At 65.5% G+C, this 115,343-nt stretch carries 90 protein-coding genes, 4 tRNA genes and 9 pseudogenes (2 of these 103 only partly in view); 30 read left to right on the top strand and 73 right to left on the bottom strand.

Features of this window, described 5'->3' with window-relative positions; translation table 11 throughout:
- The 8 genes from XCSCFBP4642_RS0109870 to pcnB form a co-directional block, all read right to left on the bottom strand.
- On the bottom strand, positions 1-474 hold the 5' portion of the coding sequence (locus XCSCFBP4642_RS0109870) for an ATPase (RefSeq protein ID WP_029219635.1). Its footprint begins 150 nt before the window's first position; 474 of the gene's 624 nt are visible here — the first part of the coding sequence; its start codon is at positions 472-474; its stop codon lies beyond the left edge, outside the window.
- Between the two features lie 3 nt (positions 475-477).
- Complete coding sequence (locus XCSCFBP4642_RS0109865; protein WP_029219634.1) at positions 478-822, bottom strand: type II toxin-antitoxin system prevent-host-death family antitoxin; 345 nt, start codon at positions 820-822, stop codon at positions 478-480.
- A gap of 158 nt (positions 823-980) precedes the next feature.
- Positions 981-2,495, bottom strand: coding sequence for a glucose-6-phosphate isomerase (pgi, locus tag XCSCFBP4642_RS0109860; protein WP_029219633.1), 1,515 nt, complete (start codon positions 2,493-2,495; stop codon positions 981-983).
- Complete coding sequence (panD, locus tag XCSCFBP4642_RS0109855; RefSeq protein WP_029219632.1) at positions 2,492-2,872, bottom strand: aspartate 1-decarboxylase; 381 nt, start codon at positions 2,870-2,872, stop codon at positions 2,492-2,494. The genes pgi and panD overlap by 4 nt, the downstream gene beginning before the upstream one ends.
- Before the next feature lie 180 nt (positions 2,873-3,052).
- Positions 3,053-3,895, bottom strand: a complete 843-nt coding sequence (panC, locus tag XCSCFBP4642_RS0109850; RefSeq protein WP_029219631.1) for a pantoate--beta-alanine ligase — start codon at positions 3,893-3,895, stop codon at positions 3,053-3,055.
- On the bottom strand, positions 3,892-4,707 hold the full coding sequence (gene panB / locus XCSCFBP4642_RS0109845) for a 3-methyl-2-oxobutanoate hydroxymethyltransferase (RefSeq protein ID WP_029219630.1): 816 nt from the start codon (positions 4,705-4,707) through the stop codon (positions 3,892-3,894). Before panB ends, panC begins: the two co-directional genes overlap by 4 nt.
- Before the next feature lie 35 nt (positions 4,708-4,742).
- Positions 4,743-5,228, bottom strand: a complete 486-nt coding sequence (folK, locus tag XCSCFBP4642_RS0109840; RefSeq protein ID WP_029219629.1) for a 2-amino-4-hydroxy-6-hydroxymethyldihydropteridine diphosphokinase — start codon at positions 5,226-5,228, stop codon at positions 4,743-4,745.
- A 3-nt stretch (positions 5,229-5,231) separates the two neighbouring features.
- Complete coding sequence (gene pcnB, locus XCSCFBP4642_RS0109835; protein ID WP_029219628.1) at positions 5,232-6,599, bottom strand: polynucleotide adenylyltransferase PcnB; 1,368 nt, start codon at positions 6,597-6,599, stop codon at positions 5,232-5,234.
- Positions 6,600-6,648: 49 nt separating this feature from the next.
- On the opposite strand from pcnB, the gene XCSCFBP4642_RS0109830 reads away from it, so the two are divergent.
- A tRNA-Glu gene (locus XCSCFBP4642_RS0109830) sits at positions 6,649-6,723 on the top strand.
- 387 nt (positions 6,724-7,110) lie between these two features.
- Here the strand turns inward: XCSCFBP4642_RS0109830 and folE2 are convergent.
- Together folE2 and XCSCFBP4642_RS0109820 are read right to left on the bottom strand one after the other, a co-directional pair.
- Positions 7,111-8,034, bottom strand: coding sequence for a GTP cyclohydrolase FolE2 (gene folE2 / locus XCSCFBP4642_RS0109825; protein WP_029219627.1), 924 nt, complete (start codon positions 8,032-8,034; stop codon positions 7,111-7,113).
- Between the two features lie 55 nt (positions 8,035-8,089).
- Positions 8,090-9,268, bottom strand: coding sequence for an N-acetylmuramoyl-L-alanine amidase (locus XCSCFBP4642_RS0109820; RefSeq protein ID WP_029219626.1), 1,179 nt, complete (start codon positions 9,266-9,268; stop codon positions 8,090-8,092).
- A 233-nt stretch (positions 9,269-9,501) separates the two neighbouring features.
- Here XCSCFBP4642_RS0109820 and XCSCFBP4642_RS29380 point away from each other — a divergent pair, with 233 nt between their 5' ends.
- Complete coding sequence (locus XCSCFBP4642_RS29380) at positions 9,502-9,744, top strand: hypothetical protein (protein WP_084624771.1); 243 nt, start codon at positions 9,502-9,504, stop codon at positions 9,742-9,744.
- 207 nt (positions 9,745-9,951) lie between these two features.
- Positions 9,952-10,580: pseudogene (locus XCSCFBP4642_RS24520) on the top strand (IS1595 family transposase).
- Positions 10,581-10,811: 231 nt separating this feature from the next.
- On the opposite strand, the gene XCSCFBP4642_RS0109810 reads toward XCSCFBP4642_RS24520, so the two are convergent.
- The 6 genes and pseudogenes from XCSCFBP4642_RS0109810 to XCSCFBP4642_RS26830 form a co-directional block, all read right to left on the bottom strand.
- Positions 10,812-11,438, bottom strand: a complete 627-nt coding sequence (locus XCSCFBP4642_RS0109810; RefSeq protein WP_029219625.1) for a hypothetical protein — start codon at positions 11,436-11,438, stop codon at positions 10,812-10,814.
- A 64-nt stretch (positions 11,439-11,502) separates the two neighbouring features.
- A pseudogene (locus tag XCSCFBP4642_RS0109805) lies at positions 11,503-12,069 on the bottom strand (hypothetical protein); the annotation flags it as partial.
- A gap of 127 nt (positions 12,070-12,196) precedes the next feature.
- Positions 12,197-15,199 (bottom strand): annotated as a pseudogene (locus XCSCFBP4642_RS24515) (coiled-coil domain-containing protein); the annotation flags it as partial.
- Between the two features lie 347 nt (positions 15,200-15,546).
- Entirely contained in the window at positions 15,547-16,185 is a 639-nt protein-coding gene (locus tag XCSCFBP4642_RS0109795) for a DUF1629 domain-containing protein (protein WP_029219623.1), read from the bottom strand.
- A 67-nt stretch (positions 16,186-16,252) separates the two neighbouring features.
- Positions 16,253-16,537: pseudogene (locus XCSCFBP4642_RS26835) on the bottom strand (hypothetical protein); the annotation flags it as partial.
- A 4-nt stretch (positions 16,538-16,541) separates the two neighbouring features.
- Positions 16,542-16,673: pseudogene (locus XCSCFBP4642_RS26830) on the bottom strand (IS3 family transposase); the annotation flags it as partial.
- 1 nt (position 16,674) lies between these two features.
- On the opposite strand from XCSCFBP4642_RS26830, the pseudogene XCSCFBP4642_RS24510 reads away from it, so the two are divergent.
- Positions 16,675-17,016: pseudogene (locus XCSCFBP4642_RS24510) on the top strand (integrase core domain-containing protein); the annotation flags it as partial.
- 595 nt (positions 17,017-17,611) lie between these two features.
- Here XCSCFBP4642_RS24510 and XCSCFBP4642_RS0109785 read toward each other — a convergent pair.
- The 12 genes from XCSCFBP4642_RS0109785 to XCSCFBP4642_RS0109730 all read right to left on the bottom strand — a co-directional run bounded on the left by XCSCFBP4642_RS0109785 (position 17,612) and on the right by XCSCFBP4642_RS0109730 (position 42,863).
- Positions 17,612-19,159 (bottom strand): MASE1 domain-containing protein, encoded by a 1,548-nt coding sequence (locus XCSCFBP4642_RS0109785; RefSeq protein WP_029219622.1) that lies wholly within the window; start codon positions 19,157-19,159, stop codon positions 17,612-17,614.
- A 167-nt stretch (positions 19,160-19,326) separates the two neighbouring features.
- The gene (locus XCSCFBP4642_RS0109780) at positions 19,327-20,754 is read right to left on the bottom strand and encodes a sugar porter family MFS transporter (protein ID WP_029219621.1); all 1,428 of its coding nucleotides are present in this window, start codon (positions 20,752-20,754) and stop codon (positions 19,327-19,329) included.
- A gap of 199 nt (positions 20,755-20,953) precedes the next feature.
- Positions 20,954-22,291, bottom strand: a complete 1,338-nt coding sequence (gene xylA, locus XCSCFBP4642_RS0109775; RefSeq protein WP_029218274.1) for a xylose isomerase — start codon at positions 22,289-22,291, stop codon at positions 20,954-20,956.
- Between the two features lie 165 nt (positions 22,292-22,456).
- On the bottom strand, positions 22,457-23,950 hold the full coding sequence (gene xylB / locus XCSCFBP4642_RS0109770; protein ID WP_029219620.1) for a xylulokinase: 1,494 nt from the start codon (positions 23,948-23,950) through the stop codon (positions 22,457-22,459).
- Positions 23,947-26,319, bottom strand: coding sequence for a glycosyl hydrolase family 95 catalytic domain-containing protein (locus tag XCSCFBP4642_RS0109765; RefSeq protein ID WP_029219619.1), 2,373 nt, complete (start codon positions 26,317-26,319; stop codon positions 23,947-23,949). The genes xylB and XCSCFBP4642_RS0109765 overlap by 4 nt, the downstream gene beginning before the upstream one ends.
- A gap of 91 nt (positions 26,320-26,410) precedes the next feature.
- The gene (locus XCSCFBP4642_RS0109760) at positions 26,411-29,314 is read right to left on the bottom strand and encodes a TIM-barrel domain-containing protein (protein WP_029219618.1); all 2,904 of its coding nucleotides are present in this window, start codon (positions 29,312-29,314) and stop codon (positions 26,411-26,413) included.
- Positions 29,315-29,497: 183 nt separating this feature from the next.
- On the bottom strand, positions 29,498-31,168 hold the full coding sequence (gene galD / locus XCSCFBP4642_RS0109755) for a GH35 family beta-galactosidase GalD (RefSeq protein ID WP_084624769.1): 1,671 nt from the start codon (positions 31,166-31,168) through the stop codon (positions 29,498-29,500).
- An 83-nt stretch (positions 31,169-31,251) separates the two neighbouring features.
- Positions 31,252-33,168, bottom strand: coding sequence for a sialate O-acetylesterase (locus XCSCFBP4642_RS0109750; protein WP_029219616.1), 1,917 nt, complete (start codon positions 33,166-33,168; stop codon positions 31,252-31,254).
- Positions 33,169-33,274: 106 nt separating this feature from the next.
- Positions 33,275-35,533 carry a beta propeller repeat protein gene (locus tag XCSCFBP4642_RS0109745; RefSeq protein WP_029219615.1) on the bottom strand — a complete coding sequence of 753 codons (2,259 nt, stop codon included), beginning with the start codon at positions 35,531-35,533 and terminating at the stop codon, positions 33,275-33,277.
- Between the two features lie 111 nt (positions 35,534-35,644).
- Positions 35,645-38,368, bottom strand: a complete 2,724-nt coding sequence (locus tag XCSCFBP4642_RS0109740) for a TonB-dependent receptor (RefSeq protein WP_029219614.1) — start codon at positions 38,366-38,368, stop codon at positions 35,645-35,647.
- Positions 38,369-38,702: 334 nt separating this feature from the next.
- On the bottom strand, positions 38,703-41,633 hold the full coding sequence (locus XCSCFBP4642_RS0109735; RefSeq protein WP_029219613.1) for a TonB-dependent receptor: 2,931 nt from the start codon (positions 41,631-41,633) through the stop codon (positions 38,703-38,705).
- 258 nt (positions 41,634-41,891) lie between these two features.
- Entirely contained in the window at positions 41,892-42,863 is a 972-nt protein-coding gene (locus XCSCFBP4642_RS0109730) for a LysR family transcriptional regulator (protein ID WP_029219612.1), read from the bottom strand.
- 415 nt (positions 42,864-43,278) lie between these two features.
- Here XCSCFBP4642_RS0109730 and XCSCFBP4642_RS0109725 point away from each other — a divergent pair, with 415 nt between their 5' ends.
- The 5 genes and pseudogenes from XCSCFBP4642_RS0109725 to fdxA all read left to right on the top strand — a co-directional run bounded on the left by XCSCFBP4642_RS0109725 (position 43,279) and on the right by fdxA (position 47,230).
- Complete coding sequence (locus tag XCSCFBP4642_RS0109725) at positions 43,279-43,911, top strand: 2-dehydro-3-deoxy-6-phosphogalactonate aldolase (RefSeq protein ID WP_029219611.1); 633 nt, start codon at positions 43,279-43,281, stop codon at positions 43,909-43,911.
- Positions 43,908-44,805: pseudogene (gene dgoD, locus XCSCFBP4642_RS24505) on the top strand (galactonate dehydratase). Before XCSCFBP4642_RS0109725 ends, dgoD begins: the two are co-directional and overlap by 4 nt.
- A complete protein-coding gene (locus tag XCSCFBP4642_RS0109715) occupies positions 44,799-45,710 on the top strand; it encodes an SMP-30/gluconolactonase/LRE family protein (RefSeq protein WP_029219610.1) in 912 nt (303 codons plus the stop codon). Before dgoD ends, XCSCFBP4642_RS0109715 begins: the two are co-directional and overlap by 7 nt.
- Positions 45,707-46,585: a 2-dehydro-3-deoxygalactonokinase gene (locus XCSCFBP4642_RS0109710; protein ID WP_029219609.1), complete on the top strand. Its 879-nt coding sequence runs from the start codon at positions 45,707-45,709 to the stop codon at positions 46,583-46,585. The genes XCSCFBP4642_RS0109715 and XCSCFBP4642_RS0109710 overlap by 4 nt, the downstream gene beginning before the upstream one ends.
- A gap of 321 nt (positions 46,586-46,906) precedes the next feature.
- Complete coding sequence (fdxA, locus tag XCSCFBP4642_RS0109705) at positions 46,907-47,230, top strand: ferredoxin FdxA (protein ID WP_006453280.1); 324 nt, start codon at positions 46,907-46,909, stop codon at positions 47,228-47,230.
- Positions 47,231-47,331: 101 nt separating this feature from the next.
- On the opposite strand, the gene XCSCFBP4642_RS0109700 is transcribed toward fdxA, so the two are convergent.
- Positions 47,332-47,850: a hypothetical protein gene (locus XCSCFBP4642_RS0109700; RefSeq protein ID WP_029219608.1), complete on the bottom strand. Its 519-nt coding sequence runs from the start codon at positions 47,848-47,850 to the stop codon at positions 47,332-47,334.
- 16 nt (positions 47,851-47,866) lie between these two features.
- Positions 47,867-48,775: a 4-hydroxy-tetrahydrodipicolinate synthase gene (gene dapA, locus XCSCFBP4642_RS24500; protein ID WP_033898210.1), complete on the bottom strand. Its 909-nt coding sequence runs from the start codon at positions 48,773-48,775 to the stop codon at positions 47,867-47,869.
- 92 nt (positions 48,776-48,867) lie between these two features.
- On the opposite strand from dapA, the gene XCSCFBP4642_RS0109690 reads away from it, so the two are divergent.
- From XCSCFBP4642_RS0109690 to XCSCFBP4642_RS0109645, 10 genes and pseudogenes are all read left to right on the top strand, one after another.
- On the top strand, positions 48,868-49,494 hold the full coding sequence (locus XCSCFBP4642_RS0109690) for a glycine cleavage system transcriptional repressor (protein ID WP_029219607.1): 627 nt from the start codon (positions 48,868-48,870) through the stop codon (positions 49,492-49,494).
- A gap of 14 nt (positions 49,495-49,508) precedes the next feature.
- The gene (locus tag XCSCFBP4642_RS0109685; protein ID WP_029219606.1) at positions 49,509-49,859 is read left to right on the top strand and encodes a ribonuclease E inhibitor RraB; all 351 of its coding nucleotides are present in this window, start codon (positions 49,509-49,511) and stop codon (positions 49,857-49,859) included.
- Positions 49,860-49,898: 39 nt separating this feature from the next.
- Positions 49,899-50,381 carry a peroxiredoxin gene (locus XCSCFBP4642_RS0109680; RefSeq protein ID WP_029219605.1) on the top strand — a complete coding sequence of 161 codons (483 nt, stop codon included), beginning with the start codon at positions 49,899-49,901 and terminating at the stop codon, positions 50,379-50,381.
- 82 nt (positions 50,382-50,463) lie between these two features.
- Positions 50,464-51,861: a PhoH family protein gene (locus XCSCFBP4642_RS0109675; RefSeq protein ID WP_029219604.1), complete on the top strand. Its 1,398-nt coding sequence runs from the start codon at positions 50,464-50,466 to the stop codon at positions 51,859-51,861.
- Positions 51,861-52,343 (top strand): hypothetical protein, encoded by a 483-nt coding sequence (locus XCSCFBP4642_RS0109670; RefSeq protein ID WP_016904786.1) that lies wholly within the window; start codon positions 51,861-51,863, stop codon positions 52,341-52,343. The genes XCSCFBP4642_RS0109675 and XCSCFBP4642_RS0109670 overlap by 1 nt, the downstream gene beginning before the upstream one ends.
- Positions 52,344-52,349: 6 nt before the next feature.
- On the top strand, positions 52,350-53,021 hold the full coding sequence (locus tag XCSCFBP4642_RS0109665) for a YoaK family protein (RefSeq protein ID WP_029219603.1): 672 nt from the start codon (positions 52,350-52,352) through the stop codon (positions 53,019-53,021).
- A gap of 37 nt (positions 53,022-53,058) precedes the next feature.
- Positions 53,059-53,868 (top strand): bifunctional hydroxymethylpyrimidine kinase/phosphomethylpyrimidine kinase, encoded by an 810-nt coding sequence (gene thiD, locus XCSCFBP4642_RS0109660; RefSeq protein WP_029219602.1) that lies wholly within the window; start codon positions 53,059-53,061, stop codon positions 53,866-53,868.
- A pseudogene (locus XCSCFBP4642_RS29985) lies at positions 53,865-54,606 on the top strand (alpha/beta fold hydrolase). The gene thiD and the pseudogene XCSCFBP4642_RS29985 overlap by 4 nt, the downstream one beginning before the upstream one ends.
- 40 nt (positions 54,607-54,646) lie before the next feature.
- Positions 54,647-54,723: transfer RNA gene (locus XCSCFBP4642_RS0109650), tRNA-Arg, on the top strand.
- A 109-nt stretch (positions 54,724-54,832) separates the two neighbouring features.
- Positions 54,833-54,909: transfer RNA gene (locus XCSCFBP4642_RS0109645), tRNA-Arg, on the top strand.
- 136 nt (positions 54,910-55,045) lie between these two features.
- Here XCSCFBP4642_RS0109645 and XCSCFBP4642_RS0109640 read toward each other — a convergent pair.
- Both XCSCFBP4642_RS0109640 and XCSCFBP4642_RS0109635 read right to left on the bottom strand, forming a co-directional pair.
- On the bottom strand, positions 55,046-56,044 hold the full coding sequence (locus XCSCFBP4642_RS0109640; protein WP_029219601.1) for a DedA family protein/thiosulfate sulfurtransferase GlpE: 999 nt from the start codon (positions 56,042-56,044) through the stop codon (positions 55,046-55,048).
- 44 nt (positions 56,045-56,088) lie between these two features.
- On the bottom strand, positions 56,089-57,033 hold the full coding sequence (locus XCSCFBP4642_RS0109635; RefSeq protein WP_029219600.1) for a LysR family transcriptional regulator: 945 nt from the start codon (positions 57,031-57,033) through the stop codon (positions 56,089-56,091).
- 135 nt (positions 57,034-57,168) lie between these two features.
- On the opposite strand from XCSCFBP4642_RS0109635, the gene XCSCFBP4642_RS0109630 reads away from it, so the two are divergent.
- Positions 57,169-57,870: a pirin family protein gene (locus tag XCSCFBP4642_RS0109630; protein WP_029219599.1), complete on the top strand. Its 702-nt coding sequence runs from the start codon at positions 57,169-57,171 to the stop codon at positions 57,868-57,870.
- Positions 57,871-58,225: 355 nt separating this feature from the next.
- On the opposite strand, the gene XCSCFBP4642_RS24490 is transcribed toward XCSCFBP4642_RS0109630, so the two are convergent.
- From XCSCFBP4642_RS24490 to rlmE, 18 genes are all read right to left on the bottom strand, one after another.
- Positions 58,226-60,178 carry a methyl-accepting chemotaxis protein gene (locus XCSCFBP4642_RS24490; protein WP_033899056.1) on the bottom strand — a complete coding sequence of 651 codons (1,953 nt, stop codon included), beginning with the start codon at positions 60,176-60,178 and terminating at the stop codon, positions 58,226-58,228.
- Between the two features lie 523 nt (positions 60,179-60,701).
- A tRNA-Ser gene (locus XCSCFBP4642_RS0109620) sits at positions 60,702-60,794 on the bottom strand.
- Between the two features lie 83 nt (positions 60,795-60,877).
- Complete coding sequence (gene csrA / locus XCSCFBP4642_RS0109615; protein WP_029219598.1) at positions 60,878-61,090, bottom strand: carbon storage regulator CsrA; 213 nt, start codon at positions 61,088-61,090, stop codon at positions 60,878-60,880.
- Positions 61,091-61,229: 139 nt separating this feature from the next.
- Positions 61,230-63,878: an alanine--tRNA ligase gene (alaS, locus tag XCSCFBP4642_RS0109610; RefSeq protein WP_029219597.1), complete on the bottom strand. Its 2,649-nt coding sequence runs from the start codon at positions 63,876-63,878 to the stop codon at positions 61,230-61,232.
- A gap of 101 nt (positions 63,879-63,979) precedes the next feature.
- On the bottom strand, positions 63,980-64,468 hold the full coding sequence (recX, locus tag XCSCFBP4642_RS0109605) for a recombination regulator RecX (RefSeq protein WP_029219596.1): 489 nt from the start codon (positions 64,466-64,468) through the stop codon (positions 63,980-63,982).
- A gap of 253 nt (positions 64,469-64,721) precedes the next feature.
- Positions 64,722-65,756, bottom strand: a complete 1,035-nt coding sequence (gene recA, locus XCSCFBP4642_RS0109600; protein WP_029219595.1) for a recombinase RecA — start codon at positions 65,754-65,756, stop codon at positions 64,722-64,724.
- 172 nt (positions 65,757-65,928) lie between these two features.
- On the bottom strand, positions 65,929-66,570 hold the full coding sequence (gene lexA, locus XCSCFBP4642_RS0109595) for a transcriptional repressor LexA (protein WP_029219594.1): 642 nt from the start codon (positions 66,568-66,570) through the stop codon (positions 65,929-65,931).
- An 87-nt stretch (positions 66,571-66,657) separates the two neighbouring features.
- Complete coding sequence (gene ubiB, locus XCSCFBP4642_RS0109590; protein WP_029219593.1) at positions 66,658-68,334, bottom strand: 2-polyprenylphenol 6-hydroxylase; 1,677 nt, start codon at positions 68,332-68,334, stop codon at positions 66,658-66,660.
- Between the two features lie 415 nt (positions 68,335-68,749).
- A complete protein-coding gene (locus tag XCSCFBP4642_RS0109585) occupies positions 68,750-71,299 on the bottom strand; it encodes a TonB-dependent receptor (protein WP_029219592.1) in 2,550 nt (849 codons plus the stop codon).
- Positions 71,300-71,685: 386 nt separating this feature from the next.
- Entirely contained in the window at positions 71,686-72,180 is a 495-nt protein-coding gene (locus tag XCSCFBP4642_RS0109580; protein WP_029219591.1) for a CinA family protein, read from the bottom strand.
- Between the two features lie 188 nt (positions 72,181-72,368).
- Positions 72,369-72,824, bottom strand: coding sequence for an MFS transporter (locus tag XCSCFBP4642_RS30475; protein WP_029219590.1), 456 nt, complete (start codon positions 72,822-72,824; stop codon positions 72,369-72,371).
- Positions 72,809-73,108 carry a hypothetical protein gene (locus tag XCSCFBP4642_RS30470; RefSeq protein WP_029219589.1) on the bottom strand — a complete coding sequence of 100 codons (300 nt, stop codon included), beginning with the start codon at positions 73,106-73,108 and terminating at the stop codon, positions 72,809-72,811. Before XCSCFBP4642_RS30470 ends, XCSCFBP4642_RS30475 begins: the two co-directional genes overlap by 16 nt.
- A gap of 612 nt (positions 73,109-73,720) precedes the next feature.
- Positions 73,721-75,040: a ribosome rescue GTPase HflX gene (gene hflX, locus XCSCFBP4642_RS0109555; protein WP_029219588.1), complete on the bottom strand. Its 1,320-nt coding sequence runs from the start codon at positions 75,038-75,040 to the stop codon at positions 73,721-73,723.
- An 11-nt stretch (positions 75,041-75,051) separates the two neighbouring features.
- Complete coding sequence (hfq, locus tag XCSCFBP4642_RS0109550; protein ID WP_005915027.1) at positions 75,052-75,330, bottom strand: RNA chaperone Hfq; 279 nt, start codon at positions 75,328-75,330, stop codon at positions 75,052-75,054.
- Positions 75,331-75,407: 77 nt separating this feature from the next.
- On the bottom strand, positions 75,408-76,391 hold the full coding sequence (gene miaA, locus XCSCFBP4642_RS0109545; protein WP_029219587.1) for a tRNA (adenosine(37)-N6)-dimethylallyltransferase MiaA: 984 nt from the start codon (positions 76,389-76,391) through the stop codon (positions 75,408-75,410).
- Positions 76,391-77,293 carry a dihydropteroate synthase gene (gene folP / locus XCSCFBP4642_RS0109540; RefSeq protein ID WP_029219586.1) on the bottom strand — a complete coding sequence of 301 codons (903 nt, stop codon included), beginning with the start codon at positions 77,291-77,293 and terminating at the stop codon, positions 76,391-76,393. Before folP ends, miaA begins: the two co-directional genes overlap by 1 nt.
- A gap of 357 nt (positions 77,294-77,650) precedes the next feature.
- Entirely contained in the window at positions 77,651-79,591 is a 1,941-nt protein-coding gene (gene ftsH, locus XCSCFBP4642_RS0109530) for an ATP-dependent zinc metalloprotease FtsH (RefSeq protein ID WP_029219585.1), read from the bottom strand.
- A 61-nt stretch (positions 79,592-79,652) separates the two neighbouring features.
- Positions 79,653-80,285: a 23S rRNA (uridine(2552)-2'-O)-methyltransferase RlmE gene (gene rlmE, locus XCSCFBP4642_RS0109525; RefSeq protein WP_029219584.1), complete on the bottom strand. Its 633-nt coding sequence runs from the start codon at positions 80,283-80,285 to the stop codon at positions 79,653-79,655.
- 65 nt (positions 80,286-80,350) lie between these two features.
- Between rlmE and yhbY the strand changes: the two genes are divergently transcribed.
- Complete coding sequence (gene yhbY, locus XCSCFBP4642_RS0109520) at positions 80,351-80,656, top strand: ribosome assembly RNA-binding protein YhbY (protein ID WP_029219583.1); 306 nt, start codon at positions 80,351-80,353, stop codon at positions 80,654-80,656.
- 15 nt (positions 80,657-80,671) lie between these two features.
- Positions 80,672-81,052, top strand: coding sequence for an Mth938-like domain-containing protein (locus tag XCSCFBP4642_RS0109515; RefSeq protein ID WP_029219582.1), 381 nt, complete (start codon positions 80,672-80,674; stop codon positions 81,050-81,052).
- Positions 81,053-81,226: 174 nt separating this feature from the next.
- Here XCSCFBP4642_RS0109515 and XCSCFBP4642_RS0109510 read toward each other — a convergent pair whose 3' ends face one another.
- From XCSCFBP4642_RS0109510 to surE, 4 genes are read right to left on the bottom strand one after another with little or no spacing between them, the layout of a single operon-like run.
- Entirely contained in the window at positions 81,227-82,006 is a 780-nt protein-coding gene (locus tag XCSCFBP4642_RS0109510) for a peptidoglycan DD-metalloendopeptidase family protein (RefSeq protein ID WP_029219581.1), read from the bottom strand.
- Positions 82,003-82,617, bottom strand: a complete 615-nt coding sequence (locus XCSCFBP4642_RS0109505; RefSeq protein WP_029219580.1) for a YqaA family protein — start codon at positions 82,615-82,617, stop codon at positions 82,003-82,005. The genes XCSCFBP4642_RS0109510 and XCSCFBP4642_RS0109505 overlap by 4 nt, the downstream gene beginning before the upstream one ends.
- Before the next feature lie 18 nt (positions 82,618-82,635).
- The gene (locus XCSCFBP4642_RS0109500) at positions 82,636-83,313 is read right to left on the bottom strand and encodes a protein-L-isoaspartate(D-aspartate) O-methyltransferase (RefSeq protein ID WP_029219579.1); all 678 of its coding nucleotides are present in this window, start codon (positions 83,311-83,313) and stop codon (positions 82,636-82,638) included.
- Complete coding sequence (surE, locus tag XCSCFBP4642_RS0109495) at positions 83,310-84,089, bottom strand: 5'/3'-nucleotidase SurE (protein ID WP_029219578.1); 780 nt, start codon at positions 84,087-84,089, stop codon at positions 83,310-83,312. The genes XCSCFBP4642_RS0109500 and surE overlap by 4 nt, the downstream gene beginning before the upstream one ends.
- A 99-nt stretch (positions 84,090-84,188) precedes the next feature.
- Between surE and XCSCFBP4642_RS0109490 the strand changes: the two genes are divergently transcribed.
- Positions 84,189-84,728, top strand: coding sequence for a Smr/MutS family protein (locus tag XCSCFBP4642_RS0109490; protein ID WP_029219577.1), 540 nt, complete (start codon positions 84,189-84,191; stop codon positions 84,726-84,728).
- Between the two features lie 135 nt (positions 84,729-84,863).
- Here XCSCFBP4642_RS0109490 and truD read toward each other — a convergent pair whose 3' ends face one another.
- The 8 genes from truD to XCSCFBP4642_RS0109445 form a co-directional block, all read right to left on the bottom strand.
- Positions 84,864-85,973, bottom strand: a complete 1,110-nt coding sequence (gene truD / locus XCSCFBP4642_RS0109485) for a tRNA pseudouridine(13) synthase TruD (protein WP_029219576.1) — start codon at positions 85,971-85,973, stop codon at positions 84,864-84,866.
- A gap of 102 nt (positions 85,974-86,075) precedes the next feature.
- Complete coding sequence (gene ispF / locus XCSCFBP4642_RS0109480; RefSeq protein WP_029219575.1) at positions 86,076-86,567, bottom strand: 2-C-methyl-D-erythritol 2,4-cyclodiphosphate synthase; 492 nt, start codon at positions 86,565-86,567, stop codon at positions 86,076-86,078.
- A 7-nt stretch (positions 86,568-86,574) separates the two neighbouring features.
- A complete protein-coding gene (gene ispD / locus XCSCFBP4642_RS0109475) occupies positions 86,575-87,387 on the bottom strand; it encodes a 2-C-methyl-D-erythritol 4-phosphate cytidylyltransferase (RefSeq protein WP_029219574.1) in 813 nt (270 codons plus the stop codon).
- Positions 87,384-87,749 (bottom strand): cell division protein FtsB, encoded by a 366-nt coding sequence (gene ftsB / locus XCSCFBP4642_RS0109470; RefSeq protein WP_029219573.1) that lies wholly within the window; start codon positions 87,747-87,749, stop codon positions 87,384-87,386. Before ftsB ends, ispD begins: the two co-directional genes overlap by 4 nt.
- A gap of 3 nt (positions 87,750-87,752) precedes the next feature.
- Positions 87,753-89,045, bottom strand: coding sequence for a phosphopyruvate hydratase (gene eno, locus XCSCFBP4642_RS0109465; protein WP_029219572.1), 1,293 nt, complete (start codon positions 89,043-89,045; stop codon positions 87,753-87,755).
- 286 nt (positions 89,046-89,331) lie between these two features.
- The gene (gene kdsA, locus XCSCFBP4642_RS0109455; protein WP_029219571.1) at positions 89,332-90,165 is read right to left on the bottom strand and encodes a 3-deoxy-8-phosphooctulonate synthase; all 834 of its coding nucleotides are present in this window, start codon (positions 90,163-90,165) and stop codon (positions 89,332-89,334) included.
- Positions 90,166-90,370: 205 nt separating this feature from the next.
- Positions 90,371-92,035, bottom strand: coding sequence for a CTP synthase (gene pyrG, locus XCSCFBP4642_RS0109450; protein ID WP_029219570.1), 1,665 nt, complete (start codon positions 92,033-92,035; stop codon positions 90,371-90,373).
- A 170-nt stretch (positions 92,036-92,205) separates the two neighbouring features.
- A complete protein-coding gene (locus XCSCFBP4642_RS0109445) occupies positions 92,206-92,448 on the bottom strand; it encodes a hypothetical protein (RefSeq protein ID WP_029219569.1) in 243 nt (80 codons plus the stop codon).
- A 162-nt stretch (positions 92,449-92,610) separates the two neighbouring features.
- Between XCSCFBP4642_RS0109445 and parE the strand changes: the two genes are divergently transcribed.
- Positions 92,611-94,500, top strand: coding sequence for a DNA topoisomerase IV subunit B (gene parE, locus XCSCFBP4642_RS0109440; protein ID WP_029219568.1), 1,890 nt, complete (start codon positions 92,611-92,613; stop codon positions 94,498-94,500).
- A 489-nt stretch (positions 94,501-94,989) separates the two neighbouring features.
- On the top strand, positions 94,990-96,501 hold the full coding sequence (locus tag XCSCFBP4642_RS0109435) for a S10 family peptidase (RefSeq protein WP_029219567.1): 1,512 nt from the start codon (positions 94,990-94,992) through the stop codon (positions 96,499-96,501).
- A gap of 58 nt (positions 96,502-96,559) precedes the next feature.
- On the opposite strand, the gene XCSCFBP4642_RS0109430 is transcribed toward XCSCFBP4642_RS0109435, so the two are convergent.
- The 3 genes from XCSCFBP4642_RS0109430 to XCSCFBP4642_RS0109420 form a co-directional block, all read right to left on the bottom strand.
- A complete protein-coding gene (locus XCSCFBP4642_RS0109430) occupies positions 96,560-97,321 on the bottom strand; it encodes a YdcF family protein (RefSeq protein ID WP_029219566.1) in 762 nt (253 codons plus the stop codon).
- Between the two features lie 107 nt (positions 97,322-97,428).
- The gene (locus XCSCFBP4642_RS0109425) at positions 97,429-98,556 is read right to left on the bottom strand and encodes an inorganic phosphate transporter (RefSeq protein ID WP_029219565.1); all 1,128 of its coding nucleotides are present in this window, start codon (positions 98,554-98,556) and stop codon (positions 97,429-97,431) included.
- Positions 98,557-98,565: 9 nt separating this feature from the next.
- A complete protein-coding gene (locus tag XCSCFBP4642_RS0109420; protein WP_029219564.1) occupies positions 98,566-99,192 on the bottom strand; it encodes a DUF47 domain-containing protein in 627 nt (208 codons plus the stop codon).
- Positions 99,193-99,464: 272 nt separating this feature from the next.
- Between XCSCFBP4642_RS0109420 and XCSCFBP4642_RS0109415 the strand changes: the two genes are divergently transcribed.
- Entirely contained in the window at positions 99,465-100,805 is a 1,341-nt protein-coding gene (locus XCSCFBP4642_RS0109415) for a hemolysin family protein (protein ID WP_029219563.1), read from the top strand.
- Positions 100,789-101,439, top strand: a complete 651-nt coding sequence (locus tag XCSCFBP4642_RS24480) for an exopolysaccharide biosynthesis protein (protein WP_033898202.1) — start codon at positions 100,789-100,791, stop codon at positions 101,437-101,439. The genes XCSCFBP4642_RS0109415 and XCSCFBP4642_RS24480 overlap by 17 nt, the downstream gene beginning before the upstream one ends.
- 336 nt (positions 101,440-101,775) lie before the next feature.
- Here the strand turns inward: XCSCFBP4642_RS24480 and XCSCFBP4642_RS0109405 are convergent, their stop codons facing one another.
- Together XCSCFBP4642_RS0109405 and XCSCFBP4642_RS0109400 are read right to left on the bottom strand one after the other, a co-directional pair.
- Positions 101,776-102,276 (bottom strand): pyridoxamine 5'-phosphate oxidase family protein, encoded by a 501-nt coding sequence (locus XCSCFBP4642_RS0109405; protein ID WP_029219562.1) that lies wholly within the window; start codon positions 102,274-102,276, stop codon positions 101,776-101,778.
- A 59-nt stretch (positions 102,277-102,335) separates the two neighbouring features.
- A complete protein-coding gene (locus XCSCFBP4642_RS0109400) occupies positions 102,336-103,337 on the bottom strand; it encodes an LLM class flavin-dependent oxidoreductase (protein ID WP_029219561.1) in 1,002 nt (333 codons plus the stop codon).
- A gap of 286 nt (positions 103,338-103,623) precedes the next feature.
- Between XCSCFBP4642_RS0109400 and XCSCFBP4642_RS0109395 the strand changes: the two genes are divergently transcribed.
- Entirely contained in the window at positions 103,624-105,027 is a 1,404-nt protein-coding gene (locus XCSCFBP4642_RS0109395) for an MFS transporter (RefSeq protein WP_425480188.1), read from the top strand.
- 24 nt (positions 105,028-105,051) lie between these two features.
- Here the strand turns inward: XCSCFBP4642_RS0109395 and XCSCFBP4642_RS0109390 are convergent, their stop codons facing one another.
- Together XCSCFBP4642_RS0109390 and XCSCFBP4642_RS0109385 are read right to left on the bottom strand one after the other, a co-directional pair.
- Entirely contained in the window at positions 105,052-106,776 is a 1,725-nt protein-coding gene (locus XCSCFBP4642_RS0109390; protein ID WP_029219559.1) for an ATP-binding cassette domain-containing protein, read from the bottom strand.
- Positions 106,777-106,834: 58 nt separating this feature from the next.
- The gene (locus tag XCSCFBP4642_RS0109385; RefSeq protein ID WP_029219558.1) at positions 106,835-107,890 is read right to left on the bottom strand and encodes a phosphoenolpyruvate carboxykinase (ATP); all 1,056 of its coding nucleotides are present in this window, start codon (positions 107,888-107,890) and stop codon (positions 106,835-106,837) included.
- 155 nt (positions 107,891-108,045) lie between these two features.
- Here XCSCFBP4642_RS0109385 and XCSCFBP4642_RS24475 point away from each other — a divergent pair.
- Both XCSCFBP4642_RS24475 and XCSCFBP4642_RS0109375 read left to right on the top strand, forming a co-directional pair.
- A pseudogene (locus tag XCSCFBP4642_RS24475) lies at positions 108,046-109,600 on the top strand (B12-binding domain-containing radical SAM protein).
- Between the two features lie 221 nt (positions 109,601-109,821).
- Positions 109,822-111,036: a nucleotidyltransferase family protein gene (locus XCSCFBP4642_RS0109375; protein WP_029219557.1), complete on the top strand. Its 1,215-nt coding sequence runs from the start codon at positions 109,822-109,824 to the stop codon at positions 111,034-111,036.
- Between the two features lie 245 nt (positions 111,037-111,281).
- Here the strand turns inward: XCSCFBP4642_RS0109375 and XCSCFBP4642_RS0109370 are convergent, their stop codons facing one another.
- From XCSCFBP4642_RS0109370 to XCSCFBP4642_RS0109355, 4 genes are all read right to left on the bottom strand, one after another.
- Positions 111,282-112,394 carry a glycosyltransferase family 4 protein gene (locus XCSCFBP4642_RS0109370; protein ID WP_029219556.1) on the bottom strand — a complete coding sequence of 371 codons (1,113 nt, stop codon included), beginning with the start codon at positions 112,392-112,394 and terminating at the stop codon, positions 111,282-111,284.
- Positions 112,391-113,521, bottom strand: coding sequence for a glycosyltransferase family 4 protein (locus XCSCFBP4642_RS0109365; protein ID WP_029219555.1), 1,131 nt, complete (start codon positions 113,519-113,521; stop codon positions 112,391-112,393). The genes XCSCFBP4642_RS0109370 and XCSCFBP4642_RS0109365 overlap by 4 nt, the downstream gene beginning before the upstream one ends.
- A gap of 115 nt (positions 113,522-113,636) precedes the next feature.
- Positions 113,637-114,335 carry a class I SAM-dependent methyltransferase gene (locus XCSCFBP4642_RS0109360; RefSeq protein ID WP_029219554.1) on the bottom strand — a complete coding sequence of 233 codons (699 nt, stop codon included), beginning with the start codon at positions 114,333-114,335 and terminating at the stop codon, positions 113,637-113,639.
- Positions 114,332-115,343, bottom strand: partial view of an amidohydrolase family protein gene (locus tag XCSCFBP4642_RS0109355; RefSeq protein ID WP_029219553.1) — the 3' portion only. It continues 209 nt past the right edge of the window; only the last 1,012 of its 1,221 coding nucleotides appear in the window; the start codon falls outside the window, past its right edge — the gene reads right to left on this strand; the stop codon is at positions 114,332-114,334. Before XCSCFBP4642_RS0109355 ends, XCSCFBP4642_RS0109360 begins: the two co-directional genes overlap by 4 nt.

Here is a 115,343-nt window from a genome sequence, read left to right as displayed (position 1 = left end):
CGGCGCGCTGTTGTCGTAGACATGCAGCACCGACAGGTGCGGCAGCAGCGCGATCAGGTTGGCACGCGAGGCAGCGTAACGCTCGCGGATCTTGTGCTCGGGGATGGCGTGCCCGCCGGCGGCCACGCGCGCTGCCACACGTGCGATATGCAGCTCGACGCTGGACAGGCCGCAGAACCAGACCGCCACCGTGTGCGTCGCGCAGGCCTGCCGCAGTAGCCGCGGGATGGTGGTCGCGCCCAGGGTGGTTTCGAATGCATAGTCGTGGCCGGCGTCCATGGCCTGACGCAGCCGCCGCACACCTTCCTGCCAGGCTTGCGCATTGGCGTCTCCGGGTGACCAGCCCCGCTCCACCAGGTCCCGGGTGAACGCATCCGGGTTGAACCAGGTGGCGCCGTCCTCCCGCAGCAGGCTGCCCAACAGCGAACTCTTGCCGGCGCCGTTGACGCCGGCCAGCACCAGAATGTTCCCCACGATTTAGAGCGACGGCCCCAGGGCGATCTTGCTGCCACGGCGTGCCGGCTTGCCGATCGCCTGGGCCAGGCCTGCGCCATCGGTCACCGCCGCAAGATGTGCATCGAACCTGGCCTGCAGTGCCTGCAACGACTGCGCGCGCGTCGAGGCGGCCGTCGCTGCACTTGCCTGGCTGACCAGCCGGCGGTATTCCTCCGCGTCCACCACCACCGCCTCGGGGTGATTGTGGTTGGTGATGACCACCGCGCCATGCGAGCGCACCTTGCGCATCAGGTTAGGCCAGCCCTTCACCTTGATGTCGGCGGCGGGGGATTTTTCGAGCTCGGGCAGATCCTGGAAGCGAGACATGGGACGGTCCTGCGCGCTGTGGTGGCCTTAGCCTACTCCCATACGTCCCATTTTGGGAAATTTGGCCATTAAGTCCAAATTTACTGCCAGGCAGGAGCTCCAGAAACGGAACGGGGCCCGCAGGCCCCGCCGTCTGACACCATCGATGCGCGACAGGCTCAGCCGCGCAACTTGCTCAGCAGTTCGCGCGTCACCGGGTCGGCCACGTCGGCCGACTCGCCCTTCAGCGCCGGCAGCAACTGGCTGGCCAGCTGCTTGCCCAGCTCCACGCCGAACTGGTCAAACGCGTTGATGCCCCACATCACCGACTGCACGTAGACGCTGTGCTCGTACATCGAGATCAGCGCACCCAGCGCCTGCGGGGTCAGCGCATCGAGCAGGATCACCGTGCTCGGGCGGCCGCCCGGATAGCTGCGGTGCGGATCGCTGCTGTCCTGGCCGTTGGCCAGCGCTTCGGTCTGCGCCAGCACGTTGGCCATCAGCGCGACGTGGTTCTCCGCATACGGATCGTCGTTGTGCACGGTGCCGATGAAATCGGCCGGCACCACGCTGGTGCCCTGGTGCAGCGCCTGGAAGAAGCTGTGCTGCACATCGGTGCCCGCACCGCCCCACCACACCGACACGGTGTCGCTGTCCACTGCAGAACCGTCGAGCTTGACCCGCTTGCCCAGGCTCTCCATCACCAGTTGCTGCAGGTAGGCCGGCAGCAGGGCCAGGCGCTGGTCGTAGGTCATCACCGCATGCGTGGCGCTGCCGAGCAGGTTGCGGTTCCACACCGCAGTCAGGCCGTGCAGTACGGCGACGTTTTCTTCCAGTGGCGTGTCGAGCGCATGCGCGTCGAACTGCGCAGCACCTTCCAGCAATTGTTCGAAACGTTCGAAGCCGATCGCCAGCGCGATCGGGAACCCCACCGCCGACCACAACGAATAACGCCCACCGACCCAGTCCCACATCGGCAGCACGCGGCTCGGTGCGATGTCGAAGGCCTTGGCAGCGCGCTCGGGATTGGCACTCACCGCATACAGGCGCTCGCTGCCGCCCAGCCAGGCGTGCAGGATGCTGCCGTTGAGCAGGGTTTCCTGGGTGCCGAAGGTCTTGGAAATCAGGATGCCGGCGGTGCGCGCCGGGTCCAGCGTCGCCAGGGTGCGCTGCATGGCGGCGCCGTCGACGTTGGAGACGAAGTGCACGCGAAACCGCGCACCGCTCACCGGACGCAATGCATCGGCCACCAGACGCGGGCCCAGGTCCGACCCACCGATGCCGACACTGACGATATCGGTCACGTCGGTGGCTTCGAGCTGCTGGATCAGCGCGCCCATGCGTTGGCGGACTTCCGCAGCGGTGACATACGCTTCGGAGGCCACCGGCGCATCGGTCAGGTCGCCGCGCAATGCGGTGTGCAAGGCAGCGCGCTGTTCGGTGACATTGACCTGCTCGCCACGAAACAGGCGCTGAAACGCACCGGCCAGGTCACGCGCGCGCGCGATGGCGAACAAGGCATCCAGCGCGGCGCGGTCGTACTTCTGCCGCGCGAAATTGAAATACAACGGACCGACTTGCCTGGCGTACTGCGTGGGCCGCTGCGGCTCGGCGGCAAGCAATGCGGGGATGGCAGCGCCGCGCAGGCGCTGGGCGTGGGCGTGAAGCGCGTCGAATCCGTTGGTCTGTGTCATGCGGCCTGCGTGGGGATGCTGTGGTTGGTGTGGGTGATCGCGTTGTGCGCGTTCACATATACCAGATTGGGCTTGAAGGTCTTGGCTTCGTCTTCGCTCATGCTGGCAAACGCCGCCACGATGATCAGATCGCCCACCTGCACGTGACGCGCAGCACCGCCGTTGAGCGACATGATGCCGCTGCCGTCTTCGGCACGGATGGCATAGGTGCTAAAGCGCGCACCGTTGGTGACGTCCCAGATATGGACCTGTTCGAACTCACGGATGCCGCTCGCTTCCAGCAGCAGGCCGTCGATGGCGATGGAGCCTTCGTAGTTGAGCTCGGAATGGGTGACGGTGGCGCGGTGGATCTTGGCTTTCAGCAGGGACAGATGCATGGACGCAGGCAACGACAAAAGGAAAGCCGGCATTTTAGCGGAAAGCGCCCGTCCCTACCGGTTTGCGCTGCGGCCGGTCGTGAGGGCTTCAGGCCCGCGCCAAGCCGACGACCTGACGTCGCCCAGGCCCGGTCACCGATGCCGGCCACCACACCAGGTGCTGGCGCACGCTCGTCCGGCTCAGAATTCCAGGTTGTCGATCAGACGGGTGCTGCCCAGCCGTGCAGCGATCAGCGCCACGCGCGCGCCGGCGGTGCCTTCGCCCGGCTCGCTCAGGTCGGGCAGCCGCACCACCGCGTAATCGACCTGAAATCCGGCCTGCTGCAGCGCGCCGGCGGCGGCCTGCTCAACCTGCGCACGCGGCGTGCCGGCCGCGTAGCTGTCGCGCATCTGCAGCAGCACCTTGCGGATCTGCGCGGCAGCCGGGCGATCGCCGGCCGACAGATACTGGTTGCGTGAGCTCATCGCCAGGCCGTCGGCCTCGCGCACGATGCTGCCGCCCACGAGCTCGATCGGAAACGCCAGGTCAGCCACCATCTGACGGATCACCGCCAGCTGCTGGTAATCCTTCTTGCCGAACGCCGCCACGTCCGGCTGCACCTGGTTGAACAGCCGCGCCACCACCGTGCACACGCCGTCGAAATGCCCCGGCCGGCACACCCCTTCCAGCACGTCGCTGACGCCCGGTGCGTGGATCGGTGTGGCCAGTGCGGTGCCGAGCGGATACATGGTGTCCACGTCGGGCAGCCACAGTGCATCGCAACCGGCGTCTTCCAGGCCGCGCAGGTCGGCCTCGGGCGTGCGCGGGTAACGCGCGAAGTCTTCGTTGGGGCCGAACTGGGTCGGGTTGACGAACACGCTGGACACCACGCGGTCGGCGTACTGGCGCGCCAGCATCACCAGCGAATAATGCCCGGCGTGCAGGTTGCCCATGGTCGGCACCAGCGCCACGCGCAGGCCCTCGCGCTTCCAGCCGGTGACCAGGGCGCGCAGGGCGGAAAGATCGGTCAGGGTCTGGATCATGCGGCGTATGCGTGCGCTGCGTCGGGGAAGCTGCCGTCGCGCACGGCCTGCGCGTAAGCGCGCACCGCGCCCGCCACGGAGCCGCCTTCGGCGAGGAAATCCTTGACGAACTTGGGCCGGCGGTGGCCGCTGTCCAGGCCCAGCATGTCGTGCATCACCAGCACCTGGCCATCGCAGCCGGGGCCTGCGCCGATGCCGATGGTGGGCACGCCGAGCGCGGTGCTGATCTGGGTGGCGATCGGCGTGGGCACGCATTCCAGCACGACCAGGCTGGCACCGGCATCGACCACGGCCTGCGCGTCGCGGCGCAACTGCTCGCCGGCTTCGCCGCGCCCCTGCACCGTGTAACCGCCAAACCGCAATACCGATTGCGGGGTCAGCCCCAGATGCGAGCAGACCGGGATCTCGCGTTCGACCAGATAGCGGATGACCTCCAGCTTGTGCCCGGCGCCTTCGATCTTGACCATCTCCGCACCGGCCTGCAGCAGCTGGGTGGCAGCGTCCAGTGCGCGTTCGGGCGTGGCATCGGCCTGGAACGACAGGTCCGCCACCAGCAACGCCCGCTCCAGCACCCTCGCCACTGCGGCGGTGTGGTAGACCATGTCGGCGGTGGTCACCGGCAAGGTGGACTCGTGCCCCTGCACCACCATGCCCAGCGAATCGCCGACCAGGATCAGGTCCACGCCGTTGGCATCGAAGGTCCGCGCAAAGCCGGCGTCGTAGGCGGTCAACATGACCAGTTTTCGACCCTCGCGCTTGGCCTGCGCCAAGGCAGGCACGGTCCAGGGCTTGCTGTCGGTATGGCTGCTCATGAAGTCATTACGTGGGGTGATGAGCCGGCCATTATCTACCCAATTGGCTCCAGCCCGCAGACATCGATGGCCTGCAGGGCGTGCCGCACTGTTCCATGGCCCGGGATGATCGCCTCCGGAGCGAGCTCGGACAGCGGCAGCAGCGCAAAGGCGCGCGCATGCAGATGCGGATGCGGCACCTGCAGCCGCGGCAGATCCAGCACCTGGTCGGCGTAGAGCAGCAGATCCATGTCCAGCGTGCGCGGCCCCCAGCGCTCGCCAGCCAGACGTTCGCGGCCAAAGGCCCGTTCGATGCCCAGCAAGGCATCCAGCAGCGCTAGCGGGGCAAGCCCGGTCTGCAGCTGGGCCACGGCGTTAATGAAATCGGGTTGGTCTTCGCGCCCCCAGGCCGGGGTGCGATACAGGCGCGAGGCCGCTACCAGCGTGGACTGCGGCACGGCCTCCAGCGCGGCGATGGCCGCACGGACACTGGCCTCGGCCGGGCCCAGGTTGGCACCCAGGCCGACAAAGGCGGTGTGCATGCCTTACTCGCCTGCCGGTGCGCCGGTGCGGCGGCGGCGGCGGCGACGCTTGCGCGGCGCACCGTCCTCGCCTTCGTGATCGGCCTGCGCGGTTTCGATCGCATCGACCAGTTCCTGGCCGGAGGACTTCTGCGCCTCGCGCCAGAACTCCACATCGGCGGCGTGAGCGGCCGAGGCGAACTGGCGCAACACCAGGAAATCGTAGGCCGCGCGGAAGCGCGGATGCGACAAGGTGCGGAACACGCGCTTGCGCTGCCGCGAGGAGAAGCGCGTCTGCAACAGCCAGATCTCCTGCATCGGTAGCGAAAAACGACGCGGCAATGCCACCCGCTCCAGCTGGTGCAAGGTGACGCGGTCGGCGGCACGGCGCTGCGCATCCTCCGGCTGCACGCCCTGCGCCTGCAACCCCATCAGGGTGCGGCAGAACGCAGGCCACAGCAGCAGCGCGAACAGGAACGCCGGCGACACCGGCTCGTCGTTGGCCACGCGCGCATCGGTATTGCGCAGGCCTTCCAGCACCATCGCACGCAGCGCACCGCTGCGATTAGATTTCAGGGCTGCCGCGCTTTCCGGGAACAGCTCACCGAGCAGGCCATAACGCTCCAGGCCTTCGAAACTGGCCACGCCGTGTCCGGACAGGAACAGCTTGAGAATCTCTTCGAACAAACGCGCCGGCGCTGCCTCGGACAACAACCCGGCCAGGCGCGGAATCGGCTCGGCGGTGCCGGCTTCGATCTCGAAGTTGAGCTTGGCCGCCAGACGCACCGCGCGCAGCATGCGCACCGGATCTTCCTGGTAGCGCAGTTCCGGGTCGCCGATCAGCTTCATCAGGCGCGCCTGCACGTCCTCGAAGCCGCCGCAGTAGTCGCGTACCGAGAAATCCTCGATGGCGTAGTACAGCGCGTTGCAGGTGAAGTCGCGACGGATCGCATCGTCTTCGATGGTGCCGTAGACGTTGTCGCGCACCAGCCGGCCGTTATCCAGTTCGCGGTCGCCGCTGCCGTCGTCGCTGTTGGCGCGGAAGGTGGCCACTTCGATGATCTCGCGGCCGAACACCACATGCGCCAGGCGAAAGCGGCGGCCGATCAGGCGACAGTTGCGGAACAGCGCTTTGACTTCTTCCGGCGTGGCGCTGGTGGCCACGTCGAAATCCTTGGGATGGCCGCCGACCAGCAGGTCGCGGACTGCGCCGCCGACCAGGTAGGCACCGAAGCCCGATTCGCGCAGGCGGTACAGCACGCGCAGTGCGTTGGGGCTGATGTCCTTGCGCGAAATGGTGTGCTGATCGCGCGGAATGACGCGCAGCGTGAACGGAGATGTAACTGAGGGTTCGATGATGGCGCTTCCGTCTTGTGTTGCAGGATTGCCCAACGGCTATTACCTCACTATACTAGCGCGCTGCACAAGACGCGACAAAAACGCTCCCTTCGTCTAATGGTTAGGACGTGGCCCTCTCAAGGCTAAAACAGGGGTTCGAGTCCCCTAGGGAGCACCACCGTCGTCGGATCGCAGAACACGCCAAGACCCCGCATTGCGGGGTTTTTGCGTTGTGGCGCGCGATGTTGCCGCGGTTGCGCGGCACATGGCAAGGCCGATACGGACATGCCCCCCTTCCGACGTGATCGGAAGGCGCGGCGTGGCGGTTGGTCGAGACCGGTTGTCGGCGCCTGTTGCTGCTGCGACAGCACCGGACGCTGGCGCGCCGTTCGGTCCGTCGCGGCCGCAACGCAGGTCACATCAGCCACATGAGCGACAACAACACGTAGGGATCGACGTAGCGCGCGCCACACTGGCGGCGCAAGCCTTCTCGGGTGGGCGCGACAACACGCTTGCGCGCCCTGTGTGCACCACGTCCTGGACACTTGCAGTACATGACCTCTCCTCAGCTGGCAACCGAATGCGTGTCATGTCCGTCGCTGCCGGTTTCGGCGACCGCATCGTGGGCATGCAGGCTTTCGAGATGGCGTACCGCCACATGAAATGCCGCATAGCGCTCGGCCAGCGCCTGACGCAGACGTCGTGCAGCATCTTCGACATACATGAGGTTGGCGCCATTCAAGCGGGCGAAGGCCTGCTCGTCGATGCGCCGCACCGCTGCCTGCACCGGCGTGGCCAGTGCGCGATCGCACACGCCGATCAGCTCGCGAATCTCCAGACGCTGCTGGCGGGCAAGCAGGTCCACCCGCACCTGCGCGATGCTGCGCTGGCTGTGCGGTGTGGCATGCGAGCCATTGACCCGCAGCCATTGCGCCACGTTTTCTCGCTTCAGCGTCTCGCGTCCGGCATGCTGCTGCAGGAAGGCATCGCTCAGCAATTGCCGCGACAAGGCGGCCGAACATGGGCAGGTGGAGGCGTACAGCACATCGATCTGCACCTGCAGATGGCATTGCCCTGCCCTGCACTGCGCCTCCAGACGCACCGGGTACGCGCGCCACCCCGCCAGGCCCTCGCTCAACAGGGCCGGGGTCCGCAGCATCACCTCGAACGCCAGCGAGACCCGCGCGGCACGACTGCCGCAATCGGCATGGCTGTCGATCAAGGCCTGCAGCAACTGCGACACCATCGCCGGCGAGACCGGCTGTTCCAGCTGCCGGTCCAGCAAGCGGTACAACCGCGACATATGGATGCCCTTCAATTCGGGCCGCGGCAGATCCACCTGCACGCTGGCGCGCGCGCCCACGGTTGCACCGGGCTCGGCCTCGTCCAGGCGCACAGGAATGGCAATGTCGTGCATGCCCACCCAGCGCAGCGGTGCGCTCAACGTGGACGGTTCGGAAACGGCAACATCGGGAAGCGTGGCGGACATCGCAAACTCGTTGATCGGAAAGTGGGAGTACGCGTCGTGCGCGACCGGGGAATGTCTAAGAGCGGCTGATGTGCTGCGCGTTGAGGGCGAAGTAGTCGTCGATGCCGGCGTGCAGCGTCTGCGCCAGCTCGTCCTGATGGTTGTCGCCGCACAGGCGCTGGCAGTCGTCGCGATTGCTCATGAAGCCGGTCTCCACCAGCAGCGACGGAATATCCGGCGATTTCAGCACCGCAAAACCGGCCTGCCCGACCTCGCTCTGATGCAGGTGCGTGACTTGCTGCAAGCGCCCGAGCATCAACTTGCCGAACGCCACACTGCTGGCGATGGTGCCGCTCAACGACAGATCGGCCAGCACCTGCGACAGCACCGGATTGCTGGGAACCCGCAACCGGCGCGCGGTGTCGCCCATGTCGTCGGCAGCGTTCTCGCTGTCGGCGATCCAGCGCGCCAGTGCGGAGCTGGCACCGGTCTGCGAGAGCGCGAACACCGAGGCACCGCGCGCCTGCGCATTCGGCGCCGCATCGGCATGGATGGAGACGAACAGATCGGCGTTGCGACGATGCGCAATCAACACCCGCTCGTGCAGCGGCACGAAGCGGTCGTCGCTGCGAATCATGGTCGGCCGGTAGCGCGGATCGGCGGCCAGCCGCCGATGCAGCCGCCCGGCCACTGCCATGGCCACGTGCTTTTCATAACGTGCATCGGCACTGACCGCACCCGGATCCTTGCCGCCATGGCCGGCATCGATGGCGACGACATAGGGGTGCAGGTGCGAGCGGGCAGGCTCTGTTGGCGTTGTCGCTGCCGCTGCCGCTGCCGCACCGTCGCTTGCGGACAGCGCCATAGTGCCGGCCATGGCGGCAAGCTCCAGTACCAGCGCACTGCCTTCCCAGCGCGTGTTGACTGAACAGGGCTGCTGCAGATCCAACACGACACGCTGGCCATCAAGATGCGGCGCGCTGCGTATGCGGGTCACCGCAGTGCCAGCGGGCACCGGGTCGATGCGCGGCGCCCGCGATGACACGCCAGAAAGATCGATGACCAAACGCTCGGGATCGGACAACCTGAAACTGCGGTAGGCAACCTGCGTACCCAGCTCCAGCCGAAGGCGCAACAGCGTGCCTTGCCGCTGCACGCTGCATCCCCGCAAGACTGGAAGCCCCTGCGCAGATCCCAGCGCAGGCGACAGCAGCAATGCGCCAGCTCCGCCATGTATGAGGTGCCGACGCTTCAACATGCCCTCCCCTCACAAGGCGAGCAACCGCCGCGCCACAGAAAACGGCAGCACAGAACGCGGCGCGTTTCCGGAAGGCAGACACAGGATGGGGGAAGGCGGGACACGAAAGGAAAGACTGCGCAGCAGATGAGTTGTTATAAAGTAACATAAATTCACAAAAAGCAAGCCCGTCACTTCCGTCCTGCGCTCCCGCGTTCATCTCCTCGTCCAGAAGCCGCCCATGTCCCACTCTGTCCCGCGAGAGCTATGCCGGCTGGCGTCACTGCACCGAGATCGACTGCGCCCAGCCCCTGACAGCGAACTTCATCGCCCAGCGCCTCGCAGCGCTCCACGACCCAGACGATCACCACACCCAGCCATTCCTGCGTTGCTGGGGTCAAGCGCATTATCGGCAGGTAATCGGATGGTTCGAGCACGCTCAAGCCGCGCAGCACGCATTAATGCTTGGCCGGAGTCGAGGGATGACAACGTAATTCATCAATCAAATTATCTTCGACAACCCACATGCCGGCCCGCAAAGAATCCAGTGAAATTACTCGAAAAAACTCTCCGCGACGCCGTCACTCAGGCCATAAAAAAAGAACCTGACTGGCCCTATTCCTCAGTCGCCAGTCGCAAGATTTGTGAAGGCGTGCTCGCAGACTGCCCCGGTCCGAAGTCGATGGGAGTAGGTCAGGAGCATCAATGCCGTGCAGTTCCAGCCGGGGGATATCGATGAGCGAGTTCATGGATCGCTACGGGACCGAGGCCATGTGCTAGCGGGCGCTGTATCGCTGGCGTTGGCCCAAGGGCTTCCGGTGCCCTGCATGTGAGGGTCGGGGTGCTCGCGTTTCCGGCGCGAGGGTCAAACCTACTACCAGTGTCGCGCGTGCCGCCACCAGACCACCTTGCGCTGGCGGTGATCGAGCCGGTCAGAGCATTCGACAACGCCTCGCTGGAAGACTGAATCGCACGGCGCCTTGCGCCCGAGTGCGAGGTGTACTCCGACGGATTGGCCTGCTTTCGTCGTCTTGAAGATGCCGGGCATGCGCACACCACGCTGGTGACTGGTGGCGGCCGCGCCGCGACCGAGGTCCAAGGGGCACGCTGGATGAACGTGGTGCTTGGCAACGTCAAACGCGCCATCAGCGGCACCTACCATGCCGTGCGACAGGCCAAGCATGCGCGTCGCTATCTGGCCGAGGCGGCTTACCGCTTCAACCGCCGATTTCACCTGGACCAGATGTTGCCGCGACTGGCAACGGCGCCGATGAGCTGCAAGCCTTGCCCGGAGCCGGTTCTGCGCATGGCGAGCAATTTCCACAGCTGAGGAATGGGGCTAATCAAGTATCCTTTTCGACTGCCTGCTGCTCTGGATCACCCCAGAGAACAAGGTCGCGTTGGCCCCATCGTTGATTGCCATTGACTACCTTGCTCTCAAAGGCCAGACCGTGCGTCAGCCGGAATCAACGAAGAACCACCCCAATCCCCACCATCTGAGAGAACACGCCCGGCGCTGTCAGGAGCTCGACGGTGCACCAGGCCCATAGGTCGACGGGCATCAACGCGCATTCGAGACGGTGCGCAGGCTAACGGCACGGTATTGCTTCTGACTGCCGAAACGTGTGCTGTTCTTTTCGAGCGTGGCGCAGATCCTCCCTTCGCCACAGGGAGCCAGATCAGCGCGCGCAACCCGCTCCCAATAGTCGATTGAGGTGCGGAGCTGCACCAGCTCGCTGCGCTTTTCGTTGATGATGTCCACCGAGTAAGCCACCGCCCCCAGTCCCAACACGCCCGCCACGAGCATCGTGGCCGATGCGATCCACATGCGCCGCGTGCTCCGCGTTTCCAAGGACTGCTGGGCCTGCGCGTAACGTCGAGTGGCTTGCTGCAATGTCTCATCCGCAGTGGCCATTTCTTTGTTGAATCGCTTGGCGGCTGGCTCCAGCGTTTGCGTCAACGCCTGATTGGTCAGCTGCGTCAGCCGCGGCAGTGCGTTTTCTAAGACCCGATTGACCTTGGCATCGGCGCTGCTGGCCGCGTGTTGGACTACCTGAAGTTGCTCGGCGACCACATCGCGCAGCCGTTGTTCGCGCTGCTGCATGGATGCCACCAGCGTCGTCAGCACTTTGACCGTCTCCTGCAACGAGGCGTTCGACGCGTTCAACGTGGCCATCATTTCCGCCATCGCGGCGGCGTCTTGCCTGTCCATGAGGTTTCCTGAGCTCGGCTGGTCACGGAAGCGATTTTGACTAACCGCCGCCCCCTCCACCACCACCGCCGTCTCCACCCCCACCGCCGTCCCCTTGGGGACCGCTCTGCATCGGCCCCTTGGCGAACTCTGGCAAGGTCAGCACCATCACCGGCCCACGGCTGGTGTTGATCTCCGCTGAGACATCCATCCCCAGCGCCTGACGTGTGGCGGCAAGCTCCTGGGCCTCCTGCTGGGCCTGTGCCTCCAGGAACTCGTTGCCTTTTTCGATCAGCGCCTGCGTCGCTGCGCTGTTGGCCACTCGATTCAGAGCCTGCTCGATCGCCAGTTCCTTCTTGCTCTCGAGCGCGTAGAGCACTTCGTCCACGTCCGGGTCGCCCGTGATGGATTTCCGCTCAGCTTTCGACGCGTCGTTTGGCGCATTCCCTTCCCCTGCACCAGCAAAGCGCTGAACTGGAGATGGGAAGGCATCGGCTTGCGCGGCCGCTTCACTAGGCGAGCGGTGACTTGGTGGGTGCGCGCTGAATGCATCCATGCTTCCACCCTCCTGGTCTAGCGCCCTCTTTTGAGCGAAGGGATAAGGTTCTCCGCGCTCGCGATACTCCTTAGGGCAACGCTGATCAAGTAGTCGCAACGGCCAGCGAACTGGCCGATCCGGCTCATGACGCACTTGGATCTACGATCAGCCGTCCTTCCATGCCCGTTTCCGGGCGCTGNGGGTCGCCCGTGATCGATTTGCGCTCAGCTTTCGACGCGTCATTTGGCGCATTCCCTTCCCCTGGACCGGCAAAGCGCTGAACTGGAGATGGGAAGGCATCGGCTTGCTCAGCCGCTTCACTAGGCGAGCGGCCACTTGGTTGGTGCGCGCTGAGTGCATCCATGCTTCCACCCTCCTGGTCTAGCGCCCTCTTTTGAGCGAAGGGATAAGGTTCTCCGCGCTCGCGATACTCCCTCCATTCCTGGTGGAAGCGTTCGTCTTCCCGATCCGCCGCCTCAATTTCCTGTTGCAGCTGGCGCAGCGCGCGCATGGTCTCTTCCAGGAACAGAGCACCGCCCGGGTCTGCGGCGCTGCGATCCTGTGCAGGGGTTGATTGCGTTTGTCGGTTTTCTGCGTCAGCAGACCCGATGGGCAGGCGAGTGTTGGCACTGCTTGCCAATGACTGTTCACTCGTTTGCGCAAAGTGTGCTGCTGGCGGCACAGCCGCGCCACGCTCAGTGGGCGAGCCATCGGAGGGATGGGCCTGCTCGGCCTTGGTTTCCTGCTCTGGATTTGTGAGCGCCGCGGCCTGCGATGCAATCAACGGGTCTGCTGACGCAGGCGTCGTTGGGGCCATGACACGAACCGGCGCCGCCTCCTGCTCACGTGCCATGTCTTGCTGGCGGACCGACGCTTGCTCCATCTCCATCGGCTGCGTTTGCACGTGGCGAGACAGCGCCGGGGATACCGCATCGGCCTGCACGCTTTGCACAGGTTGGTCGCCGGATTCCCGGCCCCCAGAGGGAGGCACTTGGAGGTGCGCAGCATCGCGACTCTCCAACGCCTGCCTTTCCAGCGCGCGTGCCGCTTCTTGTGCTTGATGCGGTTGCGCGTCGCCTGGACCAAGCGGTTGCGACCGTGGGTCGGGCGTAGTGTGAGCCGCGCGTTCGCCTACCTGTTGGTTATGCCCCTCTAGCTGCTGGTGGGCATCTGCCTGCTGCAACTCGGGCTGCGGCGTTTGTTGAGCCAGCGCCGCATCCGGAGCGTGCGGCTGAGGATCGGCTTGTTGCGAGGCGTGCTGGCCGGGGTCTTGCTGCTGCGCTTGCTGAGCCTGGCGTTGCTGGACCTCAACCTGCATGGCTTCTTGAGCCTGGCGGACTTGTTGCTCCCGCTGCTGGTTGTCCTGGGCCTGGCGCTCCTGCGCCTGACGTTCCTGGACGTCCCTTTCCTCACGCTCCTGTAGCTCGCGTTGCTGGCTGGTCTGTGCCTGCCGCTCCTGTAGCTGGCGCTCTTCTAGCTCACGCTGCTGCTCTGTTTGTCGCTGACCTTCCAACACCGCGTGGGCCTGGACCGCCCGTTCGCTTTGCGACCTCTCTTCGAGCTGAGGCTGTGCCTGCTGAAGGTGCTCGCGCACCTGCGCNTGCTCTGTTTGTCGCTGACCTTCCAACACCGCGTGGGCCTGGACCGCCCGTTCGCTTTGCGACCTCTCTTCGAGCTGAGGCTGTGCCTGCTGAAGGTGCTCGCGCACCTGCGCGACGTGTTGCTCTTGCGCGAGACGATCCTGCTGTTCGTGTTCTTGCCGCGCCTGTGCCGCGACAGAGGCCTGCATGCGCGCCTGAATGTCGAGCTTCTGCTGCGGATTGGAAGAGTCAGACGTAGAGCTGTCTGTTTCCCCTGTCGCTTCGGGCGCCCGTGCGAGGGTTGGCGGCTCTCGCCTGCTGCCTTGCGCCTCGCTCAACGCCTGCCGGATCTCTTCGCTGCTGGTCACGGCCACCACACGAGTGATCCCATCGCTGCCGCGCTGAAGGTGCGCGATGGGGCTGTCATACCCGTATTGCCCCAACTCGTTGCGTTGTAGCTGCTGCATGGTCGGCCCGGTGATGCCGTTGGCCTCCATGGTCCGCTGCGAAGCCAACTCCACGGCCTGCTGAATGTCTGGATGGAAGCTCAAATCGACGCCTGCGGCCCGGTAACGGTGCAGCAGCTCGTTCTGCTCCATCTGTGCCGCCGTGGGCGCGGGAAGCGCCTGAATGGCTGCCAGGGCCTCCTGGGCACGCTCCAACGACGGCTGGCGCACCTGATTCGTCAGCTCCAGTTCGACCGCCAGGTTGCCAATAGCCACCCCGTTCTTCCCAGCCCACTGCCCAGCCTCGTTCCGCTGGTAGACCTGCCCGTCGTGTCCCTGCACCTGACCTTGCTTGGCGAGGGCACTTTCAACTGCCGCCGGCACTTCCACTCCATAGGCCTGGGCACGTTGCGCGGCATGGTTTTCCAGATAAGCGGCGGCGATGGCTTCGTGCCCGGTGGCGATGTTGCTTTCGATGCGGCCCAGGGCTTCTTGGTTGAGCTGTTGCGCGCGTTCCGGAGAGGCGGTTTGGTGTTCGTAGCTGCCCCGGTCGTTGGCACCGGACACGGCGGTTTTGACTTGGCGTTCCCATGCCTGGCTCTCGGGATTGCGGTGCCAGTTCTGGTTGTCCAATCCGACTTGGTCGCTGGCCCGTGCAGGGAGGTTGAACGGGTCCTGCGGGGGAGGAGCCTTGCCCAGTGCCAACTCCACTGCCTTGGCGTTGGCAAGCGCGCCCAGTTCCTGGGATTTCTCATAGCTGGCGACCACGGGCTGCTCGTTGGTCGTGCGGCGGTCATCCTGGGCGAGCTCGATGGCCGCTTCGCGTTGCCAGTTGCGACCATTGAACTGCCAGTCTACGCCCGCTTTGTCGCTCTGGTGGTAGATGGCGCGGTTGTCCAGCAGATCGGCGCCCTTGTCGAACGCCTTGCTTATCAACAGCGCGTCGCCGACCACCAACGCCGCAGGCACGAAGCCGCTACCGCCCAGCGCTGCGGCTGTGGACGCACCACCGGCCCAGCCGCCGACGTTACGGGCCAAGGCATGGGTGACCTCGGACTGCGCGGCCGTGGCATTGCCTTGCTCCAGCAGTTCGGCCGAACGGCGAGCAGTCAGCACTGCGTCGGCGCCGGTCGCCAGCAAACCGCCCGAACGCACCACGGTGCTGGCCGACGCGTTACCCAGCAATACTTCCATGGACGCCGCGCCGCTTTGACCGCGAGGAACTCGCAGAGGTCTGGCTGCCTCTTCGCCCAAAATATTTTCAACTACCGCCACGCCGGCCGGCGATACGGTCAAACGTCCGCCGTGGTAAGCGTTTGAAATGGCCTGAGACAGACCATGCCGCTGGAGTTCGACCGCAACACCGCGGGTCAACGGCTTGGACACGCTATGGATGTGCTGTAGCGTGGTCACTACGCGGCCTTCGGTGTGGGTGACAGCAGCCCAGCCATGATCTCCTGACGCGTAGCCCTTCAGGCTCTGAATTTGCGCGACGTGCGGGGCATGGATCAGACTCCTACCTGGCAACGTTTGCTTAGACGTTAGGCATCCGAAGCGTCGATGAGCCAAAGACCGTCGGAGTCAGTTTCGGTCTCAATTCCTGTCGCAGCGACTGCATCTCTGAATACTCGGTCGCAAAAGACTTCGATGGCGTAGGGCGTTTTAAAAACATGCGCCGTGCCCACACGCTCGCGATCAAACGTGACACTGGCGCCACCGGTCAGATCGTAGAACTTGCCATTGACGAAGTCTTCCGTCGTATCGATGAAGAGTTTTGACGCATCTTCGTCCAGTGCGTCAATCTCCCGGACTACGTCGCAGAGCAAGTGGCGTGGTCCCTTCGAGCCATCAGCCAACCGATAGTCCACCTCGGCGAAAGCGAACGCTTCGGGATCAATCGCGACCATGACTTGGTAGAGTCGCTCGGATACGAGCCAGTAGCCACTGAAGCCCGGCTCCAAGTCCTTGGGCGGCGGGCCCTTGCTGGGGCAATAGACCAAACGCGGCGTTTCGTGTAACGGAGGGAAACCACCGCCTTCAGGCCTCAGAATCAAGCGCGGGGGTGACAACAGATCCTTGACGTTCTCAAAGACAACTCCGTTCACCGGTCCGTTGATCGTACCCGCTTCGAGGATGAAGTATTCACCAGCCTCAGGCTGATTGGCTGTTTTCGTTTCCATGGCTTACATCCGTCATTGATTTATGTCGCCGGGATCATTGCGCAGAGTCTAGCCACCGCCGTCGCATTTCCGGGCAGACAGTACAACGGTAGTGCTTTGTCCGCTCTTTTGCATATTTGACCTGACGCTCCCAGGTCTGGCTCTCGGGATTGCGCCGCCAGTTCTGGTTGTCCAATCCGACTTGGTCGCTGGCCCGTGCAGGGAGGTTGAACGGGTCCTGTGGTGCGGGCGCCTTGCCCAGTGCCAACTCCACTGCCTTGGCGTTGGCGAGCGCGCCCAGTTCCTGGGATTTCTCGTAGCTGGCGACCACAGGCTGCTTGATAGGCCCAGTGATACGCCCAGGGTTCCGTAGACACTCAAGACCCTCGTTGCGCGTAGCGCCGTTCAAACTCTACAGGGGACAGGTCGCCGGTTGAACCATGACGGCGTTTGGGGTTATAGAACATCTCGATGTAGTCGAACACCTCAGCGCGCGCAGCATTCTTGGTGGGACGTCGGATCCACCACAGCGACCGGGACGTGCAGTACGTCTCTATCCGCTACACCGAGCGGCTCGCCGAGGCCGGCCTGGAGCCCTCGGTGGGCAGTGTGGGCGACTCGTATGACAACGCACTGGCCGAGACCATCAACGGCCTGTACAAGGCCGAGGTGATCCACCGCAAGTCGTCCTGGGGCACGCGCGAGGAGGTCGAGTGGGCCACGCTCACCTGGATCGATTGGTTCAACAATCGCCGCTTGCTTGAGCCGATCTGCAGCATCCCACCCGCCGAGGCCGAAGCCAACTATTATTCCAAACACAAGCAACCCAACGAGTCCGCTATGTCGGCGTGACTCAAACCAAGGAGTCTCCGGGAAAGGCGGGGCGGTTCACCCAGCAATTCCTGCGTCGCTGGGGCAAGTGCACTCAGTTTTCTGCGACAAACAATCAACAAAACTTTCCCGGCAGGACGTACCGTACTAGGGCCTGAATCGCAGGCGAAATTGCCCCGCGCAGGGGGAAGGCAAATCATGAAAAACGCAAACAATTGGCTAAAGATTTTTTGTTTAACCGCCGGATTTTTCGCATCGAGCGCGGCAACGGCTCAATGCTGCCCCTCTAGCGGCGGTGTCGGTGCGCATGCAATGACAGGACTTGGCGACAGCAACCCCAAAGCCGCTAACCTAGCCATTGACCCCTCGTTTGCCGGATATGAGCTCTATCGCGATGGAGTCACATATCTGCAGATCAACGATGTGACAGGCGAGGTCCGCGCGGTCGTCGCCAGAGTTGACAGCGCTCTCTGGACTTTACCAATGGGCAAGGATGTAGAGCGCGTTATATTGCCTGTAGCAAACAGGATTTCTCCGAGCACGAGTTTAGATGACCCGGCGACACGTGATGCAATCCAACGCGATCAAGGACGACTCATCTATAAAACAAAGAATTTCACGGTACTAGCCCGGCGCGGAGCAACTGGGGATCAGTGGATAGTCTCCCCCTAACTTCCACAGAGTCAGCCTCAGCAACAAGGAATGTCACAACTAATGCATGGCGGCGGCGAAGCGTGCCGCCATGCGCTTTTACTCGTGCTTCAAGTTCAGTCTCGACGTCCTTCGACTCGCGCCCAACCAGTTCAGCTGAGGAAGAATCCGCGATTACACGCACCACAATCCCCTTCGCCCCTTTACCCGTCCACGCACGTGCTTGGATGAAATGCTTCCTAGCTGACGGCAAAATCTCGACACAGTTAAGCACACTGCGATACGCGCTCAGCTGTAGCTCCAACGACAGATTCTTACAATCTCCGCGAAACACGCATTGAAACTGAGATTGGCAGAAACGCTCAAGTGCTTGGGAACGCAACGCTTGATAGAGCCCGTGCGTCTCGATTTCCAAAGGATAAAGTCCGGCCACATATTGTTGCAACAACTGCGACTCAATCACGCTAATTCGTGTCATCTCCATTGCAACCGCGTGCTGCCCCTTCGCCCTCAAGTCAGCCACGACGTCTTTGCGCATCCTATTTATCTGCACGTTGACATCAGAATATTCAAGTACGCGGTTGCGCAACAGACGTTCTGCACTGGAATAGCTCGCGCGAGCGAATAGAAATGGGTCGTCTTTCGCTGGGCTCGAAAAACCATCGCGATCGAACTCACGGAGACGAGCGTTAAAAATAAAAAGAGCGGTCGTCATTAGTCCATAGAGCAACTGAATGTTAAAAACGTGCTGGTCAAAAAATCCTGCCTGATAGACCCTGGGAAGAGAGAACTCAAGTCCAAAGCTCGCAAGTAGCGCTCCCAACGCAATGCCTCTCCACCCATGCTTGAAGGTCATGACGATCATCGGCATAAGCATCGCGACCATCAAAATGTTTCGAATCGTTTGGTTGCCCAAGACACCCAGACCGAAGAACAACCCAAGAATTAAAACGACTGCAGCAGCAAGATCTCTGGAAAGACTAGAGTGCACTGGGCCGTCATTCCAACTGGTCCACAACATCGTTGGAAGCAGCAAGACCAGTATTCCAAGATAGCTACCCGAAGAGTAGCGCAGCAGAAGATCAATGACGGGATAAATCGGCGGACCACCGAGCGTTTCATTTAACAACATACTGCAGACTGCATTCCAAAGCCCTAGCGCAAGTGCGGAAGGAATAAGCCAGTGCTGCTTCTTGACGATCTTAGGGACATGGTAACGAAGCAGGAAAATTCCGCTGGCGATCAAAGGCGCATGCAAGAACGGAGTCAGGTAAGCCCATAGCGGGCTGAACCCCTGCAACTCGCCTAGCGGAATACGCAAGACCAACATGGCTGCAGCATCCCCTGCTAACAGGAACGGCCATTCGCGATATGGTCGAAACAGCAACGTGACGACCCGCAAGCCAACTGGCAGATACCACTGGTCAAGGGAGAAGCGCCAGAGGATCAGAAACGCCAAGCAGTAGCACACGCTGATCAGCATGCCCCTGAGGACTTCTTTGGCTACCGCCATACCACCACTCCTTGGTTCCACGATGCTTCCTAGTCTGGAGGGAACTGCTCGACGGAGTATGGCGATGGCGCACACATTGCGATAAAGATGAGTCATCCCAAGAAATAAGGCCGCGCATTGCGCGGCCTTCTTCATTTTCTATGCCGATGTCAGCATAACTGACGGAATCAGCCCTCCATCTGCTCCAGCTCCTTGCCCTTGGTCTCGTAGACGTACTTGAGTACGAAGAACACCGAGATGAAGGCGGCGACGGTGTAGATGCCGTAGGCGCCGGCCAGCCCGATGCTGCCGAGCAGGATCGGGAAGCTGACGGTGATGGCGAAGTTGGAAGTCCACTGCGCGGCGCCGGCGATGGCCAGGCCCGAACCGCGGATCTGGTTCGGGAACATCTCGCCCAGCATGACCCACATCACCGGGCCCCACGAGGCGTTGAAGAACACCACGTAGACGTTGGCGGCCACCAGCGCGAGCATGCCCATGGCGTCGGACATGGCGAGCTTGCCGTTGGGGTCCAGCGAAGCAGTGGCGAAGGCATAGGTCACCAGCGCCAGCGAGACCGCCATGCCGGCCGAGCCGATCCACAGCAGCGGCTTGCGGCCGATCTTGTCCACCAGCATCACCGTGACCAGGCAGGCGCCGATGCTCAGGCCGCCGGAGAGCACGTTGATCAGCAGCGCATCCTGCTCGGAGAAGCCGACCGCCTGCCACAGCACGGCGCCGTAATAAAACACCACATTGATGCCGACCAGCTGCTGGAACACCGCCAGGCCGACGCCGATCCAGACGATGGGGCGGATCTTGCCGGTGGCCTTGTTGACCAGGTCGGAGAACTTGGGCTTGTGCTGGTCGGCGGACATCGAGGCGGAGATTTCCGCCAGCTTGGTCTGCGCGGCGGCGTTGCCGTACAGGCGCTTGAGCACCACCAGCGCCTGCTCGCGGCGGCCCTTGACCACCAGGTAGCGCGGGCTCTCGGGGATGACCAGCAACAGCACCAGGAACAACAGCGACGGGATGGCCTGCATCCAGAACATCCAGCGCCACGCAGCCTGCCCGGCCCACAGCGGCTCGGTGGAGGCGCCGGCGGCGTTGGCCAGCAGATAGTTGCTCAGGAAGGCGCAGAACAGCCCGCTGATGATGGCGATCTGCTGCATTGTGGCGAGCCGGCCGCGATAGCGCGCGGAGGCGACCTCGGCGATGTAGGCCGGCGAGATGACGCTGGCGGCGCCCACCGCAAAACCGCCCATCACGCGGGCGAAGATGAAGAAGCCGGAGCTATGCGAGGCGCCGGCACCGATGGCCGAGAGCAGGAACAGCGCGGCGGAAATGATCAGGACCGCACGGCGGCCCCAGCGGTCGGCCAGACGGCCGGCAAAGAAGGCGCCGATGGCGCAGCCCAGCAGCATCGAGGCGACCTCGAAACCGGTCTCGGCGGCGGTGGACTGGAAGGTCTGTTTCAGGCCGTCGACGGTGCCATTGATCACGCCGCTGTCGAAGCCGAACAGGAAGCCGCCGATGGTGGCCACGCAGCTGATCAGGATGATGAAACGGGTGTTCTCGCCGGCATCGGGGGCGCCGTCAATGGAAACACTGGACATGGGTTCACCTGGGAACATGCAAGGGAGCGGCCACGGGGGTGGGCGCCATCGGCCGGCGACGCAGTACGCCGCCGGCCACGGGACATCAACGCGTCAGATACTGATTGATCAGGTTCTCGTAGGCTTCCTGGCGGCCGCTGAGCTGCGTGGGTGCATTGCCGGCAGCGTAGGTGGCCAGGTCGGCCAGCGTGCTGGTGNATCAACGCGTCAGATACTGATTGATCAGGTTCTCGTAGGCTTCCTGGCGGCCGCTGAGCTGCGTGGGTGCATTGCCGGCAGCGTAGGTGGCCAGGTCGGCCAGCGTGCTGGTGCCATTGGCAAAGTCCGCGCCCGCACCGCTGTCGAAGCTGGCGTAGCGCTCCTTGCGCCAGGTTTCCAGCGGCGAGGAGGTCAGCAGCGCATTGGCCACTTCCAGCCCGCGTGCGAACGCGTCCATGCCGCCGATATGCGCCAGGAACAGGTCCTGCGGGTCGGACGACTCGCGCCGCACCTTGGCATCGAAATTCAGGCCGCCCGGTGCCAGCCCGCCCTGGCGCAGCACCACCAGCATCGCGCCGACGGTGTCGTACAGGTCGGTCGGGAACTGGTCGGTGTCCCAGCCGTTCTGCGGGTTGCCGCGGTTGGCATCGATGCTGCCGAGCAGCCCGGCATCGCTGGCCACCTGCAGGTCGTGCTCGAAGCTATGGCCCGACAAGGTGGCGTGGTTGGCTTCGATATTGAGCTTGAAGTCCTGGTCCAGGCCGTGCTGACGCAGGAAGCCGATCACCGTGGCGCTGTCGAAGTCGTACTGGTGCTTCATCGGCTCCATCGGCTTGGGCTCGATCAGGAAATTACCCGTGAAGCCGATCGCGCGGCCGTAATCGCGCGCCAGGGTCAGGAAGCGCGCCATGTTGTCCTGCTCGCGCTTCATCTGGGTGTTGTGCAGGCAGGCATAGCCTTCGCGGCCGCCCCAGAACACGTAGTTTTCGCCACCGAGTTCAACGGTCGCATCGATCGCGGCCTTGACCTGCACCGCCGCACGCGCGACCACGTTGAAGTCCGGGTTGGTCGATGCACCATTCATGTAGCGCGGGTGCGAGAACAGGTTGGCGGTGCCCCACAGCAGCTTGATGCCGGTGTCGGCCTGGCGCTGCTTGGCGATGCCTACCATGTGCTTGAGATTCTTTTCGTACTCGCCGATGTCGTCGGCATCCGGTGCCAGATCGATATCGTGGAAGCAGTAATACGGCACGCCGAGCTTGGTGAAGAACTCGAACGCGGCATCGGACTTGGCTTCGGCGCGATTCAACGCGGTGTTGCCGATATCCCACGGGTACGCACGCGTGCCCGGGCCGAACGGATCGGCGCCATTGCCGCAGAAGCTGTGCCAGTAGGCCACGGCAAAGCGCAGATGCTCGGCCATGGTCTTGTCGCCGACCTGCTTGTTGGCGTCGTAGACCTTGAACGCCAGCGGGTTGTCCGAGTCGCGGCCTTCGAAGCCGATCTTGCCGATGCCGGGGAAATATTCCTTCGCGCCGATGTAAACGGTGTTGCTCATGGGGTGNTCGTAGACCTTGAACGCCAGCGGGTTGTCCGAGTCGCGGCCTTCGAAGCCGATCTTGCCGATGCCGGGGAAATATTCCTTCGCGCCGATGTAAACGGTGTTGCTCATGGGGTGTGAAGTCCTTGCTGCTGGGGGAAGTATGAAAAAAACGCGTGTCGCTCAGCCGGCGTAGAGCGGGCTGACGACGTGCAGGTGCTTGAGGAAGGTCTGGTAGTGCTGCTGATAGTGGGTCACGCGCTGCGGGTCGGGCTGCGCGGCAAGCGCGTCGTCCACCTGCAGGTGCTCCAGCACCACCTCCGACAACGCGTCCGTACCGCCGTCATCGCGATCACAGGCCCACAAGGCCTGCAGCGCGGCACCGAAGGCAGCGCCCTCGGGCTGGGTCGGCACCACGACCGGCAGGTTGAACACGTCGGCGACCATCTGCCGCCACTGTGCGCTCTTGCTGCCACCGCCGGTGAGCAGGATGGTATCGAACTGCAGACCGGCAGCGACGAAGGCGTCGAAGCCATTGCGCAGGCTGTAGGTGGCCCCTTCCATCGCGGCGCGATAGAAATGCGCGGCGGTGGTGTTGTGCAGATGCATACCGAACAGGCAGCCGCGTGCATCGGGCAAATTGGGCGTGCGTTCGCCATTGAAGAACGGCAGCAATACCAGCCCGTCGGCGCCCGGCGCGGTCTCGGCGATCATCGCTTCGGTCTGCTCGCGGGTGATCGAGAACATGCGCATTACCGCCTCGGTGGCAACGGTACAGTTCATGGTGCAGATCAGCGGCAGCCAACCGCCGCTGGAGGAGCAGAACGCGGCCCAGCGTGCATCGTCGTCCACCACCGGGTGATCGGCGTAGGCGAACAAGGTGCCGCTGGTGCCCAGGCTCATGGTCAGGCGGCCCGGCACCACGTTGCCGGTGCCGATGGCGGCCATCATGTTGTCGCCACCGCCGGTGGTCACGCGCACGCCGGCCGGCAGGTTCAGCGCCTCGGCCGCCGCGTCGGACAACGCATACACCGCGCCGGTTTCCACCAACGGCGGCAGTGCGGTGCGCAGATCGCGCTGCGCATCCACCGCGCCGAGCATGCGCTCGGACCACTGGCGTGTGCGTACATCCAGCCAGCCGGTGCCGGAGGCATCGCCGACTTCGGCAAAGCGCTCGCCGGTAAGCCAGAAATTGATGTAGTCGTGCGGCAGCATCACCGTGGTCATGGCCGCATAGGCGTCGGGACGATGCTTGCGCGTCCACGGCAGCTTGGATGCGGTGTAGCCGGCCAGGATCGGGTTGCCTGCCACCGCCACGCTGCCTGCCGCGCCGCCCACGGCGTCCATGATTTCATCGCATTCCAGCGCGGTACTGGTGTCGCACCACAGCTTCACCGGTGCGGTGACGCTGCCGTCGGCAGCGACCGGCACGAAGCCGTGCTGCTGGCCGGACACCGAGATGCCGCGCACCTGCGCACGCTGATCGGCATCGAGCTGCGCGAAGCAATGCACGATGCCGTCGACCCACCACTGCGCCTGCTGCTCGCGGGTGCCGTCGTCGCGGCTGATCAGCTCCATCGGCGCGGCGATGGTGGCGACCACGGCGCGCTCCTGCGGATCGTAGGCCACCAGTTTGACGCTCTGCGTGCCCACATCCAGTCCTACGTACAAGCTCATTGCGTCACCAATCGGTTGTTGTTGAGTCCCACCTGCCGGGTGCGGCCCGCGCCCAGTTCCAGGTCCAGGGTCTGCCCCGCGTAGGACAGCTGATAGCGCCCGCCACGATCGCTGTGCAGGCGTGCCTGCTGCAAGCGACCGCCATCCCATTGCAGATCCACGCTGGCACCGCCACGCACACGCAGGCCGCGTACGCTGCCGCGGGGCCACGCCTTGGGCAAGGCCGGCAACAGGAACACACTGCCGCCCCAGCTTTGCAACAGCATTTCGGTAATGCCCGCGGTACCGCCGAAGTTGCCGTCGATCTGGAACGGCGGGTGTGCGTCGAACAGGTTCGGGTAGGTGCGCTCGGGCGAAATCAGCAATTGCAGGATGCGATACGCATGCTCGCCGTCGGCCAACCGTGCCCACAGATTCAACCGCCAGCCGATGCCCCAGCCGGTGGTGGTGTCGCCACGCGTTTCCAGCGTGCGTTTTGCTGCAGCGGCAAGCTCGGGCGTATCGCGCAGATTGATCTGGCTGGAAGGATGCAAGGCGTACAGATGCGAGACGTGGCGGTGATGGATCTCCGGCGCCTGCATGTCCCAATCCTGCTGCCATTCCTGCAACTGCCCCGCCTTGCCGATGCGGTTGGGCGGCAATTGCTCGCGCAGGCTCGCCAACTGCTGTGCCAGCGCTGCATCGACGCCCAGCAGCTTGCTCATGGCGATGCATTGCGCAAACAGGTCGCGCAGCAGCTGCGCATCCATGGTCGGCCCGGCGCACACGGCCGCGCCGAACGGGTGCTGGTTTTCCGGCGAGATCGACGGATTGGTCACCATCGCACCGGTCTGCGGGTCGCGCACCAAGGTGGCGACGAAAAACTCCGCAGCGCCCTTGAACAATGGGTAGATCTTGCTCAGATACGCGCGGTCGCGGCCATAGTCCCAGCGGTCCCACAGCTGCTGCAGCAGCCAGACGCCGCCCATCGGCCACAGGCTCCATTGCGCACCGTCGATTGGCCCGGCCTGGCGCCACAGATCGGTGTTGTTGTGCACCACCCAGCCGGGTGCGTCGTACAGCTTGCGCGCGGTGTGCGCGCCGGTCTGGGCCAGGTCGAACAGCATGGATTCCAGCGGTTCCACGCATTCGTGCAGTGCGTTGGCCTCGCTGGGCCAGTAGTTCATCTCGGTGTTGACGTTGATGGTGTACTTGCTTTCCCACGGCGGCTGCATCAGGTCGTTCCAGATGCCCTGCAGGTTGGCCGGCTGGGTGCCGGGCCGTGAACTGCAGATCAGCAGATAGCGACCGTACTGGTGGTACAGCGCCGCCATGGCCGGATCGTTGCCGGCTGCGAACCGTTGCACGCGTTCGTCGGTGGACAAGCGTGCCGCCTCGCTGGTGCCCAGGTCGATCGCCACGCGCCGGAACAGGCGCCGGTGATCGGCAAGGTGGGCACGCAGCAATGCGGGGTAATCGGAGGTGGCGGCCTTCTGCAGGCTTGCCGCCGTCAACGCCAGCGGATCGCCATCCACCGCGTCGAAACGTTGGAAACTGGTTGCGGCCGTCAGCAGCAACACCACGTCATCGGCAGCCTCGATACGTAGCCGGTCGCGCACTTGGCTGACGGTGCCACCGGTGACCTTCGGCAGTACGCGCAAGGCAAAACGCAGCTTGCCGTCGATGCCGGCAAAGCCGCTGTTGCGACCACTGAACAGCAGGCCGCCCTGCTCCACCGTGACCTCGCCGCTCTGCGGGCTGTCGATGCCGACCCGCAACGAAATACCGCCCGGCCGATCGCAGGACAGGCGCACCACAATGCACTGCGACGGTGCCGACACGAACACCTCGCGACGGTGCACGGCACCACCGGAGCGGAACGTGGTGGTGGCCACCGCCGTGTCCAGATCGAGCTGGCGACGGTACTCGCTGATGCCGTCGGCACGATCGAAATCCAGCAACAGATCGCCCAGCGGTTGATACGGCATCTGCTTGAGCGGGCGCGACAACAGCTTGGCATCGGCCAGTTGCTCGGCCTGGGCATAGCGGCCGGCGAAGATCAGCGCGCGTACCTGCGGCAACGCGGCCAATCCCTCCGGGTTGGTGGAATCGTAGGGGCCGCCTGCGTAGAGCGTGTCTTCGTTGAGTTGCAGACGCTCGTGGGCGATACCGCCCCACACCATCGCGCCCAATCGCCCGTTACCGACCGGCAGGGCTTCCACCCATTCGTTGGCCGGTTCGCGATACCACAGCTGCAGGGCGTCTGCCGGCGCTACGGCCGGCAATCCTGTGTCGCTGCCGGAACGTGCGGCCTGCGCGGCTACCGGTGCGGCGCCCAGGACCGCAAGCGCGGCCCCGGTGGCCTTGCATAGTTCGCGCCGGGTCAGCACGGCCACCGCCGTGCTGCCTCACCGGAACCGCCCGCGACTGCCTTGCGGCGTTCCGGCATCTGCTCGCTCATCGACTGAAGACAGCCTGCGATCATCGACGACGCGCTTTGCCGGACGCAATCTTGCGCTGCAACACGCTGACCGCCTTGCCGTCGTACTGGATGCTGGTGTCGGACTTGGGCTCCAGTGCACCGGCGTCGGCGCGTGGACCATCGACGAAACGCACGTTGATGGTGCGTTTGGCCTGCATGCCGGTCCAGCTGCCTTCGCGCGTGCCGATGCTCAGCTCGCCCTTGGCCTGGTTCCACACCAGCGGGATGCGGCTGAACTCGCCCTTCTCGTAGCCGTAGCCCTTGCCGTCGTCCTCGTACAGCGAGAACGCACCGTCGGCACCGGTGTAGACCACCACGGTGAGCGGTGCATCCGGCGTCTGATCCACGTATTCCTGCACCGGGCCGGTCGGCACGATGGAGCCGGCACGCACGAACAACGGCATGCGCTCGATCGGCGCGGCCGCTTCGATGCTCTGGCCGCCTTCGTAGCGCTTGCCGGTGGAAAAATCCAGCCAGCTGGTGCCGGCCGGCAGGTACACCTGGCGCGAGGTGGCGCCGAAGCGGGTCACCGGTGCGACCAGGAAGGCCGGGCCGAACAGGTACTGGTCATTGATGTCGCGGACCTTGGGGTCGTTCGGGAAGTCCATCATCATGCCGCGCATGATCACGCCATCGCGCTGATAGGTATCGCCAGCCAGGCTGTAGATGTACGGCAGCAGCGCGTAACGCAGGCGGTTGTAGTAGGCCATGCTGTCGTAGAACGGCGTGCCTTCCGGGGCGATGTTCCAGATCTCGCGGTACGGGAACTGGCCGTGCGAGCGGAAGATCGGCACGAATGCGCCGAACTGGAACCAGCGCGTGTTGAGTTCGCGCCATTCCGGCAGGTGTGCCGGGTCCTGGTTCTCGTAGCGCTTCTCCACCGCAAAGCCGCCGATGTCGAAGGTCCAGTTGGGCAGACCCGACAGCGCCATGTTGACGCCACCGGAGATCTGGTCGCGCATGTCGTCCCAGCGCGAGACGATGTCGCCGCTCCACACCGCCACCGCATTGCGCTGGGTGCCGGCATAGCCCTTGCGCGAGAGGATGAACACGCGCTTGTCGTCGGCCGCGCGATCGCCCACGTACACGCCGTGGGTGTGCGGCAGCGGGTAGGAGTTGAAGTATTCGGTGGACGAGCCCAGCGCGTTGGGCGTGGTGCGTGCCTTGCGCTCGCCGATGTCCAGGTTGGAATGCACGTCCGGTTCGTCGGCGTCCATCCACCACGCATCGAAGCCCTTGCTGTTGAGCTTTTCGTTGACCTGGCGCCAGTAGATCGCCTGCGCCTTTTCCGAATACGGATCGTAGAACGAGTTCTTGTAGCCCTTGCCGATCCAGTCCAGCTCACCCACTTCCACGTTGCGCTTGAACATGAAACCGGCCGCGTCCAGTTCCTTGTAGTTGGCGGTGGTGGGATAGAACTTGGGCCAGATCGAAATCATGATCTGGGCGTGCATGTCGTGCACGGCCTTGACCATGCCGTCCGGATCCGGGAAGTGCTGCTTGTCGAAATCGTGCGAGCCCCAGGCGTTTTCCGGCCAGTACGACCAGTCGAGCACGATGTTGTCCAGCGACAGCTTGCGCTTGCGGTATTCGGCCACCGCGCCCACCAACTCGTCCTGGCTCTTGTAACGCTCGCGGCTCTGCCAGAAGCCATAGGCCCACTTGGGCAGCATCACCGACTTGCCGGTGAGCTCGCGGTAGCCGGCCACGGCCTGATCATACGAATCGGCCGAAACGAAGTAGTAGTCGATCATCTGGCCGGCTTCGGACCATAGCGACAGGTCCTTCGCTTCGGCGGCCGGCAGCGGGTCGCGGTGCAGCAGCGCGATGTAGCTGGGGTCGATCAGGTCCCACTCGACCTTGACGGTGTGGCGCGTGCCCGGCTGCAGATCCAGCTTGAACTCGTGATTCCACGGGTTCCAGTTCTGGCGCCAGCGATCGACGACCAGCTTGCCGTCCACGTACAACTTGGCGTACTCGCTCGAATACAGCGAGAAGGTGTGCTCGCCACCGGTGAGCGCTTCGATCTCGCCCTCCCAAGTGACCTGCATGCGGCTGTCCTTGTCCTTGGTGATCGCCTTCTTCGGGTACTTGGTCAGGTCGCTGAGGTACTGGTAGTTCACCTCGCTCTCGCGGCGCTCGAGCACCTGCTTGCCGTTGATCGCATAGCGTGCGGTCAGCGCACCGGCCTTGCCTTTGGCGTCGTACAGCTTCAGCGTCTTCGGCAACGGCTGCAGGCCGCGCGGGTCGCCCAGGCGGCTGATCGAATTGTTGTCCCACAACAGACCGTAGTTGCGGCTGGATACCAGGTAGGGCACCGCCATGTCGATGTTGTTCTGCTGCAGTTCGACATTGCGGCCCTTCTGGTTCATCCAGCCCTGCTGGTGCTGGCCGAAGCCGTACAGCGCTTCGTCGTCGGGCGACTGGAAGCGCTGACGCACGCTCAGGTACTGCTTGCCCTCCACTTTCAGCGGCGCAAAGCTGCGCCCGCCCACCACTTCCGACAGCACCGGTTTGCCGTTGGCATCGGCGAAGCTGACATGGCCGTCGACGGTGGACACGGTGGCAGTGACCTTGCCGGTCTTCAGCTGCACGCTGCCCCCCTCCTCGGCCACCTGGAAGGTGGTGTCGCCCTGCACCGGCACGCGCATCAGGCTGGGGCTGCGTGCAAAGTCACCGTCCGGGTCGGCACTGACGCGGATGATGCCGCTATCGACCACCTGCAGGCGCACCGGTGCGGCGCCCTTGGCGCTTGGCACCACGGTGACGCCATCGGCGGCCTTGCGCACGTCCTGCGCGTGCGCGGCATTGGCCAGCAGGGCCAGCGACAACGCCAGGCAATGGGCAAGCGGTGTACGTCGGTTGGCAGGCGCGGGGCCGGCGGAACGGATGGTGGTTTGCATGGTCACTCCCTTTGAATGTCGAATCGCTGCCGCGGGGGCGGCAGCGCATGGGTGTTATTGATGTAGCAGCACGCGTGGCAGCGGTGGTCTGGCAGGCAAGGATGATGCGGCGGAATCGACGTACAGCGTGTCGATTCCGCGCACTGGCGGCCCGCTCGAAAGCGGCGCCGTCTCGCGTGGCGATTATTTGTAGGTGGCGAGCTTGATCTTCAGCAATTGCGGCACGCTGGAGAAATTGACCCCGTAGTCGGTCTGGTCGCCATTCCAGTTGCGCTGGAACTGCCACTGCGTGCCCTCGTACACGCCTTCCTCGACGCGGTCGTAGAACATGTTGGCAGTCGCTTCGCTGGCCGGGTGCAGGGTCACGCGTGCGTGGTAGCCGGTGACCAGAAACTCGTCCGGACCCAGCTCGGCGATCAAAGCCGCACCGATCGGCTCGGGGTTGCCTGGCGGCTCGCCCTTGAACCAGAACTGCGGCACGCCATAGGTGATGGTGGCGCTCCAGCGGTCGTTGAGCTTGAGCTCCTGCACGGCCTGGCCGGGTTCTTCGGCGGTACCGTGCAACTTGCCTTCGGACGCAGCCTTGGCGAACGGGCGCATGCCCATGCTCACCGCCTGGAACCCCAGCACAAAGGGTGCCAGCGTCTCTTCGTTGACGTGCTTGGCGCCCAGCGGATAGTTGGAGTAACGCGTGAAGTCGATGCCGAATGCCGACCAGCCGATGCCGTCATGGCCCAGCGTGGGATACAGGTAACGCGCGTATTCCGGACGGTTGCCGGTTTCGGCTACAAACAAGGCATTGTCCGGGCGCGCGTAGCGCTCCAGCACCGTGGTGTACAGGCGGTATTCGGGCATGTAGATGTCCGGCGCCAGCAGGTCGATATGCGGGCCGGCGGCCTTCCACACATCGAGCACGTTGTCGGTGGGGCCACCGCTGGCGTACTGGCCGGGCTGACCCGGATTGAAGGGACCACGCAGCGCGGCATTGACGTACATCGGCAGTGGATATTCGGCCTTGCCGGCTTCGGCTACCTGGTCGATATAACGGCCGATCGACCACGCATGGAAGATTTCATCGGCATCGGCGCCGAACACCTGTGCCCAGCTGCCCGGCTGCTTGTTCAAGCGCTTGAGCAGCTCTTCCGGCACCGGGCCGTCGAACAGCTTCTGCGCCATCGGCGAGAAGTCGCGCACGCTGCCGTAGGTGCCCGCCTCGTTCTCCGGCTGGATCATGATCACGGTGTGCTGCGGGTCGACCCGCTTCAGGTGCTGCATGAAAGCGACGAATGCCTTGCGGTCGGCATCCAGGGTGGCCTGCGCATGCGGCGACAGTGAGCCGATCGCCTTGCCTTCGCGGGTCACCACGCGCGGGAAGCGCTGGTTGTCGGCCTTGACCCACAGCGGCGCATAGGCCGGGCCGTTGTTCTTCCAGGTGGCGAACCACAGCAACACCAGCCGCACCTTGTGTTCGCGCGCCTGGGTGAGCAGCGTATCGACGAAGGAAAAATCGAACTTGCCTTCTTCCGGTTCCACCTGCTCCCAGGCGATCGGTACCTGCACGGTGTTGGGGCCCATCAGCTTGATCGCCGGCCACACCTTGTCCATCACGCCGGGATAGTTGCTGGAGTTGTTGACCTGCGCGCCCAGGATCAGGAATGGCGCGCCATCGACCAGTAACGCATGCGTGCCGTCCTTGCTGACGAACTGCGGCATCGGCGTCTGCGTGGCAGGCGCCTGCGCAGAGGCAGGCGGGGTGGCTGGCGCGTTCGCCGCAGGGGTGGCGGCGTCGGGCTTGGCAGCGCTGTCCTGCTGGCCGGATTGGCAGGCCGCCAGGGCCAGCGTCAGCGCGGACAGCAGCAGCGGGCGCAGGCAACGACGCGCGTTGAAACGGGAGGCTGCGGGCGTAACGGGGCAATGCATGGTCATAAGACTCCGTGTCACCAGGTATCGGTGCGGAAGGGGGAAACGGGCAACCGCTCGCGATTAATCAGGTTGGCGTCGTCGGGGTTCTCGCTCCAGCCATAGCGCACCGCAACCGGCGCGCTCACCGCGTCGCTGTGCACGGTGATGCGGTCACCGTCGATCTGCGCGGTGGCCGGGTGGAAGCGTTGATCGGCGCCGGCAATACGCAGGCCCTGCACCGCACCGCCGCCGCGCACCTGCAGCGCACTGCCCTGCAGATCGAACGTCAGCACAGCCTTGTCGCCGTCGAAGCGCACGCGCTTGAATACCGGCGCGCTGTACACCAATGTTTCGCCATAGGCCACGTGCCGGGCCGCAAGCGCCAGACGATGCCCGACATCGCGCTTGTTGGTGGGATGGATGTCGGTGGGGTTGCCGATATCGATGATCACCGCCTGCCCGGTTGCCGGCAGTGCCAGCGTCTTGGATTGCGATTCGCGCAGCAGCGCCCACGGGCTCAGCTCGCCCTTGTCGCCGCCGGCCTTGAAGTTGGCCAGCTGCACCCATAAAAACGGCAGGGCCTTCTGGCCACGCTCGGCGCGCCACTGCTGGATCATGGCGGCAAACTGTTCGCGGTATTTCACCGCCCCGCTCTCGCTGGCATTGGTTTCGCCCTGGTACCAGATCACGCCCTTGACCGGGAACGGCTGCAGCGGATGGATCATCTGGTTGTACAGCAGCGTGGGCAGCTGATTCTTGTTGTCGGCCAACGACACACGTACCGCAGCCGGGCGGAATTTCCAGCCACTCAGCGCGCGCTTGGCACCGGCGCTGGTCTGCACGAAGCGCTGCTCGTCCGGGCCATGCATGCCGCCACCGCCGCTGAGGTCTTCCACCCGCACGGCGATGTGGTTGACGCCAGCCTTAAGTACCGCTGCCGGCACCTGATAGACGCGCGGCAGGTTCCATTGCTTGATGGTGCTGCCGACCTGCTGGCCGTTGACGTAGGTGATGTCCGAGTCGTCGATCTGGCCGACACCCAGCGCTACGCCGGCCTTGGCTTCGGCAGCGCTCAGTGTGACCGTGGTGCGGTACCAGGCGATCCCGTCCATGCCGTCATAGCCGCTGGATTCCCATTGCTGGGTAACCGGAATGCTGTCCCAATCGCTGTCATCGAATGTCGCTTCGCGCCATTGCGGCATGTCGCCATCCACCTTGGGCCAGCGCGCGATGCGCTTGCCGGTGGCGGCTTGCGCCGCGGCATCGCGCTGCTTGATCGCCTCGATGGCGCCCTGGTTCTGGGTGGCGTTCAAGCCCAGCGAGGCGGCGTCCATCCATGCCTCGATCGCGCTGCCGCCCCAGCTGCTGTTGATGATGCCGATCGGCACGCCGGTGCTGGCGCGCAGCTCCCTGGCGAAGAAGTAGCCCACCGCGGTGAACTCGCCGGCGTTGGCGGGCATGGCGGTTTTCCAGTCGCCACCGCTCAGGCGCGCCTGCGGCTGCACCGACCACGACTTGGGAACCTTGAAGTGACGCAGCTGCGGATCGTTGGCCGCCGCTACCGCCTGCGGGCCGTCGCTGGCCTGCGCCAAGGGCCATTCCATGTTCGATTGCCCGCTGGCCAGCCAGACATCGCCAACCAGCACATCGCGCACCTGCAGCTGCCCCCCGTCGCCCTGCACGCTCAGCACGTAGGGACCGCCAGCAGTGTGCGCCGGCAGGCTGACCTTCCATGCTCCCTGCACATCGGCCTTGGTGGTGGCGCGCTTGCCATCCAGGCTCACGCTGATGGATGCATTCGGTGTCGCCCAGCCCCATACCGGCATCGACTGGTCGCGCTGCAGCACCGCGCCATCGCTGAACAACAGTGGCAGGGTCGGCTGCGCCGCTGCGAACGGGCTAACCAGCGCCAGACCCAGCAGACAGGCGCGGCGAACGAAGGTGACAGTCATGCAGTGATCTCCAGGGTCGGCGCGGCCGGTCGGCGCGCAACGAGGCGACGGGGGACGAAGATGGACACGGTAGGACAGCGCGATGACACGCCAAGGGACGGCACGCTCATCGCGGGTCGCCGTAGAAGATGCCACGCCCACCGGTGGCGAAGTACACGCGCCCGGGGAGTCGCGGATCGCCGGTGACGCTGTAGGGCTTGCCGAACCGGTGCGCGTCGTCGTTGATGCGTCGCCAGTGCGCACCTTCGTCGTCGGAGCGGAACACCCCTTCCACGCCGGCCACGCGACCGGCCAGATACAGCGCCGGTGGCGCGCCCTCGCGCAGTGGCCTGCCAATGCCGAGCGAGTGTGCCTCGTCCAGTGTCGACAGGGTCTGCAGGCGGCCGTCCTGCCAGCGCATCACGCCGCGTGCGGGACTGGCCAGATACACCACACCGGCGCGCCATGGGTCGGGCCGCAACTGTGGACGCGTGCGCTCATCGCGCGCCGGCGTTCCCAGCGACTGCCCGGTATCGCGGAAACTGGCCGCACCATCGGTGCTTTCGTACAGGCGCCCACTGAGCGGATCGGCGGCGTACCAACGCTGCGCATCGACGCGATCGGCCACCACCACGGCGGTGTCGGGCAAGCCCTGCACGCGCTGCCAGTGCGTACCGAAATCCGCAGTGCGCCAGTTGCCGCCCTGCGCCGGCGCCCACACCACCTGCGCCGCACCGGCGCCAATGGCGATCGTACCGGCGCCCTGCCCGGCCGGCGGTTCGCTGGCGAATGCGCGCCAGTGCGCGCCCCCATCGCGCGAATACAGCGCGCGGATTTCGTCGTTGCGGCGATCGCGCACGGTGCCGCTGCGCACCACCCACTGCGGCGCCTGGCCGGCGGCATCGATGCTCTCGCCATTGGTCAGGCGCGGGCCGGCATATTGCAGCGGCGCCCTGTCCAGATCGTCGTGGCGAAAGCCATCGATATCGCCGAGCGCGCTGAGCAGATGCGCACCGGCCATCGGGCTGAGCAGATCCAGCGGCACGGTTTCTTCCAGCCCGCGGTCCTGGAACCACCATTGCAACGGCTGCTGCGTGCGCGCGGCCTCGCGCAGATTGCGCGAGGCCCAGATGCCGTAGCCGGTGACGAACAGCGCGTGGTTGCTGTCGAACGGATCGATCGCCAGCGCGCCCATCCAGTGCGGCGTTGCGTGCGCCGTCCACGGCGCGGCGCTGTGATCGAACTGCGCGTTCGCCAACAGCGGCGTCCAGCTACGCCCGCCATCGCTGCTGCGGAACAACTCATCGCGCGGCGTGCGGCGGCGGAATGTGCTGGCCAACAACACTTGCGGTTGTTGCGAGTCCACCGCCACCGCGCCCCAGCCGAAACCATCGCCGTTGGCCGGTTGCGGGATCGGGCTGATCTCGCGCCAGCGGCGCTGCGCCGCGTCGTAGTTCCATAGCGCACCGCCGGCCATCAGGTCCGGGCCGGGCTGATCGCCATAGCTCAGATACCACTGCCCATCGCTGCCACCGGCCATGTGGCTTGGACGCAACCCCCTGGGTTGCCCGACCACCGCCGACCAGGTGCGGCCGGCATCCTCGGAGACATACAGACTGGTCTGCGCGGTGGAAACGCCCACATAGATGCGCGGTGTCGGACTGCCAGCGCGGCCGCTGGCGGCGTCGAACACGACGAAGGCGATCCCCACCGCCTGTTCGCGTCCGACATGGTTGCGCGCGGTGGCACCGGCCAGTGCATCGGCGGGAAATCCTTCCACCCGCGCCCAGTGCGCGCCGCGATCGTCGCTGCGCCACAGGCCTGCATCACGTGAACCCAGCAACAGCACACGGCCATCGTGCGGGTCCACCGCCAGCCGCTCGCCGTTGGCGCGCCCAAGCTGATTGCCGCCCAGCTTGAACGGCAGGTCGGCGCGCTCGAAGCTGCGGCCGCGGTTGAACGAGCGCAGCACCGCCGCATTGCCGGCGCGCTCGTGCATGTAGGTGCCCGCTGCCAGATAGATGGCCTCGGGATTGGCGGGGTCGATGGCGAATGCATCAATCCCCATCAGGTTCCAGTCGTCCGCACCCAGCCAGTCGGTCAGGGCAATCCACTGCTGCGCACGCGCATCCCAGCGATACGCGCCACCGACATCGGTGCGTGCGTACGCAAGATCGCGCTCGGCGGGATGGAACAGTACGCCGGTGACGAAGCCGCCGCCGCCGATGGCGACACTGCGCCAGTGATACGGCCCTGGCGTGCCGGGCTCGGCCGCAGACACGTCAGGCGTCATGAAGGGCAACACCAGCGTCAGGCAAACGGCAGTCAGCCACGCGTGTGCTGCGGAAACGCGGCGCTTAGTAGGCGGATCGATCATGGCGATCATTCCTCCGGCTCCCCTCGCGATCGACGGCAGCGCCATCGATAGGAAAAACACCGGCCCGACGAGCTGCCTGCACAGCTCGCCGGACCGGAGACGCACTTCCTACGGCGCGTTCTACAGGCTGGCCCGCAAGGTCAGGCCATACCGACGATCGTTGATCACAAAGTCGCGGTAGCGCGACTCGACACCCAGGTAGCTCTCGCGGCGGGTATCGAGCAGATTCACGCCATCGAGCGAAATCGACCACACATCATTGATGTTGAAACGCAGCGAGGCATCCAGCTGGCCGAAGCCCTTGTTGTAGACTGGCAGGTTGCCGGTGCCGTTGCCCGCGGTGGTCACCAGCCAGTCACTGCGCCAGTTGTAGGCCACACGGCCCTGGAAGCGCGCCGTTTCGTAGCTGACGATGGCGTTGTAGCTGTTCTTGGACAGGCCTTCCAGCGGCACCGTCAACGACTGGCCGTTGGTGTCGGTCGCGGTGGGGCTCGGCGCCTCGCTGTCGACATAGGTGTAGTTGGTCTGCAGGCCGAAGCCGCTCAGCCAGCCCGGCAGGAAGTCGAAGAACTGCGTGTAGCCCAGTTCGGCACCACGGATCTTGCCCGAATCGCCGTTGACCGGACGGGTGATCTGCCACACCTGGCCGTCGTAGACCTCGTTGAAGACGGCGTTGGCGATGAAGCCTTCCACCTTCTTGTAGAACACGGTGCCGTACATCATCGAGCCCTGGCCGAAGTACCACTCCAGCGCGGTGTCGAACTGGTCGGCCTTGACCGCTTCCAGGCTCGGGTTACCCGCGGTGCCGGTGAAGGTCGAGGCGCCGCTGGACGAGGTGCCGGTGCTCAGGCTCAGGTTGGGATTGAGGCGGTCGAAGGTGGGACGCGAGATGCCACGCGAGGCCGCAAACCGCCACTGCAGCTGATCGCTCAGCATCCAGCGCAGGTTCAAGCTCGGCAGCACGTCGGTGTAGGTCTGCTGCGCATCCACCGGAATCAGACCGCCGCCTTCGGCATCGGTGCCGGTGCGCACGCCCTGCGAGCCGACTTCGGTCCGTACCACGCGCACGCCGATGTTGCCGTCGAACGGGATGTCGCCATCCACACCGAAGCGCAGCACGCCGTAGGCCGCGTAGGTCTTCTCGTTCTGGGTGTTGATGTTGTTGGGCGCAAATTCCAGCGGCGTGCCGCCGAAGGTGGCCAGCGTCTGCTCGTAGTTGGCCACGGCCGCATCGGAAGCGGTCAGGGTCGGGCCGAAGGTGCTGCTCTTGCCACGGAAGAAATCGGTGATCGGGTTGGTCACCACGCCCACGGTGGGGAACTGCGAGAACGGCGTGCCGGCGCAGCCGTTGATGCACATGAAGCGATAAACGTTGCCCTTGGTCTCGGCATCGCGGTCGGTATAACGCACGCCGGCCTTGAAGCTGCGCACGAAATCGCTGTCGAACGCCAGATCCATGTCCGAACGCCAGGCGAACTCGGTGCCGGTGTTGTCGTCCTTGTTGTCCAGGTGCCAGCGCCAGCCGTTGTAGTTGTCCTGATTGGCCAGGAAACCTTCAGCGCCACTGGCATCGGTCACCGACAGCTTCGGCAGGTCGCCACGGAAGTCGACGTTGAAGAACGGCGTGTTGTTCAGGCCGGTCGCCACGATGTAACGCGTGCCGGTGGTGGTGGCATCGACGTACTGGAAGTCGGTGCTCAGGGTCAGCTTCTCGTTGACCGTCCACTTGGCGCCCAGCGAGTAATCGGTGGTCACCGAATGCCGCTCGGTCAGGCTGGTGTTGGAATCGGCCGGCACGTTCTGGAAAGTGCCGTTGACGAACTCGTTGCGGTCGTTGACCTGGATGCCGGGGGTGCCCTGCATCGGATTGGCACCGGTCAGCGCGAAGAACGAATAATCGTGCCAGCTGAAGTCGTATTCCGAACGCAGTACCTGCGTGTAGACCTCGACTGCATCGTTCGGACGCCACTGCATCGCGAACGCGCCGGTCTTGCGCTCGCGCTCGCCGACGGTGGTGTTGATGCCGGCACCGTGTGGCACCGAGATGCCCTGGCCTTCGTAGCCCGGCAGATCGGTCTGGGTGTACCAGGGCTCGATCGAGATGGTGTCCTGGCGGAACGGGCTCTTCTGCTGCGAGTAGTTCACCAGCAGGCCGATCTCGCCGATACCGGTCTGCCAGCGGTCGCTGAACAGGCCCGAGAACGCCGGCTTGCCGTCATCGGCCAGGTCGTAATAGTTGTACTGCACGCTGCCGGCGATCTTGCGGCCGTCGTAATCGAACGGCAAGCGCGTACGCAGGTCGACGGTGCCGCCCAGGCCACCTTCGATCATGTCGGCCGACGGGTTCTTGTAGACGTTGACGCCGCCGAGCAGCTCGGCCGATACGTCTTCGAAGCTCAGGCCACGGCCGTCGTTGGCGGTGAAGATATCGCGGCCATTGAGCTCGGTGCGCACCTGGGTCAGGCCGCGAATGGCGATCGAACTGCCTTCACCGTAGTTGCGCGAAATCTGGATGCCGGAGATGCGCTGCAGCGCTTCGGCGACGTTGTTGTCGGGCAGCTTGCCGATGTCTTCGGCAACGATGGAATCGACGATCTGCTCGGCATTCTGCTTGACCAGCTGCGCCTTGGTGACGCTGCTGCGGGTACCGGTGACCTGCACCGTGTCCAGCTGCTGGGTGGTCGCATCCGATGCCGGTGCAGCGGTGGTGGTCGCATCCTGCGCATAGGCCTGCGCGCTCAGCAGCGTGGCCACACTGATGGCCATCACGGAGCGGCGGAAATCACGGATCGAACGCTGACCCACAGCCCGGCCTGCCGGAATGTGGCGATGTTGCACTGACATAGTGCTCCCTCCCAGGACGCATGTACTTCTTGTTTTAGCGGACCGGTGCGCGAACGCCCTGCCCGTCGTTGTTGCTGGCCCGCATCTGCCATCCGGACGTTGCCGGGAGTGCGGATGCGTGGTCGCCCTGGCGGGCAGACCTGCGGCTGCGGCGGGAGCATAGGGTGCGGTCGTCATGCCACACCAATGAAATATTCCTGGAAAGCTATTCGTTAAAACTATAGCAATCGCGTGAAACCCGGCCGGTCCGGCATTACAGGCCGCCCCTGCCACTCTGCAGGAAACGGCCTCGACTGTGCGACTCGCTTCACAGTCGAGGCGTGACTGCGCGCACTTACCAGTTCATGCGCAGCACCAGCGAGTAGCGCCGGTCGTTGACGAACGACGAGCGGGTGTACAGCCGCGGGTCGACTTCGCCGCCTTCGTACGAGGTCGGGCCCATCAGCACCTTGGTCACGGTGTTGGTCAGGTTGTTGGCCTGCACGCCCAGCTGCAGATGCTCATTGAAGCGGTAGAAGAACGAGCCATCGAGCTGACCATAGTCGTCGGCCCAGGTCGGCAGGCGGGTCGCCGCGTCGCTGGTGGTCAACAGGTAGCGCGAACGCCAGTTGTAGGCCAGGCGCAACGACCACGAACCCTTCTCGTAGATGCCGGCCAGGTTGTAGCTCCGCCGCGACAGGCCTTCCAGCGGCAGGTCGACGCCGTCCACGGTGGAACGGGTGTACGGATCGATGGCGGTATTGGCGCCGCCCTCGCTATCGACGTAGGTGAAGTTGGCGTTGACGCCGAAGCCGCTCAGCCAGCCCGGCAGGCTGTCGAAGAACTGCGTGTAGCCCACTTCGGCGCCACGGATGGTGCCTTCGTCGGTGTTGTACGGCCGGGTCACCAGCCACTGGCGGTTGTCGTAGGTCTCGGCGCGGGTCTGGGTGGAGAAATAGTCCTTGACCTTCTTGTAGAACAGCGTGGTGTAGAGCATGTCGCTGCTGTCGAAGTACCACTCCAGCGCGGTGTCGAACTGGTTGGCGCGCATCGGCTTGAGGGTCGGATTGCCCGCGGTGCCGACGAAGTTGGTGGCGTTGCCGGCGTCGTCGGTTTCCACGTTCAGCAGCACATACGGCTGCAGCTGGGTGTAATCCGGGCGCGCCATCGCCTTGGACGCGGCAAAGCGCCATTGCAGGTTGTCGGTGAAACGCACGCGCAGGTTCAGGCTGGGCAGCACGTTGGTGTAGCTGCCCTGCGAGTTGTTGTCGAAATACTGGCCGGTATAGCGGGCCTGCAGTTCGGGCGAGACGTTCAGGCCGGACAGATTCTGGAATTGACCGAAGCCTTCGGCCTGGGTCTTGGTCTGCACGATGCGTACGCCGACGTTGCCGTCCACCGGCACGCCCAGCGCTTCATCGTTGCCGAAGTACAGCGCCGCGTAGGCGGCCTGGGTCCGCTCGAACTGCCGGTTGGTGTCCTGCGGTTGGTAGGTATCCGGTGCCCAGCCCCACCCACGCAGCGCCACGATCTGTTGCTGCAGCAGGTCCGATGCGCGGCCGTAATTCCTGACCAGCCCGCCATTGGGCACGATCAGGGTGGTCGGCACGTTCACGCCGCCACGGAAGAAGTTGGAGAAGGTGAACTGCGAGGACTCGTTCGGCAGGTACTGCGACATGTTGGCCAGGCCATTGGCGCTGCCAGGGATGGCCGCCCAGTTGTCCGACAGCACGCCCCAGTTGTAGCCGGAGTTCTTGTTGGTCTGGTTGCGGTCGGTGGCGCGCATGCCGAAGCGCGCAAAGCGCAGCCAGCTGCTGTCCTGGAAGGTGTATTCCAGATCCACACGGGTGGACAGCTGACGCCCGCGGTTGTGGCCCAGGTGGTCCATCGCCGCCGCCCAGAAGTAATTGGACGGGTCCTGGGTAAAGCCCTGGTTGGCGATCTGCACGGTCGGATACTTGCCCGAGACGTCATAGGTCAGGCCAGGCAGATAGGTCGCGCTGAACACGGTGAAGTCCAGCTGGTCGTTCTCCGACTGCACCAGCTGCACATCGCCCTTGATCTGCAGGTTGTCGTTGAAGTAATGGCTGAAACCCACCGACAGGTCGGAGGTGGTGGTCTGCTGATCCGAATAGCGGTTGTCGGTATTGAAGCGCACGCCGTCGCCGGTCAGCAGGCCGCGCCAGGAGTTGGACACCGGCGAACCGCGCTGGAACACGCCGTCCTGGTCGTACTGGAAGGTCGTCCCCGGCGCCGGGCTGATGCTGTTGTTGCTGTCGTTGAAGAACGCCGCGCGCTCCTGCCAGTTCATGTCGTAGCGCGAGCGCAGGTATTGCGCGTAGATCTCGGTCTGGTCGCTGGGCCGCCACTGGAACGCAGCCGCAATACCGTCGCGCTTGCGTTCGAAATCCAGCTGGCGCCAGTTGACCCCGCCCGGCACGAACACTTCGCTGCGGCCGCTGCCGGCCAGCACTGCATCGTCGGTACGGCGCACATACGGCTCGACCTGGATGCCGTCCGAGCGGGTCGCCAGTTCCGAATGGGCGATATCGATCATGAAGCCCATCTCGCCGACACCGGTCTGCCAGCGGTCGCTGAACAGGAACGACGCCGACGGCTTGTACTTCTTGCTCATGTCGCCGTAGTTGACGTCGACATTGCCGCCGACGATGCGGCCCGGATTGTCGAACGGCATGCGCGTGCGCAGGTTGACCGTACCGCCCAGACCGCCCTCGATGATTTCCGCGGAAGGATTCTTGTACACGTCCACGCCGGCCATCAGTTCGGCCGGCACGTCCTCGAAGCTCAGCCCACGGCCGCTGGCGGCGCTGAAGATGTCGCGGCCATTGAGTTCGCCGCGCACCTGGGTCAGGCCGCGGATCATCACGCCGCTGCCTTCGGCCGAAAAGTGATCGGGGTCGCTGCGTGCGGCGAAGTGGTCGATGGTCACACCGCTGACGCGCTGCAGGGTTTCGGTGACGCTGCGATCGGGCAGCGCGCCGATGTCTTCGGCACTGACCGAATCGACGATCTGCGCGGCGTCGCGCTTGATCGTTTGCGACTTGATCAGGCTGGCACGCACGCCGCGCACCTCCACCGTGTCCAGATCGACCGCGCTGCTGGCATTGCCTGAGGGTGCGTTCTGCTGGGACGCGGCCTGTTGGGCATATGCCGGCGCAGCGAGCAGCAGCCCGATGCTGATGGCCATGGCCGAACGACGCAACGGTGGCAGACAACGCGCGCGCACGCCCGTTCCTGCCGAGGCATGGCTTGAAAACTTGGACATCTGAATCCCTCCCAGGACGCAAGACGACTGAAGACTGGTTGTCGCGGCGCAAGGCGCGCCGTGTGATGGTGCGGAACAGGCGCTGGCGCCCATTCCGTTTTTCCTGCTGCATGGCGGCTTGGCCGCCGATCGCCTGCCCGACTTCACGTGCGCTTCAGCGTGCGATCTGGCGCACAGATATAGGCGCACGGTCTAGCGCCAGCCAATGAAAAATTCACAGACTGGTATTACCCCACGGAATAGAAATGGAAGAGTCTGTTAAGCAAGGGATTCCGGCCCGCGCAGGGCCGGGTACAGCCGCCTGGCAGTGGTGCGCAGCGCCTGCAAGATGCGCTCGGCACCCGGCGGGAGGATGTAATCGCGCCGACGGATGATGCCGAACGACTCCATCCGCACGCCCAGCTCGATCGGCAGCACGGTCAGCAGCTTGGCCTGGATCAGCGGCGCCACCGACTCCACCGGCAAGGCGGTCAGCATGTCGGTGCCGCGCAGCAGCGTGGAGGTGACCGGCAGCGACGAGGTTTCGATGGCATTGGTTGGCGTCTGTACGCCGTGCTCCATGAACATCGAGTCCAGCCGCGCGCGCAGCACGCTGTCGGCCGGTGGCAGGATCCAGCCATGTCGCACCAGGTCCGCATGCTGCAGGCCGGCGCGGCTGGCCAGCGGGTGGCCGGCACGCGCGATCACCGAATGCGGCTCGTCGGCCAGCGGCTCGAACTCCAGCTCGCCCACCCCTTCCGGCCCCAGAATGCGGCCAATCACGATGTCCAACTGGCCATCCAGCAACTTGGCCACCAGCGGACGGCTGTAGTCCATCTCCACCCGCACCAGGATGTCCGGAAACTCGCGCTTGACCTCGGCAATGGCCTGCGGCACCAGATTGGTCCCCGGGTTGACCACGGTGCCGATCGACGCCTGCCCCATCCGCCCGGCACGCAGCGCCGCAATTTCTTCCTGGGCACGGCCGATCTCCGACATCGCCGCGCGCGCGCGCCGGATCAGCACATGCCCGTACCAGGTCGGCTCGACACCGCGGGCATGCCGCTCGAACAGTTTCACCCCCAGCATCTCTTCCATCTCGGCCAGCAGCTTGGAGGCGGCCGGTTGCGTCATGCTGGCGGCCTCGGCCGCGCGCAGTACCGAGCGCTGTTCGTGCAGATGCAGCAGCAGCAAGAGTTGACGGGTTTTCAGGCGGGCTGCGTTGAACCAGGGAGTACCGGAATTTGCCATGGGGTGCGGTTGCGGCCGTGTATTCGTCGGAGGAATAGAATATGCCGAAAATTTCATTTGCAGCACATATCTCACCGCGCGAGGCTAGCGCTCGCCGCAGCAGGAGCCCCTACCTCCCGGGCGCGGCCAGAACAGACGTGACCCGCCTCGACCAGGCGATAACACGCACGCCATGAACGCGGAGGTGGACGACGATGACCGCAACTTGCCGGCCACTTGCGGGCCGTAGCGGCATGCGTGTGCATGCCGGGCATGCCCATCGGCATTGCATCGCGGCGCTGCCACTGCACTTCGTTTTTCTCCCCGGATTGCGCATTGGCGGCAACCTGTCGTCTGCGCAGTTGCGCAAGCTCCCCCGACGTTGCCGGCCACTCGGTCGCCAACGGCCGCTTTCCGCTCTATCGCGAGTAACCGCATGACCTCAGACACCACCGCCAGCCTGTTCGCCCTACCGCTGATCGCCATCCTGCGTGGCATCACGCCGGAAGAGACGCCCGACCATGTCGGCGCGCTGATCGACACCGGCTTCGATGCGATCGAGATTCCGCTCAATTCGCCGCGCTGGGAGCAAAGCATCGCCCTGGCCCAGCAGACCTATGGCGAACGCGCCTGGATCGGTGCCGGCACCGTACTGCGCAACGAAGACGTGGACACCCTGGCCGAGATCGGTGCGCGCTTCATCGTCACCCCGAATACGCGCCCCAGCCTGATCCGCCATGCAGTGGCGCGCGGGCTGACCGTGGTGGCCGGCTTTGCCACCGCCAGCGAGGCCTTCGACGCCATCGACGCCGGTGCCACCATCCTGAAGCTGTTTCCGGCAGCCACCTATGGCGCGGCGCATGTGCGCGCCCTGCGCTCGGTGCTGCCCACCCACATCCCGGTCTACGTGGTCGGCGGCGTCAGCCCGCAGACTCTGGCCGGCTTCATCGCCCAGGGCGCTGCCGGTGCGGGCATCGGCGGCGAACTGTACAAGCCCGGCCAATCCCTCGAAACAACCCAGACGCATGCACGCATGTTCGTGCAGGCCTACCAGGAACTGCAAGGATGAAGATCACCCGCCTCACCACCTACCACGCTGCACCGCGCTGGCTGTTCCTCAAGGTCGAAACCGACGAGGGCATCACCGGTTGGGGCGAGCCGGTCATCGAAGGCCGCGCGCGCAGCGTGGAAGCGGCCGTGCACGAACTGGCCGGCTACATCGTCGGCAAGGATCCGGCACGCATCAACGACCTGTGGCAGACCATGTACCGCGCCGGCTTCTATCGCGGCGGTGCCATCCTGATGAGCGCCATCGCCGGTATCGACCAGGCGCTGTGGGACATCAAGGGCAAGGCGCTGGGCGTGCCGGTGTACGAGCTGCTGGGCGGGCTGGTACGCGATCGCATGAAGACCTACCGCTGGGTCGGCGGCGACCGCCCCGGCGCCATCATCCAGCAGATTACCGACTACCGCGCGCTGGGCTTTGACACCTTCAAGTTCAACGGCACCGAGGAAATGAAGCTGATCGACAGTGCGCGCGCAGTCGATGCGGCGGTGGTCAAGGTCGCCGAAATCCGCGAAACCTTCGGCAACGCCATCGATTTCGGCATCGACTTCCACGGCCGCGTCGGCGCGCCGATGGCCAAGGCGCTGCTGCGCGAGCTGGAGCCGTTCAAGCCGCTGTTCGTCGAGGAACCGGTGCTGGCCGAGCAGGCCGAGTACTACCCGCGCCTGGCCGCGAGCACCTCGATTCCGCTGGCGGCCGGCGAGCGCATGTTCTCGCGCTTCGAATTCAAGAACGTGCTGTGCGCCGGCGGCATCGGATGGCAGTATCGCTGCCCTGCCCAAGCCTGGGCTCGGTGTGGAGATCGACGAAGCCATGCTCAAGCGCGCCAACGAAAATCCGCCGGACTGGCGTAACCCGGTGTGGCGTCACGCCGATGGCAGCATCGCCGAATGGTGAGCACGCCCGAACACACCGCCGCGCTGGCGGTCGACAGCCGCTGCACGCACGGCGAAGGCGTGATCTGGTGCCAACAGCGCCAGGCGCTGTACTGGGTCGACATCGTTGAAAAGCGCCTGTGGCGGCATCATCCGGCCACGGCGCAATCGCGCTACTGGACACTGCCCGATCGACCGGGCTGCCTGGGCCTGATGGACGATGGCCGCGTGCTGGTCGCGTTGGCCAAGACAGTTGGGGTGGTCGATCCGGACAATACGGACGCCGACGCGCTGCCATTCGAAAAACTGGCCGATGTGGAGGCGGACAACCCGCTCACCCGCAGCAACGATGGCCGCGTCGACCGGCATGGCAATCTGGTGTTCGGCACCATGGACGAACACGACAGCAAGGCCGCACGCGGCGCGTTCTACCAGTTTTCGCTGCGGCACGGCTTGCGTGCGCTGCCGTTGCCGGGTGTGTCCATTCCCAACTCGATCTGCTTCAGCCTCGACGGCCGCACCTTGTACTACTGCGATTCGGTGCGCCCGCAGATCCTGTGCTGCGATTACGACCCGGAGACGGCGCAGACCAGCAACACGCGCGTGTTCACCACCCTGGATCGCGACGACGCCGAACCGGATGGCTCGATCATCGACAGCGAAGGCCACCTGTGGAATGCGCAGTGGCGCGCCTGCCGCGTGGTGCGTTACCGCCCCGACGGCAGCGTGGAGCGCATCGTGCAATTGCCGATCAAGCACCCCACCTGCAGCGCGTTCGGCGGCGCGGCGCTGGATCGCCTGCACGTGATCTCCTCGCGCCTGGACCATAGCGCCGAAGAACTCGCGCGCATGCCCGAAGCCGGCAGCCTGTTCGTGTGCGACCTCGCCATCGCCGGCCTGCCCGAAAGCCGGGTGACCAGCGCATGATCGCCGTCGACTGGGGGACCAGCAGCCTGCGCGCCTACCTGCTCGACGCGAGCGGCACCGTGCTGGAACAGCGTCGCGGCAGCGACGGCATCCTCGCCTGCCAGGGACGCTTCGCCGACGTGTTGAGCGCATTGATCGATGGCTGGGAGGGCCCGGTACTGCTGTCGGGCATGATCGGCAGCCGCAATGGCTGGGTCGAACAGGCCTACCTGCCCTGCCCCACCGACGCTGCGGCCCTGGCAGCGGCCATGCGCCGCTACGACGACCTGCTGCCCGGCCGCACGCTGTGGTTCGTGCCCGGCGTCAGCACCGGCGAGCGGACCGGCGTGCCCGACGTGATGCGCGGTGAGGAGACCCAGCTGGTCGGCCTGCTCGCCAGCCTGGGCCAGGGCGATCACGTGGCCTGCCTGCCGGGCACGCACAGCAAATGGGCCACGCTCGCCGACGGCCAGCTGACCGACTTCGCCACCGTCATGACCGGCGAACTGTATGCAGTGCTGTGCCAGCACAGCATCCTCGGCAAGCTGATCCCCGACGCCCACGCCGAGCTCGACGCGCCCGCGTTCCTGCTCGGCATCGAACGCAGCGCCGGACCGGGCGGGCTCAGCCACCACCTGTTCGGCACCCGCACGCTGGGCCTGTTCGACCGCCTGGACGCGCAGGCCCTGCCCTCGTACCTGTCCGGCCTGTTGATCGGCCACGAGCTACGCGAGCACCGCGGCACGCACGCCACCGTGCACCTGGTCGGCAGCCCTGCGCTGGCGCAGCGCTACGCGCTGGCGTTGCAGCATGTCGGTGTTGACAGCCAGTTGCACCCGGAAGATCTGGCTGCGACAGGGTTGTTCGCGCTGGCCAGACAGCGCGGGCTGGTTTGAGGTAAGCCTCTCTCCCGCCGGGGCGAGAAAGCACGCGCCGCACGCGTGGGCCGGCGCAAAGCGCGGATCGGGATGAGGGTACGGGGCGAAGCCACGACCCCACTTGGTATGTCACTTGCGAAGACGCGTGGCGACGTGTTTGACGTCGCAGGCGGCGACAACGTCCGAGGCGCCCCTCATCCGGCGCTGCGCGCCACCTTACTCCCGAAGGGAGAAGGAACTGAAAGCCCCTCTCCCGGCGGGAGAGGGATTCAAGATCACCAACTCCACACCCATCCCCCGACTGCTTTAGAATCGACAGGCTAAACGCCGGATTTCGCCATGCCTTTTGTTGTCACCGAAAACTGCATCAAGTGCAAATACACCGACTGCGTCGAGGTCTGCCCGGTGGATTGCTTCCACGTCGGCCCGAACTTTCTGGTCATCGACCCGGACGAGTGCATTGACTGCACCCTGTGCGAGCCGGAATGCCCGGCCAACGCGATCTACCCGGAAGACGACGTGCCGGCTGGCCAGGAAGGTTTCGTTGCGCTCAACGCCGAGCTCGCCAAGGCCTGGCCGGTGCTGACCGTGCGCCAGGAACCACTGCCCGATGCCGCCGAGTGGGATGGCAAGCCGAACAAGCTGCCGCTGCTGCAGCGCTGAGGCCGCCGTCGGCGTACTCTGCCAGCCCCTCACCGCAAGCATTGCAAAAGAAAACGGGCGCCTCAGGCGCCCGTTTTGCTGTCCGGCCGTGCTGCAACCACTCAGCCGCCGAGCTTGCTCTTCAGCGAGGAGATCACCGCCACCGGCGCTGCCGCCGTGGCCGGCATGCCGCGCGGGTCCACCGCCGACACATAGCTGCCCGCGTCGACCTTGACCACGCGCACCAGGAAGCTGGAACCCTCGTAGCTCACGTCGTAGGAGCCGAGCATCTGCGCCTTGCTGGCGATGGTCAGGCCCGGAATATCGGCCAGCGCCGCGCCCACCTTGGCAAACACCTCGTCGCGCTCGCCCGGCACGGTGAAACCGCTGTTGGCGCTCGCCGACGGCGGCATGTTGCTGTTCTGCTGCGTGGTGGAGGCCAGGGTCGGCACCTTCATCGCACCGGAGGTGTCGGGCAGGTTCAGGTCCGGCGGCACTTCCAGCGGACGGGCTTCCGGCGCCAGCGCATAGTCACCGCGCGCGCCCTTGTGGAACCAGCTGCAACCGCTCGTGGCGGCGACAGTGGCGGTCGCCAGCAACGCAAGCGACAGCACGCGGACGGGGGAAACGGAATGACGCATCGATAGATCTCCTGGGTCAGGCCGCGAGCATTTCGCGGCTGGAAAGCGCTTCCAACGCAGCGGCGTCGGCGGCAAGGCGGTCGGCGGCAGGCTGGTGCGCCGCAGAAAGTGGCAGCAGCGGCAGGCGCAGGCCGTGCCCGATCCCGGCGCGCTGCAGCAGCGCCTTGACCGGGATGGGATTGGATTCGATCCCGCAGAAGCTGTGGTATTCGCTCAGGCGTGCGTCCCAGGCCAGGGCGGCCTCGCGCTGGCCGTTCCGCGCCAGATCGCACAGGCGCCGGTAGGCCGAGGGCAAGGCATTGGACGCCACCGAGACCAGGCCATCGGCGCCGGCCAGCATCGCCTGCGCTGCACTGCCGTCGTCGCCGCTGAGCATCACGAAGGAGGCACTGCGCAGCGCAACCAGCGCGGCCACGCGCTCGGATTCGCTGCGGGCTTCCTTGATGCCGACGATATTCGGATGCCACACCAGCTCGGCCACCGTCTCCGGCAGCAGGTCGCAACCGGTGCGGCCCGGCACGTTGTACAGCACCACCGGCAGCCCGCCCTGATCGGCAACCGCCTCAAAATGCGCTTTCAATCCGGCCTGGGTCGGGCGCACGTACGGCGGCGTCACCACCAGCGCGTACTGCGCGCCCAGCGCCGCGGCGCGCCGCGTCTGCGCGATGGTCTTGGCCGTGCCGGACAGGCCGGTACCGGCCAGCACCGGCACGCGGCCGGCCACCTGGGCCACCGCTGCGCGCAGCAGCGTGTCGTATTCGTCGTCGCTCAGGGCGGCCGCTTCGCCGGTGGAGCCGGCGACCACGACTCCCTGCACGCCACCGTGCAGCTGCTGCTCCAGCAGCCGCCGCCAGGCATCCAGGTCGAGTGCGCCATCGGGACCGAAGGGGGTTGCCAGCGCGGTGATGATGCCGGAAAGGGACAAGATTCTGCTGCTCTTACGTGACAGGAAAGGCCCGCGCGCACGCGGGTTGAAACCGCCTGCATGTTACTTGCGGCGCGAAAGCACGGGCAAGTATGCTGGTCACCGCCAGGGCGACTGCCCCGGCGGCCATTCAGCCTGATGCAATGCCGGAAGCCCCTTTGACCGACTCGACTCCCCGGCCTTCGCCGACCGAAAACCACCTCCTGATCAACGCCTACACGACGCATCCGGAGTCCCCCCTGTTGCCCGTCACCCGCCGCATCGCCGACAGCGGCTGCAATCTCGTGGACGCCCGCCTGGCCACGGTGGGGCGCGATGTCTCGGTCACCGCACTGGCCACCGGCTCCTGGGATTCGGTCGCCAAGCTCGAAGCCATGCTGACCCGGCTCGAACGCGAGGAAGGCCTGAAGCTGGTGTGGTACCGCACCGGGCCCAAGCAGGCGCAGTCCAACCTGCTGCCGTACATCGTCGAGGTGATCGCCGCCGACAAGCCCGGCATCCTGTTCCAGCTGGCCGACTTCTTCGACCGCCAGGGCATCACCATCGAAAACCTGCAGAGCACCCGTTACCGCGCGATGCAGACCGGCGCGGAGATGTTCTCGGCGCAGGTGACCATCGGCGTGCCGGCCAACATGCACATCGCCGCCTTGCGCGATGATTTCCTGGAATTCTGTGATCACCTCAATCTCGACGCGATCATGGACCCGATGAAGTTCTGAGGCAGGAGTTCTCCATGGCCATCGCGATGTCCGCGCTGAAACAGATGTTCGACCACATCCGCTCCGAGACCGACTGGAATCTGGACGGCCCGCTGCGCTGGGAATATTTCTTCGCCGACCCGGCGCAACAACCGCTGCAACAGCTCGCCGAACAGCTGACCAAGGACGGCTACCGCGTCATCGACATCTTCCTCGGCGAACGCGACGAAGACGATGGCGACGATGAAGAGTCGTACTTCCTGCATGTGGACAAGCGCGAACATCACACGCTGGAATCGCTGAATCAGCGCAATGCGCAGTTCGACGCGCTCGCCAACCGTTTCCATGTGGCTGCTTATGATGGGATGGACGTCGGGCCGGCCTGATCGGCCGCTGACCGCCTCTCCCCTTCAGGCCGAGCAACGATGACCGACGCTGCAACCGAACTTCCTGCCGCAACCCTCGACCTGCCGCTGGCCTTGTCCGGCGGCACCCAGACCAGCCTGCGCGACCAGGCCGGCAAGTGGCTGGTGATCTACTTCTATCCCAAGGACAGCACCCCCGGCTGCACCACCGAAGGCCTGGACTTCAACGCATTGCTGCCGCAGTTCAAGAAGGCCGGCGCCGCAGTGCTGGGCGTCTCGCGCGACTCGGTGAAGTCGCACGACAACTTCTGCGCCAAGCAGGGATTTGCCTTCCCGCTGGTCAGCGATGGCGACGAGGCCCTGTGCCGCGCCTTCGACGTGATCAAGGAAAAGAACATGTACGGCAAGCAGGTGCTCGGCATCGAGCGCAGCACCTTCCTGCTCTCGCCCGAGGGGCGCATCGTGCAGGAATGGCGCAAGGTCAAGGTGGCCGGCCATGCCGACGCCGTGCTGGCCGCGTTGAAGGCGCACGCCGAACAGTGACACCCCTCGCTTCCCGCGTCCTCCATCACCCTGCCCCGGCAGGCGTGATGGCTCGCCCCTGCTCCATCACTTGGAAGACCCAATGACCCGAGGCAAGCGCATCTACGTGCTGGACACCAACGTGCTGATGCACGATCCCACCGCGCTGTTCAAGTTCGAGGAACACGATGTGTTCCTGCCGATGCAGGTGATCGAGGAGCTGGACAACGCCAAAAAGGGCACCTCCGAAGTCAGCCGCAACGCGCGCCAGGTCAGCCGCTTCCTGGACGAACTGCTGGAAAACACCAATGCCGAGCAGATCCAGGCCGGCATCCTGCTGAGCCATCCGCAAGGCATCCAGCTCAAGGGCCAGGCCGCGATCGGCCGGCTGTATTTCCAGATCCACCCGATCGAGCCGGGCCGCACCTTCGGCGCGATGCTGCCGGACAACAAGATCCTGGCCTCGGTGCTGGCGCTGCGCGAAGAAAATCCGGACGTACCGGTCATCCTGGTGTCCAAGGACATCAACCTGCGCATCAAGGCTTATATCAGCGGCCTGGTCGCCGAGGACTACCAGAACGACCGCGCGCTGGACGATTTCAGCCTGCTGTTCACCGGTGCGATCGAACTGCCGGAGGATTTCTGGCAGAAGCACAACGAAGACCTGCGCAGCTGGAACGAGCGCGGCCGCACCCATTACGAGATCGTGCTGGCCGAGGACGAGGACTGGTATCCCAGTCAGTACCTGTACCTGCCGGGCGACGACGAGGTGGAACTGCGGGTGGCGCGGGTCGGCGGCGGCAAGGCCACGCTGTGCCTGGTCGACGACTTCCGCAACACCCAGCACGCGGTGTGGGGCATTGCGGCGCGTAACCGTGAGCAGAATTTTGCGCTCAATGCCTTGATGGATCCGGAGATCGACTTCGTCACCCTGCTCGGCACCGCGGGCACCGGCAAGACCTTGCTCGCGCTGGCTGCCGGCCTGGCCCAGACCATGGACCAGCAGCGCTACCGCGAAATCATCATGACCCGCGCCACGGTCAGCGTCGGCGAAGACATCGGCTTCCTGCCAGGCACCGAAGAAGAAAAGATGACCCCGTGGATGGGCGCACTGACCGACAACCTGGAAGTGCTCACCCACAACCAGGACGGCGGCGCCTGGGGGCGTGCGGCCACCAACGACCTGCTCGCCAGCCGCATCAAGATCCGCTCGATGAACTTCATGCGCGGGCGCACTTTTCTGTCGCGCTACCTGATCCTGGATGAGGCGCAGAACCTCACCCCCAAGCAGATGAAGACGCTGATCACCCGTGCCGGCCCCGGCACCAAGATCGTGTGCCTGGGCAACGTCGAACAAATCGACACGCCCTACCTCACCGAAACCACCTCCGGCCTGACCTACGCAGTGGACCGCTTCAAGGCCTGGCCGCACAGCGCGCATATCACGCTGCGCCGTGGCGAACGCTCGCGTCTGGCCGACTTCGCCTCGGAGGTGCTGTGATGCACAGGCTGCGCGGCGCGGCGGCACTCGCCGTGATGGCACTGGCCGGCTGCGCGACCGCGCCGCCGCCAGCGAGCGTGCCGACCAACCTCAAGAACGGGCAGTCCTGGGTCATCACCCGCCAGGGCATCGCCGAGCAGGTGCTGGACACCTGCTCGCGCGACAGCCCGGCGCGGCATCCGGGCCAGGTCACCGGCTACTGGACACCGAGCCAGCAGCAGATCGAACAGCTCGAATCCAGGCAGGATGCCTTGACGCCGACCATCCCCGAGCCGCGCGATTTCGATCGCCAGTACGTGGGCGTGGTGGTCCAGGGCCAGCAGCTGATCTACATCAACGCCTTCAAACTCCCGAACGATCCGCCGGTGAAACCGGCCAAGGAAGCGATCCGGGTGTGCGATGGCGGCAGTGCCTTCTGGGGGGCGCTGTACGATCCGCAAACCGGCGCGTTCTCGCAGATCGCCGTCAACGGTACGCCCTGACCGGCGATGGGAATCCTGCTGCCGCGCTGGGTCTGGATCGGCGCGGTGGCGTTGTCGGGCGTGGCCGGCATGGTCAACGTGGTCGGCTACCTGGGCTCCGAGCATCAGGTGGTCAGCCACCTCACCGGCACCACCAGCCTGCTCGGCGTGGCCCTGGTGCAGAACAGCGCACCGGAGATCGGCTTTCTCTGGGGCATCCTGATCGCGTTCTGCGCAGGCGCCATGCTCAGCGGCCTGATCATCCAGGACGATGTCCTGCGGCTGGGACAGCGCTACGGCGCGGCGCTGCTGCTCGAGGCGCTGCTGTTGCTGGCCGCAATCCCGCTGTTCAAGCTGCATCATGTCGGCGGCGCGCTGGTCGCCGCAGGCGCCTGCGGCCTGCAGAACGCCATGGCCACCACCCTCAGCGGCGCGGCGGTCCGCACCACCCATCTGAGCGGCATGTTCACCGACCTGGGCATCGGCCTGGGACATCTGCTGCGCGGGCGCCCGCTGCAGGTGCGCCGGCTCACGCTGAGCGGGCTGATCATCGGCGGCTTTCTCGGCGGCAGCATGCTCGGCACCTGGCTGTTCCAGCGCTGGCACTACGACGCGCTCTACCTGCCGGCCGGCCTCACCGGAGTGACCGGTGCCGGCTACGTTGGCTACCTGCAATGGCGTCGCTGGCGCACGCGCTGATCCGCACATCCGCCAGGCAGCAGTGCAGAATCCCCCCATGACCACGTCCAGCACGCTGTCCGCCCTGACCATCGCCGGCTCCGATTCCGGCGGTGGTGCCGGCATCCAGGCCGACCTCAAGACCTTTGCCGCGCACCGCGTGCACGGCTTGTCGGCGATCGCCGCATTGACCGCGCAGAACACCCGCGCCGTCACTGCCGTGCATATCCCCCCGGTCGCGTTTCTGCGGGCGCAGATCGATGCCTGCTTTGCGGACTTCGAGATTCAGGCGGTCAAGCTCGGCATGCTCGCCAACGCCGAGGTCATCCATTGCGTGGCCGATCTGCTCGACATCCACCGTCCATCGTTCGTGGTGCTCGACCCGGTGATGGTGTCCACCAGTGGCGCCCGCCTGCTCGAAGACGCCGCGCTGGAGGCCCTGCGCACGCGCCTGCTGCCGCTGGCCACGCTGGTCACACCCAATACGCCCGAAGCCGAACTGCTGACCGGCCGCCGTATCGACGGTAGCGATGCCGCCGAGCATGCCACCGCCGCCCTGCTCGACCTCGGCGCGCAGGCGGTGTTGCTCAAGGGTGGCCATCTGCTCGAAGGCGCGCGGGTGATCGATCGCTTCGATGACGGCGTCACCCAGGACGTGTTCTTGCATCCGCGCCTGCAGGTGGATGCGCACGGCACCGGCTGCAGCCTGTCGGCGGCCATTGCCGCACAGCTGTGCCAGGGCCTGTCGCTGCTCAACGCCTGTGAAGCGGCCATCGACTACATCGCGCGCGCCATCCGCCTCGGCCACAGTCCGGGGCATGGCGAGGTGCTGGTACTGGACCATTTCGGCGCCGCGCCCAGCCCATGAGCGCGCACGCCAGCACGCTCGCCGTGGCCGCCGCGGATGGACATGCCTGGCAGGTGCTGCGCCACGCACCGGCGCGGCCGATCGCCAGCCTGCTGTGGCTGCCGGCACTGGGCGGTGCCGCGCGGCACTACCAGCCGCGCGCTGCTCGACCTGCATGACCCGCAGCTGCCGTGCGTGCTGGGCGGTCATAGCCTGGGCGGCCAACTGGCTTGCTGCCATGCCGCGTTGCAGCCGGCCCGGATCGCACAGCTGTGGCTGGTCGCCAGCGGCTCGCCGTACTGGCGTAATTTTCCGGTACCGATGCGCTACGGCCTGCCGCTGATCTTCCGGCTGCTGCCATGGCTGGCACGCACGCAAGGCGTGCTGCACGGGCGAGCCCTCGGGTTTGGCGGCACCGAGGCGCGCAGCCTGATCGCCGATTGGGCGCAGGTCGGTCGCAGCAATCGCTATCGTGCGGCAGGCACGTCGTGGGATCTCGAGCAGGCGCTGGGCCAACTCGATCTGCCGATCAGCGCAGTGACCTTCGCACGCGACTGCTTCGGCCCGCCCTTCGCCTTGCAGGCCCTGCTGCAGAAAATGCCGCAGGCACATGCCGAACGTGTCGCCTTGGACGATGCGCAACTGGGCGCGCGCAGCGATCACTTCGCATGGATGAAGACGCCTGCCGCCGTGGCCGCCGCGCTGCAGCGGCGTCTTGGCGATGGGGGTGGCGACAAGCTAATGTCACAAAGGGATTGACGAGGACTCCGGGCATCCGCATAATTCCGCTCCTGACGATGCGCCCGTAGCTCAGTTGGATAGAGTACCTGGCTACGAACCAGGCGGTCGGGAGTTCGAATCTCTCCGGGCGCACCATCTTCAGAACAACAAGAGACAGCCTTCAACCGCTGTCTTTTTAGTTACAGGGGTCCGATCGCATCGCGACGGATCTGCAAGTCAGAAATGCAAGTCAAAACAAGATAATGCGCCCGTAGCTCAGTTGGATAGAGTACCTGGCTACGAACCAGGCGGTCGGGAGTTCGAATCTCTCCGGGCGCACCAATCTTGAAGAAAACGACCAGCTTGCTGGTCATTTTTTTGCCTGTCGTTCGAGTGCACGGCGTGGCTGCGCTGTTGCCACGCGGCGAACGCGACGCAGCAAGTGCCAAGATCAGCACCCGCGCCGCAGAACAGCGCCTCACTGCGGCGAGGCCATCGCACCCAGCACATCGGTCCGGGAAACCACCGCCACCGGCAGCAGCGAGGTCACCGGATGCCCGGCGTCGCGCCATGCATCCAGCCCACCCAGCAACGGCCGCACGTCGCGATATCCGCGCTCGCGCATCCGACCGGCCAACCACGCCGCCGACACCTCGTCCGGACACGCGCAATAAATCACCACACTGCGCTCGCGCGGCACGCTGGCCAGGATCTGCGCAAGCTGACGCTCGTCGGCAAACACCGCGCCGGGAATCGTGTACGGCTGCAGATCGCGATGGCCCGGCGCACGGATATCCAGCACCGTCGGCCGTAGCGCTTCGTCGCCATTCAGCAGCGGCACCAGCTCGTCCACCGCGATACGCGCGTGCTCCAGCGAGCGCAGCAAGGTCTGCCGCCGCCACCAGCGCCAGCCGACATAGCAGGCCAGCAGCGCCGCCAGCACCACCACCGCGCCGGACCCCAGCTCGGACAGGAACGCCAGCACGTCCTGCACCTGATCGGCGAACAGCGCCCCCAGGCTCAGGCCGGACAGCGCCCACAAGGCGGCGCCGAACGCGTCGTAGCGCAGAAACGCCAACCGTACCTGGCTGGCACCGGCCATCGGCACCGACACCATCGACAGGCCGGGCACGAACTTGGCCACCGCCAGCACGCGCACGCCCCAGCGCGAGAAGAATCGCTCGGTCTGCTTCATGCAGGTGTCGCGCGACAACGACAGGCGGCACAGCGACTGCAAGGTGCGGTTGCCGAAGCGGCGGCCGGCCAGATACCAGGCCAGATCACCCAGCAGGCTTGCCAGTACCGACACACCCCACGCCGCCAGGCCTGCCAGCCAGGCATCGCTGCCGCCCGCCAGCGCGTAGCCTGCGCCCACCAGCACCAACGTCGGCAGTGCCGGGACCGGCAGCCCGAGCGACAACGCCAGCACGTTGGCGAACACCAGTGCCAATCCGTACTGTTCGATCAAGCCTTGCATGCGGGGATCCTGCGCGACGGCAAGCGGGCATTATCCGCGCTTGCCTAGCCGCGCGACTGCCCGGCGGCAACGGAACGATACGTTTCGGCCAGCGACTGCGACCAGTGCTCGAACAGCCCCTCGCTACGCAACGCCTGGCGCCACCAGTTCAGGGCCTCGCCCTCCTCGCTCGGCCGCCACGCCAGGTAAAAGGTTTCATCGGCCTTGCGCGTCTCCACCGGCACCTCCTGCAAGCGACCATCCTGCAACGCACCGCGCGCGTACGGCTCGGGCAGGAAGCCATAGCCCACACCGGCCAGTTGCAGCAGCAGCTTGGTGTGCATGTCCGGTACCGTCAGCACATCGCGCCCGGACAACAGTCCCACGGTACGCGGCAGCAACCGCCGCGCCGAATCGGCCACCGCGATCGCGCGGTGGTCGGCCAGCTCGGCCGGCCCCAGCAAGCGGGCGCCCGCCAACGGATGGCCGGCCGCCACCGCAAACACGAACCGCACACTGCCGATCGGCTCGGCGACATAGCCGCCACCGCTTGGCCCCTCGCCTGCCGCCACGATCAGGTCCACCCGCCGGTCCAGCAAGGCCTCCCAACCGCCTGAAAGCGATTCGCTCAGGACCCGCAGCCGCGTGCTGTCGGCCACCTGGTAGAACGCCAGGATCTGCGCCTGCAGCAGTGCCGCAGGCAGGATCGCATCCAGCCCGATCGCAAAGTCCGATTCCCAGCCCGAGGCCACCCGCCGCACCCGCACTTCCAACTCCTGCGCCGCACGCAACAGGTGGCGGCCTTCGCGCAGCAGTTCGCGCCCGGCCTGGGTAGGGGTCGCCTTCGGCCCAAAGCGCTCGAACAGCTGCACGCCCAGATCCTCTTCCAGCTTGGCCACCGTGTAGGAGATGGTCGAGGGCACCTTGAACAACACCTTGGCAGCGGCGGCGAATGACCCACGGCGGTCGATCGCATCCAGAATCTGCAACGCTTCCAGGCTGATTTTCATTGTTCGATTTTTTCGATGATATTGGCCAAATCCACTCGCTTTTTCTTCGTCATGCAGAAGCGGAGACTACGCATCAAGCCGCTGGCACACCGATTCACATCCCGGCGCCAACTCGAATCTACCAAGAGAAGCAGCATGTTGAATGTCCGCAAGAGCGAAACCCGTGGCCGCGCCGAGCATGGTTGGCTGTCCTCGCGCCATACCTTTTCCTTCGCCAGCTACCACGACCCGCGCCACATGGGCATCGGCCCACTGCGGGTGATCAACGAAGACAAGGTGACCCCGGGCGAAGGCTTCGGCACCCACGCCCACCGCGACATGGAGATCATTTCCTACGTCCTGGGCGGCGCGCTGGAACACAAGGACAGCATGGGCACCGGGTCGGTCCTGCACTACGGCGACGTGCAGCGCATGAGCGCCGGCAGCGGCGTCACCCACAGCGAGTTCAATCATTCGGCCAGCGAGCCGGTGCACTTCCTGCAGATCTGGGTGATGCCCGAACGCGCCGGGATCGAGCCGAGCTACGAAGAAAAGCACTTCGACACCGACAGCAAGCGCAACCAGCTGCGCCTGATCGCCTCGCCGGGCGGTGACGATGGCTCGCTGCGCCTGCATCAGGATGCACGGCTGTATGCGTCGATTCTCGATGGCGACGTCCGCCTGCAGCAACCGCTGGCTGAAGGCCGCATCGGCTATGTGCAAGTGGCCCGCGGCAGCCTCACCGTCAACGGGCAGGTGTTGTCTGCCGGCGATGCGGCGCAGGTCATCGGCGAGCCGCAGATCGTCCTGGCCGACGCACGCGATGCCGAAGTGCTGGTATTCGATCTGCCCAAGTAACCGGACACACGCGCCCCCCCCCTCGCCGACAGCTGGGGGAAGCAGAGAACGAGCGGCGCCTTGCTTCGGCGGGGCGCCGTCTTCTTGTCTTGCGCAGGCACCGGCCTGCCTGGCCGTTTGCGGTTGCGCTGACCTGCGGCCATCGCCCACGCCCGGCATTGGCGGTGGCGATGCGGCGACCACGTGAGCTGGATGTACCGGGAAGGCGACCGATCGCCCACGTCCCGCAGGCAGGCCGAGCGGATGGAGTGAAGCCTCGATTCGTCCATGCCGGCTTTCAGGCCATTGGCCTGTCTTTGCGCAGTGCTCCGGCGCCGTGTCGGTGACGCGACACCAAGACCGAGGCCGCTCAGCGTCATGCAGCCTGCGGGGGGACCCGCTGCGCGGCGGCATCCGCACTGGCGACTTGCGGCACGGCGCCCTCGGCATCGCCGTTGACCAGCGCGAACAACGCATCGGCATCGGCCTCCAGCACGCGCGCCGAACGCGCCAGGTCATCCACCATCTGCGCCTGGTCACGCGCCTGCACGCCGATCGATTGCAAGGCAGTGTTGGCGGTGGAAATATCCTGCGCCTGCTCATGGCTGGCAGCGGCAATCTGTTCCACCGTCGCGGTGACGCGCAGCACCGATGTCACCAGATCCTGCATCACCACACCGGCCTGCTCGGCCAGCCGCGTTCCATCGCCCACCTGGTCGGTCGCATTGTCGATCAACGAGCGGATCTCCCTGGCCGACACGCTGCAGCGCTGCGCCAGGCTGCGCACTTCGGTGGCCACGACCGCAAACCCACGCCCCTGTTCGCCGGCACGCGCGGCCTCCACGGCTGCGTTGAGCGCCAGGATATTGGTCTGGAAGGCGATGCCGTCGATGACCTCGATGATCTGCCCGATCCGGTCGGTGGCCGAACGTATGCCGGCGGTGGTCTGCACCACTGCGGCGATGACATCGGCACCGCGCCGCGCCACTGCTGCAGACTCTTCGGCCATACGCTGCGCCGAGCCGGCGTTCTCGGAGTTGGTGCGCACAGTGGCGGCCAGCTGATCGATGGTGCTGGAGGTCTGCGCCACTGCGCCGGACTGCGCAGAAACGCGCTTGACCAGTTCCTGGTTACTGACGGAAATATGGTGCGATTCGCGTTGCACGTTCTGCGCAATGCTCATGGTCTGCCGCATGAGGTCGCGCATGCGCTCGGCCGAGCGCACCTGATCGGTCACATCGGTAGCGTACTTGACCACCTTGTACGGCCGCCCGGAGACATCCAGGATGGGGTTATAGGACGCCTGGATCCACACCGGGCTGCCATCCTTGCGCAGGCGGCGGTAACGCCCGGCGTCGAACTGGCCACGCGCCAGTTTCGCCCAGAAATGCCGGTAGTCCTCCGACGCGCGAAAGGCCGCATCGACGAAGATCCCATGATGCTGGCCGATCGCCTCCTCCGGCGTATAGCCCAGGATCGCCAGGAAGTTGTCGTTGGCAGTCAGCACCCGGCCCGCCAGATCGAACTCGATCACCCCCATCACCTTGTCGATGGCCTGGATGCGACCATCCGCATCGGCCGATTCGATCACCTGGCGGGTCACGTCGGTGGCGTACTTGACCACCTTGTATGGCCGCCCGTGCTCGTCGAGCACCGGGTTGTAGGAGGCCTGGATCCAGACGTCCTGGCCATTCTTGCCGACGCGCTTGTAGCGGCCGGCGTCGAACGCACCGCGCCCGAGCGATTCCCAGAACGCGTGATACGCCACCGACTGACGCGTGGCCGCATCCACGAACATGCCATGGTGCTTGCCGCGGATCTCGTCCAGCCGGTACCCCATGACCTGCAGGAAATTCTGGTTGGCATCGAGCACCGTGCCATCGAGCGAGAACTCGATCACGGCCATCACCTTGTCGATCGCGTCGATCCGCCCCTCGAAATCGGCGGTCTGGCGCACCTGCTCGGTGATGTCGGTGGCGTACTTCACCACGCGATACGCCTTGCCCGAACGATCGAGCAAGGGATTGTAGGAGGCATTGATCCAGACCTCGCGGCCACGCTTGTCCACCCGGCAGAAGCGCCCGGCATTGAAGTCCCCGCGGCGCAACGCATCCCAGAACTGGCGATAGCTTTCGCTGTCGCAGTCGTTTGGGGTGACGAACATTCGGTGATGCTGGCCGACCACCTCCTCCAGCCGGTATCCCATCAACGAAAGGAAGTTCTGGTTCGCATCCAGGATGCGGCCATCCAGATCGAATTCGATCACCGCCATCACCCGGTCTACCGCATTGGCCTTGTGCTGCAGGCCGCGACTCGAGGAAGAGAACAGGCGTCCAAGCAGCGGTAGGCGCATCGCGTCGAAATCCGAGATATGGGTTACGTCGTTAGCGACACATGTGCGCACAACTTGATACCTGTTCGCCCGCGGTATCACCGAGCGAATCAGATGCCGGAACCTTCAACCGAGCCGAACCACTCAGTGCTCCAGGCGATGAGTGCAGCGACAGCGAAGGGAGAAGCGAACACGCAAGTCACCAGACGGTGGCCATGAACGACAACGCCGGCAGCAGGGTCATGGGCATGGAGCAATTACCCCGCCTTCAAACGTCGCTTGAGCGACTGCAGCCACAGAAGCAACGATGGCACCAGTCACCCTGCTGTGCAGGCCAAGCGAAGCTCGCAATGTCGACGCTTCCTGACGGGCGCGAGTACGACCCTATGCTCCGCCGTTGTTCGTGGCTCCCGCTCGTCGCTTGTTGCCTGAGTGCTGAGTGCTGAGTGCTCAAATCGACATCGAACATCGAACACAAAAAAACGCCCGCAAATCAATCATTTGCGGGCGTATAGAACACTGGCGGAGCGAGAGGGATTCGAACCCTCGATAGAGCTTTTGACCCTATACTCCCTTAGCAGGGGAGCCCCTTCAGCCACTCGGGCATCGCTCCAGTTTTTGCGTCCTGCCGCGATGTCCGTGGCAGGCCGCGAAGAATACCGGGTAAGAGGGGCTAACGTAAACCCTTTATGACGATCAATTCGAAGAATCGTCGCCGTGATACGCGCCAGAAGCCACCGGCTCGTCCCCACGCTGGATGCGCTGGTAAATTTCTTCGCGGTGCACAGCAACATCCTTCGGTGCGGTGATGCCAATACGCACCTGATTACCCTTGACGCCGAGCACGGTAACAGTGACCGAGTCGCCGATCATCAAGGTTTCGCCTACCCGGCGAGTGAGGATCAACATTTTGCAAATCTCCTGGAACCGGTGGGTTTCCCACCAGCATCGACGGCCTCCTGAGTGAGACGCGCCCTAGGTAAAGGGAATAGACCAGAAATGGTAGCGGGACATCCTGCTAGCCAGCAAGGCATAGCAGGACAAGTGTTCAGCCCAAGTGTTGCTTGACCCAGGAGGACACACCGTCGAGAGCGGTCGCAAGGGCGGGCCCGTCCTCGCCACCACCCTGGGCGAGATCCGGACGGCCACCGCCCTTGCCCCCGATCTGACTGGCGATATGGCCGAGGAGTTCCCCTGCCTTCACCTTGCCAGTTGGGCTCCCGTTCACGCCGGCGACCAGGGCGACCTTGCCCGCCGATGCACCGGCCAGCACGATCACCGAGTCGCCCAGCTGCTGCTTCAGGCGGTCCATCGCTTCGCGCAAGGCCTTTGCATCGAATCCTTCCAGACGCACGGCGATGACCTTGACCCCGGCCACATCGACGGCACCGGCGCCGAGATCGGCAGTCGCGCCAGAGGCCAGCTTGGCCTTCAGCGATTCCAGCTCACGCTCCAGGCGTTTCTGACGCTCGGTCAGCGCACGCACCTTGTCGACGACTTCGCCGGCATTGCCGCCCAGCAGGCCGGCTGCCTCGGACAAACGCCGCTCCTGGTCGGCAACGTACTCCAGTGCCCCCTGCCCGGTCACCGCTTCGATGCGACGCACGCCCGAAGACACGCCGCCTTCGGAAGTGATCTTGAACAGACCGATGTCGCCGGTGCGGCTCACATGCGTGCCGCCACACAGCTCGGTCGAATAACCACCCATTTTCAGCACGCGCACGCGCTCACCGTACTTCTCGCCGAACAGTGCCATTGCACCGAAATCCAGCGCTTCCTGCATGGCCATGTTGTGCACTTCGACGCTGTGGTTGGTGCGCACCTCGGCATTGACCTTGCGTTCGATCACCGCCAGTTCGTCGGCCGTGATCGGCTGGAAATGCGAGAAATCGAAACGCAGCCGGTCCGGCGCCACCAACGAGCCCTTCTGCTGCACATGCGTGCCAAGCACCTCGCGCAACGCGGCATGCAGCAGGTGCGTGGCCGAGTGGTTGAGGATGGTCTTGCCGCGGCGCTGTAAATCGATGCCCCCCGCCAGCACATCGCCCAGCGCAAGCGTGCCTTCGGTGATGCGCCCCACGTGACCGTGGAACTGGCCGGCGAACTTCTGGGTGTCAGTGACGTCGATCGACACATCGGTGTTGCTCAATTGCCCGCTGTCGCCGACCTGACCGCCGGACTCGGCGTAGAACGGCGTGCGATCGGTGAACACGATGACCTCGTCGCCGGCCTCGGCACGCTCGACCGGGCGGCCCTGCTTGAGCAGCGCAACGACCTTGAGGGCATCGGCATCATGCGCCTCGTAGCCCAGGAACACGGTCGGCGACATGGTGGCGACCAGGTCGGCCGGCAACGCAACGCCGCCACCGAACTTGCCTGCGGCACGTGCGGTTTCACGCTGGCGCTCCATGGCGAATTCGAAGCCTTCCATGTCCACGCGCAAACCGCGCTCGCGCGCGATGTCCGATGTCAGATCGACCGGGAACCCGTAGGTATCGAACAGACGGAATGCATCCTCGCCGGGGATGACGTCCCGCGACCGCGCCGCCACGTCGTCGAAGATCTTCATGCCGGCGTCCAGCGTCTCGGCAAAGCGCTCTTCTTCGGCCAGCAATGCACGCGCCACGGTCTCTTTCGCAACCGCCAGCTCTGGATAAGCTTCGCCCATCAGTTCGACCAGGGTGGGCACCATCTTGCTGAAGAACGGCTGGCGCACGCCCAGCATCCAGCCATGCCGCAGCGCACGCCGGATGATCCGGCGCAGCACATAGCCTCGCCCTTCGTTGGATGGCAGCACGCCATCGACGATCAGGAACGAACAGGCGCGGATGTGATCGGCGATGACCCGCAACGACTTGTTTTCCAGATCGCTGACGCCGGTCAGCGCGCTGGCCTTGCCGATCAGGGTCTGGAACAGGTCGATGTCGTAGTTGGTATGGACATGCTGCAGGATCGCGGCCAGCCGCTCCAGCCCCATGCCGGTATCCACGCACGGCGCCGGCAACGGCACCAGGGTGCCGTCGGGCTGGCGATCGAACTGCATGAAGACCAGGTTCCAGATTTCGATGAAACGGTCACCATCTTCGTCCGGAGAGCCCGGCGGGCCACCGGCGATATGGTCGCCATGATCGAAGAAGATCTCGGTGCAGGGGCCGCAGGGGCCGGTATCGGCCATCTGCCAGAAGTTATCCGAGGCGTACGGCGCGCCCTTGTTGTCGCCGATGCGCACGATGCGGCTTTCGGGAATGCCAATCATGTCGCGCCACAGCGCGAAAGCTTCTTCGTCGGTGTGATAGACGGTGACCAGCAGGCGGTCGGCAGGCAGCTTCCAGACCTGGGTCAGCAGCTCCCAGGCCCAGGCGATGGCGTCCTTCTTGAAGTAATCGCCGAACGACCAGTTGCCCAGCATCTCGAAGAAGGTGTGGTGACGTGCGGTATAACCCACCGAATCCAGGTCGTTGTGCTTACCGCCGGCACGCAGGCAGCGCTGCACGTCCGCGGCCCGCACATAGCTGCGCTTCTCGGCGCCAAGAAAGACGTCCTTGAACTGGACCATGCCGGAATTGGTGAACAGCAGGGTCGGGTCGTTGCCCGGGACAAGCGGTGCGGACGGCACGATGGTGTGACCCTTGCCTTCGAAAAACGCAAGGAAGTCGCTACGGATCTGGGAAGTGCTGAATTTGGCAGGTGCGTTCATGTGCTGGCATTGGGCGGGCGGCAGTCCCGGTCACCCAATGACATGTGGGCGCAGAGGAGCGGAACAACCTGAAACCACGAAGGGTAGCAGGCCTGACGCCCTCAGTCCTCAAGGTCGAAGCGCGTGGCGCTGCGAATGCTGTTGCTGTCGAAACCCCGCCGGGCCAGCAGATCGGCGGCCTTGCGCCGCTGAGGCAGATCCACCGGCCCCTGTTCGCCGAACCGACGGCGGACCAGGTCGCGCGCATTTTCGGTCCAATCGCCTTCGAACGTCGCCATCGCTGCGCTGATGGCCTCGCTGTCCAGACCGTGGGTACCGAGTTCTGCACGGATGTGCAACGGACCATAGCCCGAACTGGCCCTGTTTCGCACGACCGAGGCGGCAAAGCGTGTGTCGTCTTGCCAGCCCTCGCCCGCCAGGCGTTCAACGGCCGCCTGCGCGGCGCCCGGCTCGATCCCACGCGCCAGCAGCTTGCGATTCAATTCCTTGCGCGAGTGCTCGCGCCGCACCAGTAACCCCAATGCGCGTTGGACCGGCGTCTGCTCCTTGAACCGGCGGCCCCGCTTGGGAGCGGGCTCTTGCTCGTCCATCGTGACGTGCCCCTCGATTTATGCATCAATGCGCCGTCCCTGGCGCCTGCCCTCCTGGCCCTCGATAGATCTACCGCGAGACGCGACGGCACTGACTCCGCCGTTCCCGCGATAGAAAAACCTGAAACGACATCAACGAATCGCATCCGACGGAAGCAGAGCAGCTGAGGCCGCCACACCTTCCAGGAGAACAACGCGTTGCAGCATCCCGGTCGCGCCAGACGTCGCCAGCGTGCCCGGCCACCAAGACCGCTTATTCCTTCTCGGCGTCTTCGCCTTCTTCGCGCGGCGCCTCGGCGGGCTGGAACTTCTCGCGCAGCTCGGCCTCGAGCTTGGCCGCCACCTGCGGGTTGTCACGCAGGTAGCCACGCGCGTTGTCCTTGCCCTGGCCGATACGCTCGTCGCCGTAGCTGTACCAGGCACCTGCCTTGTCCACCAGCTTGGCTTCCACGCCCATATCGATCAGCTCGCCCTCGCGACTGATGCCTTCGCCGTAGAGGATTTCGGTGACGACCTGCTTGAACGGAGGTGCCAGCTTGTTCTTGACCACCTTGATCTTGGTCTGGTTGCCGATGATCTCATCGCCCTTCTTGATCGCGCCGATGCGGCGGATATCCAGGCGGACCGAGGCATAGAACTTCAGGGCATTGCCGCCGGTGGTCACTTCCGGGCTCTGGCCCGGCATCATGACGCCGATCTTCATGCGCAGCTGATTGATGAACACCACCAGCGTATTGGAGCGCTTGATATTGCCGGTGAGCTTGCGCAGCGCCTGGCTCATCAGGCGGGCCTGCAAACCCGGCAGCTGGTCGCCCATCTCGCCTTCAATTTCCGCCTTCGGCGTCAGCGCGGCCACCGAGTCGACCACCACGATATCGACCGAGCCCGAGCGCACCAACATGTCGGCGATTTCCAGCGCCTGCTCACCGGTATCCGGCTGCGACAGCAGCAGATCGTCGACATTGACACCCAGCTTGGCGGCATAGATGGGATCCAGCGCGTGCTCGGCGTCGATGAAGGCCGCAGTGCCGCCCTTCTTCTGGCATTCGGCAATCGCCTGCAGGGTCAGGGTGGTCTTGCCCGAGGATTCCGGGCCGTAGATTTCCACTACGCGGCCCTTCGGCAGACCGCCGATCCCCAGTGCGATGTCCAACATCAGCGAGCCGGTCGGAATGATTTCGACCGCCTCGATCACGCGGTCGCCCATGCGCATGACCGAGCCTTTGCCGAATTGCTTTTCGATCTGGCTCAGTGCAGCGGAAAGGGCGCGCTTCTTGTTCTCATCCATCGGGGTGATCCTTGTCAGTGAGTTCGGGGTGGAGCCAATGTAGCGGCGGTGTATCGCACAGGCTGAGACTACAGGCGACACACTCAGATTAACGATGCGATCCAGTCCAGGGCAGCGGAAAAGACTGCGATGCCGGCTGGGGAAACGACCAGCGCGGGCATCGGCACAGCCCTCAGCGATTAGGCCTCAGCAGCCCGCAGTACAGGCCTTCGATGGCGAAATCCTGATCCGGCTGCACTTCGATCGGGGCATAGTCCGGGTTGCGCGGCAGCAGCCGGATCCGGTCCTTGCCGATCTTCAGCAGTTTGACCGTGATCTCCTCATCGATCCGGGCCACCACGATCTGCCCGGAGCGCGCGTCGCGGGTGCGGTGCACGCCGATCAGATCGCCGTTGAAGATGCCTTCGTCGCGCATGGAATCGCCCTGCACCTTGAGCAGATAGTCCGGCGATGGCGAGAAGAACACCCGATCCAGTACCACGAAGTCGTCCGAGCCGATGTCGGCACCAATCGGCAGGCCCGCCGCCACGCGGCCCAGCACCGGCAACCGCAGCACGTCGTCGCGCTCCGGCGCGCTCACCGCCAGCATGCGCGCCTGCGCGCCCTGCCCCGCCAGGCGGATGCCGCGCGCCTGCCCCGGCACACGGCGGATTGCGCCGGCCTGCTCCAGGGCTTCGAGGTGGTACTGCGCCGCGCGCACGCCCTTGAAGCCAAACGCACGGGCGATCTCGGTCTGCGAGGGCGGGACGCCATCGGCGTCAATGCGCTCTGCGATCAGGGCGAGGATGGCGTGCTGGGTATCGGTCAGGTCCATGGTTAGTAGTATTACTACTAACTGGACGGTGTGCAATCCCTTTCTTGCTGCTGCCCGCCCAGCCCGACGCCCAGCAGTTACACCCGGCTAGCGCCGGCTGCGCCAGATCGAAAACAGGATCCAGATGCCGCACAGGCCGGCGCCGATGAAACCGCCTACGCCCAGGCCGAGCAGCCAGCGGCTGGCGCTGCCGCCGACGCTGTTCATCACGATCGACGAGCCGATCACCAAGGCCGCGGTCACGATCCCCATGGTGAGCCGATTGGCGGCGCGATCGACCTGCTCGCCGAACTCGCGCAAGGCGCGCGTCTCCACCTGCAATTGCAGTTTGCCGCGACGCGCCGCCTGGATCAGGCGCTTGAGGTCGCGCGGCAGATCGCCGATCAGATCGATTGCTCCGGTCACGGTACGGCGGCTGCGTCGCAGCATGGCGCTGGGCGCGTAGCGTTGCAGCACCACGCGTTCGAGATACGGCCGCGCCTCGGTGGCCATGTCGAAATCCGGGTCGAGCTGGCGCCCCATGCCTTCAAGGGTGAGAAACGCCTTGATCATCAGCGCCAGATCCGACGGCAGCGTGAGCCCGTGGTCGCGCAGGATGGCGGTGACATCGCCGAGCATCGCACCGATGCGCAACTCCTTCAGCGGCACGCCACGGTACTCGTCGACGAATGCACCGATGTCCTGCTGCAGGCGCGCCTCGTCGATGTCCACACTGGTGCCGGCCCACTCCAGCAACACATCGATGACGGCTTCGGCGTCGTAGCTCACCATGCCGTGCAGCAACTGCGCGACCTGGAGACGGCGCTGCTCGGACACCCGCCCGACCATGCCGAAATCGATGATGGCGATGCGGCCGTCGCGCAGGTAAAAGATGTTGCCCGGGTGCGGGTCGGCATGGAAACAGCCGTCCTGCAGCACCATCTTGAGCACGATGCCGGCGCCGGTGCGCGCTAATGCCTGGCGATCCAGGCCTGCGGCATCCACCGCCAGCATGTCGCGGCCGGGAATGCCGTCGATGAATTCCTGCACGTTGAGCGCGTCGCAGGTCCACTCCCAATACACCGCCGGCACCACCACCTGCGCATCGTGCGTGAAGTTGGCGGCGATGCGTTCGGCGTTGCGGCCCTCGGCAGCGAAATCCAGCTCGCGTCGCAGCGAGACCGTGAATTGCTGCACCACCTCGGCGGGGCGATAGCGCTTGAGGTCCGGAGCGCGGGTTTCGACGATGTCAGCCAGCCGCGCAAGCAGGCGCAGATCTGCGTCGATGGTATCGCCGATGCCGGGGCGGCGGATTTTCAGCACCACCGGCGTGCCGTCGGCCAGCCAGGCGCGGTGGGTCTGCGCCAGCGACGCGGCCGCCAAGGGCTTCTCGTCCAGCCTGGCGAACACGCTCTCCGGTTCCGCACCCAGGGCGGCAACCAATTGCGGCCGTATTTGATCGAACGGCAAGGCCGGCACTGCATTCTGCAGTTCGCTGAGCTCCTCGATCCAGTCCGGCGGCAGCAGATCCACGCGCGTGGCCAGCACCTGCCCCAGTTTGACGAAGGTAGGGCCGAGTTCCTCCAGGGCGCGCCGCACGCGCATCGCGGCGGACATGCGCAGGCGGCCTTCGACGTTGTTCCAGTGCAGCAACCTGCCGGCGCGATCGAGCACATCGGCCAGCCCGATGCGGCGCACGACATCGCCAAACCCGTAGCGAATCAGGACGGAGGCGATTTCCTGCAGCCGCCCCAGATCACGGACGGTGCCAAGCGCTTCCCACATCAGCGCACCGCCTGCTGGGGCGCACAGGCCGGGGGCCGCCTGCACACGGCCAGGGCGAGCCGCGCAATCAGCACGTACCACCGCGACATGCCATGAGCGCGCCCCTGCAGGCTGGAAGATGCACCAGGATCGCGCAAGCCCGAGACCAGGCCATGACGCGCTGCGGGCCGCGCTGTCGCATCTAAACCACGCGACGCAGACGCGCGTAGCCGGTCACAGGGAATCGGGGAAGGCGAGGCATTGTTCACGACAGCAGAAAACGGAAACATTGGCACGCAGCGTCAGCAATGAAACCTTGTTTGTAGCCGATCCATCCGCCGATGTCGCGCCCCGGCCTGATTCGTACTCAGCGCGGAGTGGGCTGCATGCTGACGCAGTTGCAGCGCACGCCTGGAAGACAGGCGGCGCACCATGCTCAGTAGCGCAAGCGCAAGGTAAGCCCATAGGTGCGCGGCGCCCCCAGGAATGCATTCCATGAGCCAGCCTGCAACGGCGTGTCGATCACGATCTGCCGATAGGTTTCGTTGCCCAGATTTTCGGCCCATGCTTCCAGCAGCCAGCATTTGTCGGTGGCGCCGATGCCTACGCGTGCATTGAGCAAGGTGTAACCCGGTTGCGCCTTCTGCGGATCCAGATCCGAGCCGGCGTTGTACTCGGAGGTGTATTTTGCGCCGACATTGACGCGACCGGTCAATCGGTTGCCCACCGCGTGTTCGTAGGTTGCCGACAGATTGGCCGACCAGCGCGGCGCAAAACTCAGCCGACTGCCGGGCAACACCGCCAGCTCTGCATCCGGCAACGGGTCGTTGCCATAGGCGGTGTCTGCATAGCTGAGCCCGCCTTGCAACATCAGGCCGGGTATCGCGCCTTGCCATAGAACCTCGGTGTCGATGCCACGCGACACCACGGTGGGAATGGAGCGCACCACGAAACTGGTGCCGAGGAAATTGTTGAGCTGGAAGTCGCTGAAATTCTGATAGAACAGCGCTGCGTTCACCAGCAGGTCGCCGCCCAGCCAGGTGCTCTTGGCGCCGATTTCATAGCTATCGACGAACTCGCCCGGGAACGATGTATCGTCCACCGGCACGATGCCCTGCACGCCGCTGGACAGGCCGTCGGACGATTGCACGCGATCCAGGTTGAATCCACCGGCCTTGTAGCCACGCGCTGCGGAAACGTACGTCATCAGCGCATCGTTCCAGCGATACGCCAGCTTGGCGGTGCCGGACCACTCGCGTTCCGTGCGGCGCTGTTCGGTCAGGCGACCGGCATGGGCGCTGTTGGCCCAGGGTAGGCAGGTAAAGCCGGTCACCTGCGGCGCGATGGCCGGGACTGCGGCAGCAGGCACGCCACGTGCGGTGAGCGCTGCGCCAATGCGGCGCAGCGCCGCCGGGTCGACCTGCCCGTTCGGTGCGAAATAGCGGGTGCAGGCCGGGCTTCCGTCTGGATTGGCAAAGGCCGAGCGCAGCGCCTTGTGCTCGTGGGTGTAGCGCAGGCCGACCACTACATCCAACGCGTCGGTGGCGTGCCAGGTGTTGTTGGTGAACAATGCCGCGCTGGTGCCGTCCTGCCGAAAGCGGTCCTGGCTGCCCTGCCCGCGAAACAGGCTTCCCGTTGGCAGGCCGGTGGCATCGGCGAGGAAACGCGGCGCGTCAGCACGTGCGGCCAAGGCCGGATTGATGCGCGCCAGCAGTACGCTGGAGAGGTACGGTTCGTACGCGTTACCGAAGCGATAGGACTCGTTGCGATGCAGGGTCTCATCGGCGTAGAACGCGCCCACCAGCCAGTCCACGCGTTCGGTGGAACCGGCAAAGCGCAGTTCCTGGCTGAAGGTCCTGAACTTGGTGAGCATCTCGTTTTCGCGCGCGTCGCGATACAAGATGTCGGCCGCGCCATAGTCGAAGTCCAGACCGTTGACCGACCTCCAGTCGCGCAGTGCGGTGATCGAGGTCAACACCGCATCGTCGAGCCAGGGCGTGGCCCAATCGACCTGCGCCGACACGCCCTTGTCGTGAATGTCCTGCGCCGTGCCGCGGTTGCTGTAGGCACGCCGGCGTTGCGGCTCGGCACGCGGGCTGGTGCCCTGCCCGCCCGGCGCCAGCGCATCGATCAACGCAGCGGTGGGCCCACGCCCGGTGGTGACGGTGACGCAGCAGTTTTCCTCGCGGGTGGTGGCATCGGCTGCCAAGTTGATCTTCAGATCGGGGGTCGGCTCCCACACTACCTGCACGCGTGCGGTGCGCAGGTTCTGGTCGCCGTCATCGGTGGCCGTGCGCGGGCCGGCGCCGGTCACCACCTGCTCGAAGCCGTCGCGCTGCCGTCTGGCGGCATAGACGCGCAACGCTGCGGTTTCGCTCAGGGCGTCGTTGAACGCACCGGCCACCCCCAGCGCGCCATAGTTGCCGGCCGTGAGCTCGGCATCGGCGCTGCGGGTGAAACTGGGCCGGCGCGTGACCACATTGATGACGCCGGCCGAGGTGTTCTTGCCGAACACCGTGCCTTGCGGCCCCTTCAGCACCTCGATGCGTTCCAGCTCCCCCAGATCGGCGAAACCCACGCCATTGCGCGCACGCGCGACGCCATCGATGACCACGCCCACCGATGATTCCAGCCCGGCGTTGTCACCCACTGTGCCGATCCCGCGAATGCGCGCGGTGGTCTGCGCGGCGCTTTGCGAACTGGTCACGATCAGGCCGGGTACCAGCACCTGAAGATCCTTGATGTCGTGCACGCCACTGTCCCGCAGCAGTTGCTCGGGCAGTACCGACACCACGACCGGCACGTTCTGTAGCGCTTCTTCGCGTTTTTGCGCGGTGACCGTCAGCGCCGCCAAGGTGGCAGGTCCGGAGGGCACCGTAGTAGGCGGCTCTGTGGACAAGGCGACCTGCGCATGGAGGCAAGGCGCAGGCAGCGCCATGAGCAAGGCGAGCGCCAGCACGGCGCGAGGTTGCTGATGCAGATTCATGCGTTTCCCCCGGCGAAGGCGCGACCAGGGCAGTGCCACCGACACTGCATGCGCGCACGAGGTTCCATCATCATTCAATTGCACTGCCCACGCACTGCAAGGAGCCGAACACGCCGTGCGCATGGCGAACCCGACTGCACTCCAATGCGTATGCGAGCCATGCAGCAGGCCGGCTCAGCGACGGTAAGAATCGAGACGCTTGCCGTCATATCCAAGCCTTTGGCGGCCAGCCGCCCCGCTCAACCAAGCGCTGCTGACAAACACGACCGCGCAGCCGCCAGGCGGACGCGACCGGCATGCGGAAGAGGCATGGACTCTCGGCCACTGCGCTTCCGGGCACGACCTTTACAGCCCCGAAGAGTAGTTGCGATGTTCTGCTGGCCGCCCTACAGCAACGCGCTCAACCCATGAAGCGCAGCCACCACCGTCTGACGACGCACGGCATCGCGGTCGCCGTCGAACTGGAACAGCTGCGCCGATGCGTAACCGCCGCGTCGCTTCCAGCCGATCCACACCGTGCCGACCGGCTTGTCCTCGCTGCCACCGCCCGGGCCGGCAATGCCGGTCACTGCCACTGCGATACTGCCACCGGAGGTGACCAGGGCGCCGGACACCATTTCGATCACCGTTTCCCGACTGACTGCGCCATGGACTTCCAGGGTCTGCGGGCGCACCCCCAACAGGGCCTGTTTCGCCTCGTAGCTATAGGCCACCATGCCGCAATCAAACCAGTCCGAGGAACCGGCGATATCGGTCATGGCCTTGGCGATCCAGCCACCGGTACAGCTTTCCGCCGTCACCAGACGCTCGCGCGCCGCGCGCAACTGCGTGCTCAGGCAATGGGCAAGCTGCAGCAGATCGTGATCAGTGGGAGACGTCATTGCGGGGATCAGGAATGGGCAGCGGTCACTTTTATCCGAATTCGTGCGTGCTGTCTCCTTGCCATCCGTGCGCCCAGTGATCGCTACGCAGATACGCGGCCTGTTTGTGCAGGCGCAAGCTGACCAGCAGCGCAACGACCATCATGGCCGTCACGTACCAGCAGAACGCGCGCTCCCGATTCCAGATTTCAAGGTGAGCGCCACGAACTCCGCCGATCGCCGAACACGGCATTGCCCGCCGCATACGCCAGGCCCACACCAAGCACACGTATCTGCGCGGGAAACATCTCGGCTTTGACGATGCCGCTGATGGAGAGATGGAAACTGATGATGGCAAGCGCCGGCACGCTCAATACGAACGCCACCAGCGGGCTGGTCACGGACTGCAGCGCCGTCAGGATGGGCACCGTCCCCACGGTGCCGAGCGCGCCGAACCACAACATGCTGCGGCGGGGGCCAATGCGGTCGGATAGCATCCCGAACACTGGCTGCATGCACATGTACGGCAACAGCGCACAGGTCATGACCAGGCTGGCGGTCTTCATCGGCAGATGCACGCTGTTGACCAGGAACTTCTGCATGTACGCGGTAAAGGTGTAGAAGATCAGCGAGCCGCCGCACATCGTGCTCACCGACACCAGCATGGAGTCTTTCGTCCATAGCGATCCGCAAGGCGCCCCAACAGCCAGCCACCAATCGCGCGCATCAGGAAGCCCACCTCAAACACGCCGGTGGCATTGAGTGCCTGGGGGGTCGGATCGTGCCTGGGAAAAAAAGCGCTTGAGAAATAGAGCGCGGCAAACGCAAAGACGTAGAAGTCGAACCACTCCACCAGGTTTCCCGAACAGGCGGCCATGATCGCGAAGATGCGTCGGCGTTTTTCCTCGACGGTATCGGCGGCAATGGCAGCGCCTGCATCAACGGACATCGGCAGGAGCTCCCTTCAAACGCTACGGCTGCAGGTGAATCGCCAGGACGGCGTCGCCGAGTCGATGGATCTCGAAGGACACGTGCGTGCAGCGCAGGTCTGCGAGTCCCCGCCATGCCAATGCATGCAGCGGCAACCCGTGCGTATGCCTGCACGCACACTGCGACCAGGAGCGGCAAACACCACGTAGCGAGCAGTCATCAGGCGGGAAGGGACGGCGCGCTCAGTGCCGCGATGTCGTTCCCGCCCGTTGGATGAGGGCTGCCGATGTCCCGGTCGCCCGCTCTGCAAGGCGACCGGTGATTCACCACAGTGATCTGCGTATGGCGTGCAGCTGCACGCTGCGCAGGCATCACAACTACCGATCAACCACTCACTGCATGGCGTCGATGGCATTGCTGCCATGCACGGTGCCGCCTGGGACCTTGCGCATGGCACTGCGGACGCGCCGCAACGCGGCGGCGGCCCGCATCGCTGACGATCGCTCTGGCCCATTGCGCGGCGAAGCGCACAACCGGGCCGGATGCGGCATGGAGCACACCGCACCCGGCACTGCAGATCATTCGTGGGCCGGTTACTGCCACCGCCCCGCCTGCCGGTCGGGCGCGAGGATCAGGTTTCCCAGTCTTCGCGGCGGTCCGGCAACATTGCCCGCAGGGGCGCACCATCGTCGCCCGCAGCCAGACGCTCGGCCTCGACCATCGGCAGATCGACCTCGAGCAGCCAGCCCTCTTCGTCGACCTGCTCGTCGCGCACCACTTCCAACTGATGCAACTTGGAGCGCAGGCGGCCGGCCGAGGGCGGCAGCCGCAATTGGCCAGTCACATGGCGCAGATCCAGGCGCTGGCCGAGCGCGTGTTGCAGCTCTTCCAGCCCGCGACCATCGCGTGCGGAAATCCATACGCGCTCGCGGCGTGCCAGATCGGGAATGCCGTCCTGGGCATCGTGCCGCACGTGCGCGCCGTCAATCCTGTCGATCTTGTTGAACACCAGCAGCTGCGGTAGATCGCCGGCACCCACCGCATGCAATACCTCGTCCACCTGCAGGATGCGTTCTTCGCGCAGCGGATCGGCGGCGTCGACGATATGCAACAGCAGATCGGCCTCGCGTGCCTCGGACAGGGTCGAACGGAACGCGGCCACCAGTTCGTGCGGCAGATCGCGCACGAAGCCGACCGTATCGGCCAGGATCGCGCTGCCGCCCGGCAACGCGATACGCCGCACGGTGGGATCGAGCGTGGCGAACAGCTGATCGGCCGCATACGCATCGGCGCCGGTCAATGCGTTGAACAGCGTGGACTTGCCGGCGTTGGTATAGCCAACCAGCGCAATGCGCGGCAGCTCGCTGCGCAGCCGCGCGCGACGCATCTGGTTGCGCTGCACCTCAACCTTTTCCAGCCGCTTCTGCAACTGTTCCACCCGCTTCTGCAACAGGCGGCGGTCGGTTTCCAGCTGGGTTTCACCAGGGCCGCGCAGGCCGATCGCACCACCGCGCTGGCGCTCGAGGTGGGTCCAGCCGCGCACCAGCCGTGTGGCCATATGCCGCAGCTGCGCCAGTTCCACCTGCAACTTGCCTTCGTGGCTGCGCGCACGCTGCGCGAAGATATCCAGGATCAGCCCGGTGCGGTCGATCACGCGCCGCTCCAGATAGCGCTCCAGGTTGCGTTCCTGGCCGGGCGACAAGGTGTGGTTGACCAGCACCAGATCCGCGCCGGTGGCCTCGGCAGCCGCCTTGACCTCTTCCAGCTTGCCACGGCCGATCAGGGTCGACGGGCTGGGTTTGTCGATGCGCGCGGTGAGCGTCGCCGCCACCGTGGCGCCCGCCGACTTTGCAAGGTCGGCGAACTCCTCCAGCACATCTTCTTCGGCAGGCCCACCGGAGTGGGTCTGAATCAACAACGCGTGTTCACCCTTGCGTGAGCGATCAAACACGCATCACTCCATTACTGCTCGACGTCGTCATCTTCCGCCTGATTGCCTTCATTGGATTGCACATACCCACCACCCGGCCCCACGCGCACATTGCGCGCCGGAACGACCGTGGAGATGGCGTGCTTGTAAACCATCTGACTCACGGTGTTGCGTAGCAGGACCACGAACTGGTCGAACGACTCGATCGTGCCCTGCAGCTTGATGCCGTTGACCAGATACACAGAGACCGGCACGCGCTCGCGCCGCAGCGCGTTGAGAAACGGGTCCTGTAACGATTGCCCCTTAGCCATCGAAAACTCCTCTTCATTATTGTTCTTATTGTCCCGGTCGACACCTGCCATCCCCAGCCGGTTCCGGAAACGGGATGTTACACGCCTGAAGCCTGCCGTACAGCAGGCCGATGGGCGAGGAAGCCGACAAGTGCGTCCTCCAATCGATGGCGGTCGCGCTCCGGGTCGAACCAGCGCGCGTCGAGCTCGCCACGTAGCCAGGTGAGCTGCCGCTTGGCCAGCTGCCGGGTCGCCTGCACCGCCTTGTCGCGGAACTCGGCCAGGCTGCCGGCTCCGTCCAGATATTCCCAGGCCTGGCGGTAGCCCACCGCGCGGACCGCCGGCAGATCCAGCGGTGCAGCCACCGTACGCATCTGCGGCAGCGCCCGCAGGGCTTGCACTTCGCCGAGAAAATCCTGCGCCAGCATCTGCTCCAGCCGCTGCGCGATACGCGCATGCAGCACGGCCCGCTCGCGCGGGGCCAGGATCAGCTTCAGCACCCGCACCGGCAGGCGTGGCGGCGCCGGCAGCCCCTGCCAATAGCTGATCGGCCGGCCGCTGATGCGATACACCTCCAGCGCACGCTGGATGCGTTGCGGGTCGGTGGCATGAATGCGCGCCGCAGCGACAGGATCGATCTGCGCCAGCTGCGCATGCAAGGCTGCCCATCCGAGCTGCTCGGCCTCCGCTGCAATCGCCGCGCGCACCGCCGGGTCGGCTTCGGGCAGTTGCGACAGCCCCTCCAGCAGCGCGCGGAAATACAGCCCGGTGCCGCCCGCCAGGATCGGCAGCTTGCCACGCGCAACGATGTCCTCGATTGCGCGCCGCGCATCGCTGGCGAACTCGGCGGCCGAATAGGTCTGCCAGGGATCGTGCAAGTCGATCAGATGGTGCGGCACCGCCGCGCGCATCGCCGCATCCGGCTTGGCCGCACCGATATCCAGCCCGCGATAGACCAGCGCCGAATCGACGCTGACGATCTCGCCATTCCAGCGCTGCGCCGCCTCCAGCGCCAGCGCGGTCTTGCCGCTGGCGGTGGGGCCCATCAGCGCGATCGCCAGCGGGCGGCGGTCGGCTGGCATCAGTCCTCGTCCGGCCAGCGGATCGTCGCCGCAGCCGGCGCCGACACCCGTGGCACCGGGATCGCAGCGACCGCGCTCCAGACCTTCAGCGCATCCACGATCGCGGCAACATCGTGCACGCGCAACAACAGCGCGCCGTGCTGGGCGGCAATCAGATGCGCTGCCACCGAGCCGTGTACCCGCTCTGCGGCCGCCTCGCGCCCGGTCAGCTCGCCGATGCTGCGTTTGCGCGACAGCCCCGCCAGCACCGGCAACCCGAACTCCTGCAAGCGCTGCAACTGCGCCAGCAGGGTGAGGTTGTGCGCGGTGGTCTTGTCGAAACCGAACCCCGGGTCGAGCACCAGCCGACGCTTGTCGATTCCGGCCATCTCCGCAGCGAAGATGCGCTCGGCGAGGAACCGATGCACCTCCCCCACCACGTCGTCGTAGTGCGGCGCCTGCTCCATCGCATGCGGCGCGTTGCGCGCGTGCATCAACACCACCGGCACCTGCAGCTCTGCCACAGTCTGCAGCGCGCCCGGCGACCGCAGCGCGTAGACATCGTTGATCATGCCGGCGCCGGCCGCAACGGCCGCGCGCATGACGTCCGGTTTGGACGTATCGATGCTGATCGGCACCGTCGTCTGATGCGCCAATGCCTGTATTACCGGAATCACGCGCTGCAGTTCGTCGTCCAGCGACACCGGCGCTGCCCCGGGACGGGTGGATTCGCCACCGATATCCAGTACCGCCGCGCCCTGCTCCACCAGCCGCAGCGCGTGGGCAATGGCCGCATCGCAGCTCGCATGCTGGCCGCCGTCGGAGAACGAGTCGGGGGTGACATTGACGATGCCCATCACCTGCGGCGCGTCCAGTCGCAGGCTGCGACCGGCGCAATCCAGCTTGAGGGCGGTGTCGAACATCGGGAAGCTCCTGGATCGGTTGTACGGAATGATGGGCGGCGTGTCGTGCTGGCGCGCGTGGCAGTGCATCGATGGCAATGGCGATGAAAATGGCAGTTTTGCCACGTCGTGGCAGCCGACCCGCGGTGCGGTGAGCCGCAAATGCGGAGCCATTGTCGCGTAGCGCGCAACGACCGACATGTTACGTAGCTGGAATTGACCCACCGGACAACTACCGCATGCGGATCGCAGGCTGCAAGGATCTCTCCGCCGCCGTCCTTGCCAGGCCCTCCAACCCTGCCCGACGCCGCAACGCATCGGGGCCAGGAATCGCTTCCTGGCCCCGACGCTCGTTACCTCACGCTGGTCAGCAACAGCTTACAGCTGCTCGGCCGGGCCTGCGATCGGCGGCAACGGACGCGGGCTGCCCTTGTCGTTGTTGTTGCCACCATCCCTGTCGGACTTGCCCCAGCCCGCCGGCGGCGGCGGGTCGCGGCCTTCCATGATGGCGTCGATCTGCGGCACGTCGATGGTTTCGTACTCCAGCAACAGCTTGGCCATCACGTGCAGCTTGTCGATGTTCTCGGTCAGGATGGTCTTGGCGCGGTTGTAGGCACCATCCAGGATGTCGCGCACCACGTCGTCGATCTTGCGCGCGGTTTCATCCGACACGCTCTTGTGCTGCGTGACCGAACGCCCCAGGAACACCTCGTCCTCTTCCTCGCCATAGGCGATCGGGCCGAGCTCATCGGACAGACCCCACTTGGTGACCATGTTGCGTGCCATCTTGGTCGCGCGCTCGATGTCGTTGGAGGCACCGGTGGTCACCTTGTCCGCGCCGAAGATCAGCTCTTCGGCAACACGGCCGCCGTACAACGTGGCCAGACGACTATGCAGGCTCTCGCGGGTGGAACTGTAACGATCGCCCTCGGGCAGGAACTGGGTGACACCCAACGCACGCCCACGCGGAATGATGGTGACCTTGTAGACCGGATCGTGATCCGGCACCAGACGCCCGATGATGGCGTGGCCGGCCTCGTGATAAGCCGTGTTGGTCTTTTCTTCCTCGCTCATCGCCATCGAACGACGCTCGGCGCCCATCAGGATCTTGTCGCGCGCGCGGTCGAAGTGATCCATCCGCACTTCCTTGACCGCCTCGCGTGCCGCAAACAGCGCTGCCTCGTTACAGAGGTTGGCCAGATCCGCACCTGAGAAGCCCGGGGTACCGCGCGCAATGACCATCGGCGCGACGTCGTCGGCCAGCGGCAGCTTGCGCATGTGCACGCGCAGGATCTGCTCGCGGCCCTTGACGTCCGGCAGGCCCACCACGACCTGGCGATCGAAACGACCCGGACGCAGCAATGCCGGGTCCAGCACGTCGGGACGGTTGGTCGCGGCGATCACGATCACGCCCTCGCCGCCCTCGAACCCGTCCATCTCGACCAGCAGCTGGTTCAAGGTCTGCTCGCGTTCGTCATGACCGCCGCCCAGGCCGGCACCGCGATGACGACCGACCGCATCGATTTCGTCGATGAAGATGATGCATGGCGCGTGCTTCTTGGCCTGTTCGAACATGTCACGCACGCGGCTCGCACCGACGCCGACGAACATTTCCACGAAATCCGAGCCGGAAATACTGAAGAACGGCACCTTGGCCTCACCGGCAATCGCCTTGGCGAGCAAGGTCTTGCCGGTACCCGGCGGCCCCACCATCAGCACGCCGCGCGGGATCTTGCCGCCCAGCTTGGTGAACTTGGTCGGATCACGCAGGAACTCCACCAGCTCGCCCACTTCTTCCTTGGCTTCGTCGCAACCGGCGACGTCGGCGAAGGTGATCTTGATCTGGTCTTCGCCCTGCAGCTTGGCGCGGGACTTGCCGAAGCTCATCGCACCCTTGGCACCGCCGCCACCGCCCTGCATCTGGCGCATGATGAACAGCCAGAAGCCGATGATCAGGATGACCGGCAGGAAATTCAGCACCAACGACCAGAACCCTGGGCCGGTGGACGGCTTCTGCCGGGTCATTTCGATGTTCTTGCTGTACAGCACGTCGACCAGCTTGTCGTCGCGCGGACCGTAGACGGTGGCCTCGCTGCCGTCGGTGCGCTTGAAGCGGATCGCGTTGACGGCCAGGTTGGTCTCGTCGGTGTAATCCACCGACTTGACGCGCCCGGAGTCCACTTCCTTCAGGAACTGGGTGTAAGTGATCGAGTCGGCGCCGACACCGCCCGCCATCCGCGGCGAGAAGCTCTGGAAGACGACCATCAGCACAACCGCGACGACCACCCACAGCAGCAGATTCTTGGTCAAGTCGTTCATCCTCATTGGCTCCGGTGCCCTCTACTCTTTTAATTCTTGAAACACGGTGGTCATTGGCAGCTTACTTGATCTGGACACGCTTGCCCTGACCGAGCGCATAAACTTCCGGGGAGCGCTTGCGCGAGGCCGCCGGCTTGCGGATCGTTACCTTGTCATAGCGGCGGCGAAGCTCGCGAATGTAGTCGTCGGACCCCGCACCTTGGAATAACTTGATCAGAAACGCGCCACCCGTTTTGAGGTGGGTGTCGGCAAATTCCATCGCCAGTTCCGCCAGGTGCATCATCCGCGGTTGGTCGACCGCATCCATGCCACTCTTATTGGGGGCCATATCCGACAGCACAAGGTCCACCGGCACATCGCCCAGCATCGCTTCGAACTGCGATAGGACGGCCTGCTCCCTGAAGTCGCCGTGAAGGAACTCCACGCCAGCCAGGGTGGGCATGTCCAGGATGTCCAGCGCCAGCACCCGGCCGCTGTCGCCCATGGACTTGCGCACCTGTTGCGACCAGCCACCCGGTGCGGCGCCCAGATCCACCACCACCATGCCGGGCCTGAGCAGACGGTCGCGCTGCAGCAGCTCCTCCAGCTTGTAGGCCGCGCGCGAACGCATGCCTTCGGCCTGGGCCTTCTTCACATAAGGGTCGGCGAAGTGTTCCTTGAGCCAGCGCTGGCTGCTTTTACTGCGGGAAGGCATTGGCAAAGGGGTCCGAACGGGCCGCCATGATACCCTGAACACCCTTTGCTGCCCTTCGATCCTGCATGTCCATTGTTCTCACCTCCGCCCAGAACCGTTTCCTGCGCGGCCAGGCCCACGACCTCAAGGCCTTGCTGCAGACCGGCGGCAAGGGGGTCACGCCGGCATTTCTGGCCGAACTCGAGGAAGTGCTCGAGCGCCATGAACTGATCAAGGTGAAGGTGGCTTCCGAGGACCGTGAGACCCGCGACGCATTGATCGCCGAACTGGTCGAACAGACCGGCAGCGCCCTGGTACAGCGGATCGGCCACATCGCCATCCTGTACCGCCCCAGCAAGGAAAAGCGCCAGATCGTGCTGCCGCGCGGCTGATCCGACGAGTTCGACATGCCTTTAAGCCAGGAACACCCCGACTACACCTATGCGCTGCGTGCGGCCGATGGCCGCCACGCCAAGGTGAACGACCAGATTCTGCAGCGCAGCTTCATCCTGATGCCCGACGAGCTGGTGGAAGGCTGGCCGGTCTGCGGCCTGGAACAGCTCCAGGTCGCGCATATGGACGCGGTACTGGCGCTCGCCCCGGCGGTGATCCTGCTCGGCACCGGAGAGCGGCAGCAGTTCCCGAAGACGGACGTGCTGGCAGCCTGCCTGACCCGCGGTATCGGCCTGGAAGCGATGACCAATGCGGCCGCGGCGCGCACCTACAACGTGCTGGCCAGCGAAGGCCGCAGGGTGGCACTGGCGATGATCCTGGAAGGCCGGGATTAGGGAGTCGGGATTGGGGATTTGCAACTGCGGGCTGGAGCAGATGTCGCTCTCATGCCAACAGCAGGAGCGACACCCCGAGCAATCTTCAGGCCGCTAGAACGCATCTTCCACGCGGCACCATCAGCCCAGCGCCGTTGCCGTTGCCGTTGCGAATCCCAAATCCCGAATCCCGAATCACTTCTTTGGCAGATACAGCAGCGGATCCACCGGCTTGCCGTTGTAGCGGATCTCGAAGTGCAGCATGTCTCGCGCGGCGCCGCTGCGGCCCATTTCGGCGATCTGCTGGCCGGCCTTGACGTTCTGGCCTTCGTTGAGCAGGCGCTTGCGGTTGTGGCCGTAGGCCGACAGCCACTGGTCGTTGTGCTTGATGATGATCAGCTCGCCATAACCGACCAGGCCGGCACCGGAGTACACCACCACGCCGTCGGCGGCGGCACGCACCGCCTGGCCGCTGGCGCCGGCGATATCCACGCCCTGCTTGGTGGTTTCTCCGCTCACGAACGTACCGACCACCACGCCATCGGCGGGCCAGCGCCATGAAAAACCGCTGCTGACAGGCGCAGCGACCGGTGCTGCCGGACGCGCCGGGACCACGGTAGCACCGGCCACCGGAGCACTGCTGCCGGGCTTGCTTGCCCCACCGGGATACAGCTTGAGGGTCTGGCCTGGATAGATCGTGTTGGGAGACGACAGGCCGTTCCAGGCCGCCAGGTCGGCGGCCGTGATATTGGTCCGGCGCGAGATCGCATACAGGGTGTCGCCGCGCTGCACGGTGACGGTGGCACCGGGGCGTGGCACAGACGGCCGCGGCGCTGGCGCAGGGCGCGCCGACGCAGAACCGCCGCCGGCACCGGGCGAACGCACCACCGTGGCACTGCTGCAGGCGGTCAACCCGATGGCGACCATGAGCATGACTGCTGTCTCGCGTACCGAATTCATCTGCGTCTTGCTCATCCGTTCGTTGTCTTCCATACCAGCCAGCCGGCGCCGACCGCGAGCGCCACCATGGCCATCCAACCCAGCGGCTCGATCCACTTGTGCAAGGCGGCCTCGGCACGTGCGCCACCCAGGCGGATGGCGCCGGCCACCAGGTACACGCGCTTGCCGCGTCCCACCAGCATGCTGGCGATGAACGGCAGGATCGGCACGCCGACCACGCCCGAGGCCCAGGTGAAGATCTTCAGCGGAATCGGGGTGAAGCCGACCAGCACCAAGGCCCAGAATGCCTTCCAGGGTGAGTCGGCCACCAGCACGCGCAGGGATTCGACCTGCACCTGGATCTTTGTGCTCCAGCCCAGCCATTCGATCAGCGGCTGCAGCGCGGCAAAGGCGAAATGCCCCAGCAGGTAGCCAACCAATGCGCCGCAGACCGAGCCGATCAGGCTCAAGGTGGCGAACCAGAGCGAACGCTTGGGCTCGGCCAGCGACATCGGCGCCAGCATCACCTCCGGCGGCACCGGGAAGATGAAACCCTCCACGAAACTGAGGCCGGTCAGCAGCGCTGGTGCGCGGCGATGGCGCGACCAACGGATGGCCACGTCGTACAACGGCCCGAAGATCTTCATCGAAAAACTCTCATGGATTCAATCCAGCATGCCCGACAACAGCGGGACGAACGTGACCGGCGCCAGAACCTGCTGCTCGATCGCGCCGTCGGCAGCGCGCGTGAGTTGCACCAGTGATTGCGACGAGGCGCCACCGACCGGGGCGACCAGCCGCCCGCCAACCGCGAGCTGATCGACCAGCGCGTCGACCAGCGCCGTGGCGGCGGCGGTGACCACGATGGCATCGTAGGGGCCATGTTCGGGCCAGCCGATGCGGCCGTCGTCGTGCTTGCTGCGCACGTTCATGCCCAGGTGCCGGAAGCGCTTGCGCGCCTGCCGCAGCAGGTCGCCGATGCGCTCGACCGTGTACACCTCCAGCCCCAGCGCGGCGAGGATCGCGCCCTGGTAGCCGGAGCCGGTGCCCACTTCGAGCACCCTGGTCGGGCCGACCTGCAGCACCGCCTCGGTCATGCGCGCGACCACCCAGGGCTGCGAGATGGTCTGGCCGTGGCCGATCGGCAAGGCGGTGTCTTCGTAGGCACGCGAGGCCAGCGCTTCGTCGATGAACAGATGGCGCGGCACGGTGCGCACCGCGTTGAGCGTGGCTTCGTCCTGGATGCCGGCCTCGCGCAGGCGCTCCACCAGCCGGTCGCGCACGCGTTGCGAGGTCATGCCGATCCCCACCGATTCCGGTTGCAGGCGCAGCCTCGGCGTCATGCCGGTGTATCCAGCGCGGCAGTCAGGCCGCCCACCCAGCCGGCCACCGTCTCCAGCGCGTGATAGCGGGTCAGGTCGACATGGATCGGGGTGATCGAGATATGCCCGGTGCGCACGGCATGGAAGTCGGTGCCGGCGCCGGCGTCCTGCTCCGGCCCGGCCGGGCCGATCCAGTACACGGTGCGGCCGCGCGGGTCGCGCTGCGGCACACAGGGTTCGGAGCGGTGGCGGTTGCCGAGCCGGGTGACCTCGAAACCGAGCACCTCCGACCAGGCCAGGTCCGGCACGTTGACGTTGAGGATGGTGTCGGCCGGCAACGGGTCGGCCTTCAGCCGCGCCACGATCTCCACCGCGGCGCGCGCGGCGGTTTCGTAGTGATGCGCCTCGTGATTGTGCGTCACCAGCGAGACCGCCACCGCGGGCAGGCCGAGGAAGCGGCCCTCCATCGCAGCGGAGACGGTGCCCGAATAGATCACGTCGTCGCCGAGATTGGCCGAGTTGTTGATGCCGGAGACCACGATGTCCGGGTCGTAATCGAGCATGCCGGTCAGCGCCAGATGCACGCAGTCGGTCGGCGTGCCGGCCACCGCGCAGGTCTGCGCGTCGATGCGGCGGGTGCGGATCGGCACATCCAGCGTGAGCGAATTGCTGGCGCCGGAACGGTCGCGGTCGGGCGCGACCACCATCACTTCATGACCGGCATGGCGCAGCGCCTCGGCCAAAATCTGGATGCCGGGGGCGTCGACACCGTCGTCGTTGCTAACCAGTACGCGCATGGGACTCCTCGGAAAACCGGGTCATGATACCGGATGCGTCCGCGCCCTTCGCGCTTGATCTTCGCTTGCACCTGGGGTTGGGCAGGTTAGGCTGTGAGCATGTCGCATCCTGAAGACGAAGACGACGGCGCGCTGTTCCGCGCAGCGATCGGCGCGGTCAAGCCGATTCGTGAAGTCGCCCCACCGGCCAATGCCAAGCCGCGCCCCAAGCCGCGCGCCCGCATGGCCGAGCGCGACGATGCGGACGCGCACACCGAATTCGCGCGTCTGCTGCGCGACAGTGCGCCGCTGGAGGCGGGCGATACCGCCAGCTACCGGCGCGAGAATCTTCCCACCCGATTGTTTCAGCGGCTCAAGCGCGGTCAGTTCTCGATCCAGGACGAACTGGACCTGCATGGCGCCACCGCCGCGCAGGCCGAATCCCTGCTGCGGCAGTTCCTGCTGGAAGCGCATGCGCACGACCATGGCTGCGTGCGCATCATCCACGGCAAGGGGCTGCAGTCGGACACCGGCGCGCCGGTGTTGAAAAACCTGATGGATCGCCTGCTGCGTCAGCGCAACGACGTGTTGGCGTTTCATTCCGCGCCGGCCATGCAAGGTGGCACCGGAGCATTGCTGGTGTTGCTGGCGCGGCGTTAGCGCCGATTGGGCGATGGGTCGCCGATGTCGGCATGCGCTTGCGCAAAGGACGCGTTGATGGGCAGGCCTGTCGCGGCCAGGTCCGCTCCTACGCGGTGACGTGTTTGCCGGGCAGCCGACGACCACTGAATAGGCCTAGGCGTCGGGACGCGTGCCGGCGTTGAGACGTCCGGCGTCGCTGACCTGGCCCAGCTCCCACAGCACCGCGGTGGCGTAGCAGCCCGGCGGCAGTGCGAATTCGATCTGCAGGCTGTCCGCCTCCAGCCAGCGATACGCCAGCTGTTGCGGACGCAAGCGCAGTGCGCGGCGCTCCTGCTTCAAGCCCGCGGCCTCCAGGCCTTGTCGCAGCACCTCCGATTGCGGGTCCGACAACGCGCCCTGCTCCACCGCCGCGGCCTGCCCGGTCGAACGCAGTTCGCCGGCGCCCCACAACGGACCGCTGGGATGGATATCGAAGCGCGCCAGGCGCTCTGCCAGTACATCGGTGAACGGTTCGGGGCCGAACACGCTGCGCGAGCCATCCAGCATCCACGCCTCGCCATCCAGCGCGGCGTCCCAGTTGCCCTGCTCCACGCGTGCGGTGAGCACCCGATTGAACAACGCCGAGCGCGCCGCCGACAGCAGCATCGAGCGTTGATCGTTGCGCAGCCGCCGCCGGGATGCCGGCGCCGCCGACAAGGTGCCGTCGGCATTGGACACATAACCGAACATCGCCAGCGCGGAGGCCACGTTGCCGCCATCGCGGCCGAAACGCTGTTCGCCAAACCAGTTCGGGATACCGCGCGCGGCGATCGCCTGCAGGCGCTGTTCGATCGCCGCGCGCTCGCCCTGCACCTGGCGCAACGTCAACACGAAACGATTGCCCAGCAATGCGCCGCGTTGCAGCTTGCGGTTGTGCCAGGTGCTGGCGATGACCTGCATCTCATCGCCGTCGAGCGTGGCAAGCTCCGGCGCGATGCGCTTGGGCAGATGCACGCTGAAGCGCTGCGTGGTCACCGCATGGCGGTCCTTCAGCCCGGCGTAGCTGACGCCCGTTTCGGCGATGCCTGCCCAATGCGCGAGCGCCTTGGCGACATAGGCAGTGTTCTGGCCACGCTTGCGGATGGTAAGCAACAGATGCTCGCCTTCGCCGGAAGGCGCGAATGCCGGCAACTCATCTACCTGGAAGTCGTCCGGCGTGCTGCGCATGGCCGCACGCAACACGGCCACGCCATGCGCGCGTGGAAGAACAGAGGTTTCGCTCATGCTGTGGTTCGCCTTCGCGCCGACGCATCGTGCGCTGTGGGCCGATGGCTCGGCGCGGAATGTCACCTCGCCCGCCGGACAGGCCCGGCAAGCAGGATCGGATCAGGCAGCGATCTTGCCCAGCAGCACCGCCGCCTGTGCGGCAATGCCTTCGCCGCGGCCGGTGAAGCCGAGCTTTTCGCTGGTGGTGGCCTTGACGCTGACAGCATCGAGTTCGACCGCCAGCAAGCCGGCAATACGTTCGCGCATCGCCAGCGCATGCGGGCCGACCTTGGGACGCTCGCAGATCACGGTGATATCGGCATTGCCGACCCGCCAGCCGCGTTCATGCAGCAACTGATCGCAATGCTGCAGGAATTGCGCACTGTCGGCATTCTTCCAGCGCGCATCGCTGGGCGGAAAATGCTGGCCGATGTCGCCCAGCGCCAGCGCGCCCAGCATGGCATCGCACAACGCGTGCAGCACCACGTCGCCGTCGCTGTGTGCGAGCACGCCGTGGCCATGCGCCACGCGCACGCCGCCGAGCATCACGTGGTCGCCAGGGCCGAACGCATGGACGTCGTAGCCTTGGCCGATGCGGAAATTGAAGGACATGCAGACCCTATGGTGATTGAGTGACGTCGTTGCCGTACCCGGCAGTGACCGACTGGGCAGCGGCGTTGCGCGCGGTGGTCGGCACATCGGTGACCTGCGCACCTGACGACTCGGCATCGACCGTAACGCCGCGGCGCGCCAGTTCGAATTCAAACCGTGCCAGATCCGCGGAGGTGGTGACCTTGAAGTTGTCTTCGGCCCCTTCCACCAGCAAGGGGCGCAATCCCAGCCGCTCCATCGCCATTGCCTCGTCGGTCACGTCCACACCGGCGGCCGAGGCCTCGGTGAGGCCGCGGATCAGTTGATGCCGGCGAAACAACTGCGGAGTGAGCGCGCGCCATAGACGTTCGCGTGGCTCGGTGCCATCAATGCCGCCATCGTCGCCGGCACGCTTGAGGGTGTCGCGCACCGGTGCCGCCAGAATGGCGCCCACCGGGTCGCCGCGGCCGATTTCCAGCAGTCGGTCCAGATCGGCCAATGCCAGATTCGGGCGCGCCGCATCGTGCACCAGCACGAAATCGTCCGCGCGTACGCTGTCGGGCAATGCCAGCAAGCCCGCCAGCACCGACGCTGCGCGCGTCGCACCGCCGAGGCAGGTCAGCACCGGCTTGGACTGCACCGCCGTCCAGCCCGGCCAATCGACATCGTCGGCAGCGATCGCCACCAGGATGCCGGCCACGGCCGGGTGTGCAGCCAGTGCCGCCAGGGTGTAGGCCATCAGCGGCTGCCCGGCAGCGTGCAGGTATTGCTTGGGCGTGGGCCCACCAAACCGGGTGCCGCGTCCGGCGGCAGGCACGATGGCCCAGATCGAGCCGGTCATGGGTGATCCACCGGGTCGGCGGAGGCCGGCGCTTGCTGTGCAGGAGCCGCAACCTCAGCCGCTGCAGGGGACGGCAGCGGTGCATCCTCGACCACGCGGTAGAACGTCTCGCCCGGCTTGATCATGCCCAGCTCGCTGCGCGCGCGTTCCTCGATTGCCGCCTCGCCATCCTTCAAATCCTTCACCTCTGCTGCCAACGCCTGGTTGCGTTGGCGCAGACCTTCGTTGTCCTGTGTCTGATGCGCGACCTGGGCTTCCAGCATCATGACTTCGCCGGAATTCCCAGGCCCGAACCAGAAGCGGTACTGCAGCCAAGCCAGCAGCACCGCCAGCACCAGCAGTAGCCAGCGCCAGTTGCGCACGGCTTAGCGCTTGAGCGAAACGAACGCGTCGCGGCCGGCGTAACGCGCGCCGGAGCCCAGCGCCTGCTCGATGCGCAGCAACTGGTTGTACTTGGCGACGCGGTCGCTGCGGCACAGCGAGCCGGTCTTGATCTGGGTGGCGGTGGTGGCCACGGCGATGTCGGCGATGGTGGTGTCTTCGGTTTCGCCCGAGCGGTGCGAGACGATGGAGGCGTAATTGGCTGCATGCGCCATCGCGATGGCTTCCAGCGTTTCGGTCAGCGTGCCGATCTGGTTGACCTTGATCAGGATCGCGTTGGCGGTGCCCGAATCGATGCCCTGCTTGAAGATCTTCGGGTTGGTCACGAACAGATCGTCGCCCACCAGCTGCACCTTCTTGCCGACGCGGTCGGTGAGCAGCTTCCAGCCGGCCCAGTCGTCTTCGGCCAGGCCGTCCTCGATGCTGATGATCGGGTATTGCGCGACCCAGTCGGCCAGGAAGTCGACGAACTGCTCGCTGGTCAGGCGCTTGTTCTCGCCGACCAGGTTGTACTTGCCGTTGTCGTAGAACTCGCTGGACGCCACGTCCAGGCCCAGCAGGATGTCTTCACCGGCGGTGTAGCCGGCCTTGCCGATCGCTTCGAGAATGGTGTCCAGCGCTTCGACGTTGCTGCGGAAGTCCGGTGCAAAGCCGCCTTCGTCGCCCACCGCCGTGCTCAGGCCATGGCCCTTGAGTACCGACTTGAGCGAATGGAAGATTTCGGTGCCGGCGCGCAGCGCTTCGGAGAACGAGCTGCAACCGACCGGCAGCACCATGAACTCCTGGAAGTCGACGTTGTTGTCGGCATGCGCGCCGCCGTTGATGATGTTCATCATCGGCACCGGCAGCGACACGTCCGATTCGGTGATGGTGGACAGGTACTGCCACAGCGGCTGCTTGCGCGAGGCGGCCACCGCATGTGCGGCGGCCAGCGACACACCCAGCAGCGCGTTGGCGCCCAGGCGGCCCTTGTTCTCGGTGCCGTCCAGATCGATCAGGCGACGGTCCAGGCCCTGCTGGTCGGCGGCGTCGACGTTTTTCAGCGTCTCGGCGATGGTGCCGTTCACGTTGTCCACTGCGTGACGCACGCCCTTGCCCAGGTACCGGGTCTTGTCGCCATCGCGCAGTTCCACCGCTTCCTTGGTGCCGGTCGAGGCGCCCGAGGGGACGGCCGCACGACCGAACGAGCCGTCTGCCAGCGTGACTTCCGCCTCCAGCGTGGGATTGCCGCGGGAATCGAGGATTTCGCGGGCGAGGATCTTGGCGATAGTGGTCATAGGTCCGTTCGGTTACCAGTAAGAGGGGAAGTACACCGGAAACAAGCTGCCGGATTATCGCCGCAGGACTGCGGCTTGCCAAATGGCGTGATCGCCCGGCCGCCGCGCTGGAGGCACATCCCCGCACCGCAACCGTGCGTGGCCGCCGCGGCGGACAGCGCAGTGCAGCTGGTTCAGCTGCAGCCGCACGCGGCATCGTTCAACGCGTGTCGGCACATTGCGCAGCCGCACCTGCAGCGATAAGGGACCACGCAGCAGCGGCCGCGTGCTCCACTGCATCGCCTGATCAGACGCCTTGCTCAAGAAAGCCGTGACGCTTGGTGATGCTGTCCAGCGCCAGCAGCGTCTCCAGCAAGGCTTCCATCTTGTCCAGCGGCCAAGCGTTGGGACCGTCCGACAAGGCTTTGGACGGGTCTGGATGGGTTTCGGCAAACAGGCCGGAAATGCCCACCGCCACCGCCGCGCGCGCCAGCACCGGCACGAATTCGCGCTGGCCGCCGGAACTGCTGCCCTGCCCGCCCGGCAACTGCACCGAATGGGTCGCATCGAACACCACCGGGCAGCCGGTGTCGCGCATCACGCTCAGCGAGCGCATGTCGCTGACCAGGTTGTTGTAGCCGAACGAGGCGCCACGTTCGCAGACCATGATCTGCTCGTTACCGGTCGACTTGGCCTTGTCCACCACCGGCTTCATGTCCCACGGCGCCAGGAACTGGCCCTTCTTGATGTTGACCGGCTTGCCGGCGGCGCAGACATTCTTGATGAAGTCGGTCTGGCGTACCAGGAAGGCCGGAGTCTGCAACACGTCGACGACGGCGGCGACCTCGTTCATCGGGGTGTATTCGTGCACGTCGGTCAGCACCGGCACGCCGATCTGCTGTTTCACCGCCTCCAGCACCCTCAGACCCTCTTCCAGGCCCGGGCCGCGGAAGCTGGTGCCTGAGGTGCGGTTTGCCTTGTCGAAGCTCGACTTGAAGATGAAGTTGATCCCGAGCTTGCCGGTGATCTCCTTCAGCTTGCCGGCCACGTCCAGCTGCAGCTGCATCGACTCGATCACGCAGGGGCCGGCGATCAGGAACAGCGGCTGGTCGAGGCCGACTTCGAAGTCACACAGTTTCATCAGGTCACCTTGTTGATTGAAGCCCCTCTCCCACCGGGAGAGGGGTTGGGGTAAGGGTGCGGTTGCGAAGTACTGCTGAAGCAAAATGGTTCGCCCTGGCTGGCGCGTAGCCACGCGCTCGCCATGGCTGCCATCTTCCAGTGCGTTGCGGCGCACCCTCATCCAACCCTTCAGGGCACCTTCTCCCAAGGGGAGAAGGGACTGCTCACGCACGCGCTTCCTTGAGCAACTTGCCGCCAGCCTTTTTCTCGCGCGCGGCGCGCACGAAGCCGATGAACAGCGGATGCCCGTCGCGCGGCGTGGACAGGAACTCCGGATGCGCCTGGCAGGCCAGAAACCACGGGTGCGCATCGCGCGGCAGCTCCACCACTTCCACCAGCGTGTCGTCCATCGACTTGCCGGAAATCACCAGGCCAGCGTCTTCCAGCTGGGTGCGGTAGCGGTTGTTGAACTCGTAGCGGTGACGGTGACGCTCGGCCACCACGTCCTTGCCATAGACCTCGCGCGCCAGCGTGCCTGGCTTCAGGCGCTGCTCCTGCAGGCCCAGGCGCATGGTGCCGCCCAGGTCCGACTTTTCGTCGCGCTTTTCGACTTCGCCGGTGGTGGTGCGCCACTCGGTGATCAGGCCGATCACCGGATGCGGCGACAGGCGATCGTTCTCGGTGCTGTTGGCCGCGTCCAGCGCAGCGACGTGGCGGGCATAGTCCACCACTGCGGCCTGCATGCCGTAGCAGATGCCGAAGTACGGCACCTTGTGCTCACGCGCAAACTTGGAGGTCAGCACCTTGCCTTCGAAGCCGCGGTCGCCAAAGCCGCCCGGCACCAGAATGCCGTCGATGTCGTGCAAGGCCGCCATATCGCTGCCTTCCAGGTCCTGCGCTTCCAGCCACTTGAGGTTGACCTTGGTGCGCTGGCGCAGGCCGCCGTGGCGCAGCGCTTCGGCCACCGACTTGTAGGCATCCTGGTGATCGACATACTTGCCGACCACCGCAATGGTGACTTCATCCAGCGGGTGCTTGACCGCATCCACCACCGCCGCCCATTCGGACAGATCGGCCGCAGCCACCTTGTCGCGCAACTTGAACTGATCGATGACCAGTTCGTCCAGACCCTGGCGCAGCAGTTCCAGCGGCATGCCATACAGTACGTCGATGTCCGGGCAGCTGATCACCGCGCGCTCGGAGACGTTGGTGAACAACGCGATCTTGCGGCGCTCCGAATCCGGCACCGCCTGTTCGGAACGGCACAGCAGCACGTCCGGCTGGATACCGATCGAGCGCAGTTCCTTCACCGAATGCTGGGTGGGTTTGGTCTTCAGCTCACCGGCTGCCGCGATGTACGGCACCAGAGTGAGGTGCATGAACATGGCCTTCTCGGCGCCGCGCTCGGTGCGCACCTGGCGGATTGCCTCCAGAAACGGCAGCGATTCGATGTCGCCGACGGTGCCGCCGATCTCGATCAGCGCCACGTCGAAGCCGGCCGTGGCCTCATCGATGCAACGGCGGATTTCGTCGGTGATATGCGGGATCACCTGCACGGTGGCGCCCAGGTAGTCGCCGCGGCGCTCCTTGCGGATCACGTTCTCGTAGATCCGCCCGGTGGTGACCGAGTTCTTGCGCGACAGCCGCGTGCGCACGTAGCGCTCGTAGTGGCCAAGGTCCAGGTCGGTTTCGGCACCGTCGTCGGTGACGTAGACCTCGCCATGCTGGAACGGGCTCATCGTGCCCGGGTCCACGTTGATGTATGGGTCCAGCTTCATCATCGTGACCTTCAGGCCACGCGCTTCAAGAATGGACGCAAGCGAAGCAGCGGCGATGCCTTTGCCTAGCGAGGACACTACACCGCCTGTTACGAAAATCAGGGGAGTCATGGGGCTCAAGGCCTCCCGGAAAGCCATAGTTTAACGGGTGGCGGGCGAATGCCCAAGGGTTGCGTGGTGACGAGGTCCTCCTGCGCTCGACATTTGACCGTGCCGCTGCGCAAATGCAGACGCCCCGGCCGAGGCCGGGGCGTCCATGTCGCGCAGCGACGCGGGCAGACTCAGCGCGCGGGCTTCTCTTCTTCCTCTTCCTCGCGTGGAGCACTGTCGGCCTTGGGCTTCTGCGCGGCAGCAGCGGCACGGCGCTCGGCCTTGCGCTCGGCGTCGGTCTTGGCCTTGGCGTCGTCGGTCTTCTGCGCGGTGGCGCCCTGCCCGGTCTGCTGCGGGGCGGCCTGGGCCAGCGCCGGCAGTGCCGCCACGGCGGCCGCATCCAGGGTGAGCATCAGAATATGTTTGAACGTCATGAGTGTCCTCCGGTTCGGTCACATCCTCAGGTGGGGACGTTCGGTTCCGAAACCAACGCCAGGGTAGCCAAGCCCACCCAGCCCTGCACTGAACGCCTGCCGCGTGCAAAAAGTCGCCCCAGCCCGCACACTTGCGCGTCGTTTCACGTGCCAACGAGATGCATGAACACCCGTTATAACGCCGCCGATATTGAAGTGCTGTCGGGTCTGGACCCGGTCAAACGCCGCCCGGGCATGTACACCGACACCGCGCGCCCGAACCATCTGGCGCAGGAAGTGATCGACAACTCCGTCGACGAGGCGCTCGCCGGCCACGCCAAGCAGGTCGAAGTCACCCTGTACAAGGATGGCAGCTGCGAGGTGTCCGACGACGGCCGCGGCATGCCGGTGGACATCCATCCGGAAGAGAAGATCCCAGGTGTCGAATTGATCCTGACCCGCCTGCATGCCGGCGGCAAGTTCAGCAATCGCAACTACACCTTCTCCGGCGGCCTGCACGGCGTGGGCGTGAGCGTGGTCAATGCGCTCTCGACCAAGGTCGAGCTGTTCATCAAGCGCGAAGGCAGCGAGCACCGTATGGAGTTCCGCGACGGCAATGCCGCCTCCAAGCTCGAAGTGGTCGGCACGGTCGGCAAGAAGAACACCGGCACGCGGCTGCGCTTCTGGGCCGACCCGAAGTATTTCGATACGCCCAAATTCAATGTGCGTGCGCTGCGCCACCTGCTGCGCGCCAAGGCCGTGCTGTGCCCCGGCCTGACCGTCAAGCTGCACGACGAAGCCACCGGCGAGCAGGACAGCTGGTATTTCGAGAACGGCCTGCGCGATTACCTGAAAGGCGAGATGGCCGAGCACGAACTGCTGCCGGCCGAGCTGTTCGTGGGCAGCCTGAAGAAGGACACCGAGATCGTGGACTGGGCCGCGGCCTGGGTGCCGGAAGGCGAGTTGGTGCAGGAAAGCTACGTCAACCTGATTCCGACCGCGCAGCACGGCACCCACGTCAACGGCCTGCGTTCGGGCCTGACCGATGCGCTGCGCGAGTTCTGCGATTTCCGCAATCTGCTGCCGCGCGGCGTCAAGCTGGCGCCGGAAGACGTCTGGGACCGGGTCGCCTTCGTGCTCAGCCTGAAGATGACCGACCCGCAGTTCTCCGGGCAGACCAAGGAGCGGTTGTCCTCGCGCCAGGCCGCCGGCTTCATCGAAGGCGCCGCGCACGATGCCTTCAGCCTGTATCTCAACCAGAACGTGGAGATCGGCGAGAAGATCGCGCAGATCGCCATCGACCGCGCCAGCGCACGGCTGAAGACCGAAAAGCAGATCATCCGCAAGAAGGTCACCCAGGGCCCGGCCCTTCCCGGCAAGCTGGCCGACTGCATCAGCCAGGACCTGTCGCGCACCGAGCTGTTCCTGGTGGAAGGCGATTCGGCCGGCGGTTCGGCCAAGCAGGCGCGCGACAAGGACTTCCAGGCGATCCTGCCGCTGCGTGGCAAGATCCTCAATACCTGGGAAGTGGCTTCCGGCAGCGTGCTGGCCTCCGAAGAAGTGCATAACCTGGCGATCGCGATCGGCTGCGATCCGGGCAAGGACGACATCACCGGGCTGCGCTACGGCAAGGTGGTGATCCTGGCAGATGCGGACTCCGATGGCCTGCACATCGCCACGCTGCTGACGGCGCTGTTCCTGCAGCATTTCCCCGCGCTGGTAGCCGCCGGCCATGTGTTCGTGGCGATGCCGCCGCTGTTCCGCGTGGACGTGGGCAAGCAGGTGTTCTACGCGCTGGACGAAGAAGAAAAGACCACGCTGCTGGACAAGATCGCGCGCGAGAAGATGAAGGGCCAGATTAGCGTGACCCGCTTCAAGGGCCTGGGCGAAATGAATCCGCAGCAGCTGCGCGAATCCACCATCCACCCGGATACGCGCCGGCTGGTGCAGCTGACCATCGACGATGGCGAGCAGACCCGTTCGTTGATGGACATGCTGCTGGCCAAGAAGCGCGCGGGCGACCGCAAGCAGTGGCTGGAAACCAAGGGCGATTTGGCGTCGCTGGAAGTTTGAAAACCCGGAAGCTTTGAAAGCCCCTCTCCCGCCGGGGCGAGAAGGCACGGGTTGCGCGCCACTGGCGCGCGTGCCTTGGAGCGCCCGCGCTGCGAGCGCGGGCCGGGGCGCGGAGCGGGGGTTGGGGTGAGGGGCGAAGCAGTGGGTGCGTCACCTTTGAAGGCGCGTGGCGACGCGTTTGTCATTGCGGGAACCGGTGACTCTCTGCGTCGCACCCTCATCCGCCCCTGCGGGGCACCTTCTCCCCCATCAAGGAGGACAATGTCTCGAGGGGAGAAGGGAGCTTTATCGGTTTTCTTGCAGGTCGATGCTTGTTTCAGCGGACCGCGCAGACCTGACCGTTCAGATCAGACGGCTTCCTGCCGCAGCACATCCGGCTCTAGACAAGCATGCTGCATCGGTCCACGCGCCATCCATGCCTTCCTGCACATTACACCGAGCGCTGCCGCAGCCTAGCATCGGCACTCCCCTGCTCCGACGCCGATGCCCATGCCCTCCTTTCTCCGTGCCGGCTTGCTGGCCTGCTTCCTGCTCAGCGGGGCCGCTCTGGCCGATGCGCCAGAGCGAACCGATAAAAGCGATGCAAAACGCGACGCCAGCGCCGCTGCCGCTGCCGCCAGACAGGCACCGTTGCCGGCCGATGTCAGCGTGCGTCAGAGCACGCGCGTGGCCGGCCGGTCGCTGAGTTACACCGCCACCGTCGGCACCCTGCCGGTGCGCGATGCGCAGGGCAAGACCACCGGCGAGGTGGTGTTCACCGCCTACACCGTCGACGGCAAGGAACGCCCGGTGACCTTTGCATTGAATGGCGGCCCGGGCGCGGCGTCGGTGTATCTGAATTTGGGTGCGATCGGGCCAAAGGTGGTGTCGTTCGGCGCCGAAGGCGACAGCGCCTCGGCACCGGCCGCGCTGCGCGACAACCCGGGCACCTGGCTGGATTTCACCGACCTGGTGTTCATCGACCCGGTGGGCACCGGCTTCAGTCGCGCATTGATCGGCGACGACGATGCCAAGAAGCAGTTCTACAACCCGCAGGCGGATGTGGAATATCTCTCGCGCGTGATCTACGACTGGCTGCTCAAGAACCGCCGCCTGCAGGCGCGCAAGTATCTGGTCGGCGAGAGCTATGGCGGTTTCCGCGGTCCGCGGATCACCCACTACCTGCAGACCCGGCTGGGCGTGGCGATGAACGGCGTGGTGCTGGTGTCGCCGTATCTCAACCCGACCCTGGACGACAACGGCGATGTCTCACCGCTGGCATGGATGCTGACACTGCCCTCGATCGCCGCCGCGCACCTGGAGCGCCAGGGCCAGCTCAGCGACAGCGCGATGCGCCAGGTGATCGACTACACCCGCGGCGATTACGCGGTGGCGCTGATGAAAGGACGTACCGACCCGCAGGCGCATGAGGCGATGTTGCAGCAGGTCACCCGCATGACCGGGCTGGACCCGGCCTATGTGCGCCGCTCCGGCGGACGCCTGGAAACCCAGGCGTATCTGCGCGAGGTGTTTCGCGACAAGGGCGAATTGGGTAGCCGTTACGACTCCAACGTCACCGCCTTCGACCCGTTTCCCAACGATGCCGAACAACGCGCCAACGACCCGCTGCTGGACAGCATCATTGCTCCCACCACCACTGCGATGGTGGATTTCGTCACCCGCGTGGTCGGTTGGAAAATCGATGCGCAATATCGCGCGCTCAACTACGACGTCAACAAACTCTGGGACTGGAACGACGAACTGCGCAAGGGTGCGGTGACCCAACTGCGTCAGTCGGTGGCGATCGATCCGAAGTTGCGCGTATTGATCGCGCACGGCTGGAACGACCTCTCCTGCCCGTTCATGGGCTCGGTGCTCACGGTGGATCAGATGCCGGCGATGGGCAGCGACCCGAAACGCGTGCAGGTACGCGAATATCCGGGCGGCCACATGTTCTACAACCGCGCCGACAGCCAGAGTGCGTTCCGCAACGACGTCAAGGCGATGTACGAAACGCGCTGAATGCGTCCATCGCCGGGCATCTCAACGTCCGGCGATGATCAGCGAAATAGCGTGGCGACTACACTGCGCCAGGCGCGGTTGCTTTTACGTTCCAGCCCATCCATTGGTAGAGCTGATAGCGCGCAATGCCCAGATATTCGTGCAGCGCCACATCGGCCAGAGTGAAGTTGTAGCTCTGCGGCAGGATCGACCAAGTGGCAGTCAACCAATCCGCGCGCACCGGCGTGGCATCGATGCCGAAATGGCGGAAGTACAGTTCGGCGCGGCGCAGATGGGTGGCCGATGACACCAGCACGATGCGATCGGGCCGGTACGCGCGCAGCAGGGGCTGGCTGAACTGCGCATTCTGCCAGGTGTTCATGCTCGAGGGCTCCATGATCAAGTCGGCCTGCGGAATCGCCAGGCCAACCAACACGCGCTGATACACCACTGCTTCGGATAACCCCAGCCCGCGCGCATCGCCGCCGCTGATTTCGATCTTGCAATCGCCACCGCTGTGCCGGCATTTCTGATACAGCCGCGCCGACTCGACGATGCGGCCGTAGGCGAACATGTTGGCTTCGGCTACCGCGTCACGCCCTTCCGGACGCACGGTGCCGGCGCCCAGCAACACGATGACGTTGCGCGCGCCCCATGCGTTGAAATCGTTGACCCCGGTGTGCTGCAGGTGTTGCAGCATCCAGGAAGGCAATGGGCCGCAACCGACCGCAAACACCAGCAACAGACTGGTAAGACCCAACACGCGGGAAAAGCGCCGCAATCCGCGGCGGTCGATCAACCAGGCGAACCCGAACAATACGCACACCAGGGCCAGCATCATCGCGGAAGGATCTCATTCATAACGTGCGGGCAGACCCGACGGTAGCGGGTTTACGCGGTAACGGCATCGCAGCGTGCCCACGGTGCATGACCGCACCGCGACACCGCTCATGTCCAGCCGAACAGCTCGAAGGCGCGCAGGATCAGGTACGCCACGCCGCCGGCAGCCGGGATGGTGAGGATCCACGCCCAGACGATGCGTTCGATCACGCCCAGGCGCAGCGAACGCGGGTTCTTGGCAAAGCCCACGCCCATGATGGCGGTGGAGATGCTGTGGGTGGTGGAGACCGGCATGCCGAAATGCGCCGCCATGGTCAGCACGGTGGCCGAGCTGGTTTCGGCGGCAAAACCATGGATGGGATGCAGCTTGACCATCTTGTGGCCAAGCGTCTTGATGATCTTCCAGCCGCCGGACGCAGTACCGGCCGCCATCACCACTGCGCAGGTCAGCACGATCCACATCGGGATGCCATCGCCGGCCGCCAGCCCGGTGCCCGGATGCAGGAACGCCAGCCAGCCGGGCAGATTGTCCAGCGCGCCGGCCGACTGCGCGCCGATCAGGGTCATGGCGATGATGCCCATGGTCTTCTGCGCATCGTTATGGCCGTGTGCGTAGCCCATGTACGCGGCCGAGGCGATCTGCGCCTTGCCGAAGAACGCGTTGACCCAGCGGGGGCGTGCCAGGCGCCCGATCGGGCCGCCAAGCCTGGACATGCCGGCGATGATCGCCCACAGCAGCACCATCACCACGATGCCGAGCAGGAAACCGGCGATCGGCGAGGTGATCATCGGCACGAACACCTTCCACAACAATCCCTTGTTCTTGGCCCAGTTGCCGATGTTCTCCGACCAGATCAGCGCATCCCAGTTGTTGTGCGCGGCGGCCAGGCCGGCGCCGCACAGGCCACCGATCAGCGCATGCGAGGACGACGACGGCAGGCCCTTCCACCAGGTGATCAGGTTCCAGATGATGCCGCCCAACAGCGCGCACAGGATCACCTGCGGAGTGACGTCCACCACATTGGTGTTGAGCAGACCCGAAGCGATGGTCAGCGCCACTGCGGTGCCGGTGAGGGCGCCGATCAGGTTCATGCCGGCCGCCAGCATCACCGCCCAGCCCGGCGAGAGCACCTTGGTGGCGACGACGGTGGCGATGGAATTGGCGGTGTCGTGGAAGCCGTTGATGAATTCGAACACCAACGCGGCCAGGATCACCACCAGAACAAGGGTAAGCACGCGGCGGCCTCAGCTGTTCTTCAACACGATCTGGTACACCACCACCCCCGCCTCGCGGCAACGGTCGATGGCTTTTTCCAGGATCTCGAAGAACTCCTTGAGCAGGAACATCTGCAGCGTGTCCAGGCGGCCGGAATAGATGTCGCGGTACAGCTCGAGCATCAGCCGGTCGGCCTCGTTCTCGAGCATGCGCAGCTTGTCGTTGAGCGCGGTCATGCGATCGATGTTCATGCGCGGCAGGTCGTCGACCATTTCCACCACCACCGCGGCCGCCTGTTCCAGCATCGCTGCGCGCGGGGCGAAGTCGATGTGTTCCAGGTGCTTGGTCGCCAGCGAATAGCGGTCGGCGAATTTCTCCACCTGCTTGGGAATCTTGTACAACGCCGAGCCCAGCGCTTCGATGTCTTCGCGCTCGATCGGGGTCATGAAACTGTCCACCAGGGCCTGGCCGATCTTGTCGGAGGCCGCGCGTTCGCGCAGGCGGGCGAGCTTGAAGGCGTCCAGCGCGGGCTGCCGATCGGACTCGCGCATCATGGCATGCAAGGCCTTGGTGCTGTCGTAGGCGGCCTGCGCCGCTTCGTTCAGGAGCGAATAGAACTGCTTGCCGGAACCGAAGATGGTCTGCAACGAGAACATGGGTGGAGAACTTCCTGCCGTCGAGGGAGGACGGCACCAAGGGCGAATTATGACCGTTCCATGACCTGTCTGGGTATATCGGTGCCGCCGATGGCCTTCACATCGGCATTTCCCGGCTCGAACCACCCTGTGGTTTGCTACCATGCCTGCGCGCCTTCGGGCGCACCCTATGGAAGACGACCCTATCCCCCCCGCTTGCCGCCCCGCCCCCGTGCGCGCCGGCCAATGCAGTGCAACCCCGCCCTCCCCTTCATTGACCGGGGACTGCGCCCGTGGTTGAGTTTCTGATCGTCATCGCGCTGATCCTGCTGAACGGCTTCTTCGCGATGTCGGAAATGTCGTTGATGACCTCGCGCAAGAGCCGGCTGAAGCAGATGGCCGGCTCCAGCAAGCGCGCCGCCCGCGCACTGGCACTGGCCGAAAGCCCGGAAAACTTCCTGTCCACTGTCCAGATCGGCATCACCCTGATCGGCATCCTGACCGGCGTGTTCGGTGGCGAGGCGATCGGCGAGGCCATCAGCAACTGGCTGCAGGGGCTGTTCCCCGCCTTGTCGGCCACCTTCGAGCTGGTCGGCAAGCCGCGCCCGTATTCGGTGGTGATCGGCAGCACGCTGGCGGTGGCGCTGATTACCTTCCTGACGCTGATCTTCGGCGAACTGGTCCCCAAGCGACTGGCCCTGCGCAATTCCGAGGACATCGCAGGCGTCGTCGCGGTGCCGATGGCCTGGCTGGCCAGGATCGCCGCGCCCGGCGTGTGGGTGCTGGCGCGCTCCACCCGGCTGGTGCTGCGTCTGCTGGGCATGGGCAAGGACGAATCGGCTTCGGTGACCGAAGAAGAGATCCGCATGCTGGTGGCCGAAAGCCACGAGGCCGGGGTGATCGACGCGCACGAGCGCGACATGATGAACCGCGTGATGCGGCTGGGCGACCGCACCGCCGACAGCCTGATGACGCCGCGCAACCGCATCGCCTGGCTGGACGCCAACGCCGAGCCGGAACGCAACTTGGCGGTCATGCGCGAACACGAATTCTCCCGCTATCCGGTGTATCGCGGCAGCGACCAGGACATCGCCGGCGTGCTGGAAGTCAAATCGCTGGTCACGCGTCTGGATGGGCACGGCGCGCACCTGTTCCAGGCGCTGCGCGACACGTTGTTCGTGTCCGAATCCACGCATGCGATGAAGCTGCTGGAGATCTTCCGCGAAGAACAGCAGTCGATGGCGCTGGTGGTGGACGAATACGGCGAGATCCGCGGGCTGGTGACCATCAGCGACCTGATGGGCGCGGTGGTCGGGCGGCTGCAGGCTGTCGAAAATACCGACGAGGACGCGCTGGTGGTCACGCGCGCCGACGGGTCGCTGCTGATCGACGGCTCGCTGCCGGTGGAAGAACTGCGCGAAGTGCTGGGCGCCGAATTGCCGGACGCCGAGGATGGCGATTACCACACGCTGGCCGGGCTGTGCATCTATTATTTCGGGCGTATTCCGCAGGCCGGCGAGTTCTTCGACTGGGCCGGATGGCGCATCGAGATCGTGGACCTGGACGGCGCGCGCGTGGACAAGCTGTTGCTGAGCCGGGTCGGCGACGAGGACAGCGATGACATCGTCGGCTGAGGGTGGGCCGCCGCCCGGGGATGCGGACGAGGAGCAGATGCGCTATCGCAACGAAGGCATCCGCAGCCTGCTGGCGGCCTTCAGCGATGGCGACCCGGAGCAGGTGCTGCGCGTGCGCGAGATTTTGGCGGACCTGCAGCAGAGCGCGTTCGGCGTGTTCCTGTTCTTGGCGATCCTGCCCTCGTTCATTCCGATTCCCGGCGTGGCCGGCGGCATCAGCGGCCCGCTGACCGTGCTGATCGGGCTGCAGATGATGTGCTGCCTGCGCAAACCGTGGGTGCCGGGCTTCATTGGCGAACGCGGGCCGCGGCGGCGTACCAGCCAGCGCTTCGTGGCCAAACTTGCGCCCACCCTGCGGCGGCTGGACCGCCTGCTCAAGCCACGCCTGCATGGGCTGCTGGATCGCCTGCCGGCACAGGTGTTTACCGGGCTGCTGCTGGTGCTGGTCGGCATCCTGCTGACGCTGCCGATTCCGTTCACCAACTACCTCTTCGGGCTGATCCTGCTGTTGTTCGCGTTGGCCTTGCTGGAACGCGACGGCGCGCTGCTGCTGGCAGGCTGGGTGGCGGCGCTGATCTCGGTGGCCGTGTTCGGCGTGACTTCGGATCAGCTGGTGGACCTGATTCGCGGATAGTGGCCGGAAGCTTGGCGATAAGGCCGGAGGGGGCTCAGGGTTGTAGCGTCTTTACTTCCGCATATCTTGGCGCTGCGAGTGTTTGAATTACCCGGTGCCGAACTGTACGCCGGGCCGACGAACAGGCGTGCGGGTCATTGCATCGGGACTGGCCGGTCTTAAAGTGCAGCCGTTCGTCGCCCGCAACGATGCCGTACCCTCACCCCAACCCCTCTCCCGCGGGGAGAGGGGCCAGGTGCGCGGAGGTGATGGGCCAATCGCGCAGGCAGAGGGACTTAAGCGCTGTGCTGCACTAGCAGACTATTCTGCATTTACCAGCGGTGGCCCATTGGGGCTTTACTTCAGATCGACCACGCGGTTGTCGGACAGGCTGCCGGGGTCGTCGGTGACGGCGGTCATGACGAAATACAGCGCCTTGCCGAGCAGGCCGCTCGGGCCGTCCCAGTATTCGGCCGATTCGGCGCGTACATGGATCAGGCGCAAGCTTGGGTCGTCCTTGCCACCGGGGAAAAACACCTTCATCGCCGGCGACCACAGTTTCTCGATCTTGGCGCGGTCGTGCACCACCTGCGCGGTGCCGGCCACCGACACATAGGTATTCTTCGATGCCGAAGCGTAGGCCACGTTGACGCGCGGATCGGCGGCGATTTCTGCCACCTTCGGGCTGTCGGCGGCGGTGGCGAACCACAGGTCGCCGTCGAATTCCACTTCCTGCGTGCCCAACGGGCGGCTCACCAGCTTGCCGTCGGCCGAGACGGTGGTGAACATGGCGATATCTACCCCGCGGATCAATTCGGCCAGCTGCTTGATGCTCTGGCCGCGTTCGTGAAGTTGCATGCGTGCCTCCTAATGGATGTGCACGCATCTGAGCGGATTGACGCGCAAAGCGACGTGAATCACACCGTGGTCACGCTCAGCTCGCGCACCGCGGCGGCGGCAATTTCGAACGAGCGCAAACGCGCGCTGTGCTCGTAGATGTTGGCGGTGAACAGCAACTCATCGGGCGCATGCCGCTCGATGAAGGTCGCCACGCCCTGCGCCACCTGCTCGGCGTCGCCCAGCACCGTGCAGGCAAGCGCGCGCTCCACTCCGGCGCGCTCGTGCGGCTGCCAGAAACTGTCGATGTCGTCGATCGGCGCTGGAATCTTGCCCGGCTTGCCGCGCCGCAGATTGACGAAGCTCTGCTGCTGGGTGGTGAACAGCCGGCGTGCCTGCGCCTGCGTTTCGGCGGCCACCACGTTCAAGGCCAGCATGACGTGCGGCTTGGCCAACTGCGCGGACGGGCGGAAGTGGCGGCGATAGATCGCCACCGCTTCATCCATCGCCTCGGGCGCGAAATGCGAGGCGAAGGCGAACGACAAGCCCATGGCCGCCGCCAGCCGCGCACTGAACAGGCTCGACCCCAGCAGCCACACCGGGAGGTTGAGGCCGGCACCGGGGACGGCCTGCACCAGCTGCCCCGGCACCGCCGGCGCGAAGTAGCGCAGCAGCTCGGCAACGTCCTGCGGGAACTGGTCGGCGCTGTCGAAATAACGACGCAGCGCGCGTGCGGTGGGCTGGTCGGTGCCTGGGGCGCGCCCCAGGCCCAGGTCGATGCGCTGCGGATACAGCGAGGCCAGCGTGCCGAACTGCTCGGCCACCTGCAGCGGTGCGTGGTTGGGCAGCATGATGCCGCCGGCGCCGACGCGAATGGTCGTGGTGCCGCCGGCCACGTGGCCGATCAGCACCGCAGTGGCGGCGCTGGCGATACCCGGCATGTTGTGGTGTTCGGCCAGCCAGTAGCGCTGGTAGCCCCAACGCTCGGCGTGCTGCGCCAGATCCAGCATGTTGGTAAAGGCGTGGGTGGTGTCGCTGCCTTCGCAGACCGGCGCCAGATCGAGTACGGAAATGGGGGTCATGGAATGACTCCGGATCAAAGACGATATGCCAGAGATGGGGCTGACCGGCGGCTTTGCCAGTCGCCTTGCCGCCGCCGGGCAGGATTACAGCATTCCAGCCATCAAACAGCGCGGCGGCCAGCCAGCGACCTCGGCCGTGTACGGGTGGAAGTCGAACGCGCCGATGTCCCTTGCTGCCGGCCGGTACGCACGCGGAGACGAACGCGTCGAGCGCCCGACGAAGCACCTGCCGGGTGGCGAGCGGCCGCTGGCTATGATGGCGTTCACCTGGCTGCACGGTATGACCATGACCTCCCCTGCTGCATCCGCGCGCAGTGCCGACGTTGCACGGATTGCCGCGCGTATCGATCGCCTGCCCGCCAGCGCCACCTTGTGGCGGCTGGTCGCCCTGCTGGCGCTGGGCGGCTTCTTCGAGCTGTACGACCTGTTCCAGACCGCCTACATCAGTCCGGGCTTGATCGCCGACGGCATCTTTGCCCAGGGCAGCGATGGCGCATTCGGCATGTCCGATCAGGCCGCATTCGCCGCAGCCACCTTTCTGGGGCTGTTCGTGGGCGCCGCACTCCTGAGCCCGTTCGCCGATCGCTTCGGTCGACGCCTGGTGTTCACCTTCGCCCTGGTCTGGTACACCGCGGCTACCGTGGCGATGGGGCTGCAGAGTACGGCCACCGGCGTGATCGTGCTGCGCTTTGTGGTCGGCATCGGGTTGGGCATCGAGCTGGTGACCATCGACACCTATCTGTCCGAACTGGTACCCCGGCATATGCGCGGTGCGGCGTTCGCGTTTGCGTTCTTCGTGCAGTTCCTGGCGGTGCCGACAGTGGCGCTGAGTGCATGGCTGCTGGTGCCACACGCGCCACTGGGCGTCAGCGGCTGGCGCTGGGTGGTGCTGCTGAGCGGCGTGTTCGCGCTGGCGATCTGGTGGTTGCGCAGCCGCCTGCCGGAATCGGCCCGCTGGCTTGCCACCCAGGGCCGTGACACCGAGGCCGATGCGGTGCTGGCGCAACTGGAGGCACGCTGCGAGCGCGACCTGGGTGCGCCATTGCCGAAGCCGCAGGCGCCCGATGCGCTGCCTGCCGCCCAGGCGCAGGTGTCGCTGCTATGGCGCGCGCCGTATCGCGGGCGTATCGGCATGCTGGTGGTGTTCCATGTCTTTCAGGCGATCGGCTTCTTCGGCTTCGGCAACTGGCTGCCGGCCCTGATCGCCGCGCAGGGCACCGGGGTGACCAAGAGCCTGGCCTATGCGTTTGCGATCTCGCTGGCCTACCCGCTGGCGCCACTGCTGTTACTGCGCTTTGCGCAGCGCTGGGAAAACAAATGGCAGATCACCGCATCGGCGCTGGGCGCGGTGCTGTTGGGCGTGCTGTTTTCGCTGCAGCACCAGGCTGCTGGCATGGTGGCGTGCGGCGCGATGATTGCGTTCTGCAATGCCTGGATGAGCTTTGCCTACCATGGCTACCAGGCCGAGCTGTTTCCCACCGGCCTGCGCGCGCGGGCAGTCGGGTTCTGCTACTCGTTCAGCCGCTTGTCGACGGCGGTGAGCAGTGTGCTGATCGGCTGGCTGCTCACCCAGGTCGGCAGCCACGGCGTGCTGAGCTTCATCGTGATCAGCATGTCGATCGTGGCGAGCGTGATCGCGGTGTTCGGGCCGCGGACACGCAATCTCGCGCTGGAAGAGATCGCCGGCTGAGCGCTGTATGGAGAGGCGGCGCGATCAGGCGCCGCGGCGGGTCGCCATGGCCGTGACCCTGCCCTGCGCCTGCGCGACCGCTGCGCCGCCCAGCGCAACGGTGCGATCGGCCACCGCGGCCAGACTGGTGCGGTGCGACACCACCACCAAGGCGGTCTGCGGCAACCGCTGCCGCAGGGTCACCAGTACCTGCTGTTCGGCGTCCGCATCGAGGGCGCTGGTGGCCTCGTCCAGCACCGCCAGGGTCGGGGCGCGCAGCAACACCTGCGCCAGCAGCAGGCGTTGCAACTCACCGCCGGACAGGCGGCCCTCCTGCCCATTGATGACGGTGTCCAGGCCCTGCCCCTCGCGTTGCAGCCGTGCGCCCAGGCCGACATCGCACAGCACGTCCCACATGCGGTCATCGGGCGTCCCCGGCAGCGCCCAGTCCAGGCACTCGCGCACGTTGCATTGCCAGGGGCGCACGGCCTGACTGACGTAGGCGCTATGGCGGATCAGCTGTCGATAGGCGGCAAAATCCAGCCGACGCCCGCTCATATGCGCCTCGAACAGCAGCGGCGGCGTTTGCCCTGACAGCACGTCCATCAGACTGCTCTTGCCGATACCGGATGGGCCGACCACCAAGGTCATCTCCCCCGCCACCAGCAGCAAGCCGTCGATCGCAAGCGCGGGCAGCGGCGGTGCCAGATCGATGCGCTCCAGATGCAGCACGGCCGGCAGCCGTTCGGCAGCCGCATTCGATGCAGGCGCACCTGGCGTGCCCAGATCCACGTAGCGCCGCCACAGCTGCAGGGCCGGCCAGGCTGAGCGCAGCTGCTGCACGCTCTGCCGCGTGGTGACCAGATACGGCAGCAGGCGGCCAAGCAACAGACCGACCGTGATCAGCGCCGCGCGGTCGGCGCCCTGCCACAGGTTGGCGAGCACCAGGATGCCGGCAATGGCAGCCACCGCGGTGAGCTCCAGCACCAGGCGGCTGGCGGCCACCAGTTCCTGCTGCTGCGCGTATCCGCGTCCCAGGCGGGTGGACATGTGCTCGTACTGCCGGGTTTCCACCGCTTCGCGCTCAAACGAGCGCACATGGCGCAGGCGGCGCGGGAAGTCCTCGCTCAACCAGAACAGCTGGGTCATGTCGGCGACGTAGTCGCGGCTGATGCGCGCCTGCACATCGCTGCTGGAGATGCGCAGCCCCAGCCATGCCAGCAGCGCGAGCAGCGGTGTCGCAAGCAGCAACGCAGGCACGATCGACACCGCCACGCACACGCTGACCAGCGCGGTGATGCCGGCCACCAGCAGTTGCAAGACCGCGCTGAACCCCTGTGTTGCGATTTCGATATTGTAGGTCAGCACATTGGCGATTTCCGCCGAACTGGCGCCCGACAAGGCCGGCAGCGGCGCATCCATCAGCGCCGCATGCACGCGCCGGCGCAGGCCCAGCGCATACCGGCTGGTCAGGCGTGCGGCCAGCCGCGCGCCGTGCCAACGCAACAGCGCGAACAGCGCGCTGACGACTACAAACACGCCTGCCTGCACCGGCAGTCCCCCGGGCACGGCCAGCCGATAACCGGCCAGCTGCACGCTGTGGCCGGGTTGCACCAACGGCAACAGACACACCGCCACGAGGCTGCCGATGCATGCGGCCGCCAGCGACAATGCCACGTACAGCGCGACGGCCGGCCGGTCCGCCGGCACCAGCGTGTCGACGAAGCCATGCAGCACCGCCCGGATCCGATTGCGTGCGTGCCGAAACATCAGCCGCGCACATCGCCTGCAGTGCCGACCCGCGCCTGCTGCCGCTCGCGCAGCGGCCTCACCGCAGCACCTGCAGCAAGGCGTCCAGCGAAGCCTGCGGGTGCGCGCCACGGTGCAGGGTGAACATGCCGATGCGCTGCACCTGCGCCACGAAGCGTTGCCACCCCGGCTGGCCGGCGGCATAGGGCTGGTCGCGCTGCAGGCACTGCGCTATCTGCGCGGCTGGCACGGGCATCAGTCCGTTGCCCGATGTGCTGGCCGGCTGCTTGGACAGCATCACCACGGCACTCAGCTGCAGGGGCGTGGGCGCAAGCGTGGCATGGCCGTGACGGATGTCGACTTCGAACTTTTCCACGCCACTGCGGCGACGAATGATCGGCGAGGCAGTGATCCATGCGCGGGTGGGCGCATCGACCAGGCCCAAGACCTCGGGCCGCAGATGCAGGAAGTTGGCAACGCCGGTGGTCAGCAGGCTGTCCGGCGCCACGAATACGCCGTCTTCGGCGATGAACTCCAGCCCGTGCAGCAGGCTGTGCAGCGCCAGCGTGGATTTACCCGCGCCGCTGGCGCCGAGCAGCAGCACGCTGCGGCCGCGCCGGCCCACGCAGGCGCCGTGCAGCGGCACCAGCCCCATGCCACGCGCTGCCAGCAGGAACACCGCAAACTCGATCAGCTCGTAGCGCACGTGGTACGCATGCGCCAGCATGTCCTCCGAGACCACCAGCATGGCGCGGCGCTCCGGGATCGACAGCATCAGGTAGTTGCAAGCATCCATCACGCCACAGACCAGGCCGCCCACTGCATGCGTGCGCACCGGCGGCGGCTCGGCGACCACGCTGCCGTGCGCGTCCGGCAGCAGATCCAGGGTGATGTGGAACTGCAGCGCACCCGGTAGGTGATGTGCCGGCAAGCCGGCATAGGCGGCATCGACCAGGGCCAGCAGCGCCGGGCTATCGCTGTGGAAATGGAACAGCGCACCAAGAATCTGCCGCTGCACGCTGAAGGCACGCACGCGCTGTTCGCCGAACGGGTCCGCCGCCACGGCGGCCTTGGCCGCGTCGCGTGCGCGCTCTTCCAGCGGCTGGTATTGCGCCAACGCAGCCGACTGCGGCATGCCTGTCATCCAATGCATCGATCAGCCGGTGTGTGCCGACTGCGCGCGCAAAGGTTGCATCGCTGTACGCGCTGAACAGGCGTCATCGGTTGCCATTTCACGCAGCGCAGCAGCGCAACCAAAGACGCCTGTGCGCGCACCTACTGCCGAGCCGAATGCCGGTGTCTGCGCACGCCGCCGCTGCGCGCCACCTGGCGACAGAACGAGAGCCTTGTGCAGATGCTAAAGATCCAGGTCAGTCATTCGTATTTCCTGCGTTACGACCCCAAGCAATGGGAACGCGGCAAGCCGTACCCCCCGCTGGCCACCTTGCAGATCGCGGCATTGCTGCGCGAACGCGGGCATGTCCTGAGCCTGTTCGACGCCATGCTGGCCGACGATGTCGAGGACTACGCCGGCGCGCTGCACGATGCGCAACCGGAGTTGGTGGTGTTCTATGAGGACAACTTCAACTTCCTCACCAAGATGTGCCTGAGCCGCATGCGCGAGGCGGCGTGCCGCATGATCGGACAGGCGCGCGCGGCCGGCTGCCGGGTGTTGGTGGCGGGCTCGGATGCGTCCGACAACCCGGACGCATTTCTGGCCGCCGGTGCGCATGCGGTATTGATCGGCGAAGGCATCGCACCGTTGATCGAGTTGATCGAGCGGGTCGAACGCAATCCGCAGATCGACATGCAGGCCTGGTTGTCCGGTGTCGCACGCATTGCCACCAGCGATCCGGCAGCGGTACGCGCGCATCCGGGTGCACAGCCACCGGACGCGCGCCTGAGCGGCCTGCCTGCCTGGGACCTGGTCGACATGCCGCGCTACCAGCGCTTCTGGCGGAAGCGACATGGCTATTTCAGCCTGAACATGGCCGCCTCGCGCGGTTGTCCGTTCCGCTGCAACTGGTGCGCCAAGCCGATCTGGGGCAACCACTACAAGCGTCGCGACGCCGAGGACGTGGCTGCCGAGATGATCCATCTCAAACGCAACTTCCAGCCCGATCACCTGTGGATGGCCGACGACATCTTCGGCTTCCATATCGACTGGGTGGAGGCGTTTGCGCAGCGTTTGAGCGAGGCCGACGGCGCCATTCCATTCACCATCCAGACCCGCGCGGATCTGGCCAGCGAGCGCATGGCCGCGGCACTGGCGCGCGCCGGATGTGCGGAGGCCTGGATCGGTGCGGAAAGCGGCAGCCAGCGCATCCTCGACAGGATGACCAAGGGCACCGAGGTAACCGAGGTGATCGCCGCCCGCCAGCGCCTGGGCGCGCACGGAATCCGCGTAGGCTTCTTCATCCAGCTGGGCTATCTGGGCGAAGAACTCGACGACATCCTGGCCACGCGTGCACTGGTGACCCAGGCCAATCCGGACATCATCGGCGTCAGCGTATCCTATCCGCTGCCGGGCACCAAGTTCTACGAAGAAGTGAAGAACCAGCTCGGCGGCAAGACGCATTGGCAGGATAGCGACGACCTGGCGATGATGTTCCATGGCGCCTACGACTCGGAGTTCTACCGCAGCGTGCGCGATCTGTTGCACACCCAGGTGGACCTGCAGCAGGCACGAAGCACGATGACGGCCGATGCCGTTGCGCAGGCCTCCGAGCAGCTGGAAGCGCGCTGGTCCGCCTTGATCGCCTCCGAACAGCTGCACCGTACCGAGCCGCTGGCCACCCTGGCCGCACGGCCACCCCGGCAGCTGGCCACGGTGCTGGTGGGCTAGCGATTCATGCACTTGCCGGTGGACGCGAAATAGCCGGGTGCGCATTCACACCATCGCTCGCGCGACCGAGCAGGAGTGCCAACGCGCTCGACGCGCCCGATGCAATCTTGGCGTGCAACAACGCCATCGCTGAGCCGATACGCCGCCACCATGTAGCACCGCCACTGACTCGCAACACCACCATTGCGCCCCGCCCCTTCGACCTCCCGGATCACGCCCGCATGCAGCTTTCGCTTCGTACCATCCGACACGGCCTGCACACGGCCACCGAGCAGCTGGCGCACGAGCTGGCGCAGCCAGGCGACAGTTCGCCACAGTGGGACCGCCTGCAATGGCAACTGGCCGCAGCGGCGGCAGCGGCACATGGCGTGTCGCCGCTATTGCAGCGCCGCTCGTTGTGGCAGAACGCGCAATGGAACAGTTTCCTGAGCGAGCAGCGCGATCATGTCGAAGACCGCCATCGGCGTATCGCGCTGCTGCTGACCCGTATCGACAGCGCCGCGCGCAGCGCCGGCATCGCGCTGGTGGGGTTGAAGGGCACCGCCCTGCATCGGCTGGGCGTCTACCTGCCCGGCGACCGCCCGATGGCGGACATCGACCTGCTGGTGGCGCCCGAAGACGCGCTGGCCACGGCCGCGCTGTTGTGCGAACTCGGGTATGAAGCCTCGTTTCAGCAATGGAAGCACCAGGTGTTCAAACCGGTGCAAGGCGACGCCGTGGCGGGATTGGGCGAACACCGCGATGCTCCCATCAACATCGAAGTGCATACGCGCATCCAGGAACGCCTGCCGGTGCGCAGCGTGGACATCACTGCAGGGATCTGGCCGGAACACGCGCAGCCGGGGCTGAACCCCTACCCTTCCATTGGCGCCCTGATGTGCCACCTGCTGCTGCACGCGGCCGGAGGCATCTGCCATCGCAGCATCCGGCTGATGCATCTGCATGATCTTGCGTTGCTGGCGACCCGCATGGGCCCGCGCGACTGGCAGCAATTGTGGGCAGACCCGGCTGTGTCGCCCTGGTGGGCGCTGCCGCCATTGCTGTTGCTGCAGCGCTACTACCGCGCGGTGGTGCCGGCGCAGGTGATGGCGCGGTTGCATGCCGAGTGCCCGCGCCTGCTGCGCCTGCGTGCCGGCCGGCAGACCCTCACCACCGCCTCGTGCTCCAACCTGTGGCTGCCAGCCTTGCCCGGGATCGAGTGGTCTGGTTCGTTGAGCGAGGCGCGGCAATACGTGCGCGAACGCGTGGTGCCGTCGGCAGAAAGCCGCAAGGAGCGTGCCGACATGCTGCACACCCAATTCTGGCTGCAGGGTCAGCCATGGGTGCGCCAGACCCAGGCACGTCGGCTGATGACGCGGCTGACCCGCCCGATCCCGCGCACCGACATGCTGTACGTCGTGCGCGCGGCGCTGGATGGCTATCTGCAGCCGGCGTGAGGCTGGGCCGCCGGCTACCGGGTGCGTCGCTGTGCTATTTCCCTCGATGGACGTGCTGGCCCGGCATTGCCAGTTGCCGAGCATGCGCCGCACTATCGCGCTGACAGCTGAAAATGCGGGCAAAGACGCCCGCCCAACTTCCGCGATGTGCAGCTGCGCACGCGGCGACGGCAACCCTGCTCCAGTGCTGAGACCGATCAGCCCAGCCACACCGGTCCGACGGCGCGCCTGCTGGACCGACACACTCAGCGCAGCGGTCGCCGCTCGCACAGCTGACGGTAAAGGTGTTCAAACTGGCGTGTGGTGAACGCCGCATCTTCGCGAACCGCGCGACATTGCGCGGCCCAGGCCAGGCGCAGGCGTAGTTCGTCATCGCCAAGCACTTGGCGGATGGCCTCGGCCATGCCCGCCCAATCGCCTGGCGGAACCGCCAACGCTGCGACCGGTGCCCACTCGATGAGGTGGCCAACCGCTGTGCCGACGGTGGGAACGCCGGCAACGGCGGCTTCCAGCAGCACCAACGGGCCAGCTTCATGCAGCGAGGACAGCACCAGCAGATCGGCCGACAGCATGATCGGGCGCACTTCGCGCTGGGTCTTGAAGCCGAGGAAGCGCACCTGCTCCTGCAGGCCGAGCTGCTGCACCAGACGCTGCATGGCACCGTCCAGCGTATCGACGCCGACCATGTCCAGCGTAAAGGCGACGCCGGCGCGCCTGAGCGCGGCCATTGCCTGCAGCAAGGTGCGCTGATCCTTGACCGGATTGAGGCTGGCCACATGCAGCAAACGTGCGCTCGCACCGTGGCGGGCACGCGGCGGCGCCGCCGGCCATGCGCGCAGATCCACGCCCAATGGCACCCGCTGCGCCTGGAGGCCCAGTGCCTGCAGACAGGCAATGATCGGTTCACTGGCAGCGGTCACCCGGTCGGCCAGGCGCAGGATCACCGCTTCGCGCAGGCGTCCACGCCAACGCCGGCGGCCGCCGTAGCCGATCGCATGCAGCGCCACCAGTTCGCCGCCGGCGATATGCACCACGCTGGGACGCCGCAGCAGCCGCGCCGCGAGGACGGCGATCAGGCTGCAGTAGCCGGAGAAGATCGCCTGAATCACATCGAACGGCGCGCGCCGGTGTTCCTCGACGATGGCCGCCACTGCACGCAGGCGCGTGCGCCGCTCACCGATGTTGTGCACCTTGGCGCCGCGCAGCATCCAGGTGGCCGGCAGCGGCTCCTGATGCAAGACGAACACGTGTACCTCATGGTGGCGCGCCAGCCACTCGATCAAGGTCAGGAACACCGGAATCACGCGGACCTCGCCACTGCGGTCCACCCCTCCCGGCACCACCAGCGCCAGTTTCATCGCGCATGCTCCTGCGCATCACCCAGCACGCTGGCGTAGGCCTGGGCCCACTGCCGCCCCACTGCGGCAAACGAAAGGCGTGCATCGAAATGCGCGCGCACGTGCGCGCGGCTGGGCCGCTGCCGCGATACGCGCACCAACAGTTCCGACAGTGCGGCGGTATCGCCCACCGGCCAGAGTTCGCCCACCGTGCCCGCAGCGCTGAGCGCATCGAACGCAGGGATATCGGTCAGCAGCGGCAGGCTGCCGCAGGCATAGGCTTCCAGCGCCGCGTAGCCGCAGCTTTCGGTATGACTGGCGGAGACGAAGATGTCGCTGGCCTGCAGCAAGGTCTGCACGCGCCCATGCTCCACCTTGCCCAACAACTGCACGCGGCGCGCCAGCAGCGGATCCTCGCGCAGCCGTTGCCGGATCTGCGCCAGCAGCGGCGCCTGGTCGAAGACGCACCACAGGTGCAGGCCAGGCACGCGACGCGCGGCCATGGCGACCGCATCGAGCACGCATAAGGGATCCTTGGCCGGGCTCAGATGACCCACCCACACCACACAGGGGTCGCCATGCAGGCCGGTCAGCTCGCGCGCCAGCGCCTGTGCGCCCGGCGTAAAACGGCTGCTGGATTCGGGAATGGCAAATAGCTGCGTGCCGGCACCGAACAGACGCGCACGCTGGAACGGCCGCGCCAGTTCCAGGGACGTAAAGGCGATTCCTGCAGCGGCTCGATAACGTGCACGCCACACCGCGCGGTTCCACCATCGCGGCGGGCGGTTGGCATGATCCTGCAGCAGGATCGGCGTGTGCGGCAGCCCACGCGCCAGCCGTCGCGCATCGCCGGCGAATTCCAGGCCATGCACATGGATTGCATCGACGTCGAGTTCCTGCAGGAGCGCTTGCAGTGTGCTGGCGCGTGCAGCGCTGCCCCGCAGGCCGAGCGCGGTAAACCAATACTGCACGCCGTGCCGCGACAAGCGTGCCTCCAGCGCGGAGGCCTGAATCACCGACACGCGGATACCCGCACTGGCCACCGCCTCGGCAATGTCGGCCAGCGACGGCCACTGCGCGAACACCTGCTCGATGCTCAGGCCATCAGGAGTCGCCACCAGATTAAGCTGGGCCACATGCAGGGTCATGGCGTGCACAGCAGCGCGCGATGGACGTGCACGCCACATCGCCCACGTCCGCAGCACTGCGGCAAGCAGCGAGCACCGCTCGCACAGCGCGGGCACCGCCTATCGCTCCGCTCGTTCACGCGACGCGCCGCAACCGCAGCACCAGGGCCACCGGGACCTGCAGCGCCACCTTGTCGAAATGCGCACCTGCGGGAATATCGGCCGGATCCAGCATCGGCTCGGCAACGGCTTCGATCGCAAAGCCCAGTTTCGTGCAGGCCCAATGCCAGTGGCTATACAGATGCTGGGTGTGACGCACCGCGTAGTGGCGGCCGTCGGACTTGAAATCGCGGCGCCAGCCCAGCGCATCGCCGATCGGGTGCACGTCGCTGCACAGCACGATGCCATCGGCACGGGTGACGCGATGCAGCTCTTCCAGCGCCGGCCACAACCGCGGCAGATGCCCGACCACCAGCCCGCAGACACTGAAATCGGCCACCGCATCGGCGAGCGGCAAGTGATCGAGGCTGCCCTGCTGCAGGCTCACCCGCCCAGGCGGCCAGTGCTGCGCCAGTTCGGTGCCGGCACGCTGCAGCATCTGCGGCGACAGATCGATGCCGGTGACGTGCCGTGCGCCCCGCCGCAAGGCATGAAACATGTAACGGCCGCTGCCACAGCCTGCATCCAGCACATGCTGGCCCTGCAGCACCGCCGGCATCAGGCCGAGCATGGCGCGCTCTTCGGCCAGCATCACCGGATTGTGCGCATGCGGCGGATACGCCTGCGCCCATAGCGCATACGCATCCACCGGATCGAGCACCGGCACCGCGCTCACGACGCGACCCCGATGGCGACCAGCGCATCAGCTGCCGAAGGCGCTGCGTGCTGTACGCATTGCAGGCCCGGCTCCAGTGCCAGCACCGCTGGATCTGCCAGCGCGGCGTCGAGCAACTTGGGGCGGCCGTCCAGCAGCACCGGAATGATCTGTATGCCGGCGGCATCGAACCACGGCGCGAAATCCGGATCGGCAATGCGTGGCTTGCCGTCGCGGATCACTGCGCGCAGCGCGCTGCGATCGCAACCGATGATGCTGTTGGCGGGCTCGCCGCCGCGGTCGCGCACGATCACCAGATCCGCAACCGCACCAGGCGCGATACGCCCGCGCGTTGCCATCCGCAGGATGCGTGCGGCCTGCGCGGTGACCAGGCCAAGCAGCAGGTCCGGCGGCAGGCCGCTGTCGGCGGCAACGTGCAGTTCGTCGAGCAGATCGCGCGAGCCGCTCACGCGCGAATCGCTGCCCAGCGCGAGCCGCCCGGCCATGCACAGGCGCCAAGGGTCCAGGGTGCGACCGAGCAGAGTCAGATTGCTCGACGGGCACCACACCACCGCTGCGCCGCGCGCGATGACCCGTTCGATGTCCTGCTCGCCCAGGCCCACGCCATGGATCAGCACCGTATTGGACGCCAGACACCCCAGCCGGTCGAGGTCGTCCAGCTCGGCGCGCGCCACCGCATCGGTGCCTTCGGCCAGGTGGATCATCCATGGATGCGCCGATGGCGTGGCCGCAAAGCTGGCCTGCACCGGCGGCCCGTAGCCCGTCCAGCCCAGCGCGTAGCTCCAACCGAACTCGCGCAGCACGTTCACCGGATACCCGGCTTCATCCAGGGTGGCGTGCCAGGGGTCGTGCTGCGCCACGCAGGTCACGCCGGCGAGCAGATTCTTCAAGCCGCCGTGACGCAGCCGTCCCGCCTTGGGCACACGCAGTGCCGCGGCCACGTCGGGATGCTGGAAATGCGCCTGGAACGCCTCGATCCATGCATAGCTATTGGAAAACGGCGCTACC

Source organism: Xanthomonas cassavae CFBP 4642 (genome assembly GCF_000454545.1).
In the GTDB taxonomy this organism is placed as follows: Bacteria; Pseudomonadota; Gammaproteobacteria; order Xanthomonadales; family Xanthomonadaceae; genus Xanthomonas; species Xanthomonas cassavae.
Note: the sequence above shows the minus strand (reverse complement) of the source record. Positions and strands in the feature narration are given on the sequence as shown.

Coding starts and splice junctions, on each gene's coding strand:
- XCSCFBP4642_RS0109390 (WP_029219559.1), bottom strand. CDS start 106,776: ATGTTTCGGCACGCACGCAATCGGATCCGGGCGGTGCTGCATGGCTTC.
- XCSCFBP4642_RS0109580 (WP_029219591.1), bottom strand. CDS start 72,180: ATGACGTCTCCCACTGATCACGATCTGCTGCAGCTTGCCCATTGCCTG.
- XCSCFBP4642_RS0109395 (WP_425480188.1), top strand. CDS start 103,624: ATGACCTCCCCTGCTGCATCCGCGCGCAGTGCCGACGTTGCACGGATT.
- xylA (WP_029218274.1), bottom strand. CDS start 22,291: ATGAGCAACACCGTTTACATCGGCGCGAAGGAATATTTCCCCGGCATC.
- recA (WP_029219595.1), bottom strand. CDS start 65,756: ATGGATGAGAACAAGAAGCGCGCCCTTTCCGCTGCACTGAGCCAGATC.
- XCSCFBP4642_RS0109445 (WP_029219569.1), bottom strand. CDS start 92,448: ATGACGTTCAAACATATTCTGATGCTCACCCTGGATGCGGCCGCCGTG.
- XCSCFBP4642_RS0109680 (WP_029219605.1), top strand. CDS start 49,899: ATGACCGACGCTGCAACCGAACTTCCTGCCGCAACCCTCGACCTGCCG.
- pyrG (WP_029219570.1), bottom strand. CDS start 92,035: ATGACTCCCCTGATTTTCGTAACAGGCGGTGTAGTGTCCTCGCTAGGC.
- hfq (WP_005915027.1), bottom strand. CDS start 75,330: ATGGCTAAGGGGCAATCGTTACAGGACCCGTTTCTCAACGCGCTGCGG.
- folK (WP_029219629.1), bottom strand. CDS start 5,228: ATGCACACCGCCTTTGTCGGCCTGGGTGCCAACCTGGGCCCGGCCGAG.
- XCSCFBP4642_RS0109810 (WP_029219625.1), bottom strand. CDS start 11,438: ATGGCGGAAATGATGGCCACGTTGAACGCGTCGAACGCCTCGTTGCAG.
- XCSCFBP4642_RS0109630 (WP_029219599.1), top strand. CDS start 57,169: ATGTTGAATGTCCGCAAGAGCGAAACCCGTGGCCGCGCCGAGCATGGT.
- XCSCFBP4642_RS0109435 (WP_029219567.1), top strand. CDS start 94,990: ATGCCCTCCTTTCTCCGTGCCGGCTTGCTGGCCTGCTTCCTGCTCAGC.
- XCSCFBP4642_RS0109635 (WP_029219600.1), bottom strand. CDS start 57,033: ATGAAAATCAGCCTGGAAGCGTTGCAGATTCTGGATGCGATCGACCGC.
- XCSCFBP4642_RS0109515 (WP_029219582.1), top strand. CDS start 80,672: ATGCCTTTAAGCCAGGAACACCCCGACTACACCTATGCGCTGCGTGCG.
- XCSCFBP4642_RS0109385 (WP_029219558.1), bottom strand. CDS start 107,890: ATGCCGCAGTCGGCTGCGTTGGCGCAATACCAGCCGCTGGAAGAGCGC.
- XCSCFBP4642_RS0109750 (WP_029219616.1), bottom strand. CDS start 33,168: ATGACTGTCACCTTCGTTCGCCGCGCCTGTCTGCTGGGTCTGGCGCTG.
- xylB (WP_029219620.1), bottom strand. CDS start 23,950: ATGAGCTTGTACGTAGGACTGGATGTGGGCACGCAGAGCGTCAAACTG.
- rlmE (WP_029219584.1), bottom strand. CDS start 80,285: ATGCCTTCCCGCAGTAAAAGCAGCCAGCGCTGGCTCAAGGAACACTTC.
- XCSCFBP4642_RS0109585 (WP_029219592.1), bottom strand. CDS start 71,299: ATGAATCTGCATCAGCAACCTCGCGCCGTGCTGGCGCTCGCCTTGCTC.
- XCSCFBP4642_RS0109865 (WP_029219634.1), bottom strand. CDS start 822: ATGTCTCGCTTCCAGGATCTGCCCGAGCTCGAAAAATCCCCCGCCGCC.
- XCSCFBP4642_RS0109670 (WP_016904786.1), top strand. CDS start 51,861: ATGCACAGGCTGCGCGGCGCGGCGGCACTCGCCGTGATGGCACTGGCC.
- fdxA (WP_006453280.1), top strand. CDS start 46,907: ATGCCTTTTGTTGTCACCGAAAACTGCATCAAGTGCAAATACACCGAC.
- eno (WP_029219572.1), bottom strand. CDS start 89,045: ATGACCACTATCGCCAAGATCCTCGCCCGCGAAATCCTCGATTCCCGC.
- XCSCFBP4642_RS0109710 (WP_029219609.1), top strand. CDS start 45,707: ATGATCGCCGTCGACTGGGGGACCAGCAGCCTGCGCGCCTACCTGCTC.
- panD (WP_029219632.1), bottom strand. CDS start 2,872: ATGCATCTGTCCCTGCTGAAAGCCAAGATCCACCGCGCCACCGTCACC.
- panB (WP_029219630.1), bottom strand. CDS start 4,707: ATGAGCAGCCATACCGACAGCAAGCCCTGGACCGTGCCTGCCTTGGCG.
- XCSCFBP4642_RS0109760 (WP_029219618.1), bottom strand. CDS start 29,314: ATGCAAACCACCATCCGTTCCGCCGGCCCCGCGCCTGCCAACCGACGT.
- ispD (WP_029219574.1), bottom strand. CDS start 87,387: ATGACCGGCTCGATCTGGGCCATCGTGCCTGCCGCCGGACGCGGCACC.
- XCSCFBP4642_RS0109690 (WP_029219607.1), top strand. CDS start 48,868: ATGCTGGTCACCGCCAGGGCGACTGCCCCGGCGGCCATTCAGCCTGAT.
- XCSCFBP4642_RS0109370 (WP_029219556.1), bottom strand. CDS start 112,394: ATGAAACTGGCGCTGGTGGTGCCGGGAGGGGTGGACCGCAGTGGCGAG.
- XCSCFBP4642_RS0109785 (WP_029219622.1), bottom strand. CDS start 19,159: ATGGCGGTAGCCAAAGAAGTCCTCAGGGGCATGCTGATCAGCGTGTGC.
- XCSCFBP4642_RS0109740 (WP_029219614.1), bottom strand. CDS start 38,368: ATGTCAGTGCAACATCGCCACATTCCGGCAGGCCGGGCTGTGGGTCAG.
- truD (WP_029219576.1), bottom strand. CDS start 85,973: ATGAGCGAAACCTCTGTTCTTCCACGCGCGCATGGCGTGGCCGTGTTG.
- ftsH (WP_029219585.1), bottom strand. CDS start 79,591: ATGAACGACTTGACCAAGAATCTGCTGCTGTGGGTGGTCGTCGCGGTT.
- folP (WP_029219586.1), bottom strand. CDS start 77,293: ATGTTCGACACCGCCCTCAAGCTGGATTGCGCCGGTCGCAGCCTGCGA.
- XCSCFBP4642_RS0109780 (WP_029219621.1), bottom strand. CDS start 20,754: ATGTCCAGTGTTTCCATTGACGGCGCCCCCGATGCCGGCGAGAACACC.
- XCSCFBP4642_RS0109500 (WP_029219579.1), bottom strand. CDS start 83,313: ATGACGCCGAGGCTGCGCCTGCAACCGGAATCGGTGGGGATCGGCATG.
- XCSCFBP4642_RS0109405 (WP_029219562.1), bottom strand. CDS start 102,276: ATGCAACTTCACGAACGCGGCCAGAGCATCAAGCAGCTGGCCGAATTG.
- miaA (WP_029219587.1), bottom strand. CDS start 76,391: ATGCCAGCCGACCGCCGCCCGCTGGCGATCGCGCTGATGGGCCCCACC.
- XCSCFBP4642_RS0109640 (WP_029219601.1), bottom strand. CDS start 56,044: ATGCAAGGCTTGATCGAACAGTACGGATTGGCACTGGTGTTCGCCAAC.
- alaS (WP_029219597.1), bottom strand. CDS start 63,878: ATGAACGCACCTGCCAAATTCAGCACTTCCCAGATCCGTAGCGACTTC.
- XCSCFBP4642_RS0109795 (WP_029219623.1), bottom strand. CDS start 16,185: ATGGAAACGAAAACAGCCAATCAGCCTGAGGCTGGTGAATACTTCATC.
- parE (WP_029219568.1), top strand. CDS start 92,611: ATGAACACCCGTTATAACGCCGCCGATATTGAAGTGCTGTCGGGTCTG.
- pgi (WP_029219633.1), bottom strand. CDS start 2,495: ATGACACAGACCAACGGATTCGACGCGCTTCACGCCCACGCCCAGCGC.
- XCSCFBP4642_RS0109735 (WP_029219613.1), bottom strand. CDS start 41,633: ATGTCCAAGTTTTCAAGCCATGCCTCGGCAGGAACGGGCGTGCGCGCG.
- surE (WP_029219578.1), bottom strand. CDS start 84,089: ATGCGCGTACTGGTTAGCAACGACGACGGTGTCGACGCCCCCGGCATC.
- XCSCFBP4642_RS0109665 (WP_029219603.1), top strand. CDS start 52,350: ATGGGAATCCTGCTGCCGCGCTGGGTCTGGATCGGCGCGGTGGCGTTG.
- XCSCFBP4642_RS0109730 (WP_029219612.1), bottom strand. CDS start 42,863: ATGGCAAATTCCGGTACTCCCTGGTTCAACGCAGCCCGCCTGAAAACC.
- thiD (WP_029219602.1), top strand. CDS start 53,059: ATGACCACGTCCAGCACGCTGTCCGCCCTGACCATCGCCGGCTCCGAT.
- XCSCFBP4642_RS0109420 (WP_029219564.1), bottom strand. CDS start 99,192: ATGTTCTCGTTGCAGACCATCTTCGGTTCCGGCAAGCAGTTCTATTCG.
- XCSCFBP4642_RS30475 (WP_029219590.1), bottom strand. CDS start 72,824: ATGCTGGTGTCGGTGAGCACGATGTGCGGCGGCTCGCTGATCTTCTAC.
- XCSCFBP4642_RS0109430 (WP_029219566.1), bottom strand. CDS start 97,321: ATGATGCTGGCCCTGGTGTGCGTATTGTTCGGGTTCGCCTGGTTGATC.
- XCSCFBP4642_RS0109400 (WP_029219561.1), bottom strand. CDS start 103,337: ATGACCCCCATTTCCGTACTCGATCTGGCGCCGGTCTGCGAAGGCAGC.
- folE2 (WP_029219627.1), bottom strand. CDS start 8,034: ATGTCCGCCACGCTTCCCGATGTTGCCGTTTCCGAACCGTCCACGTTG.
- panC (WP_029219631.1), bottom strand. CDS start 3,895: ATGATCCAGACCCTGACCGATCTTTCCGCCCTGCGCGCCCTGGTCACC.
- XCSCFBP4642_RS0109365 (WP_029219555.1), bottom strand. CDS start 113,521: ATGACCCTGCATGTGGCCCAGCTTAATCTGGTGGCGACTCCTGATGGC.
- XCSCFBP4642_RS0109700 (WP_029219608.1), bottom strand. CDS start 47,850: ATGCGTCATTCCGTTTCCCCCGTCCGCGTGCTGTCGCTTGCGTTGCTG.
- ubiB (WP_029219593.1), bottom strand. CDS start 68,334: ATGTGGGAAGCGCTTGGCACCGTCCGTGATCTGGGGCGGCTGCAGGAA.
- XCSCFBP4642_RS0109715 (WP_029219610.1), top strand. CDS start 44,799: ATGGTGAGCACGCCCGAACACACCGCCGCGCTGGCGGTCGACAGCCGC.
- XCSCFBP4642_RS0109375 (WP_029219557.1), top strand. CDS start 109,822: ATGCAGCTTTCGCTTCGTACCATCCGACACGGCCTGCACACGGCCACC.
- csrA (WP_029219598.1), bottom strand. CDS start 61,090: ATGTTGATCCTCACTCGCCGGGTAGGCGAAACCTTGATGATCGGCGAC.
- recX (WP_029219596.1), bottom strand. CDS start 64,468: ATGGACGAGCAAGAGCCCGCTCCCAAGCGGGGCCGCCGGTTCAAGGAG.
- XCSCFBP4642_RS0109675 (WP_029219604.1), top strand. CDS start 50,464: ATGACCCGAGGCAAGCGCATCTACGTGCTGGACACCAACGTGCTGATG.
- XCSCFBP4642_RS0109490 (WP_029219577.1), top strand. CDS start 84,189: ATGTCGCATCCTGAAGACGAAGACGACGGCGCGCTGTTCCGCGCAGCG.
- yhbY (WP_029219583.1), top strand. CDS start 80,351: ATGTCCATTGTTCTCACCTCCGCCCAGAACCGTTTCCTGCGCGGCCAG.
- XCSCFBP4642_RS0109745 (WP_029219615.1), bottom strand. CDS start 35,533: ATGATCGCCATGATCGATCCGCCTACTAAGCGCCGCGTTTCCGCAGCA.
- kdsA (WP_029219571.1), bottom strand. CDS start 90,165: ATGAAACTGTGTGACTTCGAAGTCGGCCTCGACCAGCCGCTGTTCCTG.
- XCSCFBP4642_RS0109725 (WP_029219611.1), top strand. CDS start 43,279: ATGACCTCAGACACCACCGCCAGCCTGTTCGCCCTACCGCTGATCGCC.
- XCSCFBP4642_RS0109685 (WP_029219606.1), top strand. CDS start 49,509: ATGGCCATCGCGATGTCCGCGCTGAAACAGATGTTCGACCACATCCGC.
- XCSCFBP4642_RS0109505 (WP_029219580.1), bottom strand. CDS start 82,617: ATGAAGATCTTCGGGCCGTTGTACGACGTGGCCATCCGTTGGTCGCGC.
- ispF (WP_029219575.1), bottom strand. CDS start 86,567: ATGTCCTTCAATTTCCGCATCGGCCAAGGCTACGACGTCCATGCGTTC.
- XCSCFBP4642_RS30470 (WP_029219589.1), bottom strand. CDS start 73,108: ATGTCCGTTGATGCAGGCGCTGCCATTGCCGCCGATACCGTCGAGGAA.
- XCSCFBP4642_RS0109510 (WP_029219581.1), bottom strand. CDS start 82,006: ATGAGCAAGACGCAGATGAATTCGGTACGCGAGACAGCAGTCATGCTC.
- XCSCFBP4642_RS24480 (WP_033898202.1), top strand. CDS start 100,789: ATGACATCGTCGGCTGAGGGTGGGCCGCCGCCCGGGGATGCGGACGAG.
- lexA (WP_029219594.1), bottom strand. CDS start 66,570: ATGGACCTGACCGATACCCAGCACGCCATCCTCGCCCTGATCGCAGAG.